This is a genomic window from Planotetraspora silvatica (assembly GCF_016863315.1).
Taxonomy (GTDB): Bacteria; Actinomycetota; Actinomycetes; order Streptosporangiales; family Streptosporangiaceae; genus Planotetraspora; species Planotetraspora silvatica.
Map to the genome: position 1 here is coordinate 1 of NZ_BOOQ01000056.1, position 90,090 is coordinate 90,090.

A 90,090-nucleotide genomic window follows, 5' to 3' on the forward strand; every position below is an offset into this window, starting at 1 on the left:
ACTGAACGCGTCGGCCCTGGCGACTGTCCCTCGCCTATTTTGAACGGCCGAGCTCTTCGCGGAACAGCCGCGCCACGTTGGCCCCGAGCACCTTGGTCGCATCCGCCGCCGCCCAACCGCGGCGCATGAGCGCCTCCGTCACTGAGGGCAACCCCGAGGGGCCCTCCAATCCGGGAAGGTAGGTGATCGGGCCGTAGGCATCGAGCTCGCAGCAGGGTGGTGTCGTATCGGCGAACACCTCCTGGATGAAGTCAGGGCCGAGCCCGACGTGGTCAATGCCCGCGACCGAGGCCACGTGCTCGATGTGGTCGACGAGACGGTCAACGGTGTGGTCGGTCTCGTGCAGATAGGGCGCGAAGAAGTTGACGCAGACGACACCGCCGAGCTGTGCGATGCCGCTGATCTGGTCGTCGGTGAGATTCCGATGGTGGTCGCGTAGCGCGCGGGCGGAGGAGTGGGTGGCCAGCACCGGGCGAGTCGAGATCTCCAGGACGTGGTCGACGCCGGCGGCCCCGAGATGGCTGACGTCGAAGATCATGCCCATGCGCTCCATCTCCCCGACGGCCTCGACTCCTGCCAGGGTGAGCCGGCTGCCGGTGCCGTCTTCGCCGCTGCCGTCGGCCAGTGCCGTACGGCCGAAGTGCGCAAGGGAGGCGACCCGCACACCGAGCCGGTGCATCGTCTCCAGCAACTCGATGTCGTCACCGACTCCTGGAGCGCTTTCCAACGCCAGCACGAGCGCGATCCGGCCGGCGGCCAGGGCAGCGTCCATCTCGGCACCGTCGCGGCACATCATGACGGTGTCCTGGTTCTCCCCGGCCAGCCGATGGGCGGCCTCGATCATCCGCAGTGTCTGGCGGAGCGCGCCTTCGGGTCGGTAGGCGTCGCCGATGAACACCGGAAGCACCTGGACGTTCACGCCACCCGCACGAAGCTGGGGCAGCCAGCGCTCGCGGAAGAAGGACGCCCATCGCGGCACCGGACGCGCGACCACGGCCATGAGCAGATCGTTGTGCGTGTCGGCGACTACGGCGTCCCGGTGCAGTTCGCGCCAGTCATTGCCTGCGGTCACAGGGACTTCACTTCCTTCGGCGATGCTCACAGGACGGGGACGGCTTCCGCGAAATGGCACGCCACCGGATGGCCCTGCCCGCGTTCGGCGAGTTCTGGCGTCTCCTGCCGGCAGCGAGCTTGCTGAGCGTCGTCGAGCCGGTCGGCGAACATCGGGCAACGGGTCCGGAACCGGCACCCGGACGGCGGATCCGTCGGGCTCGGCATCTCCCCGCTGACGACGATCCGCCGGCGTTCTCTCTCCTTGCGGGGATCCGGGATCGGGATGGCCGAGATGAGCGCTTGTGTGTAGGGGTGCGCCGGATTGGCGAACAACTCTTCGCACTCGCCCGTCTCGACGATCCGGCCGAGGTACATGACCGCGACCCGGTCCGCGACGTGGCGCACCACGGACAGATCGTGCGCCACGAACAGGTAGGCGAGGCCGAGGCGGCGCTGCAGGTCGTCGAGCAGGTTGACCACGCCGGCCTGGATCGACACGTCCAGTGCGGACACCGGCTCGTCGAGGACGAGAAGCTTCGGTTCGAGTGCGAGAGCGCGAGCGATGCCGATGCGCTGCCGTTGTCCGCCGGAAAACTCGTGCGGGTACCGGTTGCCGTGCTCGGAGTTGAGCCCGACGGTCCGCATGAGCTCGGCAACGTACTGGTGCCGGTCCTCCTTGTGCACCCCGTGGATGCGCAGCGGCTCGGCGATGATCTCGTACACCGTGAGCCGGGGATCCAGCGACGCCATGGGGTCCTGGAACACGATCTGCATCTGCCGGCGCAGTCGCCGCATTCGGTCCGGGGGCAGGTTGGCGAGGTCCTGGTCCTCGAAGAGGACCTGACCGGAGGTCGCGCGACGCAGGCCGAGCACGGCGCGGCTTGTGGTCGACTTGCCACAGCCGGACTCTCCGACGAGGCCCAGCGTCTCACCCGGGTAGATCTCGAACGAGACGTCGCACACGGCGTGCACCGTGCCGGTCGTGCGTCCCAGCAGGCCGCGGCCGCGGACCGGGAAGTGCACCACCAGGTCCTGCACCGACAAGATGGGCCGGAGGGCATCGGGGCTCCCAGGCGTCGCGTCGTGATCGATCGAGGTCATGGGAGATCTCCTTCCCCGGTGGGCTCCCCGGCCGATGGCCGTCCAGGGTGGTCTTCGGTCCGCGCGTCCGCCGAGGTGGACGTGAACAGGTCGTGCGGCCGCACGCCGGCCAGGTCCTGGGAGAAGTGGCAGGCGGCACGGTGGGGATGCGAGGTCACGGTCACGAGCGGGGGCTCCTCCCGTTCGCACCTGTCCTGAGCGATCGGGCACCGGGGGGTGAAGGGGCATCCGGCGGGCAGGTTGACCAGCGACGGCGGCGACCCGAGGATCGGGAGCAGCCGCTGCGACCTGCTCGCGTCCAGGCGCGGCACGCTCCCCAGCAAGCCCAGCGTGTACGGCATCCGCGGCCGGTAGTAGATGTCCTCGACGTCGCCGATCTCGACCGGCTTGCCGGCGTACATCACGAGAACCCGATCGGCCTGTCCCGCGACCACACCGAGGTCGTGCGTGATGAGGACCATCGCCGCGCCGGTCTCCTGCTGCGCGGTCCGCAGCGCGTCGAGAACCTGTGCCTGGACCGTGACGTCGAGTGCGGTGGTGGGTTCGTCTGCGATGATCACGTCGGGCTTGTTGGCCATGGCGATGGCGATGACGACCCGCTGCCGCACCCCTCCGGACAGCTCATATGGGTAGCTGTCGACCCGCTGCCCGGCGTTGGGGACGCCGACGGTGTCGAGTAGCTCCACCGCCCGCCTGCGGGCCTGCGCCTTCGACACGTCGTTGTGGGCCAGGATGGCCTCGGCCACCTGGTAGCCGACCGTGTGGACCGGGTTCAGCGAGGTCATGGGATCCTGGAAGATCATGGCGATCTTGCTGCCGCGGAGCTTGTTGAGCCCGCTCTCCCGGAGGCCGACGAGCTCCTGCCCGCGGAAGCGGATCGAGCCGGTGATCCGCGCCGACCTGGGCAGCAGCCCCATGATGGCCATCGACGTCACCGACTTGCCCGACCCCGACTCCCCGACGATGCCGAGGATCTCGCGTTCGCGCAGGCGGTAGCTCACCCCGCGGACAGCCTGGACCAGCCCGTCGTCGGTGGGGAAGCTCACGGTCAGATCCTCGACGACCAGCACTTCCTCGCCCGTGGTTGCCGCAGTGCTCATGAGCGCACCCTTGTCTGGGTCGGGTCGAACGCGTCTCTCAGACCGTCACCGATGAAGTTGATGCTAAGAACGATGAGGATGATGAACGCTCCGGGGAAGTAGAACAGCCACGGCCGGGTGGACACGGCGGTCTGCGCCTGGCTCACCAACAGGCCGAGTGAGGTGTCCGGCGGCCGCACCCCGAATCCGATGAAGGACAGGCCGGTCTCGGACAGGATCGCCGCCGCGACGAGGATCGTGACGCTCACGATGACCGGGCCCATCACGTTGGGCACGAGGTGGCCGAAGATGATCCGCCGGTCCCGCGCGCCCAGCGCGCGAGCGGCCTCGATGAACTCCTTCTCGCGCAGGGACAGGACCGAGCCGCGCACGACCCGCGCGACGATCGGCCAGGTGAGCGCCGCCAGGATGATCCCGATGAAGAACCAACTGCCAGCGGACGTGCCGACCTGGGCGCCGAGGATGGCGGCGACCGCGATGGTCGGGAAGGTGAGTACCAGGTCGACGAAGCGCATCATGAGCGTGTCCGACACGCCCCGGTAGTAACCGGCGATCGCTCCGTATACCGTGCCGACGCAGGTCGCGGCGAGCGCGACGAACAGCGCGATCTCCAGCGACCGCTGGGTCCCCCGCATCACCATGGCCATCAGGTCGATGCCGGTGGAGTCGGTGCCGAAGGGGTGTCGCAGCGAAGGCGGCGCGGAGATGTCAGGGGTCAGCTGGTCGTAGGAGTAGTGCCAGAGCGTCGCACCGGCGAAGGCGAACAGCACCACCGCGACGAAGACCACCAGGCTGGCGACCGCGAGCTTGTGCCGCAGAAAACGGCGCAGGATCAGGCGGCCCTGTGAACGTGCCTCCACGGTGAACTCGCGGTCCTGGCCCGCGGGCCTCGCGGAGACGCCTCTCGTCGGCGTCACCCTCACCGCCCGTGGCCCATGATCCTCCTCCGGCTGGGTGCTAGGCATAGCGGATCCTCGGGTCGAGTACGGCATAGAGCAGGTCGGCTATCAAGTTCATCAAGATCACAGCGGTGCCCGCGATGAGCAGCCAGGCCAGCACCGGATAGACGTCACGAAGCCGGATGGAGGTGAGCAGGAGGTCGCCCATGCCGTGCCACTGGAACACCGTCTCGGTGACGATGGCACCGGAGAAGAAGGCGGCGAAGTCCAGCGACATCACGGTCACCATGGGCGCGAGCGCGGTGCGCAGCGCATGACGCACCAGCACGTGCCTGCGGGGCAGGCCCTTCGCCCTGGCCAGCCGGACGTAGTCACTGCCGAGCACCTCGAGCATGGACGCGCGGTTGAACCGGCTCCATGAGGCGAACGATGTGATCGCCAGCACAATGGTGGGCAGGATGAGATGCCCGACGATGTCACCGATCTGTGCTCCCAGCCCGCCGGTGGTCTCGATCGACCGGTCCCCGATCGTGTAGAAGATCACACGACCGGTCTGTAGGTTGAAGTTGACCGCGAGCTGCTTGAGCAGGATCGCGAACCAGAAAACCGGCATCGCGAGGAACAGGAAGCCGATTCCGGTGAGCGTGTAGTCGAGCGGCGAGTACTGCCTGGCCGCGCTCACGACACCGACGATGCCCGCGATGATGGCGGCGAGCAGGACCGCCAGCAGCACCAGCCGGATCGTCACCCCGAAGCGGGTCAGGATCTCGTGCCCGATGTTGATGTTCTGCACCGACGGGCCGAAGTCGCCGTGCGGGATCCCGCTGATCCAGTGCCAATAGCGCTCCAGCAGCGGCTGGTCAAGCCGCAGCTCGTGGGCCTGGGCGCGGAGCACGGACTCCGGCGGGGGAGGTTGTCGCGCGCGCAGCTCTGCGAGCGGGTCGCCGGACAGCGACACCATGAGGAACACCAGGAAGGTGGAGATCAGCAGGACCGGAATCGAGATGAGCAGGCGCCGAACGGCGTAGGCGAACATTGTGTGGTCTCCTTCCCACCGTCCGAGACGGGGGCGACTTCGGGGTCACCGTCACCGGGTCGCGGCCCGGCCGTACCCCGGGGCGGGGGCACGGCCTGGCCGCGAGGATTGCGACTCTTCGTGGGGGGCCTGACTGCACTTCGACAGTCAGGGCGCGTTGCGCGTGATGGCCCCGGAGCCGCCATCTGACCATGCGGGAGGCTAGCTGCCGGAGGCGAGCAGGCCCCACTCGGCCATGTTGTACGTCGGGCCGATGTAGTTGGCGTTGCTCCGGATGCCGCCGTACTTGCTGCTGTAGGCGAACAGGGCCGGCCGCTGGTAGAGCGGCAGCGAGACGGCGTCCTCGGAGATCTGCTTGTCCGCGTTGTTGAGGTCGGTCGTCACCGCCGCCGGGTCCAGGTTGGTGACCGAGTCCTTCAACCACTTGTCCACGTCGGCGTTGCCGTAGTTGGCGATGTTGTTGCCGCAGTACGTCACGCCCTTCGGGCACGACAGGTAGATCGGAGCGTTGATCGCCGCGGGGAACGACGAGCCGACCCAGGCGAACACGATGATGTCGTAGTCGTAGTGCGAGTCCTGGTGGACCTGGCTGGCGCCCAGGTTGTCCGTCGGCTCGACGTTGACCGTGATGCCGAGCGGCTTGGCGTACGAGGCGAACAGCGTGCCCTCGGTCTGACGCAGCTGGTTGCCCGCCGTGTAGACGAACCGCAGTGCGGGGACCGGCTTGCCGTCCGGCGCGACCAGCTTGGTGCCGACGCCGGTGTAACCCGCGCTCTGCAGGATCTGCTTGGCCTTGGCGACATCGGCCTTGCCGAAGCCGAGCGCGCCGACGTTGTCCTGGTAGCCCTGCTGCTGGGGCATGAAGAAGTGGCTGTTCAGCGGCTTGATGCTGGAGTCCATCTGACCGACAGTGCGGTCGATGATGCCCTGGGTGTCGACCGCGGTGAACAAGGCCTGCCGCAGCGCGTCACCGGCCGGGCTCTGCCCGAGGAACGGGTTGTTCAGGTTGAACTCGAAATGCTCCCAGAAGAAGCTCTGATCGAGCTGGTAGTTGACCCCCTGGAGCTGCTTCAGCTGGTTGAGCAGGTCGACCTGAGGCGCCGGGTTGATCGCCTGGACCTCGTTGTTCTGGAGGGCAGGGACCTCCTGGGTGGCATCGGTAATGATGCGGAAGATCACCTGGTCCAGGTTCGGGCCCTGGCCGTACCAGCTGGTGTTCTTCGCCTCGATGACGGCCTGGTTGGCCTGGAACTGCTTGACCGTGTACGGCCCGCCGGACCATGTCGGCGGCTTGTCGGCGAAGCCATGGTTGAAGCTCTGCGCGAGCCCCGCCGCCGTCTTGATGTCACCGTAGGTGGCGGCGATGTGCGCGGGCATCAGGAAGCTGAACAGCGTCTGCCACGCCGCGAACGGCTTGTCGAACACCACGGTCACGGTCTTGCCGCCGTCGGATCCGGTGACGGACTTGATCTGGTCGTAGCCGGCGTTGTACGCCACCTCGCACTTGGGGCAGTCCTTGGCGTTCTGGGTCTTCCACAGGTAGGAGAATTCATCGGCGCTGATCGGTGTGTTGTCCGACCAGACGGCCTTGGGGTTGATCTTGTAGACGATCGTCTGCGGGCTCGTCGACGTCTGGGTGGCGCTCACCATCAGGTCGGTGTTGAGCTTCATGGTCTGCATGTCGGGCTGCGGAACGAAGACGCTGGGCATGACGCCCGAGACAGCCTCCATGGACTGCACAGTGCTTCCGATGGGCGTCAGCGGGTTCCAGTTGTCGACGTTCGCCTCGAGGACGTACGTGAGGCTCCCGCCTGACTTGACCGGACCGTTGTTGACCGTGTTCGCGTCGCCCTGAATCTGCTTCGCGGCACCCGTGTCACCACCGCCCGCCGCTCCTGTACCGGTGGCGGCACCGGAGCATGCCGACATGGCGAGGCTGAGCGCGAGCGCGCCGACCACCATGCCGAGGCCCGTCACCGGACGACTCCGACCTTCTCTCATCGCGTGTCCTTCGTCGATCTTCCGGCCCCGGAGGGCCTACTGCGAACTGGGGGTTGGGGGTACGGAACATTCAGAACGGTCTCGGCAGAGCCGAACCATCGAGGATGAGGTCAGCCGGAATCGGAACCCGTGCCGTCGGCCAGTCCGGCCCACATCCCGCGGGCGTGCCTGATGTGCTGGGCCATCAGGCGCTCAGCCCTATCGGCGTCACCGGCTTCGACGGCGTCGAGCAGCAGTTCGTGCTCGCGCGCGGAGTCGATCAGATCGGGCGTGCCCATCATCTGCTGGAGGCCGTGTAGCCGGGTCTGGTTGCGCAGCCGCCCCACGATCTCCACGAGGTAGCGGTTGCCCGCCTTCGCGAGCAGGCCCAGGTGCAGGTCGTGGTCGTGGGCGATGAACGCGACCATGTCGCCGCCCGCCGCGCTCTGCTCCGTCTCCTTGGCCAAAGCCCGCAGTTCCGACAGGTCGTGGGTCGGCCGGGCGGCGGCGAGGTCCCGTACGGCCGGCACCTCGAGCATCGAGCGGATGCTGACCACCGCGTCCAGGTCCTCGTCGGTGAGGGTGCGGATCCGGAACCCGCGGTTGCGTACGACGTCGACGAGCTCTTCATTGGCCAGGTCGAGGATCGCCTCCCGCACCGGGGTCACGGAGACGCCCAGCTGAGCGGCGATGCTGCCGATCGAGTAGAGCTCACCGGCGACGAGTGTGCCGGTGATGATCCGCGCTCTGATCAGCCGGGCCGCCTCGTCCCGCAGGCTGGTCCGCGCCAGGACACCCAGCTCTCCCTGCCCGGGCTCGGCACCGTCGCCGAGCCCGCCACCGGCCGTCACGCCTGGCCACCGGGGCTGGTGTGGTCACACGATCCTGAGTGCAAGGTGTCATGCATGAGGTGTAAGGTACTACACCGTAAACAGACGGACAAGCAGGGGGAAAGCTGATCAAAAGCTGGCCTTCCGTCATTACTCCGGAACGGCCGCCGGCGTAACGCCCCGAACCTCGCTGACCGAACGCTGAAGGACAGGCAGCACATGACCTCGCCAGGCACTGAAGAAAACGTGCGACAGGAACTCAACATCCCGGTGGCAATGCGTGACGGCGTGGTGCTCGTCGCCGATGTATACCGGCCCGACACCGAAACACCCGTCCCGGTCATCGTCGCCCGCACGCCGTACGGGAAGAACACCGAGTTCGCCTACCGCAAGGCGATGTGGTGGGCCCGGCACGGTTACGCGTTCCTGTGGATGGACGTGCGGGGACGCGGTGACTCGGAGGGGAGCTTCCGGCCGCACCGCGACGAGCCGCTCGACGGCTACGACACCATCGAGTGGGCCGCCCAGCAGCCGTGGTGCGACGGACAGGTCGTCACGTGGGGCCAGTCCTATCTTGGCTACGACCAGTGGCTCACCGCGGTCGAGCAGCCGCCGAGCCTGAAGGCGATGATCGTCTACGTGCCGCCGTCCGATCCCTTCGTGGAGTGGCCGACCGGCGTGCACCTGCCGATGGAGGTGTGCTGGTTCCGGCTGATCGACGGCCGTTCCTACCAGTACATCGAGGGCATCGACTGGGACGCGGTCTACGAGCACCTGCCGCTGCTCACCCTGGACGAGCGCGCGGGATTCAGCAGCAAGCACTGGCGGGACGACCTCTCCCACCTGCCGTCGGACACCGAGTACTGGGGTCCCAAGTACTACCAGCACCGGATCGGCAACGTCGACGTGCCGACCATGCACGTCACCGGCTGGTACGACGACGTGCAGCCGGCGACCTTCATCAACTTCACCCGGATGACCCGGCAGGCGCCGTCCGAGGAGACCCAGCGCGCCCAGCGGCTCGTCGTCGGCCCATGGGACCACGGCCTCACCCGGCGGCGCGAGCGGACCCTCGGCCCGATCGACTTCGGCCCCGGCGCCGACTTCGACCTCGACGGCCACGAGCTGCGCTGGCTCGACCACTTCATCAAGGGCCGGGACAACGGCGCCGACGCCGACCCGCGTGCGCAGCTGTTCATCATGGGCGAGAACCAGTGGCGCAGCGAAGACGAGTGGCCCATCGCGCGCACCAACTACACCTCGCTGTACTTGTCCAGCGGCGGCAACGCCAACACCCGGTTCGGTGACGGCTCGCTGACCTGGGAGGTGCCGGGCGCCGACGAGCCCGCCGACACCTACCGCTACGACCCCGCCGATCCGGTGCCGTACATCACCTCGTCGACCTCACACCAGATCGGCGGACCGGACGACTACCGCGAGATCGAAGAGCGCGCCGACGTCCTCGTCTACTCCACCTCCGTGCTGGAGACCGACCTGGAGGTGACCGGCCCGGTACGGCTGAAGCTGTTCGCCTCCAGCGACGCGATCGACACCGACTTCACCGCCAAGCTCCTCGACGTGCACCCGGACGGCTTCTGCCAGCGCCTGCAGGACGGCATCGTCCGCGGCCGCTACCGCGAGGGGCTGGACGAGGAGCGGTTCCTCACGCCCGGCGAGGTGCACGAGTTCGAGATCCACCTGTGGAACACCTCGCAGGTCTTCCGCGCCGGCCACCAGATCCGGCTGGAGATCTCGTCGAGCACCTTCCCGAAGTACGACAGGAACCTGAACACCGGCGGGCCGCTGGCGACCGGAGTGGAGAGCAAGGTCGCCGAGAACAGCGTCTGGCACAACCAGGCCTACCCCTCACAGCTGATCCTCCCCGTGATCCCCGCGGCCGGCGCGACCAGCTGAGCCTGTGATCAGCGTGCCCCTAACTCCCGAATCCCCACCCCGACCTCCCCACCACGAGGAGAGAACTGTGCTCGAGATCAGCACCGTCGACTACCACACCGCAGGAGAGCCGTTCAGGATCGTCACCGGCGGCGCGCCCGACCTGCACGGTTCCACCGTGCTGGACCGCCGGGGGAACGCCGCGGCCGTCGAGCCCGACCGGGTGCGGCGACTGCTGGTCCATGAGCCCCGGGGCCACGCTGACATGTACGGCTGTTTCGTCACCCCGCCGGACGACGACGGTGCGTCGTTCGGCGCGGTGTTCTTCCACAAGGACGGCTATTCCACCGCGTGCGGGCACGGCACCATCGCACTCGGCGTCTGGGCGGTCGAGACCGGCCGGGTCGACGCGCCGCCGGACGGCGAGGTGACGATCTGGATCGATGTGCCGTCCGGCCGGGTTGCCGCCGTGGTCCAGGTGTCCGGCGGGAAGCCGCGGTCGGTGCGGTTCCGCAACATCCCGGCATTCGTCCACGCGCGTGACGTGACCGTGGACACCGAGGCCGGCGCCGTGCCGGTCGACATCGCCTACGGCGGCGCGTTCTACGCCTCGGTCCCGGCGGATCGGTTCGGTGCGACCGTCACCCCGGGCGACCTCCCCCGGCTGATCGCACTGAGCCGCCAGATCAGGTCCGCGCTCGACGCCCGCCAGGCCGCCGAGCACCCCGCGGATCCCCGCCTGTCCGGCATATACGGCGTGACGTTCTATGAGGACCTGCCCCGTCCCGCGGAAGGCGGCGCACATCAGCGCAGTTGCACCGTCTTCGCCGACGGCGAGGTGGACAGGTCGCCATGCGGCAGCGGGACCTCCGCCAGGCTGGCGCTTCTCGCCGACGAGGGCCGCCTGAGCGACGGGCCACTGGTCCACGACAGCGTTGTGGGGACGAGATTCCTCGGACGCGTTCTCGGCACCGAGACCACGCTGGGACGGGCCGGCTACCGCACCGAGGTCGAGGGCATGGCCTTCCGCACCGGTGAGCACCTTTTTGTACTTGACAGCGACGACCCGCTCGGCGAAGGCTTCACTCTGCGATGACCCACCCGCCCTACGTCGACCTACCGGCCATCACCGCCGCCGTGTCTCTCCCCGCCGCGATGGACGCTCTGGAGGAGGCGCTGCGCGCGGGATGGCCGGGGCAGGACCCGCTGCGCACGTCGGTTCCGACGCGGTCGGGCGAGTTCCTGCTCATGCCGAGCGAGGGACCACGCTACGTGGGGATCAAAGTCATCACCGTCGCGCCGGACAACCCCACCCGGCGACTCCCCCGCATCCAAGGCGTCTACGTCCTGCATGACGCCGACTCGATGACCCCGCTGGCGCTGTTCGACGCCGCCGCACTCACCATGCTCCGGACGCCCGCGGTGTCGGCCGTCGCCACGAGACATCTGGCCCGGCCGGACGCCACCGAACTGGTCGTGGCCGGCACCGGACCTCAAGCGCTCGGCCACGTCCACGCCATGCGGGCGGTGCGTCCCATCGAGCGGGTCGGCGTCGTCGGGCGCACGCCCGAGTCGACCGCCGCCTTCGCCCAGAAGTTGGGCGACCTGGAGATACCGGCCTACGCGGCCGGCGCCGAGGACGTGCGGAAGGCTCATGTCCTGTGCCTGTGCACGACGGCCCGCAGCCCGGTCGTGCCGGACACGTGGATCGGCGATCAGGCGCATCTCAACGTCGTCGGCTCGCACGAGCCCACGGCACGCGAGGTGGAGACCGCGACCGTGGCGCGGAGCCACGTCGTCGTCGAGTCACGTGAGGCCGCGCTCGCCGAAGCGGGAGATCTGGTGATGGCACTGGCGGACGGCGTTCCGCCGTCGGTCATCATCGCCGATCTGGCCGAACTCGTCCGCGGCGCGACCGTGGACACCGCTGGGATCACCCTCTTCAAGTCCGTGGGAACCGGCTGGGAGGATCTCGTGGTGGCCGCGCTCGCCTACGAGCGACTCTCGTAACGCGGCACGTATCCGGATCGGTCCCCGTCACGAACGCCATGGCCGTCAATCCTTCCTCCGCGGCGCCGTACGCGGAGGAAGGATTATGGGACTGCGAGAGTATGACGCGCCGATTGGCTGCCACACTGACGCCGCTCCACGATGTAACCCTGGAGAGGCTCGCTCTGCTTCGCGACGATCCGGCGGAGTATCTCGACGTTCAGGACGCCGCGGCGGAGCGACTCAACCAGGCGATCAGGTAGCAACGGCGAGGCCTCGGCCGTCCAACAGGGAACGAAGCACCATTACAGCTGTACCTCGGCTGAGGTCTTCGTGGTAGCGCTGGTTGCGGAAGCTCCTCAGGCACCCATAGCAGGATGTCTCCTCCCCGCATTCGCAGTTGGCCACCCGGGAAAGTGCGGACTCAGCAACCTGCTCGAGCGAGCGTGCGATACGAAGGACGCTGCCCGCCCCTCCGGGCACGGCGTCGAACATGACGATCCCGAGCCGACCTCCCGGCCGGGCGAACAGAGCACCGTCGATGTCGTCGCGGCTCAACTCCAAGCGCTCTGCCGCACCTTCGAGCAGCGCGTACAGGGCTGAACGCCAGTGCACAGGGCCGGCGGACGGCGGCATCGCGAGATGGTCGAAGCTCAGGTCCAGAATGTCGGTCTCGTAGGGATGTGCGAGCGATCGCAGCTGAAGCGGGCCGGTGCAGTCCGTGCCGCGCAGCAGGTGGGTGTGCGTCTTGCCAGTCTTCGCTCCCAGGGGAACTCCGGCGCCGCACCAGTCGCAGATCAGGTAGCCGACCCCCGTGGTGCCCTCCGAGACGGCGATCAGCCGGCCACGTGATCCGGCACTCCCGCGCACGGTCCCGCCGTTCGCAGTCTTCCAGGTGAACTCTTCGACCTCCTCCGCCGCCAGGGACAGGACATGCGTGGCCCCGTTCCAGCTGCGCCTGGGCGGCGTGGTCGTGGTCTTGGACGCCTTGGCCTCGGCGACGAACCCGAACTCGGGCACGTAGTACTGCCGGGGCGCGCTTCTCGCGACGTTCGAACACAGAGGACAAATGGGGTCGAGCTCGTCGTCGCTTTCCCGGTAGTGCTGGCAGTGCTCGCAGATCGCGTAGAACTTGCCGACAAGCTCCCGGTCCGGCAGTCGGTACACCCCTCCAGACCGCCACAGCAGACCGCCCGCCACGACCTCGGCGCCGGGTGCGTACTCGTAGATCGCAGCCGACAGGTCCCGGGTGAGTTCCAGCTTGGCCCCGACCGCCTCGCCGGAGTAGCTGGTGCGCAGCTCGACGGTGTCGACCGGGAATCCGTACTTGGGCAGCACGTTCCGATTCGCGAGATAGCCGAGCAGATCTCGCTGGGTGAGCGTGTTGATCGTCTTCGCGTATCGGGCCACAAGATGGTCCTTGCGCTCCTCGTACGCCTTGCGGCGACGCTCTTCGAAGATCTCCACATCGAGGGTGAGCTGCCGCCCGACCTCGTCCAGCAGGCGGGCCAGTTCGTCCACCCATTCGCCGGTGTTGACGCCGATTTCGCGCTGGACCCCGGGTGGGAGCACCCGCATCAGAGATTGGAGGACTTCCCGCGGAACTGGTGTAAGGAACGATCGAACACGCGACGCAGGTGCGCCCTTACCGCCGGGAAGGAAGAAGTCCCCCGCAGTGCTCCACGTCTCCCCCGTCGTCTGCCTGGCGTCACGGAAGAACGCAGAGAGCGCAATCGAGTGAGCATGTCGCCGATCGATGCGCTCATTTCCGAGCGGCACGTACGGCGCCCGCACCTTGCCCGCGATCATCGACACGGGGTCCTGGAACCGGGACAGGTCATGGGAGCGTCGCTGCGCGTAAGTGACCACAAGAGCCGCCGAGTCGGTACGCCGTCCTGCCCGCCCCGCCCGCTGCACGTAGTTGGCCGTTGTCGGTGGCATGTTGCGCAGTACCACCGACTGCAGCTCGCCCACGTCGACGCCGAGTTCGAACGTGGTCGAGCAGGACAGCATGTTGACCTCGCCCCGCAGGAACTTCTGCTGGATGTCCGCCGCTTCGAGGCTGGTCCACTGGGCCGTGTGCTCGCGGGCGACCAGAGGCACCGGCGTCACCGACCGGTAAACGGATCGGTAGTGATTGTCGTCCTCACCGGCGACCGGAACGGGGAAGGACTCGAGCGTGCCCCCGCATCTCATCGTCGGGCATACTCCGCGGACGGATACGGCCGAGACACGCCGGCACACTCCGCACCGATACACAGGACTGTCGACGGGTGAAAGCCGCAGCCACGTGTGATCCACCTGCCGGACCGTCCCCAGCCCCCGGACAGTCTCGGAGGCGAGCCACCCGTAGCGTTGCGCGGTGATCACCTTCCAACAGCCACGGAGCACATCCTTCGGGTCGGCGTCGGACCCAAGCGCTGTGAGCACCCGCTGGACATAGTCCAGGCGCCGGTTGACACCGCGTGTGGGCAACCAGCTGAGCACCTTCCGGGTCGGCTCGGATCCGTCCTCGCGAACGAAGAGCGGCCCAAGCCGCGGGGCGAATGCCTCATCTCGCGGATCGACCTCGTCGGGCATGTGGAGCACTCCGGACTGGCGTAGCGTACGCAACAGTTCCGACAGCAGTCCCCAACATTCGTCGTCGGACAGCCCGAGGGCTTTCAACCCGGCTGGGGTCGGCCACCGGGACTCGCGGTCGAGGTCGACACGGATCAAGCCGAGCCCTTCCAGGGACTGCCGATCGTCCATCGCGACGAGTTCCTGCATGATCCACAGCGCGACCTCGCGTTCGCGCTGCTGCCTCGTCATACGCCGCTCGAACACGTGGGCGCGGTCAGCCGCCTTGGCGACGTAGAACGTCAGGTCCGCCACGCTGACCGCCTCGCCGTCGCGGGTGGCCGCCTGCAATCCTTCCAGGAGGAGCCGCCGATGCTGGATGCTCGCGTAGCTCGACTCGAAGTACGGGGCGAAGAACGCGGCGGCCTGCCTGCTGTCGCTGAAGGACAGCAGCTTGCGGCCCTCTCCCGGTTGATCGGCGATCTCGTCCTTGCTGGCTGGTGGCAGCGCTTGATAGAGGGCGGTTGCCAGAACGGCTACCGCCGCGTCGTTGCCGCTCTCGAAGAGCCGGACCGAGCCTGGGCCTCGTGCGCCGCAGACGCCGCAGCCCTGTGGCGAGTCGTGGAGGGTCCTGATTCTGTGGACCGGCCAGAGCGAGGTCTCAGAACACTCATTCCGCAAGCAGCCCAGAGGACGATGAGACCCAGCGTGCAGTGCGCCGCAGGTTGGGCACAGATAGGCCATGTCGGCCTTGATTTCCGGCGTGCCCTCGATGTCCTCGTCGTCCTCGTCGGCGACCACCGGGGCGTCACCCAGAAGCAGCCACACTCGCTGCTCGTCCTGCCTGATCCTCGGAGCGAAGACATAACCACCATCGCCGTGCCGTACCGCCCCGACCAGGTGGACGGCGCCGCAGCGTTTGCAGGCGCCGAACTCGAACATGGCGCCCTGGCATGTGCCGCAGATCTCGTGGCGACCTAGCGACACGTGCGGCCCGCTGCCGGTAAGGCAGGTGAAGGCGCCCTCGGTTGCTCTCGCGAACAGGTGGTACCGGGCCGAAAGCACGGGCGAGGCCGACAGGTCACGTACCCTGCTGCCAACGGCGACCACAGCTGCCAGCGACTCCGCCGGCCGGTCCGCGGGGTCGAACAGCAGCGGCGCCAGCTCTCCGAACATCTGAGGGCCTGCGGCGAGACGCTCACGTAGGTCGGCCATGCCCTGTTCGTGCGCCAAGACGAACCCGGGGTCGTCACCGACGAAGCCGCGTTCCTTGGCCAGCACCAAGATCTCCGAGCCGGGGTCCTCCGCCTGCGCGAGCTGCCGGTAAAGCTCGGCCGGCAGCGGCCCCCAAAACGGCGCCACCGGGAGCTGCACCCGGCTGGCACGCACGAGGTCCCGCCGAGAGACGTCCTCGGGGACCCACTCGAATGACGCGTCGAACAGCTTGGTGGCAAAGTCGGTGACGGCCGTGGGATTGTCGCCCACGGTCGCACTCGTGGCGATGCACTGCAGTGGCTGGTCCGGCGCGACACGATCGTGCAGGCGGCGCAGCAGCATGGCAAGCTCAGCGGCCTTGGCGCCGTCGTAGACATGGGCCTCGTCCAGCGCGATGAATCGCCAGCTCCGCCCCTCGAACAGATCCAGGTCGGCCGGGCGGAGCAACAGGTACTCGAGCATCGCGTAGTTGGTCAGCAGGATGTGGGGTGGGGCTGCCCGCATCTCGTCACGACTGAGCAACTCGTTCGGCAACCGCTGCGCACCCGGATTGAGCGCCTCAAAGGTCTCCGCGGCTACGCGGGCGCTTGCTGGCGTGTCGCCGGTGTAGCGGCCGAAGGTGATCTGCGGGACCTGCGCGAGAAGCTGCCGGAGGCGCTTGAGCTGGTCGTTGGCCAGCGCGTTCATCGGGTAGAGCAGCAGAGCCCGCACACCGGGGCCGAGCTCACCGCGCGAATGCTCGGCGATGAGGGAGTTCAGGATCGGCAGCAAGAAGCTCTCGGTCTTGCCGGACCCGGTACCCGTGGCGACCACGATGTTCCGCCCGCGCGCCGCCTTCCGCAGAGCCTGCTCCTGGTGCTTGTACAGGGGCCGATCCAGCGGCAGCTCCGGACCGCCCAGCGCTGTGAAAGCCGGGTCGAGCACACCCTCCCTGATGAGCTGACGTGGGGTCGCCCCCGTCGCGTACGGCGGGGTGGCCTCCAGCAGTGGCCCCTTGGTCAGCATGGGGCTGCGGGTGATCTCGGCTGCCAGCGCCTCGGCGATGCGGGGCTCACGGACCGGTAACAGGGAGCGCAGGTAACGGCGGTAGCTCTCGACGATCAGCCCGCTGGTGGACAACGCGTCCAGAGTATTGGTCACTGCATCTCCGTATTCGCCCGGCTGACCAACAGCTCGGCCAGCACGAGATCAATGGTCACGAGATCGGGAGCGATGGCCGCCAGCCGGGTCCAGTCGGCGCGAAAAGTCTGCTCCGCCGTACGGCACTGCGCGTCGCCCCGGGCGGCAAGCCGCGCGACCATCGCGAAGGCGATCGACGCAGCCGGGAGGCTACGCCATCCTCCTAGCCCCTCCGGATTCCTGCGCTGGTCAAGCTGCGGAAGGAGGTCTAACCGCTCGGCCCGGCGCAGCACAGCATCGGCGGTCTTGACGGCGTACAACGCCATGCTGCCGACCTCTCGGGCGCCCGCCTCGCCGCGCGCGTCGAACAGCCGCCGTGCCGCCGACGCACGGGTATCGGCGTCGAGGAGGGCCCGGGGGACGACGTTCGCTGCGCGCCAAATGCCTTCAATCTGCTGAGGGGTCATGTGGACCAGCCGGTCGGCGTCCGCCCCGAAGCGGCCCACGCCGACGAACGGGTCGGCTCCATCGGCCACGATCTCCCTGAGTACCTCGCCACACTGCCGCTCGGCTGCGGCGAAACAATCCTCGTCCTGCAAGCCGCCCGCGAGCGCGGCGACCGCCGGCACGACCGGCCACATCCTTCTTGCGGCGTCCGCGTTCACCGTGGCCGGTACGGCTGTCGCGGCCAAGCCTGAGGAGATCAGACAGGCCAGAGTGCGCGCGGGCTTCAGGCCAAGGCCGACCAGTGCGCTCTGAGCGTCGAAAGGACGCCGCTGAATCGGCTGCGAACAGGTCATGAGGAACCGCTGCAGATCGGAGGCAGGCCGCAGCCGCTCCGCCAGGTCGATCATCATCCAGACACGCCACAGACCGTCGACTTCATCGGGGAAGTCGCCTTCTCCCGAGATGAAACGCGCCAGCGCCGTCTCCTCCGGGTCATCGGAGATGACGTGTCCGTCTCCGCCCACCATGAGGTACTGCTTGGGCCAGCGTGGCCACTCCACGGGCACCCACGGGTCGTCCACCTGCAACAGCACCAGCAGCGGCCCGGCATCGCGCAACTCGAGAGGTAACGGGACCGACCCGTCAGCATCTACCGGCTCGACTATTGGCTCGCGCCAGGGCGCGGTGGACGCGTAGATGCCCGCCGTGAGCCCGTCCACCGGCACGTGGTCGACGAGCCGGAGGTGATCTCCCTCGCGTTCAGCCGCGTGTGCGAGCTGGCGCGGCCGTACGCTCCCGACCCGGATGACGTCGCTGCCGACCTCAAGGAGAAGGTCGGCCAGCTTGTGCTCGGCAATGGTGTCGGCGATCTTCACGAGGTCGAACCGGGCCGTCCCCTCCTGCGGCCGCCCGCTCGCCGGCAGGTCCTGTACAACATTGCCCCCGACGACGACGTGCAACGAGGGCAGCGCGAAACGTGTCTCGGGCACGCGGACGAGCAGGGCTCCAGGTGCATCGGCGAACGAGTCGGCGGGAATGCGCAGCGGTCCAGCCCGCCAGATGGGCGACTCGGCCTCTCGCTCGTGCATGACCTCGACGCGAGGCGGCGTGACGACCAGCGGCTCCGTCTGCTCACCAGTCCGATACTCCGCGATCGCCGCCAAATCTGCCGAGCCGTATGAGATGGCCCGCGGCGCTGCCTGCGCCCCCACTGCCGCGGTGAGCTCCGCCTTCCCCTGGGCGAGCCCGGCCGCGCCGAAGAGGCGCACCCGCGGAGTGAAGCGGGCGCCAAGTCCTTCCGCGACGAAGACCGTCCGCTTTGCCCCGCGGCCCAGCGGTCCACGGACCACGATGTCGAAGGCTCCCAAGACCGGGCGGCTGGGGAACGCGTCTTCGATCTCGGTGATCGACAAGGGGCCGCTGATCGTGTGGCTGCTGGACATGACCGCCTCGTCGCTCCCGACCCGGCGGACGTCGACCTGCCAGGTCGTCTCGGCTCCCTCCTGGCCTGGAAGCCAGACCTCTGGCATCTTCGCGTAGACGGGACTCCCATACGGCGTGGTGACACCGGCGACGGGATCGCCGGTCACGATCCGCGGACGGGTATAGCCGCGGACGGGCCTGCGGCTGCCGGGAAGCCCGGCCAGCCCCAGCGACCGGACGCCTTCCAGGGAGACTTGCCGCAGCCGCCACCCCGTCCAGCCCAGCGGCAACTGCCCCTCGATGGTCACGGCCAGCGGGCCGTCCGTTGTGAGCTCGTGCTCGCCGGGATAGGCGACCCAGACCACGTCCGGTGGCAGTGGCATCGTCGCGGGAAGCCGTCTGCCATCCTCAGCGAACACCAGCATCGGCGCAGCCGGGTCGATCACCTGCAGCTCGGTTTGGTGCTGCCAGCCCGCCAGCGCGACGACGGCGGTCCGCACCGGCTTGAGCAGGCTGAAGTTCGTGGCGGGCGCGGCCTCGGCCACCCCCACCCACTGAGCGCGGCTGCGCACCGTGCTGATGACCCCGTCGGCTGTCACGGTCCACGTCGCCAGACCGTCAGGCGTGTCGCCGACCGCAGGCAGGACAACCTCGACGCCACGACCGAACGGATCGAGGGCGATCCGGGGCCGTTCCGCCCTGGTGCGGCTCTCCCCCGATGAGCTCGGAACACTGAGGTCGAGCTGTCGCTCGGCCGCCAGTTCCTGGGCGCGGGCCAGCACCCGGGGTGGAAGCGCAACGCCATCGAGGTCCGGAGCCGGATCCCTGAGCCGGTCGAGCAGGTCGAAGGTGCGCTCCACGAAGTCCAACGCGAACTCCGTGCCGTGCTGCAGGAACCTGCGGGCCGGCACATCGAGGTTGTCGAGCCGGTGTTCAGTCCCGGGCGACGTCGCCCAGGCAAGGAACGCCTCGGCGTCGAGCCCCCGGTCGCTCACTCTGCGATGGGCGATGAGGCGGAAATAGTCCTCCAGGCAGTACGTGGGAATGCCGGTGTGCATGAGGATCGGGCCGACGTACGGCATCGGCATGCCCTGGAACGTCGGCATGCCAAGGGCGTCAACCGCGTTGGCGAAGCCCTTACCCCAGGTGGCCTGCTCCTCAGGCAGTCCCCGGTATCCGACGGCAGTCCAGAGATCTCGCCAGAACTCCCCGCGCCGGTAATGGCGGGCGGCGACGGCCGTCATGGCCACGGCCACGCAGGCAGGCCATCGCGTGAAGAAGGTGTGTGGCTTGCGCCCGCTGGCGAGCCACTTCGAGTAAACCCTGCCGAGGACGGCTGCGACCTGCTCGCTGTGCCCGTCCTTGATGTCGACCTCGGCGACTAGGGAGGAGCCACGCAGCCGTTTCGACCATGCCCCCTCCCGGAGGTTCAGCAGCTCGGTAGCGCCGACCTTCCTGGCAGGACTTCCGTCTTCAGCCTCCGCCATTTCAGGCCTCGACGCGATTAGTCATGACAAGTACCACTATTCCTAGATACGGATCATTCGATGTTGGTGACGGGGAAGGGGATCGGCTCGCCCTCCCACGGGCGAGGCTCGATGCTGAGGCACTGGGACAGCGGCTGGGCGTCGCCCTTCTCACGGTCCAGCGTCTTGCGCCAGGCCTCGATGGTCCCCGACACGACGAACGGCCCAATCGGAATCGTGAGGGTGTCGCTCTCGACGCGGACTGGGACGATCTCCTTCGATATTTCGATGTCGCTGTCCAATCCGCCGTCGGCGGCCTCGATGGCGGCTTCGAGTTCGGCAAGGCCGAGCGAGCCGGTCCATTCGAAGTCCTCTCCGGTGGCCCTGGCCACGATCTGACCGGAGTCCCACGAGCTCTGGAAGAGCTGGAACTCCAGAGCGCAACCCGCGAGGGGATCCGCCTCAGTCACATCCTCGTCCAGCCACTTCGGCCGGTAGCGGTCTATCAGCGCGGTCATCGCGTCGGCCAGCAGCGCACGGCGGGCGTTCAGGAAGTCCCGGTAGGCATCGGCGTGCCGCAGATTCTCGTCGTACGGCACGAAGTGCGCGGCCAACTCCGCCTTGGTCAGCGGCTGCTTCTGGTCGGTGAAGTAGTCGCTCGGAGACCGGTCACTGATCTTTCGATTCGCCTTTCCGGAGATGAATGCCAGGTTGGCCAGGTCATTGATCTCGGTCTTGCTGTAGCTGCCGGGGTGGTTCTTCAGGGTGGCCTGCGGATGGATGTGGTGGTATTCGAGCTTCTGGCCGGCTTCAGCCGTGGCGGAGATCTCGGTGCCGTACCACCAGTCGTGTGCGCCGGCGTGCTTGGCAACGAGGTAGCTGAGGAAGAAATACGGGCTGCCGACTGTGCGCCCGACCAGATCCTGAGGAGTCACCTCGATGCGCGCGCCTCGGATGCCGAGGTTGCCCAGCAGCTGCTTAACCGGCTCACTCTCGCGCGCGGCGGGAATGTCCTGACCCAGTCGGGTGTCAGCCGAACTGCTGTAGCGGTTGCGGATGTTGGCGAGCAGGAACCAGTAGATGATGCCGTTGGTCGTGTCCTCGTCCATTGGCTCGTCCGGGCGCTCGCCGAGCAGCACGATGAGCGGAAGCAGCGCGACGTGCGAGGGGATCAGGTTGCTGTTGCCGACCTTCAGATTTTCGCGGAGCAGTGGGATGAGGTGACGCAGGCCTCGCTGGACGGTGGCCCAGCCGGTCTCGAGCTCTTCATCGCTGGCCGCGATCAGCCGTCCATGTGACCACGTGGACAGGCCTCGGCCGAGCACCGTGCCCGTCAGTGCACGAGTGAGGAACGTGACGTCGAGATCCTGGTAGTGCTTCTTGGCCCAGTGCTCAGCCTCCTCTTCCAGCTTCTCCAGCGTCCCGGGCCAACGAGCGGAGAGCGTCGCGAGCGCGAGGTCGCTGGTCTTGAGCGGGCGTCCGCTGTTCACCCGGACGAAGATCTGTGCGATCTCGTCGTACGGAAACTCGGTGAGGATCTCCATGTGGAACGCCCTGGAGCGGATCGCGGCCAGCCTGCCCACGCGCTCCCCAATGAGGTCCGGATCAAGCGCGGGGACGGCGTTGTGGAGGCTCGTGACGAGGGGGAACTGCTTGACACCGGGCCGGACGATCTCGTAGACCTTGATCCACCTGGGATCTTTGGCCGTCGCCGCACTCTGGTTCTGGAACGACTCGGTCTCGACGTTGAAGACGATCTGGGCGTCCTTGTGATCATTGAGCACCCGGTGCAGCGAAGTCAGGCGCTGCTGCCCGTCGAGAAGGTAGAGCGGCTGTACGGCGGGCTGGCCCTGGGTTTTACCGATCGCGAGCCAGCGCGTGGCCGGCGCCTCCGTCGTTCTCCAGAACAGCAGCGACCCGGTCGGATAGCCGCGGTAGAGCGACTCGACCAGCTTTGCGACCTGGGTCGGCTTCCAGACGTAGCCCCGCTGGATCTCCGGCAGCAGGATCTCCTTGCTGGAGATCTGCCCCACCAGGGTCTGGACGTCTTTTTCTGCCTTCTCGACCGGCATGCGAGCTCCGTGTCATCAGTTGGGGGCCTGACCGCGCCTGGCATGATCAATTGTTGATGCGAGTTTCCCGTACAAGTGCATCGAGCTGAGCGGACCGTTGATTACAGAAAGTCGTGATCACGGCTTCCCGTCGGCTCCGTTCTCAGAGTCCGGGGTACACGCCTGCCCGTGCGGAGCGGACAGGCATACAACCCGGCTCACCGATCCTCGTCGTAGTCACTCTGATAGTGGTCGGTGCGCCACAGGCCGTCGCGGACGGCGATGCCAGTGATGGCGACGGTGACACGTCCACCTCACACGCCCAGGACGACCCGCGTAGCCGCCGCGACCAAGCCTGCTCACCTAGGTCGAGCAGCTCGGTAGCGCCGACCTTCTTCACCGGCTGGGCGCTCATGACGCTGTCCCTGCAGGTTCAGCGCCATCGGACATCTGGGAGACCTCGGCAAGCCACTGCGCGCTCCGTTCGAGCTGCTGACGCTCGTTGGAGTTCGCGCCACCTCCCTCCTCTTTCATGAGAAGGTGCGTGCCCTCGCTGAGCAGTGTCCGTGCCACTGCGATGTTCCCGGCCAGTTCGGCTTGCTGCAACTGATCGACGATCTCCTGCAGCCTCACACTGGACTGCCGAGGAGATGTCCGATCAGGTTTTGGCGCGGCGCCCCTAGCCGAGCTCACCTCAACTGCACGTTTTTGCCTGGCGTTCAACCACTTCTCGTGTTCCGCGAGCAGCCGAAGCTCATAGCGAAGGTCGAGATCCTGGTTGGCAGGCGAAGTCAGCAGACGACGGAGTTCGTCTGTCGCGTTCTGCACCTCTCGCGCGTTCGACGATGATTTAGCTCGATTTATCACCTTGTTAAGAGATGCGCACTTGTCCACGAGTGCCCAGTCGGGCTTTCTCGAGGAGTCAGCTCGCACGAGCGCGGGCTGGCGGAACGCCTCGATCTTGGCAAAGTGTTTCCGGAGCTTTGGATGCGATGCAGCCTCGGCGAGGATGGCGGCATTGGATTCGAGCAGCTTAACGATGCCGCAGTGGTCACCTTTTCCGCTCGCCAGCCTCAGATCGGCGATGAGCTTCAGCATGCTGCGACGGAGCCGCTCCTCTGGCCCCGGTCCAGAGCTCTCCAGCTCATTGTTCTTCGAAACCTGGTGCGCCTTGACAGGCCTGGCCGCCACTACCGGCGTCTCCTGGGGGGCGAGACGGGCCGTTCGCGCACGGGCCTCCCTCAACCACATCTCGCTCGCTCGGAGAAACTGGACCTGATGTTCGAAGCTCGAATTATGCACGGACACCCGCGCCAAGGTCTTCCTGTAACTGTCGATCGCTCGCTGCACTTCCGGCAGGTTCATGGCCCCCATGGCCGTCTGGATACGCTTCGCGAGCAGAAGGCAATTGTCTCGGACATCCTGCTCGATGCTCTTGTTCGCATCCGCCTTCGCGACCGGAGCCGACGGAAGGGAGCCCGGTGCCGTCACCTGCGTTGGAACGGGCGTCGACACCTCGGTTGACTGATGCTGGACCAGCCCGGCGCTGAAGATGGTCCAGACTGGCGAGAGCTGTCCCTGCCAGATCCCAGCGTCGACCGACGCGGGCTCGACCAGGGAGTACGGCTGACCAACTGCGAGATCCAGGCGGCCGGGAACCATGATGCGGGCGTTGATCGGCTCACCATCGCCGATGATGACGTCAACCGTGGCGACGTGGGAGTTGGGCGGGATTCGTGGCCCCGAAATTGGCCTGGTGAGCGGTTCTTGTGGGCGGACGATGATGTCCTTGACCGCCAACGGGAATCCCGGGAGAGCTGCCGTCGTCGTTCCGGCGGGAGGTCGCCGGCTGGCCCGAACCTTGCGCAGAAGTGGTGTCACGACTCCCTTCGCGGTGATCTCGCAGTCGTCGAGGCTGCTCCACTGAAGGTCGCCGTCGCTGGTCTCCGTGCCGACCTTGACGACGCGTGCGGCCCCCTTCCCCTCCTCGCATCGGACCCGCAGCGCATAGCCGTCACGCTCAAGCAGATACTTGCTGGTCCTGGTCGCGGTGGGCCCAAGCATCCAGTCGACGTGCTCGAACTGGGCGCGCAGCACGTCGTCCTGTTGCTCCCATTCATCGGGAGAAAGGTTGACGAACTGGACCTTGATGGCGGACTTGGTCTGACGACGACGGACGAGCAGATCCATGCACCGTCCAGCCTCGAGCCGTCCCTCGAATCGGGGTCGCTCGGTCAGGCCCGAGCTCAGACCTCGATGGATGAAGAGGTGGTCGGCACTGTCGGCGCCGAGGTAACGGCGCTCGCATTCGGGGGCCGTCCCCTTGGTGTCGGGGAAATGCGCGAAGTGACAGACCCGGTCACCGTAGAGCTTGTCCATCAGCCGCCAACCGCAGCCGCCGATCAGTACACCGCAGTAGAACTTTCGCCCTCGGTACCTGGACAGGTACGCTTCCGCTTCCTTGCGCTCGGTCGGCAGCGACAGGGGGCGATCGGAGTCGGGGCTGCCGAGCACTGCGGTTTGCACCCGGCGAGTGTCTTGCACCATTCATCCTCACGAAGGTCGGGTCTCAACGTGCCGGTTGCGGCGCTAGACGGGTATAGGCGATCGGACACGGGCCGGTCGACGCCGGCCCGTGCCAGTTCACCGATCCTCGAAGCCGAACTGGTCGAACTTCAGGACCTTGGCGTTCTCGGAAACGATGCGGACCTTGTCCTCGGGGAAGCCGTCGGCCCGCTTTGCCCTGATCTCGATTGCCAGCTCCAGCTCAACACCGTCGACCGCGCTCAGGTGCTGGACGAGCTCGGTGTAGATCTTGGTGAAGCTTTTCTGCGGCAGCTCGGGGTTGAGCTTGACCGCGCCGAAGAAACGGACGTTCTTCGGACCAGGCGGCGTGACGTCTCCGCCACCCGGCTGGCCGCCGCCCGTCTGGCCGGCGGACCCGCCGGTCTGCCCCTCACTACCGCCGCTGCCTGAGCCGTCCCCGCCGCCCGCATTACCGCCACCGGCCCCTCCGGCACCTCCGCCGGCCGGCACTTGCTCTGCCTCCCGCTGGGCGATCGCCAAGTCAGGCCTGACAAGCATCGTGCCGTCCGTGATCTGCCCGAACCGGCCTGTCGGCGGCACGGCCAAGCCCTCGAATCGCGTGCCGTCGTGGCCTGTGGCGAGGGCGAAGCCGGTGGCCTCCCAGTCGAACTCGTCCAGCCCGGCGAGAATGCCGCTGTCGAGCACGACCCGGTCGCGCAGCCGTGGCAGATACGGGTACCGGCAGTAGTAGCTCCACAGCTCCTCGACGGAGATGTGGCCCCTTTCCCAGACGCTGGCAAGCGGCCCGTCCAGGTTTCCCCTGATGACGGAGGCAGCCTGGACGGTCCGGAGCGCGTCGCGCTGTCGAAGCTTGGCGCTCACCCGCTCGGCCAGTCGATCCTTGCTGCCGTCGGCCTTCTCCGTCTGCCAGGTGATGTGGGCACCCGGCTGCTGGTCGGGCAGGAACGCCCAGAAGTAGGTCTCCCTGATCCGCAGGTCCACGGCCTGGTCGGCGTTGGAACGCCGGGTCTCGACCTGCTTGATCTGCTGAGCCCCCAGGTCCAGCTCCTCGGTACGACCGGAGATGTTGTCCCAGGCGAGGTAATCCCGTACGGCTTGGCCGAGCTCCTCCATCCGCTTGGCGTCGCCGGCCAGGAAGACGAGCATGTTCCGGTTGATCCGCTGCGAGGATCCCCGCGTGTCCAGCACGTTCTGTGCGAAGACACGGGCCGAGGACTTGTCGTCTCCCTTGGCGTGCACGAACTTCGGATGCAAAATCACCAGCCGAGCGTCGCCTGTGTCGGGCACATCCTGGCTGTCATCCGTGACGTGCACGGCCGCGAAATCGCTGCGGACCTTGGGCTCCTTGGTGCGCAGCCGCGTGACGATCTCGAGCCACACGTCCTCCTGGTACAGCCTCTCGCCGTAGTCCTTGGCTGTGCGGGTGACCGAGGCCTGTGTGTCGAACCAGTAGCGCGCGCCGTCCACGTAGACGAAGGTCGCTCGGTCGGTGAGGACGTGCAGCGCGGAGCCGAAGTTGCCGACGACGTCGCCGGGGATGGCCACGCCGAGCCAGAGGTTCTGCTGTTCGACGCCCTTGTGCTGTTTGGTCAGCGTCGGTGCGGCCCCGAGGAACAGCGTCCTGGCGAGGCGCCGCGTCAGGGCGCGCTTGCCGAAGACGGTGCGCTCCTTGTCGATCTGCACGGGGGTCGCCGTCTCGCTGTCGACGTCGGTCTCGAGCACGGTCTTCCAGTTGTCCTGGAGGTACTGCGTGAGCTCGCTCGCCACCGCCGGGTCGTTCAGCGGGACCGACCCCGGCATGATCAGCGGCCCGGCGTCCTGCGCCACCCAGAGCTTGTGGATCACTGTGCTCATCAGCCGCAGCACGCCACGGGTCCGCTGGAACCGGTCCAGGGTCGACCAGTCCTCATACAGGCGGTCGAACAGCTCAGGGTGGATGGGGTAGGCATTGGCGATTCGCTGCTCGTACGACGTCTCCGAGCACTCCCGGGGGAACTCGCCCTTGTGGTCGTTGTAGAACTTCCAGAACTGCTTGGCGATCGCCCCGATCTCGGCCTTGGCCCTGGCATCGGGCTCCTCGAACAGCCGCCGCCGTACGATCTCAAACGACTCATGCGCCCGGGCCGGCTGCCACTGCTGCGCAACGCGTCGGATCACGTTCTGCAAGCGGTCCAGCGCTGCCTGGCCGTTGACGCCACCAACCTCGAGTGCGCTACCCATGATCGCGTCCTCCGTCTCACCGTGGCTCGAGGCGGGGATGGAGACGACGAGCAGCGCGCCCGGAACGGCCTTGACCTGCTCGGAGATGGTCTGCGCGAACGTGAACTGGGTGTCGAAGGTCCCGGCGGGGAGGTCATCGCGCCCGTAGAGCTGCCGGGCGTAGGCGACCCACTCATCGATGAGGATCAGACACGGTGAATAGCGCGCGATGACCTCGCGTAGCGCGTCCCCCGGGTTGGTGTGCGCCTCGTCGGCGACTCTGACCATCTCGTACGCCTCACGGCCACCGAGTTGCCAGGCCAGCTCTCCCCAGAGGGTGTGGGCATGTGTGCCGTCGTTCTTGACCTTGCCCGCCGCCGGGTCGATGTGGTTGCCGACGAGCGCGGCCCGGTTGACTTTCCCACCGACCGCGCTGGTGTCGATGTCCCCCAGCAGGTCGACGACCTCCTGCGGGAACTCGTGCATCGGCGTGCCGGAGAACATGTGCCACAACGCCAGCATCGAGTGGGTCTTGCCGCCGCCGAAGTTGGTCTGCAGGTTCCAGACCGGGGTGGCGTTCATGTCGCCGCCGACCCGGGCGACTGCCTTTCGAAGGAGATCCTGCAGACCCTCGGTGAGGTACGTACGGCGGAAGAACTGGACCGGGTCGGTGTACTCCTCGCTGCTGCTCTCCCCGATCGACACCATGTGCAGGTCGGCGGCGAACTCGGCGGCGTCCAGCTTGCCCGCGGCCACATCCGGGTGCGGGTTGATGATCTCCCGCCACGGCTTCAACCCGTTGGCTTCGATCGTGGGCATGGATGTGACGGCACTGGAGGCCTTACGGGTCTCGCTGTCGTAAAGGCTGCGCTGGTGGTCCAGCCGCAGCTTGCGCACCTCCTCCGCCCGATCCATCGCACCGACGGCGGTCAGCAGCCGCTCCATCGTGTCGAGGCCCCGGTAGGTGTCGTCAGCGGAGAACGGCTTGGTGTGCGCCCACTTGTTGCCGACCTCTTTCAGCTCGCCGGCGAAATTCTGCTCCACCCGCGAAAGCCGGTCCTTGAAGACTCGCCACTCCTCGACGATGACCCGCAGCAGGAACCGCACGTCGGTCTTCTCGTAGACCTTGTTCGTCCCGTGCTTCGCCGCGTCCCGCGCCTGAAGGACCTCCACCCAGTCCTTACTGCCGGGCATGGCCATGTCCATCATCATGTCGACGAAGGGCTCCAGCCCCGCCCCGAGGACTTCCAGCCCGCGGCCGATCCTGTCCCTGTTGCTGAGTGCCATCGTGGTCAGTCCTCTTCGGGGGTAAGGTCGAGGGTCTGCTGCGTGTTCATGATTGGTACGGCGGTGCGGGACGCCTTCTCGATCTCCGACCAAGCCGAGCCGAGCCCGTTGAAGAGCAGAGCGGTTTGGGCCCAGTTGCGCCGCTCGCAGATCGAGAAGAGCAGATAGGCAAGCTCCTTGGCTGTGTCGAGGTCGACCCGGCTCTTGGCGGCGGCCATCAGCTGCCCGGCAGCCTCGATGCCCTGCTCGTCGAGTCGCTTAGCTAGGTGCATGGCCACTTCCCAGACCGAGATCCGATCATCGGCCAACGGGTCGTAGGTTTCGGGCAATTCGCCGGGACTCAAGAGCTGCACGATCCCAGCTCGTGCCTTGAGCACGCCAGAGCGGTCAAGCCCCGCCACGGAAGTGTCCAAGGCCTTGGACAGCGTCTCAGCCTGTCCGTACTTGCCCTCGTCGAAGCCGTGGGTCTCAAACCACTTGATGCAGAATCGGGTGTCCGAATCGAAGTCGCCCTCCTGCTCAGAAAGCACCTCAGCCAGGATCTGGTTGATCAGGATTAGCGCCGCCCGCACGCTCATCGGAGAGCCATCCGATTCGGTCACCCGGGCATAGCGAGAAAATACCGCCATCCCGGGTCCAATCGCCGCCTGCGCTAAGTCCACCGGAGCGATCCCACCCTGCTGCACTTCCTTTAACGCACCGGGGAGCTCCGCTTTAAGCGTGTTGATCAACGCTCGTCGGTCGATTACGCCCGCATCTTCCGGGCGAGGCCGACACGCAAGAACAACCGATGAAGCGAGCGCGTTGCTGACCATGCCACGCATACGTGTTGCCATCTCGGTCCGCATAGGCCACGTGGCCGTAATCGCCCAGCCAGAACGAATCATTCCCTCCAGCAGGGTCTCCCAGCCAGTTGACGCCTCGCCAACGTCATCACTCTCTGCCTGTTTGAATGCATAAAAGACTGTCGTTGGGTAGAGAACAATGGCCTCTCGCCGAATGCTGCTAAAGACCTGCCGGAATCCTTCCTCGAAGAATTGAGTAGCCTGTTCTTTACCGCCTCGCCGATACTGATCCGCAACGAGCTCTCCTGATTTTGGTGTCAGGAGTGTTCCGAGCAGGTCAGAGAAGACGTCCCCAAGCGAGCGACGCAACCAGACGTAGAAGAAGTCAGAGAGATCCGCATACGCAACATTGTCATAGTATGGCGGATCAGTCGATATAATGACATTTGAGTAGTCTCTTTTGGTGGCATCCCACTGAGAAGCGACGGCCAGACCGAGTCCAGGTACGCCCCCGAGAACCTTGCAAACCCCATCGATGATGCCCGACCAATCCCCGCCTGCTCCGGCATATGGAGAGACTTCCGCGAAGTCCCAAACCATTGGGATTGCCTGTCGGCCAAACGCCTGGGCGCTCTTGTCAGCATCAGGCCGCCAACGAGCCTGTGTGCAATGAAATACAGCAGCTTTACTTGCAGCTAATGCCAGATATAGAGCAGCGGAGTCAGCATAAGCTACCGCACCGGTTCCTCCATGAACGAGGGAATCGCCATGGGGAATCTCCGCAGCAAGGGCATCAGCAAGAATATTTTGCCGAGCCTCACCAACGAGGCTATTGAGAGTAGTAAGCATGACGAGTTGACGGTTGGTGAACAGGTCTGCCCACTCGGTCATCCCGTAGCCCTGCACACGAAAACCGAGAGCTTGATCCGGAAGCTCTCCATCGGGCACATCGTTTGGCCGTTCGACCTTAGCGACCTGCTCATGCTCGTCAGTTGGGGCCAGGTAGTAGCGCATCCGAGGGCCTTCAGCGGCAATGGCCATAAGCTGAGCGTCCATCCGCCCTGCTTTGCCCTCAGCGCGGATATAGGTTAGCGGAACCGGGGTGTTGCAAATCATGCACACGCCACCGTTACGGCCAACAACTCCTTCCCGAGGCTGTCCCTTAGGGCCGCGGATTTCGAAACGTACACGCTTGCCTTCCACGACCGGTTCAACGTAGCGCTCCTTGCCCTTCTTCTTTCCAAGCCAGAAGGAGTGGACCAGCGGCATGGTGCCACCACAAGCTGGGTTAGGGCATGTGACCGTACGTGCCCAGATCCAGGCGATGACGTTAGCTTCGGTGCCATCCTCCAGCTTCGCCTTCGGGTAAAGGTGACCGATGCGCTTCTCCGTCTCGTCACGCATCCACTGACCGTAGCGACGAACGTCCTCGGCAAGGCCCGTCGCTCCAGGCCAGTCACCCATCCGCGATTCGGCAGCCCCGGGGAACACCGGCGGCTGCCCCGCCCACTTCGGGGGGATCTCGATGAGGGCCTTGTTGATAAGGACCGGGACCGGGTTCAAGTCGGAGGCATGAGCCTCCAGGCCGAGCCGCTGGGCTTCCAGCGGGATCGAGCCGCCACCCGCGAACGGGTCGAGGATGGGCGGCGGGTTTCCCTCGCAGGACTTCATGATTTCGGCGTGGGCCTCTTCGTACAACGCCTTGTCATTGACGTTGTCCCAGTCGACCAGTCGCTCGATGATGTTGAAGAGCCTCTTGCGCTCTAGGAGCACGTCTTCATCAGAAGGGAACTCGTCCGGACGCGAGGACGGGTCGTCCACGAGTTGTGCGAAGAGCACAGCCCTGCAGGCAGCCAGCGGGCGGCGAGCCCACCACAGGTGGAGCGTGGACGGGTGGCCATGCCTGATCGACTTCTCACGAGCCGACTGCTTGTTGATCTCCTCCAGCGGCAGCGCGACCTCGATCAGCTTCTTGCGGGGGGTGCCGTTCGATCCGGTCCCACTGCTCATACCGGTGCTCCTCCTCGTGCCCATTCCTTGTTCCAGTCGCCAACCAGGTCGGTTGCGGAGAAATCGCCGAAATCAACATCCCTGAAGGGATCGGCGACGTACCGCACCTCGTCACGCTTCGCTCCGTCCGGATGCACACTTACGAGCGCAAGCCGGAAGTTGGAGCCCGAGTTCTTACCTGTCAGGACTTCCGTGCGTGTGACGTGGAAGTCCGGCGCGCCGTTTACACGGCCTTTAATTTCGATGAAGATCCAGTGGTCGTCGACGGTCCGAGACCGGACGTCGAAGCCGGGGTTGCTGTGCGGCATCTCCTCCGGAAGCCGGCCGAGCTTGCGCTCCTCGGCCAGCACGCGCTCGACCGCACGGCGCTCCACGGCAGCCGTCTCACGCGCGTACGCCTCCACCGGGCCGGTACGCAGGCCCATCAGCCGGTCCAGCAGACCCTGCGGCACGACCAGCGCGGCCCCGGCCACCGTCGGTGCTTTGACCTGCAGAAGCTGGGCCTGGTCGAGGTCGGCCATCCGGCGCTCCAGCCGGGCCTCCAGCGCCCGTGCGCGTTTCTCGGCGGTCTCCGGCCGGATCTTCAGCACCTTGCCTGCCAGCTCGGCGTCGAGCAGGTCGGCATGCCGGGTGTCCCAGTAGTTGATCTCCTGGAGGAGGCGCTGCCGTACCAGAGAGCGAGTGCGCGCGGTCTGGGCGGCGAGGCGCTCGCGAAGCTCGCCGATGAACGTGGCGAGTCCGTGCTCGACGGCCCAAGCGACCGCGACGTCCTCCACCCCGCCGGCCAGCCAGTCCTCCCCCAGCACCGCACCGACAGCGGCACGTTCCTGCTCGGTCGCGGGCGCGTAGTCCAGGTACGGCGCGGCCCCGGCCGTACGTGCCGAAGCTGGGCCGATCTCCACGAAGTCGAAGCGCTTGGCGATGACGCGTGCGTCGCCGTCAGCGACCTCCTGGGAGACCGCGACCAGCAGGTGCGGCTCTTCCCCCACGTCGCGCCTGTCGACCAGCACCGCGCCCTGTTTGAGCTGCGTGCCGTACCGCTCGATGACCAGCGAGACCACCGCGTCGAGCAGCGGGTGGCCGGGGGCGAGCAGGTCGGCGCGGGGCCGGCCGGCGGGCCGCACCAGGTCTCGGTCGAACGTGACGCGCTCGTAGCGCCGCAGGACCGGGACGCCCACCCTGATCTGGCGGTCGTGCTCGACCAGGTCGCCCGGCACATGCGTGATCTCGTAGCGGCCCGACTCCCGCTCGGAGATGCGCCCGCCGAGCAGCTTGAACGCCGCGAGGAAGAACGCCTTGACGTAGTGCGGCTGCAGGCGGCGGGCGCGGGCCTCCTCCATGCGCAGCCGCCACGCGGCCACGTCGCTCTCGTCGAGCTTGTGATGCGCCAGCGACCGCTCGGCCATCAGCTTGTCCAGGCCCTCGCCGACGGAGGAGTCGATGACCTGGTTGAGCCGGTCGCGGACTTCCGGCCGGTCGCCGTACTGGATGGCCTCCATGAGGAGCTTGCGCAGCGGCTCGCCCTGGAACGCCTCGCCGAGGACGTCGAAGACCTTCCCCTTGTACGCGCGGCGCTGCTCGTCGATTTTGTCGAGGATGCGTACGAATACGGCGCCTTCGCGGGTGTCGGCGGCGACGAGGTTCCACAGGTGGCAAACCTCGGTCTGCCCGATGCGGTGGATGCGGCCGAAGCGCTGCTCGATCCGGTTCGGGTTCCACGGCAGGTCGTAGTTCACCATGAGATGGGCGCGCTGAAGGTTCAGTCCCTCCCCCGCCGCGTCCGTGGCGACCAGGACCTGACAGGCCTTGTCCTGGGTGAACAGCTCCTTGATGCGGCGTCGCTGGTCGCGGGAGACGCCGCCGTGGATCGCGACCACGGCTTCATCGCGGCCGATGAGACCGCGGATGCGGTCAACGAGGTATTCGAGCGTGTCCTTGTGCTCGGTGAAGACGATCAGCTTGCGTGGGCCGCCGTCGGTGTCGCGGATCAGGGCGTGGCTCTGCAGCAACTCCGACAGCTCGGTCCATTTGCGGTCGGTGCCGAGGTTTCGCACCCGGCGTGCAACCTCGACGAGGTCGGTGAGGATGCCGATCTCCTTGTCGAGCTCGGCGATGGTCTGCGCCGTCGTCGCGGCGTCGACCACGTCGTCTTCGAGCTCCTCGACGTCGGTGCTGGGCATGTCGTCGAGCTCGGTGTCCAGCTCGGTGACGTCCTTGCCGAGCAGGACGGCGAGGCGCAGCTTCAGGCGGCCATCCGGCTCGTGTCTGCCGGTGGCCAGCTCGTGGCGGAGCTGCTGGAGGCGCTTGTGGCGGCGTTCGAGCGACTTGAGAATCGCCTCGGGGCTGGAGGCGAGGCGGCGCTGGAGGACCGTGAGCGCGAAGCCGACCGTGTTGCCGCGGCGCCCCTCGCCTTGCGCGGCGAGCTGCTGGGCCTTGCCCATCTGCTCGCGGACATATTCGGTGACGACCTCGTAGAGCTCACGCTCGGCGTCGGACAGCTCGTAGGGGACGGTGTAGGCGCGGCGCTCGGGGAACAGCGGCTTGCCTTCGAAGGTGAGCAGGTCTTCCTTCACCATGCGCCGCATGAGGCCGTCGGTGTCGGCCGAGCTGATGCCCTCACGGTATTTGCCCTCGAACCGGTCGGAGTCGAGCAGGCCCATGAAGAGCTGGAAGTCGGCCTCGCTGCCGGCGTGCGGGGTCGCGGTCATCAGCAGCAGGTGGCGGGCGTGGCGGCCGAGGAGCTCCCCGAGCTGGTAGCGCTTGGTCTTCTTCAGCTCCTCGCCGAAGTAGCGAGCGGACATGCGGTGCGCCTCGTCGACCACGACCAGGTCCCAGTCGCTCTGGCTGAGCTGCTCCTGCAACTCCTCGCTGCGGGAGAGCTGATCCATCCGGGCGATCAGCAGAGGATGGCGCTCGAATGCGCTCTGGTCGAGCTGCTCCTCGACGAGCTGGCGGGTGAGCAGCGTGAAGCGCAGGCCGAACTTCTCGAGCAGCTCCTCCTGCCACTGCTCGACCAGGCCGCCGGGTGCGACGATCATGCAACGTTCCAGGTCGCCCCGGAGCATCAGCTCCTTGATGTAGAGCCCGGCCATGATGGTCTTTCCGGCGCCCGGGTCGTCGGCCAGAACGAAGCGCAGCGGGGACCGGTCCAGCAACTCGCCGTAGACCGCCTGGATCTGGTGCGGCAGCGGTTCGAGATCGCTCGTGGTGACGGCGAGCATGGGGTCGAAGCGCGCGGCCATACGGATGCGCAGTGCCTCGGCGGCCAGCTTGAAGAGCGCGCCGTCGCCGTCGAAGGCATAGGCGGCCGATTTCTCGCGCAGGACAAGCTGGGGCTCGTGGTCGCGGTAGAGAAGCTGGTCGGCCACGCCGCTGTCGGTGCGGTAGGTGAGGTTGACCGCGTTCGAGCCATACCACTTGACCGCGACAACGGACACGTCACCGGTCGGCGTCACTCCGCCCACGACGGCGCCCGGCGTCAGGTCTTCCAGCCTGACGCTGGTCATCGGGGACTACCCAGAAGCGAGTAATGCCGATGCCTCACGATTTGGGGTGGTCCTTCCTGATCAATCAGAAGGTAGCGGACAGCTTTTGATTCAGCCTGAAAGAACTCATGAGATACGGAAATTCACATAAGTCCGTAACTGTACGACGTGTAATCAAAAAACACCGTTTAGTAACCGACGTCAATGGCCGCGCAACACAGGACGGCCATGGAGGGGGTCGAAAACGGAGAGCATGGACTTAAGACGCAAATAGCCTCAAGTCGCGATCACTTTACTCTGGCTTTGCCATGGGCACAAGTCTTCTGGATGTGTACTTAGTTCACCCAGTCGGCAGTCCGGCTAGCCCATGGACAGTCGGGAGAGGCTGGCGCGGACTCGGCTCGCCTCGTGATGCTCGGAGCCATACACCCGAGTGAGGTCTTCCAGCAGGCCGGAAAGGGTTTCGCGGGCACGGCTGGCGTCACCCATGCCTAGCTCCAGCAGGCCGATCTGCCGCCGAAGCTCCATCGGACGAGGGTCCAGACTGCCGTAGAAATTTTCCTCGTCTTCCAGCAGCCGGCGCAGCCCGGCCAGTGCCTGTCCGGTCTCGCCCAGCAGCGCCTGACAGGTGGCCTCCTGCCGGCGGCAGTGCAGGACGCGCTCGTCACGGGGGCCGTGCCTCATGGCCAGATCCCGATAGAGCTCGCCGAAGGCGACGGCCGCCTGGCGGTAATCGTTGCCCTCGAACAGCACTTCGGCCAGGTGCAGCCGGAGAGCGATCACGTCGTCGTCGACCCGGCCCAGCAGACGGCTCGCGGGCGCGACGACCGCGTCGAGCACCTCGACCGCCTGGCCGTACCGGGACTGCCGGGCCAAGGCGTCGGCCTCCTCACGCGCCCGGGCGATGTCGCCGCGGCTGAACTCCGCGTCATCGGGCTCGGCCGGGTCAGGAACCGAGACGAGCGTGACAGCCACCGGCGCCTCATCAGTGATTCGGCCGATCACCCCCGCGTACATGCGCAGCGAACTTGGTGGCGGATCCACGTATCCGAGCATCGGAACCAGCCGGGGTGCGAACGGCACCAGCGCCGAATAGATCTCCTCGGCGTGCGCGGGCCGGTCCTCCGCACGCTTGGCCAGCAGCCGCAGGACCAGCCGGTCGAGCTCCGCCGGCACCTCCGGACGCGACTCCCGGATCGGGCGAGGAGCCTCGTTCACCTGCCGTTCAAAGATGGCGAACTCGGTGGGACCGTCGAACAGCCGGTGTCCCGTGAGGATCTCGTGCAGGACCAGGCCGAGGGCATAGAAGTCGCTCTGCGGCCCCACCGTGGCTGCCCGGATCTGCTCGGGAGACATGTAGGCGGGCGTCCCGAGCACGGTCCCGGTCCGGGTGAGTTTGGTCAGCTCTGGGTCATGGAACATGGCCAGGCCGAAGTCGAGCACCTTGACGCCCCCGTCGGAGCCGAGCATCAGGTTGGACGGCTTGAGGTCGCGGTGAAATACGCCCCTACCGTGCGCGGCCTGGAGGACTGCGGCGACCTGGGCGGCAATGGCGGCGGCCCACGGCACAGGGAGCGGACCCTGCTCGGCCAGGACGTCCTCCACGGTGGCGCCCTCGACGTACTGCATGACGATGAACGGTCGCAGTCCGCCATTGGCATCCTCGTATACATCGGCGTCGTAGATGGCCGGGGTTCCGGGGTGCTCCAGCTTGGCCATGATCCGCGCCTCATGGCGGAAACGCTGCTCCAAGGCCTCGTCGTGCCTACCGAAGGGAAAGCGGATCAGCTTGACGGCGACCCTGCGGTCGAGCTTCTGGTCGTAACCCACGTAGACAGCGCCCATGCCGCCCTGACCGAGCGGGAGGGCGCCCAGTTCGTAACGGCCGCAGATGATCGTCCGCCCCGCAGACACGCGCCCCTCCCAAGAGCCGGTTTATGGGGCAAAGGTACACCTGATGCGCAGACAGGATGATCGTGTCCGTCCAATGCAGAGCTGACCTGGCAGGCCCGGGAGTGCGAGCACCCGCGGTCTTGTCTCTCCGCGCGGATCAGGTCGAGGGTTGCAGGGATCCGTCGGCTATGCCGTCGAAGCCGAGCCGTACGAGGCTCTCCCCCAGGTTTTGCACCTCTCGAAGCGCGTCCTCCAGTACGCCCAGCCTTCGGAACGCCTCGCCGTACCGTCGCTGATCCTCGAGCGGGACGCGCGGGATCGGGGCGCGGCGCGGATCGATCCGGGTCGAGGCCGAGGACGCACGAGCCGTGCCTGCGCTTCCCGCAGTGCGAATGAATCCGGCCAGGAAGTGGGGATCGACCCGAGTTCGGTCGACCCGGAACAGGTAGAGCTGTGGACCGAGCAGCGCGCCTCCTTCATGGAGCACCCGGGCGACAGTCTCACTCACCAGAGCGGGGACCACCACGTCGCCCGGCTCGGTGATGATCGCTCCCGGCTCTCCCTTCCCCTTACCCGTGGGCGGCCGGCCGACCCGGACATCCTTGACGGTCAGCGCGGGAAGATCGCCGCTGCTCGTGTCGGTCTTCAGCGGAGCTTGGTGCAGCGTGGCCGCTCCCATCCTGACCAGGTCACCGACCGTCGCCATCGGGACATCTCGGTGCCCTACAGTCGGGGCTAAATCGGGCACCATCTCCGCGATGCTGTCCAACACGGCCACCGCGCGTTCCTTCATCGACGTGAACGTGCCCCCATGGTCGGCCGGTGGACTGATGTAGCGGGAGGGGCTGACGTCAACGTCATCGTCGAGTAGGTCGAGAAGTGGTACGGCACGGCAGCGGTTCGGGAGGTCAGGCGTTCTGTCGGGATCCTGAGCGAATGCGGCCCAGGCAGGAGCGGCTATCGACAATTCGGCCGACGCGTCCACCATGAGCACGTGAAACAGCGGGCGTTCACCCGCTACGGGCCGTCTGAGCACCCATAAATCCGGCGCCTGGCTGGAAGCAGCAGCTCCAGCCGTCACAGTAATCACTGCCCTGAGCGCTCCAGCCCGCAGAAGGTTGGCCCGTATCCGCCGGCCCGCTCGGCGGCTTGCGGCGAGAGCCGGCATCATGATCACGACGCTTCGGCCTGGATTGACGTGAGCCAGACAGTGTTGCACCCACGCGAGTTCGGACTCACTACGCGGCGGCAGGCCGTACTCCCAGCGCGGATCGCTGGCCAACTCCTCGTACCCCCAGGCGCGTTCGTTGAAGGGCGGATTGCACACGACCGCGTCCACCAGCCGTCCCCGAAAGGCGTCGGCGCGGAGCGAGTCGGTTGCGGCGATCTCCACGACACGACCGCGTAGCAGCAGACGGGCCGCCGCGATTGATGCCGGGGCCTGACCGATCTCCTCGCCAAGCAGCGATTCGGCATCGCCGGCAGTGGCGAGCAACGTGCCCAGACCACACGCCGGGTCGAGCACGCTTCCTCCCGTTACGCCGGCCAGCTCGATCATGAGGTCGGCGACATCCTCGGGTGTGATCAGCAGACGTCGGGAGTGCGCCTCGACGTAGCGGTCGCAGAGGAAGTCGAATGCCGCAGAGTGCCCCTGTTCCGCGCCGAACTCGGCAACTTGCCGGATCACCGTGGGGTCCAAGTCAGCGGGGAGTGCACCAGGTAGCTCCGGAACTGTGGCAACGATCGCAGCGTGGACCTTCTTCGTGAGGTCCTTGTCACTTTCGCGTGCCAACGAGCGCCAGCCAGACGGGGCGCGCTGGAGGTAGAGCAGAAACGCTCCGATGAAGCCGACCGTATCCCCCAGCCGCAGGTCGTCCCCGATCGCGCGCAGACGTTGCCAGATGCGATCGCCGAGGGAAACTTCGAAGTCCTTGCCGTGGCGGGCCAGCCAAGTTTCGACGTCTGAGAGCAGAAAAAGAGGGCTGGTTGCGGTTCCGCCTGCGGGCTCAGGAAAGTCCTCGTAGCGGCGACGCCAGTTGCTCACCGCGGCCCGCCCGACATCGGCCAACCGCGCGATGTCGCTGGCGGCCACCATCGCGTCGTTCCGGGTCATTCATCATCCCCGGATAAGCGGACCGCAGGCTGGCAACTCGCGCACACCAGCATTCCAGCTCGCCGGGTATGGCTGACTTCGCCTCGCCCTGCCATGTGCGCTACCTCAAAACTCTTGGCTGCGTATGGCCGTCGACTTGGTCCTGTGCATTCGGCTCACTATATGACCATCGCGTCGTTGCGGGGTCATGAACGACGTGCGGTCTGGACTACACCGGGCTGTGGATGACGATGCGACCTGGAGCGCGAGCAACTGTCCGTCGTCAATGCGCTGCGAGCTCACCAGTCTCGGCCGAACCGATGCTCGAAGCCGTCCGCGACACGGCTTACCGTCGCGCCCGGCGGTGATGGTCGCGTTCGGCGGCCATCACCGCGTCATTGGACGAGGGAGACGTCGTTGAGTCCACCATTGTCGGCAAAGTAGCGGTCGAGCGTGTCGTCTCTGACAGCCGCGGAGAGTGCGGCGGATGCGTCCTGGTCCAGCCGGACGATGCTCGCCCCCTTGACCATTCCGGTGCCCGCTACGGGCATCGTGGTCGAGAGCAGGTCCCCGGCCCGAATGTCCCGCAGTTCAAGCGCCAGGTCTCTGAGCGTGCCGATGCTGACCTCCGAGTCCACCGTTATGGACTTGGTCGTCGCCTGCAGGAACGCGTCGAGCTTGAAGGGGTTCGTCAGCGTGCCCTTGCTGATGGCCTTCTTGGCCATGGCGCTGAGGAACGCCTGCTGGCGCTTGATCCGGTCGAAGTCTCCGCCGGGCAGGCCATAGCGCTGCCGTACGAATAGCATCGCCCGCTCGCCTTCGAGATGGACGTTCCCCTGCTTCCAGGTGATGTCGTTGGCGGAGTCGTGGACATCGCGTGCCACGTAGACATCGACGCCTCCCAACGCGTTACTCATCGTGATGAAGCCGTTGAAATCAAGCGCGGCGAAATGGTCGATCCGCACCTTGGTGAGCTTCTCCACTGTCTTGATGAGCAGTCGGGGCCCCCGTATGCGTAGGCGGCGTTGATCTTGTCCGTTCCGTGGCCGGGGATCGGGACATAGGAGTCGCGCGGGATCCCGATCAGGAAGATCCGCTTCCTGTCGGCTGGAATGTGGGCGATCATGATGCTGTCAGACCGCTGGAAGCCCGACTCCGCAGGGCGCCGGTCGGCACCGATGACCAGCCAGTTCTGTGCAGATCCGACCACCTTCGCGGGCCGGTCCCCCTCCGTGGGGAAGACCTGCGGTACCCGCTGGATGTTGGAGTCGTAGGTGTACTGGCGTTGCATGGCCACGGCGAATATCGCCGCAATCGGAAGGAAGACGAGCGCCGCGATGATCAGCACACGGCGCCGACGACTGGTGGGCCGCTTGGACTCAGCGTCAAGGAGGGGTTCCGTGATGGTCATCGGGGCCGCCTGGGGAGAGGAGCGGAAGGGTTTCGCGGACGCTAGCCCATAAGGGAATCTTCACAATTAACGGATGGCGGCCGCGCGGCCGCGTCGTAGCCAGGAGGTGGTGGAACTCTCGCTCAATCGCTTTTCTGTGATTCCACCAGCGGGTCAAGCGACCATGGACAGGGACGACTCGTCCACCGACGGGCCGCGCGTCACCCACCCCTTACGGGTAGCGGTGAACGCCGCGTGCCACATGGCCGGGCGGATCACTCCGTACTGCAGCAGGAGCAGGAACGGGGTGCCGATCAGCCAGGTCGCGATCCTGGCCCCCGGGCCGACGTTCGGCCGCCGGAAGGCGTACTTGGACCCGATGATGTAGGTCAGGCCGAGCCAGTACAGCGCACCCTCCCACGGGAACGGTTTGCCGAGGATCGGGGCGCCGATGCACATCCACAGCAGCGCTACCGGGTTGATCGCCGACATGGCCATGGCGTAGATCCGCCAGGCCGTCGGCAGCGGGCGCAGGTTCGAGACCTCCCACAGGGCGTAGATCCAGTAGGACCGATACCACCGGGTGCGCTGGCGGTAGGCCGTGCGGATCGTCTCCGGCATGTCGGTGAACACCCAGGCCTCGTCGACCGCGACCGTCTGGCCACGCTGTAGGGCGTAGTGGGTGAGCCGCCGGTCATCTCCGACGGTGCCGGAGTCGAGGTAGTCGTCCAGGTTATCCAGGACCAAGTCGGCCCGGTAGAGGGACAGGGCGCCCGAGCACGGGGCGACCACGCCCATCCGGGACCGGGCCGCGCGCTGGGTCAGGCAGGCCGAGACCATCTCCAGGTCGAGCATCCGGGTCAGGAGGTTCTTGGTGCGGTTCCTGAGCATCGGCAGGCCGGTGGCGGCCTGGACCTTCGGGTCCGACATCGCCCGCAGCAGGTGCCGGATGGCCCGGCGGTCGACCACACTGTCGCTGTCCACGGTCAGGATGAAGTCGGCCCGCCCCCGGCCGTGGTCCCGCGCCCAGCGCAACTCGCGTAGCACGAACGCCTGCGCTTCCCGCTTCCCGCCGTTCTCGCGCCGATGCATGAAGACGAACGGGTGGGCGAACGGTACGGCAGGGGTGCTGGACCCGTCGTCGACCACGTGGATCTCGTCCGGCGGCCGGGTCGAGTTGAGCAGTGCGGCGATGGTGGAGTGGAGGGCCTCGGTGTTCTCGTTGTAGGACGGGACAATGCAGACCACGCGTCCCTTGGCGGGCGGCAGGTGGGTGAACCGGCGCGGGTAGACCGTCGACCCCAGAATCGCGATCAGCACGCCAGTGGTGAGCAGGTAGATGCCTCCGGCCTCCCACCGGCCGGGGTCGCCGAGGAAGGTTCGGAAGCTGATGATCCAGGCAACGGCGGCGCCCAGGACGATCAGACCGGCAGCGATCCTGCGGGCCTTCTCGTTCTCCTTACGGCGCCTCACCGCGATCTCCGCTTCCGGGTGGCGAATCGGTAGACGAGCAGACCGACGACGACGATGACAGCGACGCCGGTCAGGATCCACGACAGGACGGTGGATGATCCCGGGGGGGCCATCGCGGCCAGATGCTCCATGGAACGTTCCCTTCAGTCCAACTGGCGCACTGTTGTGAACCAAGGCCACAGCCGCTGCGTAAGTTACCAAGGAATACAGAAGGGTGCTAACCTCACGTGTCATTACGAAACAGAAAATTCGACGCTTCACCCCTGGGGGCAAAGGTGGTCGTCTTCGATCTGACGGGGATCGGGTCGGGTTACGTGGGGATGCCGCTCGCCCAGGAGGCCACGGCCGCCGGCCTGCAGGTGGCAAGGCTTGGGTGTCGATCCAAGTCAGGTGAACGCGCTGAACGCCAGCCATCACCTATATCGACGACCTGACCGACGCCGGCCCCACGCTTCCAATGACGCAACGCCGCCGCTGGCACGTTCCACAGCATCGCGATCTAGGTGCCAACGCCGCCGAACCAAAACCACCACCGTGGCCTGCCCACCGTCGAAGACGCGACCAGGCAGGCCCGTGGGCCGGCGCCTGCAGTCGGGAAGGGCACCCGTGAGGCCGAGATGACCAAGCTGCTCGAGAACACCTGCTGGGCGCGCGGACGAAGGGGAGTCGCCCCTCCGGTTCAGGGCGGTCCGAGCGCTCCGGTGGCATACCCGATCGCGATCGAAGTCACCGTCATATGGCCGGTGGTTCGGACCTCCCGCAGCGCGTCGTCGAATTCGGCGATCCTCCGGAAGGCGTTGCCGTACCGGCGCTGCTCCTCCAAGGTCACGCGCGGCACTTGGCCTCGGCGCGGATCGAATCGACTCATGCCAGATTGCGTTCCGCCGCCTGACGTGGCGGACAAGGCTTGCAGGAATCCCGCGAGAAAGTACGCGTCGATTCGGTCTGGATCAGGCCGCAGCAAGGTGAGGCGTGGGCCGAGAAGCAGACCGCCTTCTTTGATAACCCTGGCGGCTAGCTCTCCTCCTCCTACGCCGATCACCACATCTCCGGGTTCGATGGCGATGCGATTCTCGGGGTGGGTCCGCGCCCGCACCGTGGCTCCGGCGAACAGGTCATGGTCGGTGAGAACGAGTTGACCCGAGCCGTCGATCTGGAAACGGCCGGCCTGCTGGACACCCAGCGCTCCGATCCGCTCGAGTTCGGAGATGTCGACCATCGGCATCGACTTGCCCGTGCCAGGGACGGCCTCCGGGATGAGCTCGGACAGCCGTTGGAGATTACGGACCAGGCTCTCCCGGATGGCGTGGAAGTCGCCCGCCGATACCTGATCCCCTGTGCCGACATACCTGGCCGGCGTCACATCGACGTCCTGGTCGAGCAGTTCGATGATCGGAACGGTACGGCTCTCACCCGGCCGGTCAACGTCTCGCTCGGGATCCGCCTGGAATTCCCGCCAACTATCGAGAGTCGCGTCGAAGGTTTCCGGTTCGGCCTCGGCCATCAACACCCGAGATGGCATACGGCCGTCGTCGGCCGGCTTCCGCAGGATCCAGACATGCACGGGAAGTCCCGTGCCGGAGGCGATCTTCGCAGGCAGGCCGATCACCGCTTGAAGAGTTCCCCCTCGGAGAAGGTTGCTACGGATACGCCGGCCCGACCGACGGCTTGCCGCAACTGCAGGCATCAGCAGGACCGCGATACCGCCCGGCTTCAGATGCGCGAGCGCATGTTGCACCCACGCGAGCTCGGACTCCGTCTTCGGCGGCAAGCCGTATTCCCAGCGCGGATCATGCACCAGGTCGTCGAAGCCCCAATTACGTTCATTGAAGGGCGGATGACATACGACGGCATCGACGCCGGCATCCGGCCACGCGTCATGTCGCAGGGAGTCCCCCGCTCGCACCTCGCCAGCGAGTCCAGACAGCGCCAGACGTGTCTGTGCCAGTCGCGCCAAGTACTCCTCGGATTCCTGCCCGTTCACACTTTCAGCCGCGTTCATTGCGGTCAGAAGGATCCCAAGGCCGCAGGCAGGATCAAGGACCGATCGGATGTCGGGACCGGCCAGCTTGGCCATGAAGTCCGCCACCTGATGTGGCGTCTCGGCCAGCCGACGAGAGTGGACATCGGCATAACGGTCCAAGAGAAATCTCGCGGCGTCAGCATTCCCCTGCTCGGCGGCGTATTGCATGGTGAGCCTCCACGCAGACTGCGGCACGATCCGGGGCTTGCCATGGCCGCTCAAGACTTCAGCAGCCTCAGCCACAACCTCTCCGAGTCGAAGGTCGTCGGCAGCGGAACGGATCTCCTGCCAGGCACGTTCCCTTAAGGGCAACTCCTCGACCTTGCCCTGCTCGAGCAGCCATGCCTCAACTGCCTTCAGCAAGAACGCCGGGCTGGTCGCAGTTCCACCGACCGGTTCGGGGAAGTCCTCGTAACGCCGGCGCCAGTTGCTCACAGCCGCACGGCCGACCCCGGCTATCCGCGCGATTTCGACCGCAGTGACAGTGGCTTCGTCGCCCGTCATCTCCGGCCTCCGTCCCCATCGCATCTGACGTGTCATTGCAAACGTACGTGACCTACATAATCGTGGATCCATACGGATGCATGTGCCAGATGCGCAACTGCGCCGCCCGTGACTCCTGAACCTCCCCTGCCCGGCTCAGATGCCCAGCCGCTCTTGGCGACAGCCCCCCACAAGGCGCGCATGCCACGAGCCAAGGCGGATTGGGGGCGCGGGCTTCTTCTCGATCACCAAGCTACAGGGACAAGACAAGGTGCTGCCCACCAGTGCGATCTGCCCGACCGATCCAATGACCGGTGGCCGGTGATCGCGCGCAGCTTGGCCGGAGTTGTGGTCGGCTGGGCGGCCTGGGTGAGGCTCACCGACGAAGGTGCTCAGACCGGGATGCCATCGAGCAACTCGCGTGCCGCAGGATCAAGGAACGTCAACCAGATCAGATTGTCTTGTGTACTCGAACACCCTGAAGGGATCGGCGGCCGCCACCCGGTTATCGGGCCAGAATGTCCAACCGGTGGTGCCACCACGGAAATGGACGCATCACCCCATTCTCGATGAACCGCAGCACATGCGGGCTGACCTGATCCGCACGGAAGGCCCGCTCCGCCGCCGCCGGCGGCCGCGCGCGGCGGCCTCGGCCTGACGTGTCGTACCGGAACGCCGCTAAGCTGCGTCCCCGTTTCCCAGGTCGCAGGCCAAGATCAGTAGCCGATTTCCCTGACAGCGCGGGTTCGATGCCCCTCATTCGCTCCATCAGCAAAGTCCCCGGTCAGGGACAGATCCCCCGACTCGGGCCTCGAGCTTTCCTGAGATCGATCACCCGTGCCGCCCTCGTGAAGAACGTCAGCAGATCGCTGATCATCAGGTTGGAAAATGGCACGCATTTGTCTCACTATTGCAGGAATGAGAGAAGTGCCAACCAGCCGTCCCGAGAGGTAGTCGCCAGAGGACGACTTCGGTGAGATCAACCGTCTTATAGACCCCCTCGGATTTCTTAGTTTAGGGAAGCGTTGGGGAACCCAGCACCTGGGTACCGAGGCCATGCCTGCTTTCCGCAGTGCGGGCAGTAGTACGGAGACACGCCCTCGAACATGAACATGTCCGGCAGGTAAGTGCCGAACCAGTTCCACAGTTGTCCGATGAGGTAGGACGCCAGGCGCAGCGTGTGCATGAACACCCCGTAGTCCTCGCGCGAAAGCGAGGCACTGAGGAGAACCTTGTGCATGCTCGGTGAGCCGACTAGTCGGACGAGATAGAGTGCCAGCTCCTGGAGGTCCTCACGGGCCTCTTCAGACACATGGTTAGGTCTCGGTTCGTCCATCATTGACCCCCTCCTGGCGTGACATTGGCGGGATGACCACGACTTCGCGGTGCTTGTATACGGTATACGTTGAAACTTGAACGACTCAAGTAAACCGGCTGCCAACCTGTCGGAGTTACTTACTTCTTTACGGTTGCATGAGGTGCTGTCAGCCCGCCCACGGCGGGCAAATTGCAAGGTCAATGTGGTTTCACGTACACTTAAGGTAGATCAACGGCAAAATTGGTAGCTGCGCGCTGCGAGAGATCTGACTTCCCGGCGGGTCCCATTAAAAACGGCCGACGAGGATGGCCGGTTCTGAACCGGTCGATCGCCCCGCGGTACTACCCGGTGCCCACCGACGGCCCCTCCGGAGAGATCTTCCGCGCCGCCGGCACCGTGCACGCCGGACAACACCGTGAGCCGCGGCCCGTCGTCGCGCCCCTGGATGTCGAAGTGCGGAATGTCGAGCTCGTCGAGTCCTGGGACGCTCAGAAGCCGGCGAGTGATCATCGCTTCACCTCGAGATCTGGCAAAGCCTCGGCGAGGAAGTCGCGCATCGTCTGCTGGAACAGCTCCGCCTCCTCGAACTGCGGCGAGCGCCGCACAAGCTTGGACTTCGGGATGAGTGAGGCGATTGTCTCCGACGACGACACCTGCGTCACCCAGTCGTGGCGGCCCACGGTGACGAGAGTGGGGCAGGTGACGGACGGAAGCTGCGGCTTGACGTCATATATCGGCGCGTTCTGCTGGAAGCACCAGTTGTGCGCCTCGTGACGGTAGATGCCGGCCTCGACTCGAGCCGACGCCTTCACCGGGTCGTACTCGAAGTTGTACAACGGGATCAGCTCGGCCCTGCGGGCCTTGAGATCCTCGTCGTCGTGGATCCGGCCGGTCCAGTACTGCTCGTAGTTCTCCCAATTGAGCTCCACCCGGGTCTGCTTGCGCGCGTTCTCGTGGGCGAGCTTCAAGTTGTTCCAGTCCGGCGAGGTATCGCGCACCCGGTCCGCCGGTCGACGAGGACGGGACCGAGTAGGCCCTTGTGCCGGCCGATGCCCGGCCCGTAGTTCACCCGGCCAAGATTCTCGACCAGGACCTCCAGGCGTACGACATCGCCAGTTCCGCGTACTGGGAGTTCCGGGTCACCGGAGTCGGCGACGCCGAGGACGGTGCCGTCGCTGAAGACCAGGGCTCGGTCGCGTACGTCGGTAAGGACGAGCCGGTGCTCGCCCGCCGGGATGCGCGGGCGCGCGGTGTGCAGGACCATACCCGCGTCTAGCCCGAGCTGCTCGAACGAGGCCGGGCGCGGGCCGGTCGAGGTGGGCGCCGGTCTCCGTGCGCCCTGTTGATGTCGCACATCTCGGTGTCCGCACGAGTCACATCGATTACGAGAACCGAGTTGTGGCCCGTGCGACCTTGACGGGCCATATCGACGGCGTCGCGGCTGTGGTGTTCAGACCCGATGGGACCGTCCTGGCCACTGTCTGCCGTGACAGGACCGCTCGTCTATGGGATGTCCGCAGCCCGTACACGCCTCGGCCGCTAGGCATCCTCGAAGGCCACACCGACTGGATTAGGGGCGTGGCATTCAGCCCTGATGGGATCGCCCTCGCCACTACCAGCGGCGACAAGGCGGTCCGGTTGTGGGACGTCCGCAGCCCCAACCGCCCCCAGCAACTCGCCGCGCTCAAGGGCCATAGCGCCTGGGTCTGGGGCGTGGCCTTCAGCCCTGACGGAACGACCCTCGCCACCGCCGGCGGCGATAACATCGTCCGGCTGTGGCGCGCCGCCGAAGGTGGATGACGGTGGTCGCGGATTGACGGTTCTGGTCATAGCGGCAATGCGGCTGAGTTGGGAGCTTGAGGTACATGAGTGACTGGTCATTGGCGATTGACTTCGGTACCTATTACACCTGCGCGACCATCATGGTGGATGACCGGGCCGAGGTTCTTGAGGTCGACGGCAGTCGATACCTGCCGTCCTTGGTGTACCGCGATGAGAACGGCGACCTGCTGACCGGGCGGCTTGCCACCAGCGCAGCAGCCGTCTCACCAGCGAACGTCGCCCGGACCCCCAAACGCGCCCTCGCCCAGGGTGCACCGCTGCTGCTCGGCGGTACGCCGGTGGAGGCCGAAGACTTGGTCGCCGCCGTCCTGTCCACGATGGCCGCCGAGGCATCCCGGAGGGCAGGTGACGCGCCGCCCGAACAGGTCGTACTCACCCACCCGGCCGCCTGGGACGACCAGCAAATCGCCACCCTCGGCGAAGCCGCCAAACGGGCGAAACTGGCTCCGGTGCGGTTCGTCCCCGAACCGGTCGCCGCCGCCGCCTTCTACACCCAGACTGAGGACATTCCAGCCGGGACCCACGTGGCCGTCTATGACCTCGGCGGCGGATCCTTCGACGTAGCCGTGCTCCGCCGTACGGCCACCGGCTTCGACGTCGTCGCCCAAGGCGGCGACGACCACATCGGCGGCGAGGACTTCGACGAGGCCCTCTACGAACTGATCGCCGACCACGCCATGACGCACGACCCCAGCACGTGGGAGGAGCTCGCCCTCGGCACCACCGAACGAGCCGCCCGCGACCGGGCGATCCTGCACCGGGACATCACCGAGGCCAAGGAACTGCTTTCCGAAACCACCACCCGCAAAGTCATCGCCGGAAACCTGCCGATCAGCGTCACACGCGCGGAGTTCGAAACCGCCATCAGCGACGACCTGCGCGCGACCATCACCACCTTCCAGGACGTGGTGACCAGTGCAGGCCTGGCCGTCGACGAACTCGCAGCGGTCTACCTCACCGGCGGCTCCAGCCGCATCCCCCTCGTCAGCGACCTGCTCAGCCAACTCCTCAACCGCACACCCGACCTGGCCGGCGATCCCAAAGCCGTCGTCGCCCGCGGCGCCCTTGCGCAACCGCGGATGGAATCCCTGGGAGGGCGTCTGGTCCAGGTTTTCACAAATCTGTTCGGGTAGACGGGAAAGATCTCTCGCCGAGGTCCCATGCACGGGTCGGCCTGGTAGGCATCGGCGGCATGCCCCCGTCGCCCGCTGGGCGCTGATCGAACCAATCATGACTGCCTAGCGGGCCGACCATGCCGACCTGGGCATCAGCAAGCCCGTCCATGGCCGGCAGCGCTTCGTCGTCATTGCCGACGGCCTTCGGGCGAGTGCGGCGGTGGCGGCGCTGGAGCGGATCGGCTGGGGCACCGTGTCGTCGGCTGAACGCACCGCCGTGGCGACGCTGCGGGATGGCCTGTTCGTCGGCTACTCCGACCGCGGCACCTGGGTGCGCCGCCCGGAGGTGATCGTGTACGTCATCGAGGACGAGGCGAAATGACCAACACGGGCGAAGTTCGCCGACTGCTGGGCGAGATGGCGAACGCCGCCGAGGAGTTCGGACGGGAAGAGGCCGCGCGGGCGGTGCGCGCGGAGCAGGCGCGGCTCGGCGCGGGCGCCGCGACAGTCGTCGTAGTGGGTGTGAAGCAGCGTGGCAAAAGCTCACTTATCAACGCGATCGTGGAGCGGCCCGGCCTGCTCCCGGTCGATGCGGACGTGGCGACCAACGTGCACCTGACGGTACGGCACGCCGACGAGCCGGTGGCCCACGTGTTCGAGGATGCCGACGAGGCGGGGCGCGTGATCCGGATCGACGAGATCGCCGAGTACGGCGCTCTCGATCCGGCAACCCAGGTCCCGCGTGACCCCGAAGTCAGGCATGTCGAGGTGGGCCTGCCGAGCCCGCTGCTGGCCGAGGCTGTGCCTGATCGACACGCCGGGCGTCGGCGGGCTCGTCGCGGGTCACACCGCCCTCACTTTGGCGGTCATCGAACGCGCGGACGCCCTACTGTTCGTCGTGAACGGATCGGGAGAGTTCACCGAGTCGGAGCTCCGGTTCCTCGCCCAGATCACAGACCGGACCTCGACGGTGGTCTTCGCACTGGCCCAGATCGACAAGTACGCCGAGTGGCAGAAGATCCTGGACCGAAACCGTGAGCTGCTTGCCCGGCATGCTCCGCGCTTCGCGAACGCCGCCTGGCATCCGGTCACCGCGCTGCGGTACGAGGAGTCCGTCGAAGCCGAAGCCGAAGCCGACGGGCGGCCGGACATCGCCGCTGACCGCAGGGCGAGCAGCGGCGGGTGGAGCCTCCTCGACGGGCTACGCGAACGGGTGATCGTCCGCGCGGAGGCCGTACGCAGCGGGAACGCGTCCAGGTGGCCACGACAACGGTCGAGGACATCCACGCGGCGCAGGTCGCACTGCTGGAATCGCTTCAGGGAGATCCCGAGCTGGCACGGGCGGTGGCGAAGCGGAGTGACCGGCTCAAGCGGGTGCAGAGCACCAACGCGTCGTGGCGGACGCGTCTGCAGACCGAAATGGGGGATCTGGAACGGGACCTCCTCCACCGCTTCGGGCAGCTGCGCAACGATCTGATCACGGAAGCTGGCAACAAAATCGCGGCCGGAACCCCGGAGGAGCTCCGCGGCTTCCCGCGGGAGCTCAATGCGTCGGTCGAGACCATGTGGCTGGACCTGGACGCCCGGCTTCGCAAGGGTGTGAGCGCCATCACCGTGTTCGTGCCGTACAGGAGGTCCTGTCCGAGTACGAGCGCATGGCCGCGGCCGCAGACGATGAGGTGGCGAAGAAGCGGGCGCTCATCAAGTGCGTGGACACGCTGGCCCGTCTGCGTGAACGGTGCGCCGCGCTGGCCGCCGGCCTGGCTTCGGTATGACCGAGTCCGACGACGACGGCTGGTGGCCGATGCCGCAGTTCCCGACACCGAACCCGATCAAGCGATCGGGCCGGACGACCTCGACGCCCTCCGGGCGGCGATCGGGTCCGCCCCGGTCGAGTCCATCCCCGAGGAGACCCGGCAAGGGATGATCCACGACAGCCGGCTCAGCGCCGGTGACCCCAACACACAGATGGGAGACAGCATGTCCGAGACCTGGGACGACGGCCACTACACGCCCGACGACGTGATCGAGGCGGCCGACCACACCGCATACCTGTCCATGGACGACTACATCCACGACAACAACGGCATGGAACCCGACGCCTGATCGCAGACACGACAACGGCCATCGGACCGGGACATGGGTTACGGACCGGCAATAGCCTTGTTGTCAGTTGTCACCAGGAGAAGTGGTCCCCCGCAACCACCCATGTAGTCGTCCGAGGCGGACCACACCTCCGCGAACTCTGACCAGGGGACGTGCTCGCCGGCGCCGTTCGGGCACCGGGATCGTTAAGGACCACCTCGGGGCCGTCCGGAGTCGAGTAGTCGATGCCGATCACCTCGACCGCATGGTCAGCGATGTTCTCCTGGCCCGCCGGGTCGTCTGTGTGCCAGATGTCGGACGAGTCGACCCCGGCGGTCATCGCATCGCCCCGGCACAGCGCGGCCTCCGGGTCTCCGAAGGTCGCCCCGTAAGTGCGGTCGACCGGCATGCCGTACGCCTGCAGAAGGTTGCCGACGTCGGTCATCGGCGTGCCGCCACCGGGCTGGTACCAGCCGTTCCGCATGGCGACCTCGGTCAGCTCCGCCTCGGTGTGGTCGACGCCGGTGAGCTCGTCCAGGACGAACTCCTGGGTGACGATCCCGCAGGTGTCGGGCCGCGCCTGCTGATGCCACCACCCCTCTGACCGCGCCGGGTCTCCCATGACCGCGCCGGCACGGCGACGGGTGGGTAACCGTACCCGGCATTCGGGCCGATCCCCGCCCCGCCGCTGTCGTAGTGATAGTCGTCCGACAAGGAGTCGACCGCGAGCCTCCTGACCGACGGCAGCCGATGAGTTCACATGTTGGACGGCCCCCGAGCCTGGAATGTTTCACCGTCCCCACCGACCGGGCCAACCAGTGAAGGAGGTGCCGAAGTCGATGGCGAGGGTCCAGGTGCTCATCGCGTCACACCCCGTCCGTGGTGAACCGGCGACGGAGGTCGCTGAGCTCGGCGCGACGACGGGCGAGGCGTTCCCGCTGTGCCGTGACCTCGGCACGCGGGGCCTCGCGTTCGATTTCAGCGATCTTGCGGTCGCGCTCGGATCTCGCCAGCGCTTCCTCCAGCTCGGCCTGCCGGACGGAGATCCGTTCCATGATGGCCGCCTCCACCTCCGCAACAACCTCTCGCAATGTCTCCTGGAGCGCGGGAGGCAGCGTCTCACGGACCTGGCGCAGCTTGTCGTCGGTCAGCCGGCGCAGTTCCTCCTTCGTCTTGGCGCCCCGGCCGAAGGCCCACGCCGCGGCCCCCGCGCCGACGGCGGCGACGACGACGACGCCCAGTCCGAGGCCGAGCTTGCCGTACTTGGACATCTTCAGAACCCCGTCGCCGGCGCGTTTGAGGAGGCCGCCGCCGACAGCACCGGCGGCGGAGCCGATTTTGATGAGCATCTCCTTGATCTGTTCCACCGACAGAGTCCCTCGGGCGGCTCCGTCGACCGGCCCGGGCCAGTCGACGGGCTCTCCGAGACCTGCCTCCTGGCGCACGGCCTTGTCCCACTGGTCAAGCAGGATCCCCACCCGCGGGACGTGGACACCGTGGACGCCAAAGCCGTCGCCGAGCTCTCCGACGAGCTTCTCGGTGCCCGAGTGGACGGTGTTCTGCAAGTCGAGGACGAGGCCGCGGATCCCGTCGGCCAGGCTGCGCGGCACCTCTTTGAGTGCTTCCCGGCCACCTGAGTCGATCGCCTGCCGGGCCTGGTCGCCGAGCCGCCGAAGCCCCTCGTCCAGTTCGCGCCGGAGCGTAGACTCCAGCCGGCGGAAACCCGCGCTCAGTTCTGTTCGCCACTTGGCGCCTTTGCCCCGCAGCTCGGCCAGCTCGGCCTGGCGTGCACGCACCGAGGCGGCCAGCCCGGGGTCGAGCTCCAGCGAGCGCAGGCGCAGCTCCAGTTGCTGGTCGAGCGTGGTGATGACGGTGTCGGCGGTGCCGAGCACCGCCTTCAGCCGATCCGACGTGATGCGGAGCACCACGTTGTCACGCAGCTCGGCCAGCAGCGGCGCGAACCCGCTGCGCTCCATCAGGTCTGCCGCGCGTGCCTCCCGGCCCTGCTCTGCGGCTCGGTCGGCTTCCTGCTTGTAGCGGCTGCTCACCGCGTACCACGGCGCCGTCGCGAACCGCGACCCGCGCACGCGCAGCAGGCGGTGGTTCTCCTCGAGCGCGGCTCGCCACCCGTCGTGAGCTTTGTCGATCCCGGTCAGAACGAACAGGACCGTCTGAATGCGCTCGGTCGCGCGGTCCAGGAACGCGAGTTCCGATGCGTGCAGCTCGCCGGCGCCGTTCACCACGAAGAGCAGCGCGTCGGCACGGTTGAGTGTGGCGAGCGTGATGTCGCTGTGCCCGGCGATGAGCCCGCCCACGCCGGGCGTGTCCATCAGCACCAGCCCTTCGGACAGCAGAGGCGACGCCACGCCCAGCTCGACCCGCTCCACGCCCGGATGCCGGTCCTCCCCCGTCTTCGGGTCGACCGCGGCGGTCTCGTCGACGTACTCCGGTAGCTCGGCCGGCTTGATCTCTTTCTTGCCGTCCTCAAAGGCGCTGCCGTACACGACGGCCTGGTCCTCGTCGGCGTAGGACACCGCGACGTGTACCCGGGTGGAGATGTCCGTATCGATGGGCAGGAGCTGTCGGCGCCCCACCAGGGCGTTGATCAGCGAACTCTTCCCTCGGTTCTTCTCGCCGACCACGACGACCGTTGAACCTGGCATCAGCGCCAGGGTGCATTCCTGAGCGAGAATCGTCGCGCTGTCGGTGTCTCCCACTTCCCGGGCCGTGTCGGCGACAGCCGCCACTGCCAAGATGACCTCGTCTGCGAGTGGATGCCGGGACATCTGAACCATTTCTCCTTCTGCCGATGATCACCCCTTAGACGACGCGCCGGGGAGGAACGTTCCTTACAAGAGGGAGAAGTAAAGCGCCTCGAACATCTCGCGTACCACCGTGGTGTGCAGCCTGGCCCTTCGCGGAAGCGAAGCCTCCAGCATCTTCCATTCGCCGACGAGTTCGCCGATCCGCCTCCGCAGTTCCTCCGGCGAAGCGTCCTCAGGCAGCCCGACGCGCTGGGCGTCCGTCACACCCGCCATCAGCATGTGCAGCTGACCGGAGTTCTGGTCGGGCACCGGCAACACTCCGTCCGCCTGCGCCTGGGCGGCCTCCGCCAGCTCCACCCAGCGCATGGCGGGGTGCCGCGCGAGCTCCCGCAACAGGCCGCGCAGGCGACCCGCGACCTCTTGCTCGGCCGGACCGGCGAGCTCAACCGCCCTCCAGAGCGGGGCCATGGCGGCGTCGACGCGCAGCGGGTCGGCGCGCGTGACGAGCCGTTGCTGAACACGCTCCAGCAGCCGGTTGATGCCCGATCTCTCACACAGCGCGTCGCGGAGCGCCGACAGGTCCCGGGCGCCGCAGTCGATCGCGTCGACCGCCTGCCGGATCCCATAGATGGCGAGCAGATCGAGCAGCTCCTGACGCATCCCGGTGTCGACCGGGACGGTGTCCGGGGCCACCGACAGGAAATCCTCGTGATCGAAGAGCATTTCCTCGAGCGTGTCGCGGTCCGCGGCAGCGAGGACGCCCAGCGCGTGCCGGTGCTGCTCGGTCAGCCGCTCGGAGCGGGAGGTCTCCGCCAGCTTCGTGGCAACCGGGATCACCTCGGCCACCAAACCGGTCATCCGGCCGGCGGAACGGCCCGCGACCTTGTCCGCCTCTCGCCGCACCTCCTCCAGGTCGGTGCCCTCGGAAATCTGGTCGATCCTGGTGAGCACGCCCAGCACGTTCGCCGCCGACAAGCGCGACCCGCGCATCGTCTCCTGGAACTCCCTGAGCGCAGCCGCATCGCCCTCGCCCGGCTGGGGCATGGCGAGGATGAGCGCGTCGGCCTTGCGGATCGATGCCATCGAGTAGTCGTCAAGAGCGCTCACGGCGTCCCTGCCCGGCGTATCCATCAGGGTGAAGGCTCGGTCGATCGATTTGTTGGCCGCCTCGACGACGAGGTGGCTGACCTCGGAGTGGTCGTACGGCAGCGACTGCGGAACGCCGCCACCCACGCGAGACGGGATCGATGCGGGAGGGCGGCCATCCTTGAAATGCACCCATACGCGGTTCATGTGGTAGCTCCTGAACCACGCGGAGACCAAGGTCGTCTCGGTTCCGCCGGTGGGCGCGAGGCGCTGACCGAGCAGGGCGTTGACCAGTGTCGACTTTCCGGCGTTCAGCCGTCCCCCGACGGCGACCACGAGGGTGTCGTCGGCGAGCCGTTCTGCCACAGAACCGACCGCGTCCGCGAAGGGGCCGGGCCGCAGTGCCGTCAACGCCTCCGCGCACATGCTGCGGACACGATGGCACAAGCCATATGTCGCTTCCTCCACACCAGCCTCCTCGCGGGCCGCTCGTCTCAGGGGGACGGCTCGCCCGGCACGGATTGTTCCTTCCATCGCCCAGGTCTTCAAGGTCGTCTCGAGGGTCGTCACGCACCGACCGCGGGGGAACATCCGCCCCGCGACGCTCGTCCAACGTGTAGGTCAACCACTGTCGCGGCCGATCAGACCATTTGCCGCCGTCACTGCCTTGGCAGCGGAGTACGAGCCGGTGCCCGGGCCGGCGAACCACGACAGCGCCGACAGGACATTCACGATTGCACCTCCGCCGTTGGCCCCGAGGACGGGGCTGAACTCGCGGATCACGTCGAGCGTGCCCCACCGCCGCCTGACTACTACGCCCGGCACGACCCTGCTGCACATCAACACATGAAGTTCGCTGCCGCGTGCCCGGCAAATGTCTGATTTTCGGATTAGCACCAGCGTTAGCAAGATCGGCGATCGGCCAGAGTCAGCCGATGGCAAGCCGACCCGGAGCGCAGGGCCGCCAGGCCCGAGCACAGGAAGCTGCTCAACCTGCGGTGGTCCGTGGTCGACCTCGACGCCCCGGAGATCCGGATCACGGGCACCACCGCGGTGATCGAGGGTCAGCGGATCGAGGGAACGACCAAAAGCGGCAAATCCCGTGTGGTCAGCCTCGACAAGGACACGGCCGACGCCCTCCGGGAGCACCGGAAACACCAGCAGGAACAGCGCCTCTGCCTCGGCCCAACGTGGAAAGGGACCGATGACTACGTGTTCACCACCGGCTGGGGTGAGCCGATCTATCCCACAACGGTCACATCCCTGGTGCCCAACCTGATCGCGGCCCTCAACAATCCGAAGAACGGCCCCAAGCCAAAGAAGCCACTCCCCCACGCCCGACTACACGATCTGCGGCACCTACACGCGACCACGCTCCTCCTGGCCGGCGTTCCCGTCCACGTCGTCGCGGCCCGACTCGGTCACGCAGACCCAGCGATCACACTCCGCGTGTACGCCCATGTGATCAATGAGCAGATGGCCAGCGCCGCTGACATCTTCGCCAACGCCGTCAAGAATTCCGCCTGAGAGTCCTCCCCCTACCAGAGCGCTCTCCTGCATCGGAGCGCCCTCTGGCCTTCGGTGACCAGGGGGTGGAATGGGCCATACATAATCAGCCTAATGCACCATCATCGGTTTCCCCGGTTGTCGCGGCATCCACGAAGCCGAAAGGAGCAAAATCTTGCGCCTCGTTCAAAAATGGCGGGCGGGCCATAAGCGCATACACCACTCCTCCGCCGACCCCGACAAACTCCAACCGTCTTTGCCCATGCAAATTTGAAGAAGGTGGATCGAACCACAGGTGGACATAGCCAGTTGGCGCCTCGGCCAAATAAGCCAGATCGCTATCTGTGATGACGATAACTTCCGACTGACTGGATGCGAGATATGTATCTGTAGCTGAGTCGCCATTTCGACGAGGAGTGTCGATGTCGACGTCGGGCAGATTTGTGTCTAGATATTCTCGAACGTAATCGGCTGTAGCTGAATCCTGAGTCGAGATTACAATTCGACGTCCATCTCTTATTTCTCGCCCTACGAAGGTCAGCGTCACCGCGAGCTTATTGTCATCTTCGAGATCATCAAATCGATCCAGCAGCACATCAACTTGATCTTCTGGTGCAGGCGGAGAAATTCCCCATGCGGGGACCAGAGACTCCTCCTCCGCCCCCCTCTGCTCGAGAGCCTCAAATGCAACGCTACCTGCCGGCTCATCGATAGTCATAGGTCGCGGACGGTCGAGAATGCGGTGCGCTCCTGGCGCCACACGTCGATACTGTGAGGCCAATAGCGCAGCGCTGAAAGCGGCCCGACTAGACTCTGCTGCACGACGCACCGTAGGCATTGGTTCCCCGCGCAGCCTGCTGAAGTACTGGAAGCCTTCTGTAATAAGTTTCCGCTCCGGCTCTGAAATTTGATAAAGAAGGAGCGTGCGCTGGATAAGCGTGCCACCCTCTTCATCTGCCACACTGGGGATGTTCAACAAATGGCGCACATTGAAGTATTCGGGCAGCACTTTCGCGGGGTCGGACTGGTGTATCTGAGTTACTAGAACGAGACGCGGCGCTCTCGTTAGAAGAACAAACTCTCTCTTATCGCGATACGGCAAGAAACTGTCTATGATCGCGAGGTCGAACTCTCGTCCTTGAAGAGCCCCCAGGAGTGACGTCCGAAGTAGGTTATTGGCAATGATTAGGACGCCACCCTTATCGAAGGAGGAATGGTACATCCAGTTCCGCAACTCACGCCGATCTCGCAACATTGTTGCTGCGACCTTATATTCGCCGAGCAAGCGCGCCTGCTGAGTGACAAAGGGTGTGTCCGTTACGAACAGGATGGTGGCTCGGGGATTTTCCTCCAGAAAGGCAATGATTGAGCTAGCAAGTGTCCGACTCTTCCCGCTGCCGACTGGGGCATACAGGATCGCGCATTCCCCTAGGCCAAGGCCCGCGATGGCGTTAATGACTGGCCGATATAGCTTCGCGTGGGAGCTTTGGATATTGTCCAGGTCGTCGGAGCTCATCGCCGTTGACCCGCCTTTCTGCGAAGCTTACGTAGTACCCATGACCGGGCAGTTGCTAACTTGCGGAGATCTTCTTCGTCGAGCTCGCGCCTGAAGTGGAACGCATCATTCCTGAGGGATCCGACAGGTCTGATTTCGTAATTGAACATCTCGCGATTCGTGCCCATCAGCCCCGAGAACAGCGGCCAATTCTTGCTATTGGCCACGATCGTCACCTGCTCATCGAACGTCATCTGGTCCAGGCTAATCGGGAGGTGATCTTCGCGGCCCTTGTAGATGCCACCGAGACTGTTACGAGCGCACTCTGCAAGTTGCTCCGGAGTGACTGCTGCTCCAATCAGCGATCGAAGCCCAGTCTCTGTCTCCTTGAGCAGCATATATGGACTGGCTGCACGGTACAGGTAAGAGATAACGTCACTGCTCGTCACGATCCCTTGCAGGCGGTCAGGCTCGCCGACCAGGACGACGTCAGCGTCTTCCAGGGGTGCGAACAGCGTGTCGATAGGGTCCCCGGCTCTCACGAAGATCGCTGGCTCTATAAAATCATCGACCACCAGTGTTTCAGCGGTCCTCGTCTTCTCAAGCACCCAGCGGCTACCAAGGAGACGATCAGTGAAGGATCGGTACGAGAAGAGCCCTAGCACTTCGTTGCCCGCCACGACTGGCAACTGGTTGTAACCGCGCTCTCGCATGATCTTGAGCGCGTCAGGAATCGCGCATTCTGGCGGCACTATGACTGGTTGATCCTCGGAGAGGAGGGATGACACCCGATAGAACATATGTAGTTCGTCAATGGGTGCCTGGGCGGGAGGCGAGCCATCCTCGGTTTGGCTCACACGACCCTCCTGCGACTCGCGACTGTTGGAGGAAGTTTAGTGGAGATGTGGGGGTATTTGCCTGGGATCTGTAGCTCTCAACCACCGCCTGGATAAGCGGTCGTCTCCTGGCTCATCGCCGAATGCCTCCGCCTCGCGCTCGACAAGCTGGCCGATCTGCGGCTGACTCAGTGTGCGCACATGCTCGGATTCCGCGGCCACTTCTCCACGCGGAGCCGCCGCTACTCCACAACCCTCGGCGATATCCGGGCCGAACGCCAGGAACACGCTCGTCACGACAAAATCACCACTGGGCGCAGCTATCCGGCACTGGAGGTTCTCATGACCTCTGAGCTGCTCACCGTCCCTGAAGGTATGGCCGCGCTCAAGGTCAGCCGTTGGACCGTCTACTGCCTGATCCGCTCGGGCGAACTCCCCTCGGTAGTCGTGAACGTCCGCTGTCGACGCATCCCGGCCCTCGCCCTGGACGCCTACGTGACCCAGCTCTGTGAGGGGGCTGCCTAATGGGCAAGCGCGCCAACGGAGAGGGCTCTGTCTTCCCGTACAAGGACATGAAAGCGCGGGCGACTCCTGCCCAGCCCCACGGGCCTGCACAGAATCAAGAAGGAACCGACCGTCCGCTTTTCAGGCGGACCAATCACCCTGCTCAGATAGCGACAACCGTGGTCAGAGGAGTGTGGGCGATAGCCGTTCCCTCGCAAGGTCCTGGACCTGCTCAAGGGTGGCCTGACCGTTCAGCAGGTGGCCGCGGACCTGCAGATCAGCGACCAGACGATCTACAACTGGCACAAGCAGGACCGCATCGACGCAGGGCTCGAGCCCGGCATTACGTCTTCAGTTCAGGTCGAACTGGTCGCCGCCCGGCGACGGATTTCGGAGCTTGAAGCCGAACTGGCGGTGGCCCGGCGGGCCAGTGAGCTGTTGCGAGAGGTGGTATCCCCCAAAGGCGGTTCGAGGCCATCGCGGTGATGGCCGGCGAAGGGTTCCCGGTTCAGGTCTGCTGCCGGGTGATGGGGGTCTCGGAGTCGGGCTTCTACGCCTGGCGGACTCGTCCGCTCTCAGCCAGGGCGCTACGGCATGCCTGGCTCACCGACATGATCCGCGAGGTCCACACGGCCTCTCGATGCGTCTACGGCGCCGCCGGGTCCACGCCGAACTCACCCTCGGCCGCGGAATCGCGGTCGGATACGGCGCGGTCGCCATGCTGATGCATCGTGCCGGCATCAAGGGCCTGCCCGGCAACCACCGCCGGCGCCCGATTCCGCAGGTGCCGACCGCGACCGACATGGTCGATCGGCTGTTCGCCAGGGGTGGGCCGAACCAGTTGTGGGTCACCGATTTCTGGACGCATTGGCCGGTCAAGTCGACTCCGCGCGCTGCGTCGGGCACATCTCCCGCCTCGTGGACAGCCTCAAACCCTACGGCTCACCTGAGGTCCTGGGTGGGGCCGGCCTGGTCGACGAGGCCGGCCGGCGCGCCGGCGAACCGCTATGCGCCCGCACAGTCGATCACATAAGTCGGTTGGTTCCTAATGCCCTTACCCCTCACGCCATACCTGCGGTGTCCGGCATACCGTTATAGCCAGATCTCTCCGGACTTTCGGCCGCACCTAGGTCCGCCGAAGGACCGGAAGGGAGGTTAGGCATATGCACGGTAGGCGCCAAGTGGGCGACAAGCGGGCAGACGCCGACGAGCCGCTGTGGCTGCTCGTCGCAGCTCGGTTCGCGGCTGAGCTGGCGAGAGTGTTGCTGGAGTGGCTCACAAAAGGGTCATGACGGCCCTGGCGGGCTCACGATGAGGTGAGTCCCGCAGGACCGCCGACACAGGGTCCTCGTGTCTTGTGCCTGCCGGGCAGACACGGGGGCCCGCCTTTCTCACACAGCTAATGTACCTCTTCGCTGGCGTCACCTACGAGATCGACCTGTCTAGCGCGAACGGCCCGGATCCTCGCGAAAGGATCCGGGCCGGGATCCGCCGCTACCTGACGGCGGGGGCACAGCGCAGGGGCGGGGCCGGCGGCGTCGCAGACGAATGCCGCCGGCCGGTCAGCTCGCCGGCGGCGAGACGTACGCGTCGACAATGACGCATTTGATCTTGTTGCCGGGGAAATCCTTCGGGTCCTCGATCTGGCCCCAATCTTTCAGCTTGGCCGTCTGCCCGGGGGCGATGTGGTCGGCACTCGCGTCGCCGCCCATGATCGCGTCACCTGCGGTGTTCTGGTACTGCAGGGCGACGAACATCGACCCGTTGATCTGCGTCGCGTTCTTGACCCGCATCACGACGTCGAACTGCGTGTCGGGGTCGGCGATGTCGCCGTACGTCTCCCTGTACATGCGGCACGTGGTGATCTCCACCGACGCGGGGTCGATCTTGGCGAGCACGGCGCCGACGAGGTCGGTGTACGTCACGCCGTAGGGGGCCGAGGCCTGCGGCGTGGCCGTCTGCTCGGCCGGCGGTGTCGGTTCGGCCTGCGCTGCGAGTGCGTCCGGTGGCTGCACTGGCGGCGTGCCCTCGCCTGCGGCCGAACTGCAGGCGGTGAGGACGGATGCCGCCGCGGTGACGGCGAGCAGGGTGCGCTGCATAGGGGGTGCTCCTTTTGTTGTGGAACGTTACAGAGGGACAGTGCGTGAGGGTTCCCGCACCGTACGACGCCAGCGGCGGCTCAGGTGGCGATTCGGTGCACGCCGTGACTCGACCAGTCGGCGCGGCGTAGGCGGGCGCCGGCCCCGCGGGGGCGACCCTTGCCGCGCTCGAACACGGGCAGGCCTCCCCCGACGTTCAGGTCGACGACGTGGTCGGTCTTGCGGGTGACGACGCCGGGCCGCCTCCGGGGCGTGCCGGTGCCGCCGTACCCGTTGTCGGCGGTGAGGAACGTGAGGGTGTCGCCGACCTCGACCTGATCGAACGTCACGGCCTCGGCCGCGGCCTCGCCGGCGACCTGGTAGCCGCTCACGCGCCGACCTCGAGCTCGAGCAGGGCCGCGGCGCGGACGTAGGCGCCGAACGCCGACGGGGGCTCGGTCGCCATGGTGGCGAGCACGTGCGCGGTCGCCGCGGTGATGGCGCGGTCGCGGTCGGCGCCGGCGGCCTCGAGGGTCTCGGCGATCGCCGTGATCCGGCGTGTGATCGTCTCGACGGTGCGGCGGGCGAGGTCGAGGTAGGCCGCGGCCGGCCTGGTCGACGGGCCGGCGGTCGCGGTGGCGTTCATGGGGCGGGCCTTTCGGTGCCGGTCAGGAGGCGGCGCGGCCGGCGTAGGGCTCGACGAACAGGTCGGGGCGGTCGGGGAACACGTCGGCGAGGGTGGCGTCGGCCGGTGCGCTGTAGCGGGTACGCTCGCGCAGTTCGATGCCGTCGAACACGGCGACGTGGTACGTGATGCGGCCGGGCGTGTGGTTGGGCAGCGGGCGCAGGATTTCCCAGGCCTCTTGTGCGAGCTCGTCGCGCACGCCGTTGAGCACCAGGACGTCGCCGGCGACGAGGTCGCCCCACGTCCGCCCGCGCCCTGCTTGCTGCGATGTCGCCGGGCGCCGCCGCCAAGATGCAGCGCACGACGCTCACGGGAGAGAGGTCCCGATGGCTCCCCGCCGGGTAAGCCCGTCAGGCGCCCGTCTCCGTCAGACCGAAGGAAACCGGTGGTGACGGCGCCCTGAGCCGTGCACCCTGAATCCCATGCTGATCACTCTTGAACCAGGCGCGAACCGCAACAAGGTTGTCGAGACGCTGAACGAGGTAGCCGCGGAGGCCGGCGACCTCCTCAGCACGGACGGGGCAGGGCGGGAAATGCGCCTCGCCTACCTCAAATGGGTCAACAAGACCCGCGCCAAACTGCGCGGTCAGATCAGCAACGCCGACCTTGACCGACTGGTCACGACACCGCGGTACATAACCGTGCTGTCGATGCAGATCACCGAGGCACCGATCGCGGTGAGGAAGAACCCGAACCCGCGGACTGGCCCGGCCTGGCTGCCTGTGAGCGGCCCGGACACCCTTCCGATCCGCAACATGATCGAACTGGAGGTTGCCGAGCACATCCGCAGCCTGGAAGCGGCATCCGCAACGCTGAGGAAGTGGTCGGATCTGCTCGACTCGCTCGACCGGCCGGGCCATTTCGTCATCGCGGACTCCAGCGTCTACTGCCACCACCCGTCCCGCCTGAACGCGTGGGAGGTGAGCGCAGACATCAACGTCCTGCCGTCCCACGACGTCCACCTGATCCTCCCGCTCGCGGTGCTGGACGAACTGGACCGGCAGAAGGACCGCGGCCAGGGCGGTGCCAGCACCAACGCCCGCGAGACTATCAAGCAGTTGGACAGCCTTCTGCCCAACGGAGTCGTCCGCCGCCGCGGCACCGCCCCGGAAAACCCGGCCTTCCCGCGCGGCGCGATTACCATGGACCTGTGGCCCGACCCGGCCGGTCACATCCGGATGGTCCGCACCGACGACGAGATCATCGCGCGGGCGGTGGCGTTTCAGGCGCTCGCCGGACGCAGTGTGCACCTGCTGACCGGGGACATCGGCATGTGCACCCGGGCGCGGATGGCCGGCCTGGACTCAACGCGGCTGGACATGCCCAACGCGACCCACAAGCCTCCGAAGGCGCCGCGCGGCGACAAGCACCCGGCACTCACCGGCAGCAACTGACACCCAGGCCACCGGTCAACGTACCGTTGACCTCGCCAGCCCTACCGGATCCACCGGCGACAGATCGGCGCCCCACCGCTCGCCGTCTTGCCCGTCGGGTCGACTTGGTGGTCTTCCAGCGAAGTCCTCCAGCGGCCAGGTGCCCTTGCCGTACATGGCGATGGTGCGCCAGTAGCGCTGGAGCGTCTCGATACCCGGCGGTCGCAACAGGGCGAGCGTGCGCTTCGCCGTTCAGATGTCGGACACGCTGGAGGCTGCGACGGAGACGGATCCACTTTTTGGGGAGTCTGGAGCACCCGCCGATCCTGGTCTCCTATTGACCCCGTCGCCAGGAAAGTCCGCCCGAATCTCGGTGATCAGCTTCGTCGGCCTGTCCGGTGAGGGACCGGCCCGATTCGTCAGCCGGCTACAAGCCGCTCTCTTTCCTGGTTCAAGGCGCATCCCACCGGGGAGCGTCCCCTGGGCGGTCTGCTGATCATGGACGAGGCTCAGAACTTCGTGCCGTCCGGCGGGCCGAACCCGAGTACAGAGAGCACGGTCGAGCTCATCCGTCAGATACGCAAGTACGGACTCGGCATAGTCCTCGCCTCGCAGGCACCCAAGGGAATCAATCACCAAGCGGTGGGCAATACGGCGAACCAGTTCATCGGCAGGCTGACCGTAACCGTTCAGATCAACGCGGCTCAGACCATGGCACAGTCACGCAACGCATTCCTCGACAATCTCGGCGGTCTCCCGCTCGGCACCTTCTATGCCGCTGGCGAGGGAACCGCATTCAGCAAGATCCAGGTACCGATATGCCTCAGCCACCACGCCGGGCCTCTGCAGGAGGACGAGGTCGTCGCACGCGCCCGCCGCGGTGCCTGACCCGGCCACGTTCCACCATGGAGCCTCGGCGCGCGTCGTCGGCCCTCGCCCGGATACAAACCGGCGCACGGTCGCGGCAGCGGGCGCTTACCGCGCTACAACGAGGTCGACATCGGCAGGTCAATCCCGAGTAGCTTCAGCAACTCGGCCGTTGGGACCAAGTAGGCCACGCCCACACGGATGATGCGGCACGGGAAGTCGCCCTTCTTGGCCAGCTCATAAGCCTTCGTCCTGCCGATGCCAAGAGCTCGAGCGGCCGTAAGCAGGTCGATGGTGGCCGGTAGGTGCTGCAACTCCGCCAGCGTTAGGACCTTCATCTCTTCTCCAGGTAGCTAGCCGGCCGAGTGAACCCGACCACGTCAGAACGAGCGGAATAGGACGCATAACGGACCACGTCGCCGGTACGCGGCGCGTGAATCATCTGGCCGGGCTCGACCACCAGCCCGACGTGACCGGGCCCGCTGGAGTGGGGATGCATGAAGACCAGGTCGCCCGGCTGCTCCTGCCCGCGAGCGACCGCAGGTCCCTGACGCCACTGATCGGCGGCAACACGGGGAATCGCGATCCCCGCGGACTGAAACGCGCGCATCGTCAGACCTGAACAGTCGAAGGAGCCCGGTCCCTCAGCACCCCACTCGTACGGTTTCCCGAGCTGCATCCGCGCATACGCGATGACCCGTTCGCCAACAGCGCCGGATGCGACGGGCAACGAGCAGAACTCCTCCCCCAAGGGCTCGGAGGAGTATTCGCGGGCGAACCCGAGCACGCGGCGCACGTACCAGTCCGCATGGTTGTACCGCCAGATCGCGCGATACAGATCGGCTGGCGCACCGCTCGCCTTCAGGTATCGCGCCGCCGACGGGATCGCGTCAGCCGGGTCATAGACATCCACTCGATCGTCGCCATTGCCATCGACGCCATAGGACCGCCAGGTCGAGCCGAGGAACTGCATCGGCCCCATCGCACCTGCGGCGTTGGCACCGGCGCGGATTCCCGCTGCGACGCCGCGCCCGTGGTCGCTCTCGGCCTTTCCGACCCCTGCCAGCACCGCCCATGGGATGCCGTACGCATCCCCGGCCTGCCGATAGAGACGCAGGTAGTCAGGCGGGATGCCCTCCGGTCGGCCATGGCCGCAGCCCGACGAACCGCCCATTGCCGTGAACCCGAGGATCAGCCCGAGTGGCAATCCGATCGCCACGCAAACGGCTGCCACGATCAGCCGCGTGGTCACCGGGAACGGCCAGGCTCAGAGCTCCTGCGCCCGCTCCCGGGCGTGCTGGGTCGCAAGCCGTCCGGCACCCGGATTGGTCTGTTCATGTTCCGTGCCCCCCGCGATCGGATGGGGCTGTCGCAGCACGTCGAGCACCGCACTCCAGGAGTACCGGTAGTCCTTGCCGGTCCGCAGCGCCGGAATCTGACCGGCGTTCGCCATCCGCCGGACAGTCTGAGCAGACAGTCCTAGCTTGGAAGCGAGCTCCTTGGTGGTCAGCACGTCCGGGTCACGGCCGAGTGGCTCGGTCATCGGTCACTCCTTGTAGTCAGCGGTCCCCTGGATAAGTCTCCCCCACGCGACTGCGATAGCGCGCCTTGTGAATGCTTGAAGTTGGATGCAGCCGTTTGAGACTGCTTGCGCTCTGGAACGTACCCACGTAGCGTGACGATCACGCTACGTAATGCAATTGTCCGAGACGGGACGACAGCGGGGAGCGCACCTAATGCTGATCAGCGCAGTTCTCGACATGGCCCAAGCGGTTCCGGTCCCGAATCCCCGACCGCTCGCACCGCCAGGGCTCGACAAGCCGATCAATACGATCCTCGCCTGGGCCAAGTGGGGAGTGATCGTCGCCGGTGTCGCCGGCCTGTTCATCTGCGGCGCACAGATGGCCATCGGCCGGAAGAACCGCTCCTCATTCGCGGCCGATGGAGCGTCCGGCATCCCGTGGGTGCTCGGCGGGCTCAGCCTGGCCGCGACAGCGTCCGGCATCGTCGGAATGTTCCTGCGATGAGGGCCGCCCTTCTCGCGCTCGCCCTGGTAGCCGGATGCGCAACCCAGACATCACCACCAGCACCGCAGCCGCGGCTGACGTGGCAGGACTTCCACGGCATACGGCTACCGCTGTCGAACACCGATGGCCCGCGGACACTCGACAACGACCGAGCCGAAGGCTTCGCCCGCACACAACAGGGTGCTCTCCTCGCCGCGCTGCACATCGCCGTTCGGGCAAGCTCACACTGGGGCCCAGCGGTGTTCGAGCCGACCATCACCGAGCAGGTGACCGGCCCCGACGCCGACCAGCTTCTCGAAAAATCGCGCACCCAATACGAAGAGAGCAGGCAGGAGGCCGGACTTCCTCCAGGCAGCCCGCTCGGCAAAGCTTTCGTGGACGAGGAGGCCTACCGCTGGCAGACCTACACCCCTGATGCGGCCACCGTGGACATCGTCAGCGCCGGGCCCGACCCGCGAGGAACCACTGTCCGTGCCACGACTCGAGTGCAAGTCGTCTGGCAGAACGGCGACTGGCGCGTGGTGGCGCCGCTCGGTGGTGACTGGGGCAACGCGGCCACCGAGCTCAAGTCTCTCGACGGCTACACCCGCTTCGAAGGGTGATCCCCATGTCATGCGACAGCCTGATCTCTCCCACCTGCTCAGTCAGCGGATATGTCGTGGGCAAGATGATCGAGGGCGCCGCCAGCGGCGTGCTCGGTGAGATCGCCAAGGCCATCCAGGACGGCGTGGCCTGGGTGGTCGGTAACACCGTCTCCTGGTGGGTGAAGGTGCCCTCCCCCGACATCGCAGGTGAGTCCGCCGTCGATCGCCTTCACCAATGGACGTTGCCGATCGCAGCAGCGGTAGCCGTACTCGGCCTGATCAGCGCGGGCGGCAAGATGGCGCTGACCCGCAAGGCGAGCCCGCTCGTCGATGTCGGCTCTGGCCTGGTCATCATGGCGGTGACCTCGACAATCGGGGTGCTCACCGCCTCGATGCTCGTCAAAGCGGGCGATGCGTGGTCCAGTTGGGTGCTCGACATGTCGGCACAGGGCGGCTTCGGTAAGCGCCTGACCGAGATTCTCAGCCTGAGCGCCGCCGCCCCTGGCGTCGTGATCGTGCTCGGCATCATCGCGATCCTGGTCGGCGCCATCCAGGCCGTGCTCATGCTCTTCCGCGAGGCGGCGCTCGTCGTCCTCGCCGGGCTGCTCCCCCTCGCCGCTGCCGGCACGATGACCGCGCTCACCAAGCCTTGGTTCCGCAAGCTGACCGGCTGGATGCTCGCTCTCATCTTCTACAAACCGGCCGCGGCCGCCGTGTACGCGACCACGTTCACGATGATCGGCGAGGGCAAGGATCCACGGACGACGCTCATGGGTTTCGCGATGATGCTCCTTTCTCTGATCGCACTGCCGGTTCTGATGAAGTTCTTCACCTGGACGACGGGCTCGCTTGCGGCGGCTGGCAGCGGCGGCGGCATCCTCGGTGCGAGCGTCACAGGCGCGATGGCGGTCGGCGCTTTCCGTACCTCTGGATCGGGGTCCGCCGGCGCGAGCAGCCATGCCAGCTTCCTGTCCGGACAACTGGGTGGTGGAGGGAAAGTAGCCAGTGCTTCTTCGCCAGTTCCTCCGGGTGCCTCCTCCCCTGCAGCTCCGACCACAACGAACGCATCAGGCTCAGCCATGGCCGGCGCAGGAAAGGCTGGATCAGCCGCAGGGCCGGCGGGAGCCGCGGCAGCGGCCGTGGTCAGCGGCCTGGCCAGCGGAGCGAACACCGCAGCGGGCTCCATGCGAGAGGACCGCCAGCGATGACGGAGATACGCACCTACGGCGGTTGGCGCCGGCGACGTGGTCTCGGTTTGATCGGCCTGGGAACGACAGGGACCTTCGTCGCGCTGGGCTCGATCACCGCTCTGGTCCTGGCGGTCTCAATCGACCCGCGAGCGGCGATCTACACCGGGCCGCCTGCCGCCCTGGCCGGAGCGCTGGTCCTCATACGTGTAAGTGGCGTGCCGATCGCGCACATCATGGTCCGGCGAATCCGCTGGTCGTACGGCAAAGCGCACGGTCACACGAACTACCGAGCAGGGGTGATCGTGGCTCACCCGCGAGCGTTCCAGCTTCCGGGCGTGCTGGCCACCACCCGGCTGTTGTCAGCCGAGGATGGCTTCGGTCGGCAGTACGGCATCGTCTGGGACCGTCGGGCCGGACTGTTCACTGCGACGCTCACCGTGTCACCGGCCTCGACCTGGCTCGCCGAACGAAGCGACGCCGACGCCTGGGTCGCCAACTGGGGTGGCTGGCTGGCCTCGCTCGGGCACATGCCGACGATCCGCTGGGTCACCGTCACCATCGACACCGCCCCCGAGTCCGGCTCCGCGCTGTCCGACACCATCGGCCAGGCACTCTCTCCAGCGGCACCCGAGGCGGCAGTGCAGCTCATCAACCAGCTCGTGAGCACGGCGCCGAGGACCGCCGCCCAGGTCAACACCCACGTCAGCGTCACCTTCGACCCATCCCGCTCCCCCGGCGGACTGGACGACATGCCGACCGCGATCGCCGAACTCGGCCGGGCCCTCGACGGCCTGGCTTCCTCGCTGAGCGCCTGCGGCGTAACAGTCACCGGCCGGGCAACCGCCACGGAGCTGGCCAGAGTCGTTCGCGGCGCGTTCGACCCCGCGGCACGAGGCGACGCCACCAGATCCGACGACCTCAACTGGGCAGACGCAGGCCCGGTCGGCGCGCAGGAGCACGCCGACCACTACGAACATGACAGCGGCACCAGCGTCAGCTGGGCCTGGCATGAAGCGCCACGCCAGAACGTCCCCGCTGATGTGCTCAGCCGCCTGGTCGCACCGGGCCCCTTCCCCAAACGGGTGAGCGTGCAATACCGGCCGCTCCCGGCGACCGAAGCGAACCGCGTGCTCGAGGAAGAAGTGAACGCCGCCGCGTTCCGCGAGCACTACCGCCGCCGCACCGGCCGGGACGAAACCGCCCGCGACGCCTACGACCAGGCGCGCGCCCGTCAGGCCGCAGCCGAGGAGGCAACCGGCGCCGGGGTGACGCTGGTGACGATGTACGTCACCACCACGGTGACCGACTCGAGCGACTTGCCTCGCGCCGTCGCGGCCACAGAAGCCGCGGCCGAGGCGTCGCGTATCCGCCTGCGCCGCCTGTGGGGCAGCCAGTCCGCCGGGTTTGCCACCACGCTGCCGTGTGGCGTATGCCCGGCCGAGCTGACGAGGAGGTCCTAATGACCTCATCCATCGCGCCAACTCGGGGTTGGCGGGAGCCGTACGGCGGACGTGCCGTCCATGTCGAGGCAGGAACCGAGTTCCAGGCGACCACCACGCAGGCATGCGGGCTGTTCCCGTTCGTCGCTGGCTCGGGCTCCCCCGCCATCGGCACACCAATCGGCCGCCACCAACTCTTCGGCGAGGTCGTCTGCCTCGACCCGCTGGCCTGGCTCCGGGCCGGTCTCGTCACCAATCCCGGGGTGTTCGTCCTCGGCCAGCCCGGCACCGGCAAATCCACCCTGGTCAAGCGGCTCATCATCGGGGCGATCGCGACTGGCTCGACCGCGATCATCCTCGGCGACACCAAGCCCGACTACACCATGCTCGTCGAGCACGTCGGGGGGCAAGTGATCCGCGTCGGCAGAGGCCTCGACCGAATCAACCCCCTGGACTCCGGCCCGCTCGGCGGCGCCGCACGAAACCTCCACGGGGCCGAGGCGGAACGGATGCGCTGGGAGCTGCGTGGCCGACGGCTCTCCCTGCTGATGGCGCTCTGCACGCTGGTCCGCGAGGCGCCGATCTCCAACGCCGAAGAGGTGATCCTCGGCCGGGCCATCGATCTACTCGACGAGCGCCTGGCGACGCCCACTGTCCCCGACGTGCTCGCCGTACTGGAAGAAGGACCGGAAGCCCTGCGGTCGGCCGCCCGCACGGACCGGCCCGAGCGATATCGCGAGCGCGTCAGCGACCTGGTCTTCACGCTCGAACTGCTGTGCACGGGCTCGCTCGCGGGCGTCTTCGACGGGCCGACCACCCGGCCCATCGACCTGACCGCGCCAGCAGTGTCGGTCGACATCTCCAGCGTCGGCGCGGGCAGCGACAAACTCCTCACCGCAGCGATGCTCTGCACCTGGGCGTACGGCTTCGCGATGGTCGACAGCACCGCGGGTGAGCGACGCTCCTACCTGGGCGTGATGGACGAGCTGTGGCGAGCACTACGCGGAGCGCCCGGCCTGGTCGAGTACGCCGACAGCCTCACCCGGCTCAACCGGGCCAAGGGCATGGCCTCCATCATGATCACCCACTCACTGGCCGACCTCGAGGCGCTCCCGACAGAGGAGGACCGGGCCAAAGCGCGTGGCTTCATCGATCGCAGCGCCATCACTGTGCTCGCCGGGCTGCCTCCGCGCGAGCTGGCCCGCGTCAGCGAGATCACCCGCCTCACCAAACCCGAGCAGGAGCTGGTGGCCTCCTGGTCGGCGCCCGATTCCTGGCTACCAGGTGCGCGGCACCCAGGTAGAGGCAAGTACCTCATCAAGACCGGAGACCGGCTCGGCATCCCGGTCGAGCTCTCCCTCGTCGGCATCGAGCACGAGCTCTACGACACCGACCAGGCGATCCGATGACCCGGGCCGTGGGACCACGCGCGGGCTTCACGCCTCATGGCTCGATCGGTGGATGGGTGCTGCTGCTGGTCGGATGGGGTGCGGTCGCCGTCTTCGCCCTCATCTGGGCAGGCGCGTGGTTGGCAAGTCGCATGTTCGGCGGCCGGGTGAGCGACTTCGGCACTGACTTCGTTGTCGACGTCGCCGAAGGCCGTACGGCTACGGCCTGGCCGGGAACGCCCACGCCTGCGGTCGTTGTGACGGCGGTACTGCTCCTCAGCGTGATGCTGGCCGTGGTCGTGGCCGTGTGGTGGTTGATCGCACGGCGGGTTCTCGACCCTCTGGATCCTGTTGCGGCTCTCGCCGACAATCCCGGGCTCGCGTCTTTGATGCCGAAGGTCGCTGCTCAGAAGGCGCGCGGGTTGCGACCCGCCTTGGGCGAATCAGTGGCTCCCTGCGACATCGGGCTCCCGCTGGGAATCCTCATGCACGACGGGCCCACCTTGTACGCGTCGTGGGAGGACACGATCTTCGCCTTCATGGCGCCGCGCTCGGGGAAGACCACCTGTCTGAGCATTCCCTACGTGCTGACGGCACCCGGGCCAGTCATCGCGACGTCGAACAAGGCCGACCTGTGGGCGGCGACCGCGTCATTGCGCGCCGCGGACGGTGCCGTGTGGCTGTTCGATCCGCAGTGCGTCACCTACCAGCAGCAGGCCTGGTGGTGGGATCCGCTGCGAGACCTGACCACAGTGGAAGACGCCCACCGATTGGCGGGCCATTTCGTGCTCACCGTCGACGACGGCCAGAAGCGGGACCTATGGGGGCCGGCCGCTCAGGACCTACTCTGTGCGCTGTTCCTCGCGGCAGCTTCCTCGGGTCGCACGTTGCGTGACGTCGCCAAGTGGCTGGACACGCCGTCTGTCCCTACTCCAGTCGAGTTGCTGGAAGCGGCAGGCTTCTCATTGATCGCATCGTCACTTCGCGGCGCGCAGAACGGGGCGGTCGAGACCCGCGACGGCATCTACCAAACGGCCCGAACCGCGACCAAGGCACTACGTGATGAGGCGATCATCGCGTGGGTTACGCCTTCGTCGCTGCCGGTCTTCGACCCGTACGGCTTCGCCTGCGGAACCGACACCCTGTACCTGTTGTCCAAGTCACGCTCCGCGGCCTCCCCGCTGATCGCCGCGCTCACCGACTGCACCATGCGGGCGGCGGAGCGGCGAGCCGAACGGATGGGCGGACGGCTCGATCCCCCGATGGTCGTTTGCCTGGACGAGGCGGCCAATATCTGCCGAATCGCGGACCTGCCCGAGCTATACAGCCACCTCGGCTCGCGCGGGATCGTGCCGGTGACCATCCTGCAGTCCTACGAACAGGGCGTGACGGTCTGGGGCGAGGCCGGAATGGCCGCCATGTGGGGCGCCGCGACCCGCAAGGTGATCGGCGCCGGCGTCGACTCCCCTCGCCTCGCACGCGACCTCGCCACGCTCGTCGGCCAGCATGACGTCCCTGTGCGTTCCGTCTCGTACGCCGACGGACGCGCCTCCGAGCAGATCTCGCTCCGCCGGCAGGACATCCTCGAACCGGCGGCGATCCGCGCCCTATCACCAGGGAGCGCGCTACTTCTGGCCACGGGCGGTCGGCCTGCGCTGATCTCACTGCTCCCCTGGTACGGCAGCCGGGACGCCGACCGGATCCAAGCATGCCGCGAAAGGCTCGAACGCCTGATCACCGAAGGAGCAGCAGGATGACCGAACCGGTGTACTCATGCGTCGAAGACTGGGTGACCGAGCGTTTCATCCTCATCTACCGACGCCCACTCGGCGGCGAGTTCCGCTGGTGCGCCCAATGGTGGAAGCACGCCGAAGCCATCTCCCGCCTGACCGCTCTCTGGCACTCATGGGAAGCACTGCGGCTGGAAGCCGGCACCGGGATGGGCGTCTGGTACCGCGACCACCTCGATCACCAGCTACCCGTCCTCCTTGGAGCACGCGGCCCCTTCTACCAATGCACCGAGGAAGAACACATCGAATCTCGGGAGGTGGAGGTTGAACCCGCCCCTCTGGAGTGGTGGATGACACCAGCAGACCTGCATTCCGCGGACACGCACGACGACACGCTTGTGCGAGCCCTTCCTGAGGAGGACCAGCAATGATCACCGACGCCTACGAAACCCTCAAACAGCACCAAAGCACTGCGGTTGGTGTCATCGAGGCTGCGAAAGACGCGTTCACCGTCATCGCCGCATCGATGGAGTTGGCGGAGGAAACGAGACCTCCCGAGTTGCATGCCTCGTACGCGCTCCTTCATCAGGAAGCCGTCGACGGCTTGGCCGCGCTCAGCCCTCGTGCGAACGCGGTGATTCCTACGGCCGACCGAGCCGTCGACGTACCGGAGCTCGAGAAGATCAGCAGTCTCGGCGGGCTGCTCTGTGAAGTGCTCCTAACCGCCGCCGAGCATCACACCGATGTGAACCAGCGCCTTGCCCTGCTCAACGCCGCGGCGCACGCCGCCCAGATCAGGGACCTGCTCGCACCATGATCGCCACCTTCGGCGACTTCATCGACGGCGCCCGAAAGCATCTGGACATCGCAACCCGGCATGCGCATGCCGACCTCGGCCACGCCGTCTCGGCGGAGACCTTCCAGGCTGGCCGACGGTTGACCCGGGCCCTGGCCCGCTGCGCCCAGGACTTCGCCAATGCGAACGAAATCGCTGCTCAGCTCCGCCACGCTTCCGACCTGCTAGGCCGCTGGCAACCGTCTCCGGCCGCAGGTCGTCACCCAGTTCCGCTGCACCTATCGGCGGCCGCGACTGCCTGGGGTGCCGCCGGAGATCTCCTGGCCACCCATCTACCACTACTCGACAGCGGCCCTCGTTCTGACTGGGTGGCCGTCCTAGCCGACCGCCAGGCCCACGACCAACTCCTCACCGCGATAATCGATCACGCGCAGACGGTCTCAGCGATCCTGAAACGCACTGCCCTCGCCCACGCGGTCGACATCCAAGCAGCCTGCCATCTGCTGGACTCGCTTCAACGACCTGATAGTCCCGTACGGAACAGCCCGACGACGATACGAGGCGTCCCGCTGAACCACACGGTCGCGCCACCACCACAGATCTGGCAGGTACCGAGACCTCCAACTGAGCTACGTGCGGGGATCACGACCAGCGCTGAGGCCCTCCGAGCCCTATGCCACCGAGAGAGTGAGTCCGGTCCATGGGAGTGGCAACGCACGGCTCTCGCCTGCTCGATCATCACGCACATCTCCGCCAGGATCCTCACCCACCTCACTCACCGAGCTAGCGATCTGGCTGACCTCAAATCGGACGTGAGCAAGGCTCTGCGGCGTTCGACCGACGGCATGGAGCAGGCACACGCCGGGTGGAAAGCGGTACGCCGAGCCTGGCAGGGATACCTCGCGCCAAGACCCGCCAACCTCTCACTTCGTCAGCAACACCTCACGCAAATGACCGTAGGCCTGGGCCGACTCCTGTACGCCAACCCACTCTGGACTCCGGCTTCTCAGGACGCCGCACCGTTCAAGACACTCGACGCGATCGCCCCGACCCTGGCCGACATGGTGCCACTCGTCCAGGCGACGCTCCACGCCTTCGAAGCACTGACGGTCGTTGCCAGACGAGACCGACGAGACGTCACCCAAGCCATTAAACGAAGTCGGCTGCTGACGACGGAAGCGGCTGGCGTGCTGACGGACTACAAGGAATTGAACCGGCCAACGGTCCGTACCTCATGGGCTCTGAGCGAGGCGGCACTACTCGCCGCGGACGGCGCCGAGAGGCCAGCCCTCTGGCAGGACATCAATCTGCTGGAGCTCCGGCGGCACCCGACAACATTCACACGGCGCGCTGCGCTACAACGCGTCAGCACCCGCGAACACATGGAATGGCTCGCAACCCGTACCGCGGTATCCGAGACCTGGCCTGCTATACCAACCCGTTCAACTCACTCTGGATCTACGTCAGCCTCCCCTTCTCCGCGAGGAACACAACTCCGGCACGGTGAAAGCAATACCGCACGATGAGGAAACAACGCCTGCGCATCCAAGGCGCTGGAGTCGCGTCTCACGGGCATTCCGACACCAAAAATTTTCTCATGTAGCACTTTCGGAACGCACCTGTCGAGAAGCGCATCGATATTGGGAGCGTCCAATACGTCAGACTGCCACTTAATGTGCGGGTAGGACTTCGCCAGACTTAAGTCCCACGAAGCCCTATATCCCGAATTCCTCATAGCCAAAAAAACAGACAGCGCCTATTTTTTGAAATGAGTCGCATTCAATCTCCATAGATTGCGATAACTAACGGTTCCGAGTCCTGTGACAGATAATCATGTCCCGGAAAGTATTCGATATGAAGATGGTCCGAATGATCGGCTTCCGATGCGAACCCTTCGATGTTTTCAGCAAGGAGGTCGAGCGCCATTCTTCCTCCGTGAATCTTCAGGGACGGACCATCTGCCGCAATACAGACCACATCCTCTGACGTCTCCCGGAATTCTAGCCCGGACAGCGATCGACTATATGGGAAGGGTGCACGATTCTCAAAAAAACCGCACCCTCCTTGCTCATTTCGCAACGAGCGGCTAAGAGCCCGCAGTTCCGAGCGAGTTCCGGATAGTTCCATCTCCGTAGTCGAGTCTCCACGCAAAACTTGTAGCATCGCGATTCCAGTTATTCCTATGGCCAGTAATCGCCGGGTCGAACCGTTGACAGCTCGATAGGAGTATGCGGATCATTGAGCGATCCACTGGTCACCGTCCTACCGTTAATCTGTGTCTCCAAATTTAGATGGGGCCAAAGAAGACCACTGACCGCGATCATCATAAGGATCCGATAAGCCGTGTGAGTATGATTTCCACAAAGCCCTAATCCTCCAGTCCGTCCTCCGAGAGCTTGCCGCATTCCCGCGACCTCGTCCGCGTGACGGGAGCCCGCTGGGCAATCGAGGAAAGCTTCCAGACCGCCAAGAACGAGACCGGCCTGGACCACTACCAGGTCCGCCGGTTCGACGCCTGGCATCGCCACATCACCCTCGCGATGCTCGCCCACGCCTACCTCGCCGTCACCGCCGCACATGCCCCAAAAGCCCAAGCGGCCTGGTCCGCCTCACACCAGCAGAAGTCCGCCGTCTCCTGGCACACGTGATCGCCCCCGCCGCACGCGCTCTCGAGTTCGCGCTGGCCTGGTCAACCCACCGACGCGACCATCAACCCCGCGCCCCCAACAGCCACTACTGGCGACGCTGGCTAAAACATCACGAAATAAGGCTGAATACTAGAATGGCGGTGAGGCGCGCACGGGTTTCTTTGGCTTCAGGAGCACCGAGCTCAGCGGCTCCGCGCCACCGACGACAAGGTCGGCACGACGCGGATTGCCTCGACAGTGTCCCTGCCTATCTACACGACCTGGCGACGAGGAGGAAGCGTGCCGGCGGGGGAATCGCATGGATCGCGGAAGCTGGTCTCTTCGATGACTACAAACGTCGGGACATCCTCGGTCTTCACCATGGATCGCAACAGATTCCGGATTCCCGACCTCGATCTGCCTCGCAAACCACGCATCAGGGTCCACACTGTCGTTCACAGCCATCGCTTTCTTCTCCTTCGATCTTGACTCGCAATCACGAAGGATTACGCGATAGCCGTACTCATTTTACGACGCCGCGCCTCTGCCAGCACACCCCGCGCGAGCGGGCGAATGCGCAACTGAAGAGCCGGCAGATCCTGCGCAAGCCTCGCTGCTGCCTCAAACGAGCAGATCATATCGTTAAAGCCATTCACGTCCTTCACACCCGCGAAGGAGGACGAAAAGGGCTCACTGCCCTCTGAGGTCGGCCTCAATACAGGTTGAGTAGACAATCTCAGCGCAGGACATTGCCTCCATGGCCGTTGCAGCAAGAGCGCCGTCGCCCCGATCATTAAGCAGGCGAACGTCCCGCCACCACGCATGGTCCTCCAGTTTGGCGAGCCTACTTCCCACTTGTTGGCCATACTGATCATCAAACAGGAAGAAAGTCTCGAATACTCGCTCCGTACAAGCTGCAACGGAATTAACGTCTAGCCTACTCAATGAATCTTCAAGCAGGGTGCCGACCTCAAGAAGCAAGCCTGCCAAATCGGCCCTTTTAGGCATAGACGGTATGCCGCCAGCCGAGGGCGTGCCAGCAACGTATTCGATACCAGAAATAGCGTCCGCAACAGCCAGCAGAACGTCACGCTCGCCCCCTGCCCGCGAAAACATTTCCGCCAGACTTCGAAAGCCACTCGTTCGCCCCGCCAACGTGGCCATCAACGGCTCAAGACGCACCAGGGACAAGGCCAGCCAATGCAGCTGAAGGTTTGCTGGGAGGGGGTGGAGAAGGTCGCGCCTTTGACGCATGAACTCCGGATAGCGGACTCTGGGAACCGAGCCGATCAACCAGAGCCTGGCGATCCGTTCGTCGATGGAACGCCAGGTAACAGAGGCAGCGCCGATGCGCATCGGCTCCGGAAGCGCACTGTCGTACTCGCAGATCATCGTCAAACTCGCGGGCCTGGAAGCCTTGAATCGGACCTGCATAACGGCTTCCGAAGTCTGCACAGATAGGAGATCTACACCTCTCATCAATTCTTGGGTGGAAACTTCATCGAGGGTCCTAAGTTCCCATGCCGCTCGTTCACGACCCGCTCCGATATGGTCGGAATGCGGCCAGGACACAACGTTCATTCTTATGGACGCTGCCTTCGCCCAGTCGAAGCTCATTATTATCTCCTATCCGCCTTCCGAATGAACTTCCTAGAGGGGGAAGTGGGTAAGCACCTCGAGGTGGGACAGAGCCCCTGGCCCGAAGATAGTCTCTTCAGGCATACCCTCGCCTGTCACCCGGGTAGTGATGTGCCCTTCTTGGACAAGTCGATCGTAGGTGCACTTACACATGCGAGTGATGACAACCGACGCACCGTCCCTGGCCCCGCCGTTCCTTGTGACTCCCCATTGAGCGGCCGTGCTCAGGTTGGGGTCGCCGCCTCCCGAGACCCGGTAAGTGAAGAACCTCCCAGGCTGGGCGACTTTACCGCCATTCGAAGCGGCCTTCGCTGCAGCGGAGTTCAAACCGTTTGCCGCGATGTTCTCCGCATGTGCCGTCGTCGTCCCATGCGCGAAGTCTATGAACTCGTCGCAGTTGTGGACGAGGACCGGTGTGGCGTCTGCGAGCACATAGTACGTGTGGAGCTCGGCGACTGTCAGGTTGTACATGTCACGGTCGCCGGGGTGGACCTTGACCCTTGCTACAACGACGTGCTGGTCAGCGGCCGTGTTGAGGGAATCTCCCGGGGTGAGCTGGCCTGCGGGAATCCAGGCGTGCTGAGTGTCGTCCCAGAAGGGATGCTTCGATGTTGTGTGAACGGTGGTTACACGGCCATCGGCTTGGCGGACGTCAAGATCGATCAGGTCGTAGTCGTGGTTGACGATGGTGGCGGTGACGGTATGGGGGCCTTGGTGGTGTCCGGTGTCGGGGTCGGCAGCTTCGACATGATCGCCCACGTTAATGTCTGCGATCGGCTTTGTTTTCCCATCTGCCATGAGAACTAGCGTGCTGGGTGTAAAACTGCAAGGTATTCCATGGCCGCCGCCGCCGGCAGCCATATCCTCAACAGCTCGTCCGGTTGCGGACGATCCTCTGACGATCGCTGACTCGCCACCGGTGGGAACAGCCGTGGCGGCGATGAAAGTGCCGCTGCCTACGCCGGACCAGAAATTATCTCTACGTTCGCCGTACTGCCATTTGCCCCAGTCTTCCCACGTGGTGGAGTCCAGGTCCCATTCGGCGAGCGCGACAACGGGCTTGCCGATGATTCCGAGAGTGTCCCAAAAACCCCAGTCGAATCCATTCAGGGCGTCACTGGCACCGCCACCGACCTTGCATCCGGCGCCACAGGTCGAACTGCCACCGTGGCTTGACCCTGAAGAGCTCGAACCGCCACCTGATCCGGAATTGGAAGCGGTGTTATTTCCACCGTTGTTGCTTCCGGTGCCCTCGTGGTAACCGCCGCGGTCGTCGACCCAGTCCTCACCGGGAGCACAGCTGTCTTGGCAAAGTCGGAGGCCCGACGGGTCGCTGTTCGTGATGGGGCTGTTGTTGGCGTAGGCGTACCCGTTCCACGATTGGGGATCAGAAGTATCGAAGAGTGGATCGACACTGATGAAGCGACCAAGGCTGGGATCGTATTCGCGAGCACCAAGGTTGGTCAGCCCAGTGATGGTGTCCTTGGTTCCTCCGACAAACCCGAGCCCGCCAGTCCATGTCGGCGCAGTTCCTCTGAGTTCTCCAAACGGAGAGTAATTGCGGCGAGTGGTGGTGGCGAGGGTGCTGGTCACTTCCGTGGTGGCAGTGCCCTGCACGTTGTTGGCTTGATAGCTGAGGGCACTACTCGCGCTAGAGGTTGCTTTTCGAACAACGGTTGGAGCGCCAGGGAAGGTGTAGTAGCGGACGGCTTGGCTGGCTGTCCCACCACTAATAGTGAGTTGATCTCCACCGAGGAAGAGTGTGGTGGTCGCGTCATCGGTCCGTGCAAGCAGGTTGCCGTCCGGGTCATAGATATAGCCGGCGGTGTGAGTAGGCGCAGCCGAAGGTCCGGTCTTTAACGTGTCGATCTTTCCGGTCTTACCCCAGGTGATCTGCCGATCTTTGCTGCTGTCATCGTTCGTGACGCCAACCAGGTTGCCAGCAGGGTCGTAGCTGTAGGAGGCCTCAGGCCCCGTCCCGACGGTGACTCCTCTTACCGCGTGAGGGGACTTATCGGGGTCGCCGGGAAGGTCGTACTCCTCTGCAGTGACAACATCCTGGGCCGAGTTGCCGGTGATGCTGTGGTCGGTACGGCTGGTGCGGTTACCGATCAGGTCGTAGGCGTAGGACTGCCAGTAGGGTGCAGGTCCTCCAAGGTTGGCCGCTGCCGGCGTGGTGTGGGTGCAGCCTCCGATGCCGGGAATCGTCGGTGACGGGCTGGTGATGACGCCGCCGGTGTCGGTCCACGCGTCGGTGAGTCGGCCCAGGTAGTCGTACCGGTAGCACTGTCGGTCTGTAGTGGTGCTGCTGCTTCCACCTTGGATGTCAGCGATCGACGTGATCTGGCCGGCGGCGTTGCGGGTGTAGGAGACGTTGTCTACCGAACTCGTCCCGTTCTGCCGGTCGAAGTTATAGCCAGCCACCCGGTTGAAGGCATCGTAGGTGTACGTCTGCGCGACTTGGCTCGGCACCACTCCCATGGTGGCGCGCATCGGCTGGCCCAGATGTGTGTAGTCCATCCAGGCGACGTAGGTGTTCGTTCCGCCTGAGGCGACCGGGAGCCCTGTGAGGTTGTAGGCGTATCCGACGGTCTCTGTCGGCAACAGACTGCCGGCACCTGTCTCTTCAATTTTGCTGGTGTACAGCAATTGGGAGTTGGTGGTGTAGGTGTTCGTGGTCTTGTAGGTGATGGCGGCAGTGTTTTTAGCCGCACTCGCGGGGATGGTGATCGTTGTGTCTTTGGGTTTGCCGAGGTTGGTGTAGCCGGCAATGGAAGACGTGTAACGGGTCGCACCACTGCTGTTAAAGGCAATCGAGGAGGACGGGAGTCCCTTGCCGAGGGTGGCGGCGTCATAGGTCCAGGCGGCGAGCTTCGGCCCGGTGGTAGGACCGTCATGCTGCTCGGTCTTCCGGCCAAGGTTGTCGTACACGTATGAGAGCGTTTGCCCGCGATTGTCGGTGGTGGTTAGCAGTTCCCCGATGTCGTCGTAGGACGAGGATGTGCCCCCTGTATCAGGGTCTGTGCTCGATACCGCGTTGCCGAGTTGGTCGTAGCTGGTGGCCCAGACGTTGTTCTTGGCATCTGTCACACCCACCGACCGTCCAAGCGCGTCGTAGTGGTAGGTCGTAACGTCCGTGTCCCCGACGGGGGTCCCCCCGTGGTACTGCCACAGCTCGGTCCGCTTTCCGCGGCCATCGGTGATTGTCGTGGTGGCTGTGCCGCCGCTGGGCGGAGTGACATCTGCGCGTTCCATGCCGGGATAGCTGATCGTGGTGGCCCATTGCAGGTTCGCGTTGCTGTAGGTGGCCTGCGAGACCGCTCGACCCATTCCGTCGTAGATGGTCCGTGATTGCTGGGGCACGGTTGAGTCGACTGCGGTGAAGAACGCCCCGGTCGGAGCAGAAGCGCTGTTGTGGTAACCGGCAGAGGTCAGGATTGTCCGGCCGGCGCTGTCATAGCGTGTGTCGCTGATCACGCGTGCGCTTCCGCCGTCGGGCGGAGTCGACTGTTCTTGTCGCACGCGGAGAAGGGAGTCGTAAATCTTGTAGTCGACTGTGTAGATGTCGCCATCGTGAAGTGTTTCCGTCTTCACGGTCGATGGCGCCGACGCTGAAACGCTGTACGTGAATCGCATGCTGGCGCTCTGGGTGGCGGGCCGGTTGGGCAGCCACACGTTGGTCAATCGGCCCAAACCGTCGTAGGTGAGCGTGACGATCAGACCATTCACGTCAGTGGTCTTGATGGGCAGCGAACGAGCGACATCGAGGACGTTAGTGGCAGTCCAGGTTTTGGGGTTGGTCGTCACCGTTGAGGTGGGCAGGTACTTGCTGCCGACGGGGTTATACGCCGTTCCCGTCGTACGGCCCATCGCATCCGTGTTGGAAGTAACTCGGCCGTAGGTGTCATAGACGGTCTTGGTGGCAGTGGTCCATCGCGCCGTCGGTCCGGAATAGTCGTGAACCGCCTGGGTGGCGGTCACGTCTCCGGCATTCGTCGCAGCGATCTGGCCCAGCGTGGTAGTGCCGTAGAAGGTGCGCGACTGGGCAAGCGTGTGGGTGGCGTCGGCCGGGGTCGAGCAGTCGCCAGCAACTGTGGTCGTCTCCGCGGGGAACCCCACCATGTTCCGGTCCGTGTCCGACGCGTAGCTGGTCAGGGTGCATGACCGTGGGGTGGTCGAACCGCCGACGGGGTCGCCAGAGTCGTCTACCTCGCCCTTGTCGTCGACGCTGGTCACCAGCCCCGTTGCCTCGTCGAACGTCGAATGTGTCTGAACGGTTCGCCATTTGCCTGACGACAGCAAGTCACGGCTGCGTGTGGTGGAGGTGCCAGTGAAGCGCGCGATCTGGTCGGGCAGGCCAAATGCCCGGTTGTGCGCAGCGGTGGCCGGGGACTTCCACGGCGTTTGGAAGGTTTGCGTGCGGGCGCTGCCACCGCTCCCGGAGTCAGTGACGGTCTGGTAGACGAACCCAGCGAACGCATCATCGTCGGGAACCGTCTCGCCCATTGTGTTCGTCACCGGGTCGGACTTGGTTGACCCATCGGCTTTCAGGTCGCCGGCCATACCTCGCAGATAGAAAGTGTGGGATTGCGTAACCGGGTCCGGCGCACGCCCACTTCGGGTGATCACCTCACCGAAACCGCGGAATTCCCCCCACGTTCGGTTCTTTGAAACGGTGAGTTCGTTGTCGTCGCGGTGCCAAGCTGACTTGCCGACGTATTGGTAAGTGGTGATCAACGGGGTCGATGCGGTGTTCACCTGGTCGGACTGGTCCACCTCAGCAACAGTGTACTTGTAGAACCAGTCCAGGATGGGGTCCGTGAAATTGGGCGGCGTCCAACGCACGGGGTAGCAGAGGCCCGTGACGAGCGCGCCGTTGTCGTCTTCAGAGGGCGGGTTCGACCGAGAACACGACGGCGTGTTGTAGGTGACGGTGATTTGCGATCCGGTTTCGGTGGTCAACGCCTGCAAACGCAGCCGGTTGATCGGAGGCAACGCCGGAACCAGTCCTTCGACCCGGTTAGGCAGCTGCGCGGTCCCGGTGAACTTGATTTGCGGCACGCTCGCTGCCGAGCCGCCTCCTCCGGTGTCGTTACCGGTGTGCGTGATTCCCTGGAGCCACATCGCGGGCTTCGAGCCGTCGCCCGGGTCGGGAAAGCTTTGGTTGGCAAGGGCATAGGTGTCGACCGTCCGATAGGCGGCCGTGGTCAGAGACGTGTCCCACACACTTGTAGCGATAGTGGTCAGCCGCTTCGTCGACCAGAAACTGGGCGCGTACGTAGTGCATGTCCCGGTAGAGGCGCAGTTCAAGTCATAAGGGACGTCCGGCCAGTGTGACGCGGTGGATGAACTCAATGCTGTCGAGCAGTCAAAGCTGCTCTTCCCGTCGCACCGCTCTGCGACCGTGAACGTCACCTTGGCCGGAGAGTTGGTCACGGTCTTGGCGACGTAGTCTGCAACCTGCCATCCGTAAGCGATCTTCGTTGGATAGCCGCCACGGACATACGCGGTCAGCGTGTGGTCCGAACCAGCGGCGTAGTAGTTCCGTTCCTTGCTGTAGGTGTAGACGGTCAGGTTCTTGTGCGGATCCACGACGAAGTCGAGGTTCCACCGCCATCCCTGCGCACAGGTCGATGCGGCCAGCGTCGCCTCGTGGCAGGGCTCGCCAGCGTCGTTGCCGTACACCGGCATATCCCATGCCGAGTACGTCGAGGCATCAGTACCGTCGCCTCCCGCTGAGTCCGGCAGATGGTAGGCGCCGAAGAAGTACTGGGTCCCGTCTCTGGTGGTAACTCGCCAGTACGTGCCGCTGTCGACACCGTTTGCGGCACCCGTCAGCTCGTCGATACGCGAGCCGTTGTCCTCGGCCAGCCGCCAGGACGAATAGACCCCATCCGTGTGTGTACCAATGGGTACGAGCTCGCTGTTCGAGCCATTGAGGGACAGCGAGGCATTGTCGCCTGCCCAGCACATGTCCCCGTTGGCCTGCTCCTCCCCGTCATTGGCACAGGCTCTGTAGGAGCGTTCGATGAAACCGGGGGTGTACTCCCACCCGTCACCCACCCAGGAGGCCTGGTTATTCGTGGCCGACGTACGCCCATCGACATTGGCTGAGTTGTACGCCAACTTCACTGCAGGGGCGCCTCCACCCACAGACGGCGGAACCGCCACAGGATAGGAGTACGTGAACGACCCAGTGTTACCGCCTGCACCCCATTTGCCGGCTGGATTCAGCGACGTCGCCGCATACGTACCAGCGCCACCCGAGTCTCCCGCAGCGGCCGCCAGCACCAGCACACCGGCGGTACCTTGGGCCTCCTGGCTCTGAGCCGCCTGAACTTCCGCTGAAGGAGTCGCCTTGGGCAGCGTCACATCTGCAACCAATGCATCCTCGCCAACCAGGTTCGCAGAGGCGGTGACCGGCGTCTGTGCTCGGCATGCGTCCACCTCCGGAGTGGTCAGCACGCATGCAGGCAAGGACACCAGATGCAGCCGTGAAGCGTAATCGCCGCCGAACGCATCACGGATGGCCGAATAGTCGAGACGGACGGATACCCGTGCCGCAGCCATGCCATCCGTGCGCTGCAAGGAAACGAGCAGCCCGTCCACGCCAGCCTTATGGGCGACAGTCCGGCTTGTCACTGCCATTCGCACGCGGGACGGCGTCGGAGCAGCTGCGACAGCGTTTACATCCTGCCGCGTCGCACGCGATGCCTTCACGGCGCTGTTCGCGACCCCAGCCGTCAAAATGCCTGCCGACGCCACCCACAGTGGGACGCCTGCTTCATGCGCGCCACTCATCCCGGCTCCGGCCTGCGCAATCAAGGGCGTGGGCTGCGGAGCAATCAACGGAGAGAGCAAAGCCGGTGTGGCGAGTTCGACCTCGCCAGACGCAGCTGCCGGCCAGGCCGGGACAGCAGGAGCGAACTCGTTCGGCCGCTTGCGCTCCACCATTCGTCGCGCCGGAGCGTCACGGCCTTTGGTCGAAGGCTGCGGCGGCAAGGAGCCCGGAGACCACAGTTTCGGCTGATGAGGCACCGATGCCTGCGCCACCCCGCCCACCTGAAACACGAGCGTGAGCACAACCCAGATGGCGACTAGCGCGGCCCATCCTGACGTCCACAGCACCCGGCCACGCAGAGCCATACATACCGCCCTCTAAGCAGACAAAACACCGTGATCACGGCATCTCGCGTGGACCGTACCTGGAGCTCCCATTAGCCGTCAATGTCCCGTTAACAACACGACCTTACTGTCATTGACTCGTCACGCCCTGCTGATCAACATCCTTGCGATGGCCCCGACCGGGCAGTTCACGGCGAAACCCGTAGTGCGGCACTAGCGGTCAGCTGCCGCAACCCGCTACGTTGCCTGCCGCATATGTGCGTCTTATGCCTATATGGCAAAAAGGGTCGGGTGTGAGGTATTCGTGAAAGAACGCAACGTGCTGCAGCGGCTAGCGTTGCCAGCGGTCAGCACAGTCCTAGTCAGCCTGTTCGGCCTGCCAGTCTTGGCACCCCCCGCTCACGCCGAGGACACCACTGGCACGCCAACCGAGCAGGCGATCGCTTCCGCTGTCGCCCAAGCCACTCAAACCGGCCAATCGGTAACGGTCGACGCAGTCACCGACAGCCACAGCCTGCTCACGGCACTTCCCGATGGAACGCTACAGGGAACCATCAGCGTGGCGCCGGAACGAACCCGGCAAGGCAACACATGGGTCCCTCTCAACGCCACGTTGCATCGCAACAGTGATGGCAGCTACTCCACTACGGCGACCCCCAGCACGGTCACCTTCTCCGGAGGCGGTGCCGGCACACCGCTTGCCTCGGTGGACAACGATGGCCAACAACTCGCCGTCTCGTGGCCAACAGCTCTGCCAACGCCGAACGTCACTGGCGATCACGCTCTCTACCCCGAGGTACTGCCTGGCGTGGACCTGAAGGTCACCGCGAGCAAATACGGCGGATTCTCCAACGTCCTCATCGTCAAGACTGCTCAAGCGGCGCAAAATCCCGCTCTGACCGCACTGACTCTCGGCACCAGCCTCAGCCCCGGGCTCACGCTCAACGCCGACGCTGCCGGGAACATGTCAGTGACAGACTCGAGCGGACAGGTCGATTTCCACGCCGCAGCCCCACTCATGTGGGACTCATCGGCAGCAAGCGCCTCGAGTTCGGGATTCTCCAGCTCACAGACTGCGACGGCTAAGGCAGCCCCACAGGCGCGAGCCGACGCATCTACCGAGGGCGATCAAAACCAGGACACATCAGGCCGCGACCCCGGGGATCAAGTTGCCACGATCGATGTGACCGTCGATTCCTCAGGACAGGTACGGCTAGAACCCGACCGTACGTTGCTCACCGGCGAGGACACTAACTTCCCCGTCTACATCGACCCCACATGGGTCTCCAGCACGAAGACTGCCAATCACTGGGCCTATGTCCAACAAGGTCTACCAAGCGTCATCAATTACGATGACCCGGGCGACGACCTAGGCGTCGGCTACCAAGGATTCAGTTCCCCAACCGGTGTCGAACGCGCATATTACCAGTTCAGCATCCCCACAGCATGGGGATCTACTGCCACCATCAACTCGGGCATCCTCCAAACGACCAGCGATTACGCGGCTGACTTTAGCTGCTCCAACGCCTATACCGTTACCGAGCTCAGCGTTCAGCACATCACCAGCACCATCAGCTGGAATAACCAACCAGCTGTCGGGACGGCCACGGACACAGCTTCCGTGGCCGGTGCCAACCATTCGGCTGGCTGCCCTGATCGGACCGCTAATTTCGACGTAACCGGCTCAATCGGTGCCGACGGGGACGGTATCGTTACCTTTCGCCTGACGGGAAGCGAAAGTAACCAGAACGCCTTCAAGCGTTTCAGCCACGTCGCCAAGCTCACCGTCCAGTACAACACCCCGCCAGACGCCCCCACCGCATTGGCGGTTTCCCCAACTCCTCGCAACCCTGACGGGCAGTCTTGCGACAACCTCGACACCGTGGGCTGGATCGGTAAGACAACCACCGGAATCAAGTTCTCTGGTCATGCGGCAGACGATGACGGCGCTAATCAGAATGTCCGGGCCGAAGTTCATATCTGGAACAAAGGCCTAACTGGCGAAGACACCACCCCGGACATTATCGGCTGGGGGGTCGCAGCCTCGTACGGCAATTACGTGACCGGAACGGGGGGGACCTCTACTACTGGCGCAATTGCCGACTCTGCCTTCCAAGACGGGCACATGTACGGATGGGACATGCGCGGGTGGGACGGCATCAATACATCAGGGCCGTCGGTGCACTGCTACTTCAAACGTGACCTGACCTCCCCCGCCCTTCCCACCATGAGTTACAGCGCCTCAACCGGGAAGATCACCATGTCGGCCACGGATCCGGTCCCAAGTGGCGGCACCGCCAGCAACAGCAGCGGGATCGCCAAGTTTTACTACTCAGACGACCCGACCGATCTGACCACAGGCAGCGCGACCGCCACCACCGCTAATGGAACGGCATCAGCCAGCTTCGCCTACCAGTGGCCCACGTGGGGCACCAACTACCTGTACGGCACAAGCGTTGATAAGGCAAATAACCAGGCCCCCGGTTATTTTCCTCTTCCAGTCTATGTCCCGCAGAATCCCGCCACTCAGGTTCACCCCGGCGATGTCGACGGCGATACTCATCCCGACCTGCTGTACACCACTAGCGCCGGCCTTACTTTGGCGCGGGTGACGGGCGACGTATCCAATAAAGTCACAGCTGCGCTCCCTTCCGAGGGCCCTGGTGGAGTCTCCTGGAATAGCACAGGAATGCTACTGGCCCACCGCTCCAGCCTCACCCGGAGCGCCACCGCAGACTTCAAGGATGATCTCTGGGTCCATGCCGGAGCGGGAGCCGGCTTGTTCCTGTACCGCAACGGCGGGAAATCTCCCTATTTCAATAAGGGCACGGCTGTGGCCATCCAGCATCCTGATTGCCCTACTGAAGTCTGCGGCGCCAACTACAACAGAGACTGGAGCAACGTCACGCAGCTCATCGCCACTGGCGACATCACCGGTGACGACATCGGCGACATCATTACCGTGGAAACCTCCCCAGTCCCCAGCGGCGGGTCCTTCCTATGGCTCTACCCCGGTTCCACCATCTCAGGAATGATGGCACCCGCGATTCAGCTCGGCACACGCGGTGATTGGAATACGCGCACGATCATGGCGCCTTCCGAGGCACCCACGGGTACTACTCAAGCCATGTGGGCTCGCAACAGCACAGGCGTTCTCTACACCTACCCGATCACCGAAAACGGAGACGGAACCGTCACCTTCCCCGATACCCCCACCCAGATCGGAAGCTTCTCCCCCAGCACGTACCCGAAGATCACGAGCCTCGGGGACACCAATGGCGACGGCTACTCCGACATCTATGTCACCACCAGCGCAGGGGAACTAAAGGCTTACCAAGGCACCGCCAGCACAAGCACAAATCGCTTCGACGCCGGCCATGTCATCCAAACCACCGGTTGGGGAACAGGAATCGCTGCCATCGGTTAAGCCCAACAGATGAGGCGTGAGGCCAGCAGCAAACGCCTCAGTCGCCGGTGAAGGCCCCTGCCCCAAACAGCCAGGCGGATTCCAGGGGTCGTTGCAACACGGCTCATCTAGCTGGCTTCGGCCAGGAGCTTAGCCAGACGCTCGGCTGGGGTATCCCAGCCGAGCGTTTTGCGTGGGCGGCCGTAGCATTCGCACTCAACACCAGACCCCGAAAGACCCTCGGGTGGACGACGCCGGCAGAGGCCTTCAGCGATCATCGAAAGTTGCTGCTGACCAGCAGTGTTGCGACAACCCCTTGAACCCAAGCAATATATGTCGCTGTCATTCAGCCAGCGGTGCAGGTCAGCAGGCATCCGCACATCCACCGGGACGGTCGCGGACTGCTTTGACAACGCGGTCACCGAAAGCTTCTTCGCGACCGTGGAGACCGAGTTACTCGACCGGCATCACTTCGCCACTCGCGCGCAGGCCAAGGCCGCCTGCTTCGACTTCATCGAAGGCGTGATAGTCAGCTCTCCCATTGGGCGTCCCACATCGAGGTGCCGTACAGCAGCCGATAGCGGTCTGCCGGGGTGACGATGTCAGCGGTCTCCACGGGCTGAACATCGGCGTAGTACGTGCGTGAGCGCACGAGCACGATGTCGCCCTTCGCCGCGGCCAGCGCCCGCGCTTCCTCCGCGGTGATCAGCCTGGCGGAAACGTAGTCCGCCGAGTGCGTCACCTCGATGCCGATCTGACGCATCCGCTCCACGACGCCGAGTCCGGCGTGCGGGCCTTCCTCGGGCAGAACGATCGGCGTGCCACGCGTGAGCCGAAGCGGCTCCCAACTTGTGGCCAACTGCGCGGGAGCGCCGTCGCGTCGATAGAGATAGTCGGTCTGCATCACGTCGGGCGCGTCGCCCTCAGGCTCCTCGAGGGCCAATCGCTCACGGACCGCAGACGAGGCCGTGGCGGTACGGCTGTCGAAGTCCCAGGTGCCGCTACTCCCCCGGCCTTCCATATCAGCCTTGAAGGGACTGCCGCCGTGGGCATTGCGATGCCAACTGCAGACGAGGTAGTCCAGCTGCGGCCGGCTCCGGACATAGGTGCCAGACCCAGTCCTGGCGATCGCCAGGCCTTCCTGAATCAGAGTGTTCAGCACCTTGCGTGCAACGCCATTGCTCACGCTGTACTCGCGCTCGATCTCTGGCGTGCTGGGGAGCCGATCACCCTCGGCAAGCTCTCCGGAGACGATCTTTCGCCGCAGCGCGTCAGCGATCGGCAAATACCTGGTGCCCTCATCCACGCGAACAGCTTGACGGGTTGGATATCACGGTCGCAAGCTAGGGGGGCAAGATGCCAGGTGTGATATCCAGCACTGTGAGGCGCTCAAATGCGGCAGCACCCCCCGTCTGTACGTGATCAGTGTGCGCAGTCTGCTCCCTACGTGCGGACCATCATCGGTGGCGCACTCGACGCCATCGATGGCGCAGCCGCCTGGGTCGGTGCGATCACCAGCACCATGGCGCCTGCCGTCACCGAGCTGGCCACGGCAAACGCACGCAGGCTCATCGAGCTCGCCGTACGCGCAACGCCGGAACTCGAGCGTGTCCACATCCGTGTGATCCCGGAGTCCACCGGGATCAGGGTCGAGGTCTCCCACCCGGGAGGACCTTTGGAACCGACCCGCGGAAGCTCGTCCTCCATCTGGGCCACGCTGTCATCGCAGATACAGGACTTCGGCTCACGGCATTCCCCGCAAAGCGGTCACGTGATGTGGTTCCTCATTCCGCCGCGCGAGGTCGGCGATCGAATGAACGCCTCGGTCGCTCAGTACCCGTACGTCATCGCGTGGACAGGCGAGGCGGTCCAGCAGTCACTGACGTTCCGTCATCACCCGGAGGTCGGCGGCCTCCGCCTCACTTACCGCGACCCGCATCCCGAGGACTGGGTGTACGGCGTGCTCCGCGCTCGCCACGCCATCGCGCGAGGCCACGGCCGGCCGCAGTTCCACCGAGTACACACACTGCGGCAGTGGCGATGCATGGAATACCGGCTGTGCCAGGTCTGCGGCCGGTCTGCCGTAGACCCGGATACCGGGCGCACCTGGTGGCTCCTGGCCGCTGACGCCTCGTCGCCGGGGCAGGGATACACCAACGCACCCCCGACCTGCCGTGACTGCATCCCCCGTGCGAGCACCCAGTGCCCCCAGCTACACGACACGGCTGCCGTCTATTCGGCAGCCGCCTGCGAGCCGTACGCCGTCCTCGGCACGCGTTTCATCGCTGGAGTCGGCGGACCCGTACCGCTCGAGGAGCACACAGCCCAGGTGCCACTGGACGCATTCCGCGCGCTCGCCACTGTCCTCGCTGAGCAACTAGTGGTTCGCCTGGCCGGCCTGCGTCGTGAAGATCTCAACATGAGCCAAGCTTCGCGCTGACTGGTATTGCATCACTCCACATGAGCTGCCCGCGCGCCGCGTTCCCCCCGTAATGCGGCGCACGGGCGCCCTGCCGACCGCGCCTCGGGATTTGGCCATCATCGCGGCCGCGGCTGGCAGGGCATCCAGACGGTGGTCCCCCACCCCTTCCGCGGCCGGTGGACCTGGGACCGCCAGCCGAGAGCCCAACGGCGAGAAGCCTTTCGCAGGGCTCGGGGGCCCGCCCCCGTCCGGGATGGGGCGGGCCGCCACGGCGATCCCAGGCCTTCCAGCAGGCCGCCGACCCTCCCGATCGGGAGCCCCGCCGCGAACATCTAG

64 protein-coding genes and 4 pseudogenes are annotated in these 90,090 nt (G+C 65.7%); 28 read left to right on the forward strand and 40 right to left on the reverse strand.

Annotated features, from left to right (window positions below; all coding sequences use genetic code 11):
- Nucleotides 1-34 precede the first annotated feature (34 nt).
- From Psi02_RS35525 to Psi02_RS35555, 6 genes and pseudogenes are all read right to left on the reverse strand, one after another.
- Nucleotides 35-1,072 (reverse strand): dipeptidase, encoded by a 1,038-nt coding sequence (locus Psi02_RS35525; protein ID WP_239095435.1) that lies wholly within the window; start codon nt 1,070-1,072, stop codon nt 35-37.
- A 26-nt stretch (nt 1,073-1,098) separates the two neighbouring features.
- A pseudogene (locus tag Psi02_RS41325) lies at nt 1,099-3,254 on the reverse strand (ABC transporter ATP-binding protein).
- Nucleotides 3,251-4,219 (reverse strand): ABC transporter permease, encoded by a 969-nt coding sequence (locus Psi02_RS35540; RefSeq protein ID WP_203980260.1) that lies wholly within the window; start codon nt 4,217-4,219, stop codon nt 3,251-3,253. The pseudogene Psi02_RS41325 and the gene Psi02_RS35540 overlap by 4 nt, the downstream one beginning before the upstream one ends.
- Nucleotides 4,212-5,189: an ABC transporter permease gene (locus tag Psi02_RS35545; protein WP_203980261.1), complete on the reverse strand. Its 978-nt coding sequence runs from the start codon at nt 5,187-5,189 to the stop codon at nt 4,212-4,214. Before Psi02_RS35545 ends, Psi02_RS35540 begins: the two co-directional genes overlap by 8 nt.
- 201 nt (nt 5,190-5,390) lie before the next feature.
- Nucleotides 5,391-7,190 (reverse strand): ABC transporter family substrate-binding protein, encoded by a 1,800-nt coding sequence (locus tag Psi02_RS35550; protein WP_203980262.1) that lies wholly within the window; start codon nt 7,188-7,190, stop codon nt 5,391-5,393.
- Nucleotides 7,191-7,300: 110 nt separating this feature from the next.
- Nucleotides 7,301-8,020 carry a GntR family transcriptional regulator gene (locus Psi02_RS35555; RefSeq protein WP_203980263.1) on the reverse strand — a complete coding sequence of 240 codons (720 nt, stop codon included), beginning with the start codon at nt 8,018-8,020 and terminating at the stop codon, nt 7,301-7,303.
- A gap of 225 nt (nt 8,021-8,245) precedes the next feature.
- Here Psi02_RS35555 and Psi02_RS35560 point away from each other — a divergent pair, with 225 nt between their 5' ends.
- From Psi02_RS35560 to Psi02_RS40915, 4 genes are all read left to right on the forward strand, one after another.
- Nucleotides 8,246-9,913: a CocE/NonD family hydrolase gene (locus tag Psi02_RS35560; RefSeq protein ID WP_203980264.1), complete on the forward strand. Its 1,668-nt coding sequence runs from the start codon at nt 8,246-8,248 to the stop codon at nt 9,911-9,913.
- Between the two features lie 67 nt (nt 9,914-9,980).
- Nucleotides 9,981-10,988, forward strand: a complete 1,008-nt coding sequence (locus tag Psi02_RS35565; RefSeq protein WP_239095436.1) for a proline racemase family protein — start codon at nt 9,981-9,983, stop codon at nt 10,986-10,988.
- The gene (locus Psi02_RS35570) at nt 10,985-11,902 is read left to right on the forward strand and encodes an ornithine cyclodeaminase family protein (protein ID WP_203980265.1); all 918 of its coding nucleotides are present in this window, start codon (nt 10,985-10,987) and stop codon (nt 11,900-11,902) included. The genes Psi02_RS35565 and Psi02_RS35570 overlap by 4 nt, the downstream gene beginning before the upstream one ends.
- Before the next feature lie 113 nt (nt 11,903-12,015).
- A complete protein-coding gene (locus Psi02_RS40915) occupies nt 12,016-12,144 on the forward strand; it encodes a hypothetical protein (protein WP_275415329.1) in 129 nt (42 codons plus the stop codon).
- On the opposite strand, the gene Psi02_RS35575 is transcribed toward Psi02_RS40915, so the two are convergent.
- From Psi02_RS35575 to Psi02_RS41240, 15 genes and pseudogenes are all read right to left on the reverse strand, one after another.
- The gene (locus Psi02_RS35575) at nt 12,137-16,795 is read right to left on the reverse strand and encodes a DEAD/DEAH box helicase family protein (RefSeq protein WP_203980266.1); all 4,659 of its coding nucleotides are present in this window, start codon (nt 16,793-16,795) and stop codon (nt 12,137-12,139) included. The two genes, Psi02_RS40915 and Psi02_RS35575, sit on opposite strands and share 8 nt — an antisense overlap.
- Nucleotides 16,792-20,130 carry a hypothetical protein gene (locus Psi02_RS35580; RefSeq protein ID WP_203980267.1) on the reverse strand — a complete coding sequence of 1,113 codons (3,339 nt, stop codon included), beginning with the start codon at nt 20,128-20,130 and terminating at the stop codon, nt 16,792-16,794. Before Psi02_RS35580 ends, Psi02_RS35575 begins: the two co-directional genes overlap by 4 nt.
- A 53-nt stretch (nt 20,131-20,183) precedes the next feature.
- Complete coding sequence (locus Psi02_RS35585) at nt 20,184-22,181, reverse strand: GmrSD restriction endonuclease domain-containing protein (RefSeq protein WP_203980268.1); 1,998 nt, start codon at nt 22,179-22,181, stop codon at nt 20,184-20,186.
- Nucleotides 22,182-22,571: 390 nt separating this feature from the next.
- The gene (locus tag Psi02_RS35590) at nt 22,572-24,707 is read right to left on the reverse strand and encodes a competence protein CoiA family protein (RefSeq protein WP_203980269.1); all 2,136 of its coding nucleotides are present in this window, start codon (nt 24,705-24,707) and stop codon (nt 22,572-22,574) included.
- Between the two features lie 96 nt (nt 24,708-24,803).
- Nucleotides 24,804-28,193: a Swt1 family HEPN domain-containing protein gene (locus Psi02_RS35595; RefSeq protein ID WP_203980270.1), complete on the reverse strand. Its 3,390-nt coding sequence runs from the start codon at nt 28,191-28,193 to the stop codon at nt 24,804-24,806.
- A 5-nt stretch (nt 28,194-28,198) separates the two neighbouring features.
- Complete coding sequence (locus Psi02_RS35600) at nt 28,199-30,988, reverse strand: DUF1156 domain-containing protein (RefSeq protein WP_203980271.1); 2,790 nt, start codon at nt 30,986-30,988, stop codon at nt 28,199-28,201.
- Complete coding sequence (locus Psi02_RS35605; protein ID WP_203980272.1) at nt 30,985-34,494, reverse strand: helicase-related protein; 3,510 nt, start codon at nt 34,492-34,494, stop codon at nt 30,985-30,987. Before Psi02_RS35605 ends, Psi02_RS35600 begins: the two co-directional genes overlap by 4 nt.
- 339 nt (nt 34,495-34,833) lie before the next feature.
- On the reverse strand, nt 34,834-36,387 hold the full coding sequence (locus Psi02_RS35610) for a serine/threonine-protein kinase (protein ID WP_239095437.1): 1,554 nt from the start codon (nt 36,385-36,387) through the stop codon (nt 34,834-34,836).
- A 136-nt stretch (nt 36,388-36,523) separates the two neighbouring features.
- On the reverse strand, nt 36,524-38,479 hold the full coding sequence (locus Psi02_RS35615; RefSeq protein WP_203980273.1) for an N-6 DNA methylase: 1,956 nt from the start codon (nt 38,477-38,479) through the stop codon (nt 36,524-36,526).
- Nucleotides 38,480-38,853: 374 nt separating this feature from the next.
- Nucleotides 38,854-39,869 (reverse strand): annotated as a pseudogene (locus tag Psi02_RS41235) (LCP family protein).
- Between the two features lie 153 nt (nt 39,870-40,022).
- Nucleotides 40,023-41,321, reverse strand: coding sequence for a glycosyltransferase family 2 protein (locus Psi02_RS35630; protein WP_203980276.1), 1,299 nt, complete (start codon nt 41,319-41,321; stop codon nt 40,023-40,025).
- Nucleotides 41,318-41,452 (reverse strand): hypothetical protein, encoded by a 135-nt coding sequence (locus tag Psi02_RS40920; protein WP_275415330.1) that lies wholly within the window; start codon nt 41,450-41,452, stop codon nt 41,318-41,320. The genes Psi02_RS35630 and Psi02_RS40920 overlap by 4 nt, the downstream gene beginning before the upstream one ends.
- Nucleotides 41,453-42,000: 548 nt before the next feature.
- Nucleotides 42,001-43,848, reverse strand: a complete 1,848-nt coding sequence (locus tag Psi02_RS35635) for an N-6 DNA methylase (protein ID WP_203980277.1) — start codon at nt 43,846-43,848, stop codon at nt 42,001-42,003.
- Between the two features lie 1,803 nt (nt 43,849-45,651).
- A complete protein-coding gene (locus Psi02_RS35640) occupies nt 45,652-46,143 on the reverse strand; it encodes an alpha/beta fold hydrolase (protein ID WP_203980278.1) in 492 nt (163 codons plus the stop codon).
- Nucleotides 46,110-46,409 (reverse strand): glycoside hydrolase family 35 protein, encoded by a 300-nt coding sequence (locus Psi02_RS41240; protein ID WP_373317741.1) that lies wholly within the window; start codon nt 46,407-46,409, stop codon nt 46,110-46,112. The genes Psi02_RS35640 and Psi02_RS41240 overlap by 34 nt, the downstream gene beginning before the upstream one ends.
- Nucleotides 46,410-46,543: 134 nt before the next feature.
- Between Psi02_RS41240 and Psi02_RS40925 the strand changes: the two genes are divergently transcribed.
- The 4 genes and pseudogenes from Psi02_RS40925 to Psi02_RS41245 form a co-directional block, all read left to right on the forward strand.
- Nucleotides 46,544-46,945, forward strand: coding sequence for a WD40 repeat domain-containing protein (locus Psi02_RS40925; protein ID WP_373317742.1), 402 nt, complete (start codon nt 46,544-46,546; stop codon nt 46,943-46,945).
- 65 nt (nt 46,946-47,010) lie between these two features.
- The gene (locus Psi02_RS35655) at nt 47,011-48,120 is read left to right on the forward strand and encodes an Hsp70 family protein (RefSeq protein ID WP_203980281.1); all 1,110 of its coding nucleotides are present in this window, start codon (nt 47,011-47,013) and stop codon (nt 48,118-48,120) included.
- A 202-nt stretch (nt 48,121-48,322) separates the two neighbouring features.
- Complete coding sequence (locus Psi02_RS35660) at nt 48,323-48,484, forward strand: hypothetical protein (RefSeq protein ID WP_203980282.1); 162 nt, start codon at nt 48,323-48,325, stop codon at nt 48,482-48,484.
- Nucleotides 48,485-48,519: 35 nt separating this feature from the next.
- Nucleotides 48,520-48,693, forward strand: a pseudogene (locus Psi02_RS41245) (hypothetical protein); the annotation flags it as partial.
- Here the strand turns inward: Psi02_RS41245 and Psi02_RS35665 are convergent.
- Nucleotides 48,646-48,864, reverse strand: a complete 219-nt coding sequence (locus tag Psi02_RS35665; RefSeq protein WP_203980318.1) for a hypothetical protein — start codon at nt 48,862-48,864, stop codon at nt 48,646-48,648. The pseudogene Psi02_RS41245 and the gene Psi02_RS35665 overlap by 48 nt on opposite strands.
- On the opposite strand from Psi02_RS35665, the gene Psi02_RS35670 reads away from it, so the two are divergent.
- Together Psi02_RS35670 and Psi02_RS35675 are read left to right on the forward strand one after the other, a co-directional pair.
- Complete coding sequence (locus Psi02_RS35670; protein ID WP_203980283.1) at nt 48,863-49,579, forward strand: dynamin family protein; 717 nt, start codon at nt 48,863-48,865, stop codon at nt 49,577-49,579. The two genes, Psi02_RS35665 and Psi02_RS35670, sit on opposite strands and share 2 nt — an antisense overlap.
- 320 nt (nt 49,580-49,899) lie before the next feature.
- Nucleotides 49,900-50,208 carry a hypothetical protein gene (locus tag Psi02_RS35675; RefSeq protein ID WP_203980284.1) on the forward strand — a complete coding sequence of 103 codons (309 nt, stop codon included), beginning with the start codon at nt 49,900-49,902 and terminating at the stop codon, nt 50,206-50,208.
- Between the two features lie 70 nt (nt 50,209-50,278).
- Here Psi02_RS35675 and Psi02_RS35680 read toward each other — a convergent pair whose 3' ends face one another.
- The 4 genes from Psi02_RS35680 to Psi02_RS40480 form a co-directional block, all read right to left on the reverse strand.
- The gene (locus tag Psi02_RS35680) at nt 50,279-50,809 is read right to left on the reverse strand and encodes a hypothetical protein (protein WP_203980285.1); all 531 of its coding nucleotides are present in this window, start codon (nt 50,807-50,809) and stop codon (nt 50,279-50,281) included.
- A gap of 244 nt (nt 50,810-51,053) precedes the next feature.
- Complete coding sequence (locus Psi02_RS35685) at nt 51,054-52,850, reverse strand: dynamin family protein (RefSeq protein ID WP_203980286.1); 1,797 nt, start codon at nt 52,848-52,850, stop codon at nt 51,054-51,056.
- A gap of 186 nt (nt 52,851-53,036) precedes the next feature.
- Complete coding sequence (locus Psi02_RS35690) at nt 53,037-54,506, reverse strand: dynamin family protein (RefSeq protein WP_203980287.1); 1,470 nt, start codon at nt 54,504-54,506, stop codon at nt 53,037-53,039.
- Nucleotides 54,507-54,659: 153 nt separating this feature from the next.
- Nucleotides 54,660-54,878 carry a hypothetical protein gene (locus Psi02_RS40480; protein WP_239095439.1) on the reverse strand — a complete coding sequence of 73 codons (219 nt, stop codon included), beginning with the start codon at nt 54,876-54,878 and terminating at the stop codon, nt 54,660-54,662.
- Between the two features lie 153 nt (nt 54,879-55,031).
- On the opposite strand from Psi02_RS40480, the gene Psi02_RS35700 reads away from it, so the two are divergent.
- A complete protein-coding gene (locus tag Psi02_RS35700; protein ID WP_275415332.1) occupies nt 55,032-55,565 on the forward strand; it encodes a tyrosine-type recombinase/integrase in 534 nt (177 codons plus the stop codon).
- An 85-nt stretch (nt 55,566-55,650) separates the two neighbouring features.
- On the opposite strand, the gene Psi02_RS35705 is transcribed toward Psi02_RS35700, so the two are convergent.
- Both Psi02_RS35705 and Psi02_RS35710 read right to left on the reverse strand, forming a co-directional pair.
- Nucleotides 55,651-57,060 (reverse strand): P-loop NTPase family protein, encoded by a 1,410-nt coding sequence (locus Psi02_RS35705; protein WP_203980288.1) that lies wholly within the window; start codon nt 57,058-57,060, stop codon nt 55,651-55,653.
- Nucleotides 57,057-57,896, reverse strand: a complete 840-nt coding sequence (locus Psi02_RS35710) for a CBS domain-containing protein (RefSeq protein WP_203980289.1) — start codon at nt 57,894-57,896, stop codon at nt 57,057-57,059. The genes Psi02_RS35705 and Psi02_RS35710 overlap by 4 nt, the downstream gene beginning before the upstream one ends.
- Before the next feature lie 114 nt (nt 57,897-58,010).
- On the opposite strand from Psi02_RS35710, the gene Psi02_RS41250 reads away from it, so the two are divergent.
- Both Psi02_RS41250 and Psi02_RS35720 read left to right on the forward strand, forming a co-directional pair.
- Nucleotides 58,011-58,400, forward strand: a complete 390-nt coding sequence (locus tag Psi02_RS41250) for a helix-turn-helix domain-containing protein (RefSeq protein ID WP_373317743.1) — start codon at nt 58,011-58,013, stop codon at nt 58,398-58,400.
- Nucleotides 58,401-58,607: 207 nt separating this feature from the next.
- On the forward strand, nt 58,608-58,865 hold the full coding sequence (locus Psi02_RS35720) for a transposase (protein ID WP_275415333.1): 258 nt from the start codon (nt 58,608-58,610) through the stop codon (nt 58,863-58,865).
- A gap of 1,076 nt (nt 58,866-59,941) precedes the next feature.
- Here the strand turns inward: Psi02_RS35720 and Psi02_RS35725 are convergent.
- The 4 genes from Psi02_RS35725 to Psi02_RS35740 all read right to left on the reverse strand — a co-directional run bounded on the left by Psi02_RS35725 (nt 59,942) and on the right by Psi02_RS35740 (nt 61,341).
- On the reverse strand, nt 59,942-60,478 hold the full coding sequence (locus Psi02_RS35725) for a hypothetical protein (RefSeq protein ID WP_203980291.1): 537 nt from the start codon (nt 60,476-60,478) through the stop codon (nt 59,942-59,944).
- Between the two features lie 80 nt (nt 60,479-60,558).
- Entirely contained in the window at nt 60,559-60,849 is a 291-nt protein-coding gene (locus Psi02_RS35730) for a hypothetical protein (protein WP_203980292.1), read from the reverse strand.
- Nucleotides 60,846-61,103 carry a hypothetical protein gene (locus tag Psi02_RS35735; protein ID WP_203980293.1) on the reverse strand — a complete coding sequence of 86 codons (258 nt, stop codon included), beginning with the start codon at nt 61,101-61,103 and terminating at the stop codon, nt 60,846-60,848. The genes Psi02_RS35730 and Psi02_RS35735 overlap by 4 nt, the downstream gene beginning before the upstream one ends.
- Nucleotides 61,104-61,125: 22 nt before the next feature.
- The gene (locus Psi02_RS35740) at nt 61,126-61,341 is read right to left on the reverse strand and encodes a hypothetical protein (protein ID WP_203980294.1); all 216 of its coding nucleotides are present in this window, start codon (nt 61,339-61,341) and stop codon (nt 61,126-61,128) included.
- 223 nt (nt 61,342-61,564) lie between these two features.
- Here Psi02_RS35740 and Psi02_RS35745 point away from each other — a divergent pair, with 223 nt between their 5' ends.
- Nucleotides 61,565-62,536, forward strand: a complete 972-nt coding sequence (locus Psi02_RS35745) for a PIN domain-containing protein (RefSeq protein ID WP_203980295.1) — start codon at nt 61,565-61,567, stop codon at nt 62,534-62,536.
- 15 nt (nt 62,537-62,551) lie between these two features.
- Here the strand turns inward: Psi02_RS35745 and Psi02_RS35750 are convergent, their stop codons facing one another.
- Nucleotides 62,552-62,743, reverse strand: coding sequence for a hypothetical protein (locus Psi02_RS35750; protein WP_203980296.1), 192 nt, complete (start codon nt 62,741-62,743; stop codon nt 62,552-62,554).
- A gap of 270 nt (nt 62,744-63,013) precedes the next feature.
- On the opposite strand from Psi02_RS35750, the gene Psi02_RS35755 reads away from it, so the two are divergent.
- Complete coding sequence (locus Psi02_RS35755) at nt 63,014-63,403, forward strand: ATP-binding protein (protein WP_203980297.1); 390 nt, start codon at nt 63,014-63,016, stop codon at nt 63,401-63,403.
- Nucleotides 63,404-63,498: 95 nt separating this feature from the next.
- Here Psi02_RS35755 and Psi02_RS35760 read toward each other — a convergent pair whose 3' ends face one another.
- From Psi02_RS35760 to Psi02_RS35770, 3 genes are read right to left on the reverse strand one after another with little or no spacing between them, the layout of a single operon-like run.
- Nucleotides 63,499-63,720: a helix-turn-helix domain-containing protein gene (locus Psi02_RS35760; protein ID WP_203958395.1), complete on the reverse strand. Its 222-nt coding sequence runs from the start codon at nt 63,718-63,720 to the stop codon at nt 63,499-63,501.
- Nucleotides 63,717-64,634, reverse strand: coding sequence for a C40 family peptidase (locus Psi02_RS35765; RefSeq protein ID WP_203980298.1), 918 nt, complete (start codon nt 64,632-64,634; stop codon nt 63,717-63,719). Before Psi02_RS35765 ends, Psi02_RS35760 begins: the two co-directional genes overlap by 4 nt.
- A 15-nt stretch (nt 64,635-64,649) precedes the next feature.
- Complete coding sequence (locus Psi02_RS35770; RefSeq protein WP_203958397.1) at nt 64,650-64,925, reverse strand: helix-turn-helix domain-containing protein; 276 nt, start codon at nt 64,923-64,925, stop codon at nt 64,650-64,652.
- A 193-nt stretch (nt 64,926-65,118) separates the two neighbouring features.
- On the opposite strand from Psi02_RS35770, the gene Psi02_RS35775 reads away from it, so the two are divergent.
- The 9 genes from Psi02_RS35775 to Psi02_RS35815 are packed head-to-tail and all read left to right on the forward strand — an operon-like array spanning nt 65,119 to nt 74,062.
- A complete protein-coding gene (locus Psi02_RS35775) occupies nt 65,119-65,409 on the forward strand; it encodes a hypothetical protein (RefSeq protein ID WP_203958398.1) in 291 nt (96 codons plus the stop codon).
- Complete coding sequence (locus Psi02_RS35780; RefSeq protein WP_203980299.1) at nt 65,406-66,011, forward strand: DUF8175 domain-containg protein; 606 nt, start codon at nt 65,406-65,408, stop codon at nt 66,009-66,011. Before Psi02_RS35775 ends, Psi02_RS35780 begins: the two co-directional genes overlap by 4 nt.
- A 56-nt stretch (nt 66,012-66,067) precedes the next feature.
- Complete coding sequence (locus Psi02_RS35785; protein WP_203980300.1) at nt 66,068-67,201, forward strand: hypothetical protein; 1,134 nt, start codon at nt 66,068-66,070, stop codon at nt 67,199-67,201.
- Nucleotides 67,198-68,643: an SCO6880 family protein gene (locus Psi02_RS35790; protein WP_203980301.1), complete on the forward strand. Its 1,446-nt coding sequence runs from the start codon at nt 67,198-67,200 to the stop codon at nt 68,641-68,643. Before Psi02_RS35785 ends, Psi02_RS35790 begins: the two co-directional genes overlap by 4 nt.
- On the forward strand, nt 68,643-70,031 hold the full coding sequence (locus Psi02_RS35795) for a putative type IV secretion/conjugal transfer ATPase (protein WP_239095441.1): 1,389 nt from the start codon (nt 68,643-68,645) through the stop codon (nt 70,029-70,031). The genes Psi02_RS35790 and Psi02_RS35795 overlap by 1 nt, the downstream gene beginning before the upstream one ends.
- Entirely contained in the window at nt 70,028-71,767 is a 1,740-nt protein-coding gene (locus Psi02_RS35800) for a type IV secretory system conjugative DNA transfer family protein (protein WP_203980302.1), read from the forward strand. The genes Psi02_RS35795 and Psi02_RS35800 overlap by 4 nt, the downstream gene beginning before the upstream one ends.
- Nucleotides 71,764-72,171 (forward strand): DUF4913 domain-containing protein, encoded by a 408-nt coding sequence (locus Psi02_RS35805; RefSeq protein WP_203980303.1) that lies wholly within the window; start codon nt 71,764-71,766, stop codon nt 72,169-72,171. The genes Psi02_RS35800 and Psi02_RS35805 overlap by 4 nt, the downstream gene beginning before the upstream one ends.
- Nucleotides 72,168-72,557 carry a hypothetical protein gene (locus Psi02_RS35810; RefSeq protein ID WP_203980304.1) on the forward strand — a complete coding sequence of 130 codons (390 nt, stop codon included), beginning with the start codon at nt 72,168-72,170 and terminating at the stop codon, nt 72,555-72,557. Before Psi02_RS35805 ends, Psi02_RS35810 begins: the two co-directional genes overlap by 4 nt.
- Nucleotides 72,554-74,062: a hypothetical protein gene (locus Psi02_RS35815; protein ID WP_203980305.1), complete on the forward strand. Its 1,509-nt coding sequence runs from the start codon at nt 72,554-72,556 to the stop codon at nt 74,060-74,062. Before Psi02_RS35810 ends, Psi02_RS35815 begins: the two co-directional genes overlap by 4 nt.
- Before the next feature lie 253 nt (nt 74,063-74,315).
- Here Psi02_RS35815 and Psi02_RS41330 read toward each other — a convergent pair whose 3' ends face one another.
- Nucleotides 74,316-74,699, reverse strand: coding sequence for an Imm32 family immunity protein (locus tag Psi02_RS41330; protein WP_444544198.1), 384 nt, complete (start codon nt 74,697-74,699; stop codon nt 74,316-74,318).
- A 245-nt stretch (nt 74,700-74,944) separates the two neighbouring features.
- On the opposite strand from Psi02_RS41330, the pseudogene Psi02_RS35825 reads away from it, so the two are divergent.
- Nucleotides 74,945-75,184: pseudogene (locus Psi02_RS35825) on the forward strand (IS701 family transposase); the annotation flags it as partial.
- 669 nt (nt 75,185-75,853) lie between these two features.
- On the opposite strand, the gene Psi02_RS35830 reads toward Psi02_RS35825, so the two are convergent.
- Nucleotides 75,854-76,780, reverse strand: a complete 927-nt coding sequence (locus Psi02_RS35830) for a hypothetical protein (RefSeq protein WP_203980307.1) — start codon at nt 76,778-76,780, stop codon at nt 75,854-75,856.
- Between the two features lie 33 nt (nt 76,781-76,813).
- Nucleotides 76,814-83,947: a polymorphic toxin-type HINT domain-containing protein gene (locus Psi02_RS35835; protein ID WP_203980308.1), complete on the reverse strand. Its 7,134-nt coding sequence runs from the start codon at nt 83,945-83,947 to the stop codon at nt 76,814-76,816.
- Nucleotides 83,948-84,230: 283 nt separating this feature from the next.
- Here Psi02_RS35835 and Psi02_RS35840 point away from each other — a divergent pair, with 283 nt between their 5' ends.
- Together Psi02_RS35840 and Psi02_RS41255 are read left to right on the forward strand one after the other, a co-directional pair.
- Complete coding sequence (locus Psi02_RS35840; RefSeq protein WP_203980309.1) at nt 84,231-87,353, forward strand: hypothetical protein; 3,123 nt, start codon at nt 84,231-84,233, stop codon at nt 87,351-87,353.
- Between the two features lie 312 nt (nt 87,354-87,665).
- Complete coding sequence (locus Psi02_RS41255; RefSeq protein ID WP_203980310.1) at nt 87,666-87,929, forward strand: integrase core domain-containing protein; 264 nt, start codon at nt 87,666-87,668, stop codon at nt 87,927-87,929.
- Here the strand turns inward: Psi02_RS41255 and Psi02_RS35850 are convergent.
- Nucleotides 87,862-88,638 carry a GntR family transcriptional regulator gene (locus Psi02_RS35850; RefSeq protein WP_239095442.1) on the reverse strand — a complete coding sequence of 259 codons (777 nt, stop codon included), beginning with the start codon at nt 88,636-88,638 and terminating at the stop codon, nt 87,862-87,864. The two genes, Psi02_RS41255 and Psi02_RS35850, sit on opposite strands and share 68 nt — an antisense overlap.
- 141 nt (nt 88,639-88,779) lie before the next feature.
- Between Psi02_RS35850 and Psi02_RS35855 the strand changes: the two genes are divergently transcribed.
- Nucleotides 88,780-89,772 (forward strand): hypothetical protein, encoded by a 993-nt coding sequence (locus Psi02_RS35855; protein WP_203980311.1) that lies wholly within the window; start codon nt 88,780-88,782, stop codon nt 89,770-89,772.
- Nucleotides 89,773-90,090: the final 318 nt, after the last annotated feature.

Excerpts from the sequence above, each read along its gene's own strand:
- Psi02_RS35540 (WP_203980260.1), bottom strand. The coding sequence starts at position 4,219 with ATGCCTAGCACCCAGCCGGAGGAGGATCATGGGCCACGGGCGGTGAGG.
- Psi02_RS35545 (WP_203980261.1), bottom strand. The coding sequence starts at position 5,189 with ATGTTCGCCTACGCCGTTCGGCGCCTGCTCATCTCGATTCCGGTCCTG.
- Psi02_RS35550 (WP_203980262.1), bottom strand. The coding sequence starts at position 7,190 with ATGAGAGAAGGTCGGAGTCGTCCGGTGACGGGCCTCGGCATGGTGGTC.
- Psi02_RS35570 (WP_203980265.1), top strand. The coding sequence starts at position 10,985 with ATGACCCACCCGCCCTACGTCGACCTACCGGCCATCACCGCCGCCGTG.
- Psi02_RS35580 (WP_203980267.1), bottom strand. The coding sequence starts at position 20,130 with ATGGCGGAGGCTGAAGACGGAAGTCCTGCCAGGAAGGTCGGCGCTACC.
- Psi02_RS35585 (WP_203980268.1), bottom strand. The coding sequence starts at position 22,181 with ATGCCGGTCGAGAAGGCAGAAAAAGACGTCCAGACCCTGGTGGGGCAG.
- Psi02_RS35590 (WP_203980269.1), bottom strand. The coding sequence starts at position 24,707 with ATGGTGCAAGACACTCGCCGGGTGCAAACCGCAGTGCTCGGCAGCCCC.
- Psi02_RS35595 (WP_203980270.1), bottom strand. The coding sequence starts at position 28,193 with ATGGCACTCAGCAACAGGGACAGGATCGGCCGCGGGCTGGAAGTCCTC.
- Psi02_RS35600 (WP_203980271.1), bottom strand. The coding sequence starts at position 30,988 with ATGAGCAGTGGGACCGGATCGAACGGCACCCCCCGCAAGAAGCTGATC.
- Psi02_RS35605 (WP_203980272.1), bottom strand. The coding sequence starts at position 34,494 with ATGACCAGCGTCAGGCTGGAAGACCTGACGCCGGGCGCCGTCGTGGGC.
- Psi02_RS35615 (WP_203980273.1), bottom strand. The coding sequence starts at position 38,479 with ATGACCCGGAACGACGCGATGGTGGCCGCCAGCGACATCGCGCGGTTG.
- Psi02_RS40920 (WP_275415330.1), bottom strand. The coding sequence starts at position 41,452 with ATGGAGCATCTGGCCGCGATGGCCCCCCCGGGATCATCCACCGTCCTG.
- Psi02_RS35635 (WP_203980277.1), bottom strand. The coding sequence starts at position 43,848 with ATGACGGGCGACGAAGCCACTGTCACTGCGGTCGAAATCGCGCGGATA.
- Psi02_RS41240 (WP_373317741.1), bottom strand. The coding sequence starts at position 46,409 with ATGGTCCTGCACACCGCGCGCCCGCGCATCCCGGCGGGCGAGCACCGG.
- Psi02_RS35655 (WP_203980281.1), top strand. The coding sequence starts at position 47,011 with ATGAGTGACTGGTCATTGGCGATTGACTTCGGTACCTATTACACCTGC.
- Psi02_RS35670 (WP_203980283.1), top strand. The coding sequence starts at position 48,863 with ATGTCGAGGTGGGCCTGCCGAGCCCGCTGCTGGCCGAGGCTGTGCCTG.
- Psi02_RS35665 (WP_203980318.1), bottom strand. The coding sequence starts at position 48,864 with ATGCCTGACTTCGGGGTCACGCGGGACCTGGGTTGCCGGATCGAGAGC.
- Psi02_RS35680 (WP_203980285.1), bottom strand. The coding sequence starts at position 50,809 with ATGGGAGACCCGGCGCGGTCAGAGGGGTGGTGGCATCAGCAGGCGCGG.
- Psi02_RS35685 (WP_203980286.1), bottom strand. The coding sequence starts at position 52,850 with ATGCCAGGTTCAACGGTCGTCGTGGTCGGCGAGAAGAACCGAGGGAAG.
- Psi02_RS40480 (WP_239095439.1), bottom strand. The coding sequence starts at position 54,878 with ATGTGCAGCAGGGTCGTGCCGGGCGTAGTAGTCAGGCGGCGGTGGGGC.
- Psi02_RS35705 (WP_203980288.1), bottom strand. The coding sequence starts at position 57,060 with ATGAGCTCCGACGACCTGGACAATATCCAAAGCTCCCACGCGAAGCTA.
- Psi02_RS35725 (WP_203980291.1), bottom strand. The coding sequence starts at position 60,478 with ATGCAGCGCACCCTGCTCGCCGTCACCGCGGCGGCATCCGTCCTCACC.
- Psi02_RS35735 (WP_203980293.1), bottom strand. The coding sequence starts at position 61,103 with ATGAACGCCACCGCGACCGCCGGCCCGTCGACCAGGCCGGCCGCGGCC.
- Psi02_RS35745 (WP_203980295.1), top strand. The coding sequence starts at position 61,565 with ATGCTGATCACTCTTGAACCAGGCGCGAACCGCAACAAGGTTGTCGAG.
- Psi02_RS35755 (WP_203980297.1), top strand. The coding sequence starts at position 63,014 with ATGGACGAGGCTCAGAACTTCGTGCCGTCCGGCGGGCCGAACCCGAGT.
- Psi02_RS35760 (WP_203958395.1), bottom strand. The coding sequence starts at position 63,720 with ATGAAGGTCCTAACGCTGGCGGAGTTGCAGCACCTACCGGCCACCATC.
- Psi02_RS35770 (WP_203958397.1), bottom strand. The coding sequence starts at position 64,925 with ATGACCGAGCCACTCGGCCGTGACCCGGACGTGCTGACCACCAAGGAG.
- Psi02_RS35775 (WP_203958398.1), top strand. The coding sequence starts at position 65,119 with ATGCTGATCAGCGCAGTTCTCGACATGGCCCAAGCGGTTCCGGTCCCG.
- Psi02_RS35780 (WP_203980299.1), top strand. The coding sequence starts at position 65,406 with ATGAGGGCCGCCCTTCTCGCGCTCGCCCTGGTAGCCGGATGCGCAACC.
- Psi02_RS35790 (WP_203980301.1), top strand. The coding sequence starts at position 67,198 with ATGACGGAGATACGCACCTACGGCGGTTGGCGCCGGCGACGTGGTCTC.
- Psi02_RS35795 (WP_239095441.1), top strand. The coding sequence starts at position 68,643 with ATGACCTCATCCATCGCGCCAACTCGGGGTTGGCGGGAGCCGTACGGC.
- Psi02_RS35800 (WP_203980302.1), top strand. The coding sequence starts at position 70,028 with ATGACCCGGGCCGTGGGACCACGCGCGGGCTTCACGCCTCATGGCTCG.
- Psi02_RS35805 (WP_203980303.1), top strand. The coding sequence starts at position 71,764 with ATGACCGAACCGGTGTACTCATGCGTCGAAGACTGGGTGACCGAGCGT.
- Psi02_RS35810 (WP_203980304.1), top strand. The coding sequence starts at position 72,168 with ATGATCACCGACGCCTACGAAACCCTCAAACAGCACCAAAGCACTGCG.
- Psi02_RS35815 (WP_203980305.1), top strand. The coding sequence starts at position 72,554 with ATGATCGCCACCTTCGGCGACTTCATCGACGGCGCCCGAAAGCATCTG.
- Psi02_RS41330 (WP_444544198.1), bottom strand. The coding sequence starts at position 74,699 with ATGCTACAAGTTTTGCGTGGAGACTCGACTACGGAGATGGAACTATCC.
- Psi02_RS35830 (WP_203980307.1), bottom strand. The coding sequence starts at position 76,780 with ATGAGCTTCGACTGGGCGAAGGCAGCGTCCATAAGAATGAACGTTGTG.
- Psi02_RS35835 (WP_203980308.1), bottom strand. The coding sequence starts at position 83,947 with ATGGCTCTGCGTGGCCGGGTGCTGTGGACGTCAGGATGGGCCGCGCTA.
- Psi02_RS41255 (WP_203980310.1), top strand. The coding sequence starts at position 87,666 with ATGTCGCTGTCATTCAGCCAGCGGTGCAGGTCAGCAGGCATCCGCACA.